Source organism: Flavobacterium arsenatis (assembly GCF_031456785.1).
Taxonomy (GTDB): domain Bacteria; phylum Bacteroidota; class Bacteroidia; order Flavobacteriales; family Flavobacteriaceae; genus Flavobacterium; species Flavobacterium arsenatis.
In genome coordinates, this window is the sequence record NZ_JAVDVI010000005.1 from 1 (window position 1) to 115,343 (window position 115,343).

The following is a 115,343-nucleotide window of genomic DNA, read 5'->3' on the forward strand; positions in this document are numbered from 1 at the left end:
TAGTTTAAATATTTAATTGTCAGAGATTTAAATATACTAAATTTTACCTTTTTGTACAATATTTTTAGCCTAAATTATTAATCGAGTTCAGGTTAATAATATTTTTTCAACTTCATCAATCATTTTTTTAATTACTTTTTCTTTATCCATACTTTTATGAGCTTCTAAAACACCATCAAATTCTTGTAATCCAATTTTTAAAAATTGAGTGGCAATCTCTAATCTAATTGTTGCGTAAAATTCAATTTCTTCTAGAATTTTTGAAGTGATAATTTCAGAAGGCATGTAAGGGTTGCCATTAATAAAAGATACATACAAGCTATAATTTTTGTAGTCATTCAAATGTTTTAGATTCTTACTCTGAATTTGTGAATTTAGAAGAATATTTTTCTTCAGGGCTGGGTTTTCTATGGCTTTCAATACTAACATATCAATCCCAATGGCAGTATTAGTTTTGGTTTTATGATCTCTAAGATCATTTAAAAATCTTGATGATTTTGACCAATCGTCATCTAATAAAAATTGATAAGCAAGGGAAGCTTTTCCTATTTCTTCAATACAGAACTGAAAACAAGTATAAGATCTTTCAAATCGATTATTCTCCATTAAAATTTTAGCATCAGTATGTAACTCGCGTGCATTCACAATAGATTTTTCAATAGTTAAAAATAGATTCTGTCTTGTAAGTTTCATTTGAAATCGGTTTTTTAGAATTATTCCTCCGCTACCGCGAGCTTCTATCTCGTGGCCTCAAACAAAATTATGCTTTTGATTTTTATTCTTTGTGTGCACGAGCTAGAACATCGGCCAGTAGGAGTGTCCGAGCGGTCGGGTATAATATTTGCCAAATAAATTTATTTTTTGATAAATTTCTTGTATGTATTTTTGTTTTTCATAAAATAAACACCTGGATTTAAATCTGACACATCAATTTTCTCATTTTCTATTTTAATTGACTTCACAATTTGTCCATTTGGGTTTATTATAGTTATGGTTTCATTTGGCTCAGTTCCATTTATGTTTATAAAATAGGAAGTTGGGTTTGGATACATTAAATGGCTGATATCATTAATTTCTTCGACATTTAATGGATTTAAGTCTATACGAGCGACTTTGTCATAATCACCCTCGATAGTTGTAACAAATAGCGAATTGTCTGCGAAAATAATATCATAAGTTCCTATGAAATTTTCAATTTGAATTAAAAGTGAATAAGTTTGTGTTAAAATATTAAGCTCATAAACTGCTGAATAATCTTCGCCTCCGGTAAGATAAAAAGTATTTTCATCATTGCCTCTTGTAAAACTATTTCCTGAATATGTTGTAATAGTTTCCGCTTCATAGTTTCCTGAATCTAAATTGATTTTTTTGCTACCTGTGTATAAGTAATTATCATAAACTTTAAGTCCTATTCCGCTTCCATAATTTGAGATTAGAATAGGAGATATATTTTCAGAATCCAAATCTACTTTATAAATTCCATTTTCTGAACCTATATATAATTCGGAATCTCTATGAGTTATACCGTGTACATTATTCATACTGATAAATTGCTCAATTGGTGTTCCATTTTCAATATTAAAGCGATGTATTCCATAAGAACCATTAAATGGTTTAGCTACATAAAGATAATCTCCTACTTTACAAATTCCTTCATATCCACTACCACCTATATTGAAAGTTTCGTAATTGGAATCACTTGTATTAATATCTTTTCTGTAAACCTTACCATTGAAAGATGATACCACATATAAAAAATTTTCTTCAATTGTTAATCCATACAAACCATAACTATCTGAATCGATAAAAGTTGAAACAGTCTGAGCTTTTAAGTTTGGAAGATAAAAAGTCATAATAACACAGAAAAAAATAATTCTTTTCATAAAAAATAAATTTTAAATTAATTAAGCTTTCTTTTCATATAAATCAAATTATAGAAAAATGTAAATATAGACTATTTGTCTACAACTTCTCCTTCAAATATTTCCCTGTAACACTAGCCTTATTTTTTGCCACTTCCTCAGGCGTTCCAATAGCGAGAATCTGTCCGCCGTTTTCGCCACCTTCGGGACCTAGGTCAATGATCCAATCGGCACATTTTATCATATCGAGGTTGTGTTCAATCACAATAATCGAGTGGCCTTTTTCAATCAAGGCATCAAAGGAGGTCAGCAATTTCTTGATGTCGTGAAAGTGCAGTCCTGTGGTAGGTTCGTCAAAAACAAATAGGGCTTTTTCCTTCGTGCTTCCTTTCACTAGGAACGACGCCAGCTTGATTCGCTGGGCCTCGCCACCAGAAAGGGTAGAGGAGGACTGTCCCAATTGTACATAGCCCAAACCTACATCTTGCAGAGGTTGTAGTTTTTGCACAATCTTGGTTTGCTTGTTTTCTTTGAAAAACGCCAAGGCATCATCAACGGTCATCGTCAGGATGTCATCGATATTTTTTCCTTCAAAATTGACTTCGAGGATTTCCTTCTTGAAACGTTTTCCGTTGCAGGTGTCACATGGCAGTTGCACATCGGCCATAAACACCATCTCCACGTTAATCGAGCCTTCGCCCTTGCAGGTTTCGCAACGGCCTCCATCCACATTAAAGGAGAAATGCTTGGCTTGATAGCCTCTAATTTTGGATAGTTTTTCCTTGGCATACAAATCACGGATGTCGTCATACGCCTTGATATACGTCACGGGATTGGAACGCGAACTTCTCCCAATCGGGTTCTGGTCTACATATTCAATATGGTGTATTTTGTGGTAATGGCCTCGCATTTCAGTAAACTGTCCGGCCTTTTCTCCAACGCCATCAAGTTTCTTTTGCATCGCTGGAAAGAGGATTTTCTTGACCAACGTACTTTTTCCGCTTCCTGAAACGCCTGTGATTACGGTTAAAACTTCCAATGGAAAACGCACATCTACATTCTGCAAATTGTTTTCTCGAGCTCCTAAGATTTCGATATAAGCACCTGATTTTCTTCGGGATTTTGGCACTTCGATTTCAAGGCTTCCATTTAAATATTTAGAAGTCAACGAATCTGATTTTAAGATTTCGTCATACGTTCCTTGGGCAACCAGTTTTCCTCCGAAAGTTCCTGCTTCGGGACCAATATCGATAATCATATCGGCCGATTTCATAATGTCTTCGTCGTGTTCAACGACAATTACGGTATTTCCTAAATCGCGTAAAGAGATTAATACATTTATCAATCTTTCAGTATCTTTTGGATGCAATCCGATACTTGGTTCATCCAGAATATACATCGAACCCACCAAACTGCTTCCTAAAGAGGTAGCAAGGTTGATACGCTGTGATTCTCCTCCCGAAAGTGTGGCAGAATTACGGTTTAGGGTAAGATAATCCAAACCAACTTCTACCAAGAAACTCAAGCGGTTGTTGATTTCGATCAGTAATCGTTTGGCTACTTTCTGGTCGAATTCCGACAATTCCATCTGCTTGAAAAAGGCCGTCAGGTTTTTAATAGGCAAATCGACCAAATCAGAAATGGTTTTCCCCGTGATTTTCACATACGAAGCTTCGGGACGTAACCGTTTTCCCTTGCAGGCATAACATTTTGTCTTGCCTCGGTAACGCGACAGCATCACGCGGTTTTGAATCTTATAATTTTTTTCTTCCAATTCCTTGAAGAAGTCATTCAGGCCTGTAAAATGCTTGTTTCCTTTCCAAAGTACTTCTTTCTGTTCTTCGGATAATTGATAGTACGGCTTGTGGATTGGGAAATCAAACAAATAAGCGGTATTTACGAGTTGGTCTCTGTACCAGCCCATACTTTCGCCACGCCAAGCATAAACGGCATTTTCATAGATGGACAAGGCGGTATTGGGAACCACAAGTTCTTCATCGATACCAATGATGTTTCCGTAACCTTCGCAAACCGGACAAGCTCCATACGGATTGTTGAAGCTGAACAGATGCACGTTTGGCTCTAGAAAGGTAATTCCGTCCAACTCAAAATTATTGCTGTAGGTATATTTTTTATCAGTATTTAATTCCTGTAGATAAATCTCGCCTTTTCCTTCAAAGAAAGCAGTTTGCACAGCATCCGAAAGTCGGTTATAAAATTCTTCTTCGCCCGAGACTTCGGGATTCAAGATGATTCGATCTACGATTAAATAAACCTCTTTCTTTGATTTTAATTTGCTGATTTTCTTCATCGCTTCCGCAAATTCATCCAAGCGGATGGTTTCATTATCCACCAAAATCCGAGAAAAACCTTGCTGTAAAAGCACACCAAGTTTCTCTTCGAGTGTTCGTCCTTTTTCAATATGAATCGGAGCGAGAAGCAACCATTTGCTGTTGATTTCGAATGTCTTTACATCATTGATAACATCCGAAACCGTGTTTTTTTTGACTTCAAGTCCAGAAATAGGAGAGTAGGTCTTTCCGATTCGGGCAAAAAGCAATTTCAAGTAATCGTATATTTCGGTAGAAGTTCCGACAGTTGAACGTGCATTTGTGGTATTTACTTTCTGCTCAATGGCAATTGCAGGAGCGATCCCTTTGATGTATTCCACTTTAGGCTTGTCCAATCTTCCAAGGAATTGTCGAGCATAGGAAGACAAACTTTCTACATAACGACGTTGCCCTTCGGCATATAAAGTATCAAAAGCCAAGCTGGATTTTCCAGAACCCGAAAGGCCTGTAATCACTACCAATTTGTTTCGTGGGATGGCAACATCAAGGTTTTTCAGGTTGTGCACTTGAGCTCCTTTGATGATTATATTTTTCTTCGGTTCGAGAGTGGAGATGTCTATTTTCATTAGAAAAAGTGAATTTTCACAAAGGTAATCATTCTGCTATTAGATTTATTGTGTGGCAAATGTCAAATATTATATAATTTTTAAAAATGACTATGGTATGCTTATTGTGTAGTATTATAGAGCAAACTCAAGTGTTTTTACCATAAAATGGATTGATTTTTAAATTTTATTGTACGAAAAATGTTAAATTTTCAATTTAGATTTGGATGTTAAAAATATTTTATGTTACATTTGGGTATTATTTAATCTTTAATTAACATTTGCCTATATCACAAAATTACTTTTTAGAGAAATTCTCGCAAACTTAAACCAAAAACTAAAAAGTTAATTTTATGGCTAATGTTCAAATCCCCGATGCTTTATTGGTAAGGAATTATGTCGCAGGAGACGAAAACGCCTTGGCTTCATTAATCAATAAGCATCAATCGAAAATCTTCGGTTTTATTTATTCAAAAGTAGGTGACAGGGATGTGTCTGATGATATTTTTCAGGATACGTTTATCAAAGTCATCAAGACCTTGAAATCTAATTCATACAATGAGGAAGGAAAATTTCTTCCGTGGGTGATGCGAATTGCCCATAACTTGATTGTGGATTATTTTAGAAAAAACAAAAAGATGCCGATGTTCAGAGAAACAGAGGAGTTTTCCATCTTTTCTATCATGTCTGATAATAATCCGAACATCGAAGCACAAATGATTACAAGTCAGGTTGAAAGTGATTTGCAAAAATTAATCGATGAGCTTCCTAACGATCAGAAAGAAGTTTTGGTGATGCGAATCTATCAAGACTTGAGTTTCAAGGAGATATCGGAATTAACTGGTGTAAGTATTAATACGGCACTTGGAAGAATGCGTTATGCTTTGATGAATTTGCGAAAAGTGATAGAAAAAAATCAGATTATCTTAACCAACTAACAATATTTTGGTAATACTATCGTTATGTAATAAAACCTCTTTATTATATGGCAAAAATTTACTCTAAAAAAACGTTAGTTACACCTACAATGAAACCAAAAAAAGAAACCGTTTCTTTTTTATTGAATTACTCAAAAGCATTAAGCTTTATTCAAGTGGGTAAGATGAAAATTGAAAATATCGCTAACTAAAAAATCCCGTATTGTTTATAACGATACGGGATTTTTCTTGTAATACTCCTCCAAAACAGATTTTCTTCCAATGGTTTTGGTGATGATATCCTTTTCTAAATTCCAACCTCTTGCTGGAGAATATTCCCTTCCGTACCAGATGATTTGCAGGTGTAAATCGTTCCATAATTCTTTCGGGAAGATTCGCTTGGCATCTTTTTCTGTTTGAACTACATTTTTACCGTTCGTCAAATTCCATCTATACATTAATCTATGAATATGAGTGTCAACTGGAAAAGCGGGTACTCCAAAGGCTTGGGACATTACGACACTTGCCGTTTTGTGTCCAACGGCTGGCAATGATTCCAAAGCTTCAAAACTTTGAGGAACTTCGCCATTATATTTATCAATTAAAATATGTGACAAACCGTGAATTCCTTTTGATTTCATTGGCGATAAACCACAAGGTCGAATGATTTCCTTGATTTCCTCCACCGACATTTTGATCATATCATACGGATTATCCGCTTTAGCGAAAAGCAAAGGTGTAATCTGATTCACCCGAACATCGGTACATTGAGCTGAAAGTAACACAGCAATCAGCAAAGTATACGGATCTTTGTGGTCAAGCGGAATTGGAATTGTAGGGTATATTTCTTTTAACGTATTAATAACAAACGTTGCACGTTCTTGTTTGGTCATTTATGTTTATTTTTGAGATGTAAAGAAAAGGAATTTCGTTGGCATTGACAAAATTCAGAATCTATTGAAATTAACTGTACAAGATACTTTCGAAGTTTCGGGGAAAAAATCTAAACTCTACAATCTAAAATCAGAAATAATAAATGACGACATTAAAAAAGGGCGACAAGGCTCCAGATTTTTCAGGATTTGACCAAGACAATAAATTTCATCAATTAGAAGATTATAAAGGACAAAAATTAGTAGTTTTCTTTTATCCAAAAGCAAATACGCCAGGTTGTACGGCCGAAGCTTGCGATTTAAGGGATAATTTTGAACGTTTTGAAGCTAACAATTATGCACTTCTTGGAGTGAGTGCCGATTCTCAAAAGGCTCAGGGAAAATTCAAGCACAAATTTAAATTTCCTTTTCCGCTTTTGGCAGATGAAGATAAATCAGTTATTGAAGCGTTTGGCGTTTGGGGGCCAAAGAAATTTATGGGAAGAACCTATGACGGAATTCATCGTGTGACTTTTATAATCGATGAAAACGGAATTATTGACGAAGTGATTTCGGATGTGAAAACGAAAGCACATGCATCGCAGATTTTGAAATAGTTTACAGTCACAGTCGCAGTTTTCAGTTTTACACTACTGAAAACTGCGACTGAAAACTGAATACTAATTTGTTTCCAATATCTTATTAGGGTCGTAACCAAAAAGCTGATGCTCTTTGATGAGTTCGGCAATACCTGTAGGAAGTAATGGTTCCCAACCCGGTTTTCCTTTGCTGATCATTTTGAGTACTTCTCTTGAGAAAATTTGCAAATGCTGTGGATCAAAATCATCAATATCTATTACTTTTCCGTTGAATTTAAAGAATTTATACAATTCCTTCATTCTTGGATGTACCTTTAGATTTTCTGAATTTACAACATGACCTTCTTCATCAAGCATGGGGTAGAGAAAAACTTTTAAATCTCTGTAGAATAATTTTCCAAAAGCTTCCAAGATTCCACCACTTAAATGACGATAATATTTCTCATCAAAAATATCAATCAAGTTGTTGACCCCCATTGCCAATCCCATTCGGGCTTTGGTATAATTGGAGAAATATTCAACCACTTTGTAATATTCCTGGAAATTTGAAATCATTACAGTTTGGCCTAATGAACAAAGTAATTCGGCCCTGTCCATGAAATCACGTTCGTCAATTTCGCCATCCGAACGAAGGTTCGAAAGCGTAATTTCAAAAACAACGAGCGTATTGTCTTTCTCCACCTTGTTTTCTTGAAGAAACATATTCAAGGATTTCTCGTACATGTCCATGTTTACTTTCGTAACCGGACGGAAACTTCCTCTCAAGGCAAGGATATTTTTTTTGTAAAGGATAGAAGCGGGTAGGATGTTGTTTCCATCAGGATTGAACATCACGGCATCCGTCATTCCATTTTTCACCAATTGCAAGCTCATCAAACGGTTGTCAACATCTGCAAAACGTGGCCCTGAGAAGTTGATGGTGTCAATCTCCAACTGATCCTTATCCAAATGATCGTATAGATAACGAAGCAACCTTTTTGGGTCGTTGTATTTATAGAATGCTCCATAAATCAGATTTACACCTAGGATACCTAATGTTTCCTGTTGCAAACGTGCATCGGTTTCTTTGAAACGAATGTGAATGATGATTTCATTATAATCCTCATCGGGTTCAATTTGGTATTTGATTCCAACCCAACCGTGGCCTTTGAATTGTTTTGCAAAATCAATTGTAGCAACCGTATTGGCATAACTGAAGAACATTTTGCTTGGATGTTTTTCCCTTTTTAAACGGTCTTCAATAAGATTTACCTCATGAGAAAGCATCTTTTTTAAACGACTTTCGGTCACGTATCTTCCATCACCTTCAATTCCGTAAATCGAGTCGCTAAAATCTTTATCATAGGCCGACATTGCTTTTGCTATAGTTCCAGAAGACCCCCCTGTTCTAAAGAAATGTCTTACGGTTTCCTGACCAGCTCCAATTTCGGCGAAAGTCCCGTATATGTTTTCATTAAGATTAATTCGCAGTGCCTTATCTTTGATAGAAGGGATTTGCTCGATAACCTTATCTCCTTTTAATGTTATTTCGGTATCCATTTATTTTTTAGGATTATAATAATGACAAAGTTAACAAAATAGGGCTTTTGCGAAAGAGAATTAATCTTATTTTTGTAAAAAATTAACGCAATTGAAGGTCTATTTTTTAGGTACAGGTACATCTCAAGGTATTCCAGTGATTGGAAGTAACCATTCTGTATGCAAAAGTATCGATCCAAAGGATAAGAGGCTTCGTGTTTCGGTTTGGATTACCTGGGAAAATGCTTCCTATGTAATTGACTGTGGACCAGATTTTAGGCAACAAATGCTGACTTCAAATTGCCAAAAAGTGGATGGTATTTTGTTTACTCATGAACATGCGGATCATACAGCCGGTCTGGATGACATTCGCCCATTTTTCTTCAAGCAAGGCGATATTCCTGTTTTTGCTCATCGACGTGTTTTGGATAATTTAACCAAACGATTTGATTATATTTTTGAGAATGAAAACAAATATCCCGGAGCTCCATCGGTTCAGCAAATAGAAGTTGTAAACAACCAACCTTTTACTATCGGAAATAAAACTGTTATTCCGATTGATGTACTGCACGGAAATCTTCAGGTTTTTGGCTACAGGATTGATGATTTTGCCTATCTGACAGATGTAAAAACTATCAGCCAAACTGAAATTGATAAATTATTTGGCTTGAAAGTTTTAGTTATCAATGCTTTGAGAATTGAACCTCACGACACGCATTTCAATCTAGAAGAGGCTTTACAATTTATAGAAATGATTAAACCGGAAAGAACCTATCTTACACATATCAGTCATATTTTTGGATTCCATGCAGAAATACAAAAAAGTTTGCCCGAAAATGTTTTTGTGGCCTACGATAATTTAGAAATAACTATATAAAAATTAATAATTTACGATGAAAAAATCAATCTTGCTCTATCTTTTTATTTTGTCCCTTTTGTTTAATGTTTTCACTTATATGTATTACAGCAAACAAGTGAATTTTGAGAAAGACAGCTACAAGAAACTCGACACAAAATTAAGGGATAGTTTGAATTTGGTTGTCAATCAGTTGGACGATGCCAATTATTTTGCATTGGAAACCAATCAGAATGCACAGGAATATTTTGCCGATGATGCAACTGGGGAATTTATAAATCACGAAAAATTGATTCCTTTTGTAAAAGATAAATTAATGGAATTCAATGATTTGCCAAATGGAAATCCGTATGTAGGCTTTGAAAAAATGAGTGCTCAAAAATTCATCATCAACAAAGCCAAAGTATTAAACCACAGATGGATAATTGCTGATTTTAGCGATGGAAGCCTTTGGGGCGAAGTGATTATCAAATATTTCATCAATGAAGACAAGACGGTTTCGTTTGAAGTAGCGGAAACGGTTTTGCATCATAAACAATAAAAAAAAGTCGCCACAGATTCACAGATTGTTAAGTTTAAAAATCTGTGAATCTGTGGCAAATTTTTAATTACTTTCTAACCAATTTTTTAAGTCAAAGAAGTTTTGTGGTGCAACTCCGTGACCAACAGGATATTCTTTATAGACGGTTTTGATGCCTAAATTTTCAAGAATTCCCGGTGCTTTTTTAGCCCAATCAACAGGGATAACCTGGTCAACCGTTCCGTGAGAAATAAACATTTTCAAATTGCTAAAATCGTTTTCCTGAAAATTATCCTTTATAATTTCTTCGTTTAAATATCCGCTCAAGGCGATAATTCGCTGTACCTTTTCAGGGTAAGATAATCCAACGGCATAACTCAAGATAGTTCCTTGACTGAAACCAATTAGCGTTATATTTTCTTTATCTATCGGATAATTCTCAATCAATTCATCGATAAATCCTGCAATCAAATCACGTGAGGTTTTGGCCTGTTCATGATCCGAAAATTTATTTTCATCGGCATCAAAATTGATGGCATACCAGGCATAACTTCCATATTGCAAGTCATAAGGAGCTCTTGCCGATACTACGAAATATTCTTCTGGAAGTTCGCTTGCAAACGAAAATAAATCTTGTTCATTACTTCCATATCCATGAAGTAACAAAATCAAAGGGTTTTTATCTAGTTTTATTTTTGGTTCTCGAACGAGATGGTATAGCGATAAATCCATGTTTATTGTATTCCTTTAAAAAGTTTTTGGTATAATTCTCCAACGATTGGAACGACTCTCATTTTTCCTTCCAAGGCTCCTAAAAAGCCGTAAATCCATAAAATAAAAATGAAAACCCAGAAAGCAGAAGTGATCATCCAACTGTCGAAATAGCCAATAAAATAACCAAAGGCAAAAAACGTAATGAAAATCCCTAACGCTTGACGGATGTGGAAATAAGCAAATGCATTTTTCTTTTCGCTGTTCATAATCAAGGCAATGACCGAACCAATTATGGTAATATAACTTACAATGGCAATGTTTTTTCCTTCTTCGATACTATTCATTCTGTTCAATTATTTGTAAAAATTTAATTTTTCTTGATTGTAAATTCCATAGACTTTTCCTTTCATTTTAGTTCCGAGAAAAGCTGAATTTTTAGATTTTGAAATGATGTCTTTCTTTTCAAAAATCCATTCATCTTCTGGAGAAAACAAGGTTAGGTTTGCTTTTTTATTTTCTTCAATAGGTTGATTTTCAATTGAAAAAATAGTTCTACCTGAAGTTAATTTCTCGACGATAATCTCTAATGGTAAAACCGTCATCAAAGCTCCAAAGGCACTTTCCAAACCGATAGTTCCATTTTTTGCCAAATCAAATTCCATCTTTTTATGTTCGATATCCATCGGATTATGGTCGGATGTAATCATGTCAATTGTGCTATCTTTTACACCTTTAATTAAGGCTTTTCTATCGGCCTCTGTTCGAAGTGGTGGTGTTACTTTAAAACGAGTGTCAAACTCTTCCAGTTTTTCATCGGTTAAAACCAAATGATGCACTGCAACACTACACGTCACTTGTAAACCTTTGGCTTTAGCTTCTTTAATCAACTGGACTGATTTTGCTGTAGAAATCGTCGGGATATGTAATTTTCCACCCGTATATTCTAAAATAAAAAGGTTTCTAGCGATTTGTAATTCTTCGGCAAGAGCCGGAATTCCTTTCAAACCAAGTCTTGTTGCAACAATTCCTTCATTGGCAACCCCGCTTCCTTTAATGTTCGTATCCTGACTATAAGCGATTACCAAACCATCAAAATCCTGAACATATTGCAAGGCGATTTTCAACAAATTTGCATTGTCGAGGTTTTTATTGTAATCTCCAAACGCGACAGCTCCTGCATTTTTCATATCAAAAAGTTCGGCTAAATCTTTTCCTTCACTATTCTTTGTTAAGGCACCAATCGGAAAAAGTTCTGTAGAAAGGTTATTTGCCCTAGATTTTACAAAGCTAACTTGCGATTGATTGTCGATAATCGGGAAGGAGTTAGGTTGCAAGGCAATTCCAGTAAAACCACTTTTTCCTGCCACATTCAAACCGTGCAAGATGGTTTCTCTATCTTCAAAACCAGGCTCACCAAGTGAAACACTGCTGTCAAACCAGCCTTGCGAAACGTGAAGATTATCTAGTTTCAATTCCTTCGTGTTATTTTTGTTTTCAATGTTTGAACCAATTGTCTTGATAATTCCGTCAGAAATTTCAATATCAACAGTTTTCTTGTTGAAGGGACTCTCAGCATCAATAATTTTTGCGTCTCGGATGATCAGGTTCATTTTTTTTGGGTATAAAAATTATTCTTTGTCAACAATGTTTTTAATTCTCTCTTGAAGTTCTTTTTTTTCAGGTAGATATAACTGATATTTAGAAACAAATATTTTATTTGTAATACCTCTTATGGCATATTCCACAAAGATATCATCTTTTTCGGCAGTAAGAATAATGCCGATAGGAGGATTATCACCTTCAACATTTTGTTCTATCTCAAAATAGTTCAGGTACAGATTCATCTGACCAATATCCGAATGTTCTACTTCGTTGATTTTTAAGTCAATCAAGACGAAACATTTTAGAACACGATGATAAAAAACTAAATCTACATAAAAATGTTTATTGTTTAATGTAATACGTTGTTGCCTTCCAATAAAAGCAAAACCTTTTCCAAGCTCTAATAAAAATTGTTGTAAATTTTCGATTATTTTTTGTTCAAGCTGTTTTTCAGAATAGTTTTCCTTTTCGGGAATATTCAAAAATTCTAAAACATAAGGGTCTTTTATTAAATCAGAATCCCTTTCGGCTTTCTGACCTTTTTTTGACAATTCCAAAATTCCTTCTTTGTCTTTACTTAATGCAAGCCTTTGAAAAAGAGCAGTAGCTTTATTTCTTCTAAATTCTCGAATAGACCAGTTTTCATTATGGATTTGATTTTCATAAAAACGTCTTTCCATTACATCTTCAATCTTCAAAAGTTCATAATAATGTCCCCAGCTTAATTGGTGTGACACTGTCACACCATCAGGATAATTAAGATAAAACAATCGCATATAAGTTAAATTCGACCTTGAAAAACCTTTTCCAATAGTAAGGGTCAATTCTTTTGAAAGTTCTATAATAAGTTGTCTGCTCGATTTTTCAGTGCTATTCGAAGTGTTTTCTTTTTCAATAATCAGTTTCCCGATATTCCAATAAGTAAGTACAATTTGAGAATTGATGTTCCTTGAAATTGCTGTTCTAGATTGGATAACAATTTCCTTGATTGCCGTAACTAATTCGCTATGCTTTTCTGAACTGGAAATCATTTTACAAATTTTTGAATAAATAATTCAGTGATTAAAAAGAGTAGTGTTAGGAATAGAAACCATTTCCAGATTTCATTATTTGTCCTGTCGGTTTGTAGCGTATCAAATACGGTTTCAATGGAATCAATTACTTTGTAATCATCGAGCAAATCACTATTTGCGGAAGTGATATTACTTTCGGTTCGGTCATAATTGAAGCTTATATTTTTTAATAGTTCATCTTTTTTGTAGATGCCAAAATTTCCTGCCAATTGAGGATAATCATTAAAGGTTAATTTGACTTTATTGTTCAAAATTTGCTGGACTGGAACAAAATTTTCTTCGGTATTTTTTACCGAAACAATTTCGTCTTTTGCCATCAAAGCATCAACTAAAACAGGACTGTTGTTTCCGATTTTTATAGCCGAAACACCCGTTTTCTGACTACTTTGAGCCATATTGTAAAACGTTGGAACAATCAAGGGAGAATTCTGAAAGTTACTGTTTGCTTTGTTTATCGAAGCCGAAAATACATAGAGTGAAGCCACTTGGTTTTGCAAGGCTGTCAAAAACGCACTTTGATCCGAATAGCCCAAAACAGCTGGCGAGTTAGAAGCAACTTGAAATCCATTTTTAGTATTTGGATATTGAAAATTGTCAATTTTCTTCTCAAAAACGCTTGCATAAAGCGGATGATTGAAAGCAATTTTGGTTATCGCTTTTTCGGTGTTCTGTAGGGTTTTAAATTGGATGTTTCCAAAATTGGATACAAAACTGTTCAAGTTTGAAACCGAACTTTCTTCCGATGGAATCAGCACCACATTTCCACCTTTTTCAATAAAGGATTTCAAGGTAGTTTGCAAAGCCTGCGGAATTTCCTTCAATTCATTCAACACGATCGCATCTTGTTTTTCAAGCAGATTATAATCCAAAGCATTCAACTCAAAATTAGAATAGGCAAATTCTTTTTCGGTATAAATTTTAGAAAGAAACTGACTTTTTTCAGCACTTCCAATACTGATTACATTTGTTTTTTCTGGTTTTGTAATACTGAAAAATAACTGATTGTCATATTCCAACGAATTGTCCGAAACTGAAGCATAACCGTGAAAATCTTCCTTTGGAATGGTAAAGTTAATGGTCTTTTGTTTTTCTTCAAATTGCACCAATGTTTTCGCAATCAGCTTTTTATTGTTGTAAATAGCAATTGGCGTTTCTGCGGAATTTTCGCCATAAGCCAATAATTTTACACCAATTTCATAGAAATTATCCAAGGTGTTTTCGATGAAAACGCTGTCGATTGAAATATTATTTTTCTGTTCGCCTTTCGGATTTATGAAATATGTATTGAATTCTGGACTGATGCTTTTCAAATCTTTCGCTTCCAAACCAACAGCATCCGAAATAATGATTACATCTTTATTATAAGGAGATTTTCGTGATTTTACCTTCGCCATCAGGCTTTCCAATTGAAACGGAAAAGCACTGTATTTCAGGTTCTGAAGCTCCTTTTGAATCGATTTCACATCGGTATTCCAAAAAGTTTCAGAATTCGTAATCAATGAAAAAGTCTGGTTTTCTGGAGCGTGTTCCAATAAATCTTCAACGGCTCTTTTTAGCAATTCGCCTTTTTGTCCTTTGGCTTGCATACTGAACGAATTGTCCAAGATGATATACATTTCGTTTGTAGTATTGTTGCTGTCTTTCGCCTTGAAAAAAGGTTGTGCAAAAGCCAAAACGATACACGCCAAAATCAAAAGTCGGGTAGCAAGAAGTAGCCATTTTTTTAGTTTTGAGCTTTTTCTGGTTTGTATGGAAAGCTCTTTCAGGAAGCGAACATTCGTGAAATATTCTTTTTTGAAGCGTCTTAATTGAAATAAATGAACCAGAATTGGAATGAGAAGGAGAAAAAGAAAATAAAGAATTTCTGGATGTTTAAACTGCATTCCGATTTAAATTTACTTCAAAAGCATTACTGTCAGTGGAGTTCACTGAACTGCTGTCAAAAATACTACTTTTTATTTTTTTTCCCCTTTAAATTTTAAATTTTAAATCATAAAAATTTGCAAAAGCCGTTATTAGGATGTGGTTTCAAACGCACAAAAACCTATTTTTGTTTTCCATAAATTTATAAAAATGAAAAAATTTTCCTTTATAGTAATCATTCTTTTAATGTCAAAAAGCATATTTGCCCAACAAAAAAACTTCAATCTAATTGTGGGAACCTACACCAAATCTTGCGAAAGCAAAGGCATTTATGTTTATGATTTCAATACTGAAACGGCCGATTTCAAACTAAAATCGTCAACCGAAAAAGTGATAAACCCAAGCTTTCTTGCCGTTTCCGAAGACAATAAATTTGTGTACAGCGTCAACGAAAACGGAAACGACAGTAAAGTAAGTGCTTTCGGTTTCAACCCCACAAAAGGAACGTTAACGCCAATCAACACACAAAATGCAGGTGGAGCAGATCCTTGTTACATATTAAATGACACTAAAAACGTGATTACCGCCAATTATTCTGGAGGAAACATTTCCGTTTTCAAAAAAAATCCAAAAGGAGGTCTGACCGAAGCCAAGCAAATCATCCAACACAAAGGAAAAAGCAGAAATCCGCAACGCCAGGAAGCTCCACATGTTCACATGGTGCAATTTACACCCGACAAAAAATATGTTTTGGCGAACGATTTAGGAACCGACAAGATTTATATCTACAACTACAACCCGGATTCTGAAACCAATATTCTCGAAATAAAGGACAGCATCGGTGTCAAAAGAGGAAGTGGTCCACGACATTTAACCTTCAGTCCAAACGGAAAATTCGCCTACCTGCTTCAAGAACTCGACGGAACCATCACGGTTTTTGCCTATCAAAACGGACAACTGCTAAAACTCGAAGAAGCCCAAATTGTTGAAGATGATTTCAAAGGAGAAATAGGTAGTGCAGACATCCATATTTCGCCAGACGGAAAGTTCCTGTATGCCACAAACAGAGGCGATGCAAATGATATTACCACTTTCGAAATTCAACCAAACGGCAAGCTTAACTTCAAATATTTCATCAAAACAGGCGGAAAAGGTCCTCGAAATTTTGCCATCGATCCATCAGGAAATTTCCTGCTTGTTGCCCATCAATACACCAATGATATTATCATTTTCAAACGCGACATCAAGAATGGAAAGCTAACAAATATTGGTAAAAAAATAGAATTATGTTCGCCAGTTTGCTTGGTTTTTACACCCTAAAATAATTAGAAACATCACTTTTGGCATTTGTTTTTACCATGTTCCCGCCTTCCTTCCAAATCTTTTTTCAATAGCCTTGGGTTTTAACCCAAGGCTAGTGAAAAAAGGATTTTCCCTCCAGTCGGGGTTAGAAATAACAACTTTAGGCTTCTATTGATCTTTGGTTTTATCGACTAAAACATCATGTTTTCAACTTCAGATCCACAACGTGGCGAAACAAATTAGAAGAGGGTAAATCCTGTTTAATAATCAAGTTGAAATTCAGCCCTGAAAGGGCAAAAGAAATTAGAATAGGGTGAAACCCTATTTAATAATCAAAAACAGTTAAAGTTCAGCCCTGAAAGGGCGAAACAACTGATATAACATCAATCAATAAACTGTTCTGAATCTTGCATTTTTTTGATATTTCTCTTTCCAACCGTTAAAATCAGTAAAGCCAAAGTAGATGAAGCCAGCAAAATAACTGTTATTGGCGTCATCGAATCTTTTACAAATAACCCAACTGCAACAGATGCAACCGAACCTAGAATCATCTGAACAGCACCCATCAAAGCCGAAGCGCTTCCTGCATTTTTAGCAAAGGGAGCCAAAGAAAGTCCAGCCGTATTAGGGCTTGCCAATCCCAAACAAGAAAGAAACAGAAAGAACATTGCTATAATTCCGTATAAATTAAAAACGTCGTTCATCACTCCAACTAAAAAAAAAACACTGATAATGGATTGCGAAATCAAAGCCACACGGACTAATTGTTCACTTGTATATTTCCTTAGAAGTATAGAATTCAATTGACTTGAACCGATAAAACTTACCGAAAGCAAGGCAAAAATCCATCCGTATGTTTTTCCATCCACCTTATAAATATCCATGAAAATCATTGGAGAACCTGCCACATACGTAAATAATCCGGCAAACGCCACGGCTCCCGTAAAAGCATAAGTATAAAACTGTGGTTCTTTTAAAACCATCAAAAAGTTACTAATGATCGGCTTTGGTTTTAATGAAATGGAAGTATCAGGTTTGTAGTTGCTTGGCAAGGCAAATTTCACGGCTGCCAAAATTGCAACTCCCATAAGTGTCAGGATTATAAAAACGGCATGCCATCCGAAATCTGCTGTTACATAACCACCAATTGTGGGTGCCAACATCGGCGAAAGCCCTAAAACCAGCATCAATTTTGCAAAAACCTTCGGAGTTTCCTTTACAGGAAATAAATCCCGAACCATCGTCATTGCAGCAACCGAAGCAGCACAACTTCCGACAGCTTGGATAAAACGAAGCACTATAAAACTATCAATATCGGTAACAAAAACGCAACAAAGCGATGCTATTATATAAACCAAAAGTCCGATGTACAAAGGTTTTTTCCTGCCAAAACGGTCCAATAATGGTCCATATAATAATTGACCCGCAGAAATTCCGATGAAATAGCTTGACAAGGACAAGGAAACATTGTTTACAGTTGTGTTTAAATCTTTGGCAATGGCACTAAAACCAGGAAGATACATATCTATTGAAAACGGACCAATTGCAGTTAAGGAACCTAAAACAAGGATAAGCCAGAAGTTTTTTTGTTTTTCCATTGATATAAATAGGAGGGAGTTTTAAAATGCAAATATAAGTATTGCAAAACTTCATTTTGAATTATACACAACTTTATGAGTTTTGATTCAATTTCTGAAATAAATTCAGTGGAAATATAAATTACAGAATTACAATTACCGAAAAACAAGCGTTTTTGCTAATTTTTAATTAAAACTTCATTCAAATTGATCACGTTGTTTGATTTTTTTCTAACTTTAATAAATGAATTTCTGTCCTTTTAAAACATCAAAAAAGAAGACAAAAGGTTTCTAATTTAATTCGATTTTTATGAAAATAGTAATAGTGGGTGGTGGGTTTGCAGGTATAAATCTAGCAAAAGAACTCGGAAATGTGAAAGGTATTGAAGTGACTTTGGTCGATAAGAACAACTACAATTTTTTCCCTCCTTTAATATACCAAGTTGCAACTGCCTATCTTGAACCATCAAGCATCAGCTATCCATTTAGGAAGTTTTTTGCAGGAAAGAAAAACCTAACTTTCCGTCTTGGAGAAGTTATCAAGGTAAATCAGGAGCAAAATACAATTGAACTCAATAATGGCGAATTGAGCTATGATTATCTTGTTTTTGCAACAGGTGCCGAAACCAGCTATTTTGGAATGGAAAATGTTAAGAAGAACGCCATTCCGATGAAAACCTTGAACGATGCAATCGAAATGAGAAACAAGCTGCTTCAAAACATGGAAAAAGCTGCCATCTGTAAAGACACTCGAAAAAGAAGAAAATTATTGACTATTGTTGTGGCAGGAGGAGGACCAACAGGAGTGGAGGTTTCCGGAATGTTTGCCGAGATGCGAAAAGGGGTGCTTCTAAAGGAATATCCAGAACTTTCCACTTCAGCTAGTAATATTTATCTGGTTGATGGTGGGGATGCACTACTTTCGCCAATGAGTAAAAAATCGCAACAGGACACTTATGATGAACTGACAAAAATGGGAGTTGTTGTGAAATTGAATACACGAGTAGTAGATTTTAATGGTGATACAGTATTTTTTGCTAATGGAGAATCAATCGATACTAAGAACTTAATTTGGGCGGCCGGAGTTACTGCCAAGGAATTCGAAGGAATTGCTCCAGAAAGCTACGGAAGAGGGAAGAGGCTGGCAACGGATGAGTTCAACAAAATCCATAACACTGCAAACATTTATGCAATTGGTGATACCTGCATTCAATTGACTGATAAGAATTTTCCTAGTGGGCATCCTCAAGTGGCTCAAGTTGCCATACAACAAGGTAAAAATTTGGCCAAAAATTTCATTTCACTAATGAACAATAAACCGCTAAAACCATTTGAATATAAGGACAAAGGGTCAATGGCAATTATCGGTAAAAACAAGGCTGTTGTTGATATTCCAAAACCAAAAATGCATTTTAATGGTTTTATTGCATGGATGGTTTGGCTTTTTATTCACTTGATTTCGCTGATAACCTATAGAAACAGGCTGCAAACTTTTTACAATTGGATGGTGGCTTATTTTGCAAAAGACCAATCGTTCAGGATGATAATACGTCCTGAAAAAAGAGCCAAAAGTTCGGATTTAAAGGTGTGAATCTTATAACAAATAGCAAAAATAGTATAAACCCTATTTGAGTTTAATTTGGAAATTTGTTCCTGCTTATGGAGTAATAAATAAGCAAAAAAACATAAAATCTTTTGGTTATCCAATTGTATTTTCCCACGGAAAAGTGGAGTAGCCTAACTATGCTACTCCACTTTTTTATTGGAATCTAAAGTATTCAATTAAAGCATTCATTATTAGTGAATTATATTTTATAATGCTCTTTTTAAAACTATAATTTAAAGTTAGATTTAAATAAAAATTTATGTGATATATGAAATAAAAAAAAATGCATATATTTATACAACCAAAAACAACACCTACTTAATGAAACTATACGTAAAATATGACATCAATCTGGCATGCAGAATTATAATGCAGGAACAGCTTGAAAGACTAGCAATTAAATATGAGCTTTTAGAATTTGGAGAAATCGAAATAAGCGATTCGGTTTCTGATGAAAGCTTTACCGATCTCCAGAATAGCCTTGAACGATATGGGATAGAGATTATCAACAATCAGAAAAGCCAGTTGGTTCAAAGGATTAAGGATACTATCATCGAAATGATTTATGAGAAGGACAAGCTTCCGACTTCAACCATTTCGAATTATTTGGCAGATAAACTTAACTTGAGCTACGGTTATATCGCTAATGTTTTTTCAGAATATACTTACACTTCAATTGAGAATTTTATTATTATTCAAAAAATCGAAAGAGCAAAGAAGTTAATTGTGGAAGATGGCTTAACTTTGACCGAGGTTTCGTATAAATTAAATTACAGCAGTGTTGCCTATTTGTCAGCACAATTTAAAAAAGTTACCGGATTGACGCCTTCAATGTTCAAGAGAATCGTTGACAGGCGTAGAAATTTAAACCAATAACACTTAAACTCCAAGAGTAATGAATTCGGACAGTTCACAAATGCGTATACTTTTAGCCGAAGATGATGAAGACGACCGTCTTTTCTTCAACGACGCTATCAATGAATTGAAAATGAACAACAGGCTGACGATTTTTAAGGATGGACGTGATTTGATGGATTATCTGGAAAATCCAGAAACAATTCAGCTTCCTCATATTTTATTCCTGGATTTGAACATGCCTTGTAAAACGGGTGCCGAATGCTTGAAAGAAATCAGGGCGAATCCTAAATTCAAGGACCTAACAATTGCAATTTACTCGACTTCATCATCTGACAAGGATATTGAAGAAACCTTTATCGGTGGAGCAAACATCTACATTAAAAAACCAAACGATTTCTCGAAACTTAAAAAAGTAATCAAGGATGTGGTGAACATGAACTGGCAATATCACACGTCTGGACTAAACAAAGAAACTTTTTTCTTGAGTATTTGATAGCAAAAAATGAAATTCCTGAAACAAAATAAATACGTCTTTTTTTTAAGGATTGCTTTAGGAATTTCAATTATTGCAATAGGTTATCTTACTACAATGTTCTATTTCCAGATGAAAGATCTGGATTCTTCATTTCAATCAATTGAAAATTCGAATGCTACCCAAAATGAACTTGATCATCTTTTTTCTATTTTAAAAGAAGATGAAATTAAACTTTCGAATCTTATAATTGCCGAAGATATTGCTTTTTCAAAAGGTATTTTTAGTAGGGAAGAGGCTCTAAGTAAAATAGATAGGCTAAAGCAACTCTCATTTGTCCATAGATTTTTGCATGAAAGCATCCTCCAATTGGAAGTTCTGATCGACAAAAAATATACCTTGTTTCAAGAAATTGTAGTTTTATCAAGGAAAAGTTCCGCAAGTGAAGAAACATTCACGGAAAAGCTTTATGAAAATAAAAGGTTTAATGTTGAGCTTTATTCTTTTCTGGAAAATGAGTTAAGACCAATTATCAGGGGCATACAATTGCACGATAGCAATTATCCTGAAAAAATTAGCGATACGAGAAAGACAGTTTTTATTTTGGCCATTGTCTCCATTCTTATTTTTCTTTTGTCTTATAGCAAAATGAATGATAATCTATTGATCTTAAAGAAAGTAAATGATGATTTGAGGTTGCTAAACGAAACCTTCAACAACGCTGAAAAGATTGCCGGTTTTGGTTATTGGAAAGTGAATTTAAAGACAAACAACTATACTTTTTCCGACAATTTCTATCGTCTTTTAGAAGAAGAAAAACAGCATTTTCATCCAAGTTTTGAAAATATTATAAAATATATCCACCCAGACGATCACGAATACGTAGCGAAAACCTATCAGAATTCTATTGAAAGTCATATTCCAACATCCATATTATACCGCTATATTTTGCCTTCTGGAGTATTGAAATATGTCATTTTAACGGCCAATTTTAGAACCAATAATAAAGGCGAAAGTATCAAAATTGGTGTAATACACGACGTTACGGAGCAATTCAAGAAGACATTCGAGTTGGAAGAAAACAACAAGAAACTGATTGCCATTAATGCTGAATTAGAGTCATTTAACAACATTGCAAGCCATGATTTGCAGGAACCTTTGAGGAAAATCCAAATGTTTATTTCTAGGATTGAAGCCAATGATTTGGAGGCGATCTCTGAATCAGGAAAAGGTTATTTTGATAAGATAAAGCTTTCGGCCAACAGGATGCAGAATCTTATGATTGATTTGGTGAATTATTCCAGAACCATCAAAAGCGATAAAGTTTTTATAAAAATCAATTTAAATGAAATTCTGAAAGACGTTATTGATGAACTTGCTGTGAATGTTCAAGAAACAAAAGCAAAAATTTCTATTGATGAGCTTCCTGAAATTTTTGGTACAAAATTTCAAATACAGCAATTGTTTGTCAATTTGATTTCAAATTCATTAAAATATACAAAACCAAGTGTAATTCCCGAAATTCAAATTTCTTGGGTTGATTCCTTTATGGATAATTTAAAAGAAGCCGTTAATGATGCATCTGATAAAATAATAAGCGATAAAGATTATTATAAGATTATTGTTAGCGATAACGGAATTGGATTTAACCAAGAATATTCGCATAGGATTTTTCAACTTTTCAGACGCCTTGAAACTGAAATTACTTATACAGGAACTGGTTTAGGTTTAGCTATTTGCAAAAAGATAATTGAAAATCATAATGGCTATATTAAAGCTGAAGGAACGTTGAATGTTGGTGCTAAATTCATCATATATTTACCAAAAACCTTATAATTTAAATTGTATTATTTTTGAACTATAATTTATATTATGTAAAATAGAATATTTCATAATATAGGATCTACACTTCACTAAAGCATAAAAAAAACACCACTTTCGCGGTGTTCTCTTCTTTTAAATAGAAAACTCTATTTTACATTAATTGGAATATTCCAATTGTCCCAACTTAAAGTAATGTTGTCTTTGTTGATTTTGTAAACAAGTTTCTCTGTTTTTTCTTTTGCAGCAACCGGTTTAACTTTAACTCTCAAAGCATCTTCATTTTCTTTGTAATCATAAGCTCCCCATTGTTTTGCCACTTTATTGAAAATTACTGTAGCATTATCTTTTTCAGGAATGATGAAAATTGAATATTTTCCAGCTGGTAACTTTTTTCCTTCAACAGTCAAATCTTTGTCGGTTTCAATTGTCGTGGCATCATTTGCTCCAGCACGCCAAATTTTGCCATAAGGAACCAATCCGCCCCAAATTTCTCTTCCTTTAACGGAAGGACTTCCATAATTAATAGTTACTGCAGCTCCATTGAATTTACCTTGAGCGGTTTCTGCCGGACTGGCAGCTTTTTTTTCCTGAGCACCAGCAATTGCAATTGACATCGTAAAAAGGACAGTGCAAATTTTGTTTCTTAATTTCATAATAGTAATAGGTTAATTAATATGTAACGTAAATATAATCACAACGCTTAAAAAACTTATTTTAATTATAATACATTTAAGAATTTAAATAGAAATTGATAACATTCGTAATTTTAAAATCATTTGAATTTTCACGCCTTTATAGTTTCGTATTCAAGTTTTAATTTATTAATTTTAGACTTTATCTGAGTTATGAAAAATAGTATTGCTGAAAGAATTGCCGATTTTCTTATTGTTTACCCACCTTTTTCCGATTTGTCGCATGATGAATTAGCGGAAGTTGCATCTAACATCAAGGTCTTGAATTTAGAAAAAAACAAAACGTTGTTTCAAATCAACGACTTACTGCATGATAGTTTCTATGTTGTGGCTTCTGGCGTTATCAATCTTTCGGTGATTTCGGATGCCGAAGAGACTTTGCTTAATAAATGTGTTCCTGGAGATATTTTAGGATTACGTCCTTTTTTTGCTAAAAACAACTATCTGATGACAGCAAAAGCACGTGAAGAAAGTGTGGTTTACGCAATACCGATTGATTCTTTTCGACCATTTGTTGCCAATAATGCTAATGTGTTGGATTTTTTGCTTCAGAGTTTTGCCAATACTTCAACCAATCCTGCTGAACGTTCAAAGGGAAAATTATTGAACGATTCCGTAAGGCAAATCGATAATCAGTCGGAAATACAATATTTCCAATCCTTGGATTATAATAAGAAACCATTGACCTCCTCGCCTCAAGCGATTGTTCAAAATGTTGCCCAAATTATGACCGATAATCTTTCGGGATGCGTCATTATTCAAGAAAATAACCTTCCAGTCGGAATTGTTACAGATACGGATTTGCGTTCTAAAATTGCAACAGGAAGGTTTTACATTACAGCTTTGGTTGGCAATATCATGTCGTCTCCCGTGGTTACAGTTCCTGAGAATTTGTCACTTGCCGAAGCTCAACTTTTTATGTTACGGCACAATGTGACGCATTTATGTGTCACGGTTGATGGCTCTGATAAGACGGAAATCAAAGGCGTTATTTCGCAACAGGATATCATTGCAGCTCAAGCCAATAATCCAGGAATATTAATCAAGGAAATAAAACGTGCTCAGAATCCTGATGAATTGAAACGTTTAAGAGAAAAGCTTGCTGAATTCATTCGTACTTCTTTTGACAAAAAAATTCCACTTTCTCACATCAATAATATTGCTGGGGAAGTAAATATGGCAATCATAAAAAGGGCCATTGATTTATCGATTTTAGAATTTGGCTCCCCTCCTGCCCGTTTTGCATGGTTAAGTATTGGAAGCCAAGGCAGGAAAGAACAACTCTTGTTGACGGATCAAGACAGTATTTTGGTTTTTGAAGATGTGGCTCCAGACAAATACCGAGATGTTAAGGATTATTTTTTGAAGCTTGCTAAAAAGGTAGTTGGTATACTCGAAAATGTTGGTTATCCCTATTGTCCTTATGGCCACATGGCAAGCAATCAAGTTTGGTGTAAGTCCTTAACTGACTGGAAGAACCAATACAGCAATTGGATGAATACTCCAGGTGAAAAAACAGATGAAATCTGCAGTATTTTCTTTGATTATGAAATTGCCTTTGGCGAAACTCAACTCGAAGAAGCACTTACGGAACAGATTTTTAAGAATGCCGAAAAAAATAAAAAATTCTTTGCTTTTCTTGGTACAGATTCCTTAAAGAAACCAGCACCTTTAAGCTTTTTTAAACAGTTCATCCTTGAAGAAGAGGGTGATCAAAAGGATAAATTTGATATTAAGATAAGAGCGATCATGCCTTTGGTTGATGCTGCAAGGGTTTTGGTTATCAGTCATAATATCAGAGGGATAAACAATACGTTTCTTCGGTTTAAGCAATTGGCCATCACGGAGCCTAAATATTCCGAAGCCTATTTGAATGCAGCGGAAGCTTTTCTAACTTTATCAAAATTTAGAACACAGGAGGGTATAAAAAACGGAACAACCGGACAATACATCAACCTTGAAGAACTTTCTAAATCCGACAGGGAAAAGCTGAAAAACGCACTTCTTCCCATGAAAGATTTGGAAGAGATTATAAAAAATAAATTCCAACTTACTTATTTCACTTAAAATATGCTCGATTGGTTAAAAAACATCAACAAGGATTATCCTGATTTCTGGAAAGAATATTTATCCAAATTCGAAAAAAAATCGAATCGATTTGTCGTGCTGAGTACTGAAACTACTGGTTTGGATGCCAATAAAGATGTAATACTTTCTATTGGAGCCATCGGAATCGAAAACAATACAATACTAATTGGTGATACTTTTGAAGTGGTATTGCTACAATATGTTTACAACCACGACCATGGTATTTCAAATGAATTTATAATCGAAAGCAAACAGCCTAAATCCCTCGAACCTCAAGCAATTCAAGCTTTTGTTGAATATTTAGGAAATGCTGTTATCATAGGTCATCGTGTTGATTTTGATGTGGAAATAATCAACAATGCACTGGAAAAACTGAAATGTGGCAGAATTAGGAATGAAGCTTTGGATATTGAAGTCATGTATCGAAAATGGAAAGAAGTTAGTGATGACAAGGAATTTTCATTGGATGAGCTGAGTATGCTTTTTAAAATTGAAACCAGCGACAGGGTTTCGGCCTCTGAGGATGCTTATACAATTGCTTTGCTTTTTCTAAAACTAAAATCCCGATTGGGAATTAATTAGTTTCAAGAAAAATTCGTCTGTCAAATTTTCCGTGATGGGTTATCGATATAGTATTTTGATTTCCGTGAATATAGGGAATCCCGTCTTTCTTTATAATTTTTAAACCTTTATCGAATTCTTTTATAAATTGGAAAGAATCCTGCTTTGCAACTGCAATTGTGTAAATGTAATTTTCCGTAACCTCGGTTCTACAAAAATAGCATTTATCAAAGCATTTTACTTTTACTGAAATTTGTTTATTAGCAAATTCTAAATCGCATTCTAGTTGCAATGGAATAAAAGCTCTGATGAGTGTTTGTCGATTGTGAATTTTATAGGCAGCTTCCTTGCAACTCCATAAAAGCCACACCATTTTTTCAGGATTTTCAGAATACAGAATAATTTTTTGTTCACTTTCCGTGAAAATTTTTTCCAAGAAACCTTTTCTTTTCCAATTGCTTTCGGTTTTGGCTAATTCTAAATCTACGATATCGTTACCAATCATCTCTTTGCAAGTTCGGTTTCTATAATTTGCAGGGCAGCTTCAACATTGAGCATTTTTTCCATTGCTTCGTTATCAATTACAATGTCGAAAGTTTCTTCAATATCTAATACAATATCTACTAAATTAGCAGAATTAATCATCAAATCATTGATGAAATCTGTTTTCTCATTTAAGTTTTTCAAAGCCTCTTCGTCCTTTACGTAAGGTTTTATAATAATCTTCAGCTTGTTGATCAAGTTTTCTTCTTTCATAATTATAAATCTAATATTTTTTAAAAATAACGCATCCGTTTACATCTCCAAAACCAAAACTTGCCTTTGCAACAATATTTATTTCCTTGTGGATAATTTGCTGTGGAATTCTTGAAGAGTCAATAATGGCAGTAATTTCGGGATTTAAATCTTCACAATTGATATTCGGAAAAATAAAACCATGATGCAATTGCAAGATTGAAGCGACACTTTCAATACTTCCAGAACCTGACAAACAATGTCCAGTTGTGGATTTCAGTGAATTGATATAAGGAAACAATCTACCATTTAAACCCAAGGCTTCACTCCAATTCGAAATTTCGAAAAAATCTTTGGAAGTCGCTGTCAGGTGTCCGTTGATTGTATCTATTTCTTGGGAGGAAATGCCTGCGTCTGAAATGGCTTCTTTAATACATTTTTGAACCGCAGCTGCATTCGGAGCCGTCATTGTTCCTCCACCTCTTTGACCGCCGGAATTAATATTTCCACCTAAAACTTCCGCATAAATTTTCGCACCACGTTTTAAGGCCGATTCCAAATCTTCGAGCAATAAAGCTCCTGCTCCACTTCCTGGAACAAATCCCGAAGCACTCGAACTCATCGGTCTTGAGCCAGTTTCCGGTGTATCATTGTGTTTAAATGTACAAACTTTCATCGCATCAAATCCGCCCCAAATATAAGGACCGGAATCGCTTGTGCTTCCTGCTAAAACACGTTTTGCTTTTCCTGATTTTATTCTTTCATAAGCCATTAAGATCGCTTCAGTTCCAGTTGCGCAAGCTGATGAATTTGTTGTTACTTGATTTCCCAAGCCTAGTTTTCCGCCCAAAAAAGCACTAATTCCACTGTTCATTGTTTGGGCTACAGCCGTACTCCCAAGTTTCCGTGTTTGCAAATCATCAATCTTATAAATGCTTTCGCGGAATTTTTCTATACCGGAAGTTCCAGCTCCAAAGATGGTTCCGCTGTCCCAATCGGGTTGCTGCCTGTTTTCTATTTGCAAACCGGCATCTTTCCAAGCATCAATTCCGGCAATAACGCCATATAAAATTCCAGTTGAATTGAAATTCCTTAATTCAAGTTCTGTAAAATAGTCCAATTTTAGACTTTCAGATACTTTCGGTGTCCCCGAAATCTGACAAGAAAATTGTAAGTCTGCCAATTGCTGATTGAATTTAATTCCGGATTTGCCTGTTTGTATTGCTTTTAAAAACGCGTCAATCCCTACTCCATTTGGAGCAACGATACCAAGCCCTGTTATGACAACTCTTTTTTGCATAATTAGAAATTATACTTGTTTGATATTTACCATCATTCCTGAAATTGTTCCCGAACAAACCTCTTCATTTTTTTCATTCAACATCCTTACATTGCATTTCAATTTATTAAAACGAAAGTATATTTTTTCCGAAATAACAGTCACTTTTTCATTCGGAAATACAGGTTTTAAAAATTCAATATTAGCTGATGTTAAGGATATTAACTTCCTTTTATTTAATTTATAATTTAATAAAAATATTCCCAAACATACAAGTCCAATTTGTGCCATCGTTTCTGTTAGTATTACTCCAGGTGTAACAGGATTATCTTTAAAATGACCTTTATAAAATTCTAAATCCCCATCAAAAAAGAAAGTACCTTCAACACCATTTTCATCAATTTTTAGAATCTCATCGACAAACAAAAATGGTTTTGAATACGGTAATTGTTCAAGTATTTCTTTATCAGTCATATCTAAATTAAAATTGTAATAAAATTCTTTGTGCTGTAAATCCTGGACCAAAACTGAGCATCAAACCTTTTTCTCCTTTTTTAGGATTATCATTCATGATACTGTCTAAAACATACAAAACCGTAGCACTTGACATATTTCCATATAAACGTAAAACTTCTTTCGTTGCATCTATATTTTTATGTGATTCTTTGAATAAATCTTCCACCGTTTGAACGATTTTTTTTCCGCCAGGATGAAAAATAAGATGTTGAATATCTTCTATCTTAAGATTATTCTTGGCTAAAAAAGGATGAATTATGTTCGGGAAATGGGAAGCAATAGTATTTGGGACTTCAATATCCAAGACCATCTGCAAACCAGAATTCGTAACTTTGAAACCCATCATGTGTTCATTATCATAAAAGTGATACATTTCTTCGGCAAGAATTTCGGGACCTTCGTTATTTTCATCTGAGGAAAGCAAAACACAAGCGGCACCATCGCCAAAAATTGCAGCACTGACAATGTTTGCCATCGAAAAATCATCTAACTGAAAAGTAGCCGTTGGGCTTTCTACGGCAATTACAGCAGCACGCTTTCCCGGGTTTGAAGCTAGGAAATTCTTAGCATAAATAATTCCAGAAACCCCAGCTACACAACCCATTTCGGTTACAGGCAGTCGAACAATATCTTGACGCAATTTTAATTTATTGATGAGATAGGCATCCAATGAGGGAATCATAATTCCAGTGCAACTCACAGTAATTATATAGTCTAAATCCTGTGGTTTCCAATTGGCTTTTTCAAGTGCTTTCTGTAAAACTTGTTCTCCAAGTAGTACCACTTCCCTACTGTAAATATCATTTTTTTCGGCGAAAGCAGTTGCTGTAAATACTTCCGATGGTTCCATAATGGAATAACGTTTATCGACTGCAGCACCTTCGAATATTTTTTTTACTTTTCGGATGAAACGCTCCTCTTTTCCAAAAAGCCAACCGTCCAGAAAAGGAATTATTTCCTCTGTAGTTCGTGAATATTTGGGTAATTGCTTGGCAACTGTTACTATTTTTACACTCATATTTTTGAAATTATCCATTGATAACGGAAAGCCCATTTCCATTGGATTGTATAATTTTTTAAATTTAATTTTTTGGAAAACAGCACCAAATCTTCTTTTTTGAATCCTCTTAATATTGAAACCAAACCATCTTGTTCCGACATCTTATTTAATTTGAAAATTGAGCACAACAGTTTGAACAATTTATAAGCTGAAGTGCTTCGATGTAAATCATTAATGACAATTCCCATTTTTGACTGTCGGTTTAGAATATCCAGTAAATAAATAATTTCATCGTCTTTAAAATGATGAAGCGTCAAGGTGCATAAAGCAATATCATAATCTAATTTCCGAAATGATGCCTCAAAAATATCTTTGCATTTGTAGCTTACATTGCTATAATCCTTTGATAAATTTTCGGCATATTTGATGGTGTAAGAATTTGCATCAATTCCGATTAGATTAAAATTATAACCTTTTTCGTTTGCAAAATCAGCCAATTTTCGCAACATATCGCCATTGCCACAACCAATATCTACGATTGTAATTTCCTCATTTTTGAAACCATTTTTGAGGAGTTGCTTTACTCCATCTAAAGTTAACTTATTACCGCCAAGAAACTGATTAATTTTGGCGATTTTGTCAAGAGCATCACGAATTTCATCTCCTTCAAGAGAAAAATCATCCATAATTTCAGGAGCACTACTACGATATTTCGTATTTATCTTCATATCGTAAGGGTTTTTCCGTGGGTTTTTTGAATTATTTTAGGCAACAGATATGGGAAAACACCAAAAATATCCATGATTCCTTCCGATAGGTTTTTATTTTGCAAAAGCCTTGACAAAAGCCTTCCCGTTTTCAACCTCGAACTGAAGTTTTTCGTCCATTGTTTGATATAATTTTTCTCAAAAGTTTCGCGTGTAATTGCACCAGAAAAATATTCAGGAATAAGTTCAGACACAATTTTAGCACCGTGAATTGCCATTGCCATTCCGTTTCCACATAAAGGATGAATCAAGCCGGCAGTATCTCCAATCATCAAAATATGATTTTCAACGCAATTTTTTTCTGAAAATGAAATTTGACTTATCGTTAAAGGCTTATCGAAAATTGGAGTTGCATTTTCAAATATGGATTTCAATAATGGATTTTTATATAAAACGGCTTTCTCATAGTGATCGGTATTTTTATACTTTTTAAAAGTTGCATAATCAGCCAAATAACAAATGTTCAAAATATTGTTTTCTACATTTGAAACACCACAATAGCCTCCTTTAAAATTATACAATCCGACCAGATCTGATGGAAAATCACCATTAAAATGTCCTTTTACAGCAAGCCAAGGAGATTTTTTAAGTATAAAATCCCGGTTGAGCTTTTGATCAATAGTAGAGCGTTTACCAAATGCTCCGATAACAATGTTAGCTTTTAGAACTTTTCCTTCTGATAAATTAACATCGAACTCATCATTTGAAAAGTTAATGTCGGTTACAATATCTTTTATGATTTTACACTTATTTTCGAGTGCTTTTTTATACAGCAAATAATCAAATTCATAACGGCTTATGCCGAAACCACCCAATGGCAAATTACCAGAAATGGTTTTCCCAGATTCTGTAGAAAAAAGAAAATTCGAAATGGATTGTGGTTTTAATAAAGGAATATCTATATCAAGCCAAGACAAATATGGCAAGACTTCATTAGAAATATATTCTCCACAAACCTTATGTTTAGGGAAATCATTTTTTTCGACAAGCGTGACTTCGATTCCAATCTTAGATAGATGAATCGCTGCTGTCAAACCTGCCAAACCGCCTCCAATTATGATTACTCCGTTATTTTTCATAATGAGTAAATATAAGGCTTTGTAAGGAGAAAGACTTTGTGTTTAAACTTAAAAACTTATAGGATTTGGGAATAAATTATATTGAAATACCTTTAAAGATATGCAAATATCGCATCTAGTTTAAAAGTATTCTCTAGAATTTTTAGAGCAAGATATGGGTTATTGTTGTCTTATTTTTAATTTTCTATCCGAAGAATTGCTTTTGAATTTAAAAGTCATTGCCTCTTTCTTTACAGTTGAAATGATAAAGAACAACGCTCCTAATGCACTAACAAATAATATTAAAATACCGAAGATATCGTCTGCATTCATTATGAAATGATTATATATGATGGAAATAGTTAAAATGATTGGGGCTAATGTAAAAAATATACGGGTTTTATATTTAATACAAAAAATGGCTGCCAAAAACGTTAGAAATTGACAGCCATCAAATATATATAATAATTTTTATTTTCTACAATCTTCCGTCTTTAATTTCTTCAACTATTTCAGGATTTAATAAAGTAGTTGTATCTCCGAAATTTGAGAAATCGCCTTCGGCTATTTTACGCAGAATTCTTCGCATGATTTTTCCTGAACGGGTTTTAGGCAAGCCCGAAACGAATTGTATTTTGTCGAGTTTTGCAATTGGTCCAATTTGCCCAGAAATAAGCTGATTGATCTCATTTCGAAGATTATCCTGATTTCGACTTTCACCAGTTTCCTTCAAAATCACATAGCCGTATAATGCATTTCCTTTGATATCGTGAGGGAAACCAACAATTGCAGATTCTGCAACAGCGGGATGCTCGTTGATGGCATCTTCAATTGGAGCAGTCCCTAGATTATGACCGGAAACAATGACAACATCATCAACACGACCTGTGATTCTATAGTAGCCAACTTCATCTCGCAAGGCTCCATCCCCTGTGAAATATTTTCCTGGAAAGGTAGAAAAATAAGTGTCCTTGTATCTTTGATGATCGCCCCAAATGGTTCTTGCTATTCCAGGCCACGGAAATTTAATGCACAAACTTCCAACTACTTGATTACCTTCAATTTCATTACGTTTTTCATCCATCAATACGGGTTGAATTCCAGGTAATGGTAAAGTTGCATACGTTGGTTTTGTTGGTGTTACGAAGGGAATTGGCGAAATCATGATGCCACCTGTTTCGGTTTGCCACCAAGTGTCTACCAAAGGACAACGCTTTCCTCCAACGTGATCGTTGTACCAGTGCCAAGCCTCTTCATTGATGGGTTCTCCAACAGATCCGATTACTTTTAAAGAACTCAAAGGAAATCTTTGAACGAAATCTAAACTTTCCTTCGCCAAAGATCGAATGGCAGTTGGAGCTGTATAAAATTGTGTAACTTTATGTTTTTCAATCACTTCCCAAAATCTGCTGAAATCAGGGTAAGAAGGTACACCTTCAAAAATTACGGTTGTTGCACCATTCAAAAGTGGTCCGTAAAGAATATAGGAATGTCCTGTAATCCATCCAATATCAGCTGTACACCAATAAATATCATTTTCTTCATAATTGAAAACATTCTTAAAAGTATAGGCTGTATAAACCATATATCCAGCTGTAGTGTGAACCATTCCTTTAGGTTTTCCGGTAGATCCAGAAGTATAAAGAATAAACAACGGATCTTCGGCATCCATGATTTCAGCCACATTATTATCTGAAGCTTCATCTAAAAGAGGTTGCAGCCATTGGTCTCTTCCGGCTGTCATGTTCACATCAGAATTGATTCTTTTTGCAACCAAAACCGTTTGAACCGAAGGACAAGTTGTCAGAGCTTCGTCGATAATTCCTTTTAAATCAATAGTTTTGTTGCCACGATAGCCTCCATCAGAAGTGATGACCATTTTACAATCGGAATCATTGATCCTTGTTGCAACTGCCGAAGCTGAAAAACCAGCAAAAACCACCGAATGAATGGCTCCAATTCTGGCACAAGCCAATACAGCAACGGCCAATTCTGGAATCATAGGAAGATAGATGCAAACCCTATCCCCTTTTTCGATGCCTTGTTCCCTCAATACATTTGCCATTTTAGAAACACGTTGGTACAATTCATTATAAGTTATATGCTGTGCTTCTTCTTTAGGGTCGTTTGGTTCAAAAATTATTGCTGTCTTATTCCCTCTTCGTGTTAAATGACGGTCTATACAGTTCTTGACGATATTTACTTTTGCACCACTGAACCAACTGATTTCGGCTTCAGCCATATTGAATTCAACCACCTTATCCCATTGTTGGTACCAGGTGAAATTTTCTTCTGCAATTTTTCCCCAGAATTTTCTTGGCTCACGAATTGACTTATTATAGTGCTTGAAATATTGTTCCAGATTTTTGACTTGATAGTAGCTCATAATCGTCTTTGATTTTTAAATTCTATTGATAATGTAAATATAAATAACATAAGTTTATTTTTTCATATATTTATGCTAAATTAGTATATACAACTTTTTGTTATTGTTGTAGTAGTTGATTTACTTGCTCTACCAGCTTCTTTACAGAAAAAGGTTTTGTGATGTATAAATTTGCTCCAAGTGAAAGTCCTTTTTCGATATCTTTTTCCTTGTTTTTTGCAGTCAGGAAAATAACCTTTGTGTCTTTTAAACGTTCGTCTTTCTTGATTTGTTCCAATGTGTTATAACCGTCAACATTGGGCATCATAATATCCAGAATGATGATATTTGGCTGGGAATCTTTTAAAATATCCAATGCTTCTTGACCATCTCGGGCGATAAAAACCTCGAAATTATTTTTCTTAAAGGTATATTCCAATGACATTACAATGTTTGGTTCGTCATCAACAATTAATATCTTTTTCATTTTTAATGCTGTTATTCTTTTATATGATTTGGAATAGTAAAGCTAATTCGTGCTCCAGATTTAGGAATATTATTGGCCCAAATTCTGCCTTTATGATGTTCAATTATTTTTTTACAAATAGCTAATCCTAAACCACTTCCAATTGGTTTATTAATGTTTTGGTTTGATGATTGGTAGAATTTGTCAAAGATGGCTTCAAAGTCGTTTACATCAATTCCTTTTCCATTATCTTCTACTCCAACTTCTATAGATTCATTATTTTCTTTAATAAAGATAGTAATTATTCCATCTTGTTCCGGACAAAATTTTATGGCGTTAGACAAGAGATTATTTAAAACTTGCGTAATCCTATCTTCGTCATATAAAGCTTCAATAGTATTTTTTTTGGAAACAATTTCCACCTTGATGTTTTTGTTTTCAATCAGTTGGCTCAATTGCTTGACGGTTTCCGAAATGGTATGGTAGATGTTATTTGGAGTTAGTTCTATTTTTTGTTTGCCTGAATCAAATTTTTCAAGGTCTAAAATCTTTGAAATCAACCGATTCAATCGGTCGGATTCTGTGATGATATTTTGAAGGAACTGCTTTTTCATTTCGTGAGGCACGTCGTCGTCGTCGTGCAAAATTTCCGTTGCCGCTCGGATTGCCGTAATTGGTGTTCTTAATTCGTGTGAAATCGTATCCAAAAATTCATCTTTCTGCTTGTCCTTACTGATTAAATCGTCGTTGGCTTTCTTTAATTTAGCCGTGATTGCATTTAATTCCCTAGAAGTTTCGGTCAGTTTTTTATTGATGATGATGTTTTCCTTTGATTCTTCCAAAATCTTCAAAACTTCAGGAAGCGACACTTTTTCTTCCTTTACAACACTTGCAATCAAAATCTTGGCGGAAGCCGTACCAATATGCCCCGTCAATAAATTCTCTGCAAATTTTATCAATCTTGCATCGGCCAACTCTTCGGTTTTTTCAACATTATATTTTAAACGGAAAAGATTAAGTGCCCTTTTTGTTCGTTCTTCGCCTAAAAACCGATTCAATACTTTTTGAATATCACTTGTGTAAGCTGTTCCTTTCCAGATGAATGCATTTTCGTGCATCGTGATGTATTTGTCAATATCAACAAACATTTCCGCATAATTCCGTTCCCTGTAATTTCCCTTGAAGCTTACAGAAACAGCCAAATATGCCAATGTATTGAATAGAATACTCCAGAACAAAGCCTGTGGAACGGGATCGAGATAATCAATTCCAAAGAGTTGAAAGGGTTTTAAAAGCTCAATTCCAAACAAGCCCTTGGTGATAAAAGTACTTTCAAAATTGGTTATTCCGATGGCATAAGGAATTAATAGTGTATAAGTACAGATTAAAAAGCCAATTGTCATTCCAGCTACAGCACCATTTCTTGAACCTCTTCGCCATAAAATCGCACCGAAAAAAGCTGGAGCCAGTTGTGCAATTATTACGAAAGATACCATTCCGATAGAAAATAAATTATACTCTAGAACAAAATATCTGTAAATAAAATAGGATAGAATAATCAGTGAAAAAATACCCACTTTTCTGATCTTTACAATCCTTTTCGTATTGGTTTCCTGTACTTCACTTTGCAATCTTCCTAAAAAACCATAGGGAATTAAAACGTTGTTACTTAACATAGTAGAAAGTCCGATTGACGAAACTACAATCATCGAAATAGCTGCAGAAAATCCGCCAAGGAAAACCATAACCGTAACAAGTTGATTATTAAAAAACTGCGGAATTAAAAGTGAATAAGTATCGGGGTTTACAGCTTGTCCTTCAAAAAGGATATTTCCTCCCCAAGCTACTGGATATACAAAAATATTAAACAGTAAAAGGTATAAGGGAAAAAGCCAAATGGCTGTCTTGACATGACTTTCTCTATTGTTTTCTACGACAGACATTTGGAATTGTCTAGGCAAAAGAAATATAGCAAAAAGCGATAATACACAAAGAAAGAACCAGTTTATGGCTTGCGGAAGTCCACCGATTGTATTTTTTTCTTTAAAATTTTCCAATAGACTTGCTTGTACATAAATATCATCGAAGCCATCAAAGACAAAAAAGGTGACATAAATTCCGAGCAGTATAAAAAAGAATAATTTCAGGATGGATTCCATGGCAACTGCAGTTACAATTCCTTTTCTTTTTTCGGACGCATCCACATATCGGGTTCCGTAATAGGAAGAAAACAATGCTAATGCAATAGCAACATAGGTTATAGTATCATTAAAAATATTTGAATTGGAAGATGTTTTGGTAACAACGTGAAAAGTTTCTGAGATGGCTTTTAATTGTAAAGCAATGTAAGGCAGGATTCCAAAAATACAAATCAAGGTAACCAAAGCTCCCAAGAAACGGCTGTTTCCATATCGAAGCGAAATGAAATCCGCTATACTGGAAATCTTATTTACTTTGGAAATCCGGATGATCTTTCTCAAAATAATAATCCAAGCCGGAAGTATGATGATTGGACCAATGTATATCGGAAGGTAACTCAACCCCGAATTTGCGGCAACTCCAATGCTTCCGTAATAGGTCCATGCACTGCAATAAACCGCCAATGACAAAGTGTAAACATACGGATTGTTGGTCCATTTTGAATTGCCTCGTTTTTCGGCCCAATGTGCAATCACAAAGAGCAGGGCCAAATAAATGGATAAGATGATCAATAATCCGATGCTACTCATAATATCTTTTTATAACCAGCAATGAAATTAAAATGGAGAATATCCAGAGTGAGAAAAAGTAAACGTAAATTAAAGGAATCCCCATAACCGAAACCGAGCTGTCAAAAATCAGCAACAGTGGCATGTTGAAGCAAAGCAACAATAGAAGCGAAAGGATGATTAATTTTTGTTCGTGTCTTTTTTTCATTTTTTAAAATTAAGAAATCTTCATCCATTTTTGGATGAAGATTTCTATTAAAATCATTATGAAGTTGTTTTTAGTGCGAACTTGCTTCGCCAACACCAGAAGGAATTCTAATGTTTTCGACAATATCTTGCACATCTTGAGGAGGTGGTGCCGTGAATTTACAAATTGTAAAAGATACTAGAAAGTTTACCACCATTGCAACCGTTCCAAATCCTTCCGGCGAAATTCCAAACCACCAGCCGCCTTTTAAGCCTTCAACGGCTGTTTTGCCACCATCAAATATTCCAAATTTGAATTTGAGCATATAGAAAAGCATCAAGCATAAACCAACGACCATTCCACCAATTGCACCTTCTTTATTCATTCGCTTATAAAAAATACCTAAAATAATGGCTGGAAAAAAGGATGCTGCGGCTAAACCAAATGCCAAAGCTACCACAGCCGCCACAAAACCTGGAGGATCAATACCAAAATATCCGGCAACACAAACTGCCACAGTTGCCGCAATTCTTGCCGCCCAAAGCTCCCCTTTTTCAGAAATGTCTGGTTTGATCATTTTTTTAATCAAATCATGAGATATTGAAGATGAAATCACCAATAGTAATCCTGCTGCTGTTGACAATGCTGCTGCCAAAGCTCCAGCTGCCACTAATGCAATTACCCAATTTGGCAAGCTTGCAATTTCTGGATTTGCCAATACCATGATATCATTGTCGATTGTAAGCTCATTTTTTTCTTTATCAGCTACATATTGAATTTTTCCATCACCGTTTTTATCGTCATGCACTAATAGACCCGTTTTTTCCCATTTTTTAAACCAAGCTGGCATTGCAGAGGCTTCCTTTTCACTCACGGTTTCAATTAGATTTACTTTTGCAAAAACAGCAACTGCTGGAGCTGTTGTATATAATATAGCGATTAAAAGCAAAGCCCATCCGGCTGATTTCCTGGCATCTTTTACTTTCTTAACCGTAAAAAATCGAACAATAACGTGTGGTAAGCCTGCAGTACCAGCCATAAGTGCCAAAGTAATAGCAAAAACATCAAAAGTACTTTTGGTGCCACTTGTATATTCTGCAAAACCAAGTTCAGTAGATAATCCGTTCAACTTGTCAATCAGATACATTCCAGAACCATCATTAATGGTCCCTCCCATTCCCAATTGCGGAATTGGGTTTCCTGTCATTTGTAAAGAGATAAAAATGGCAGGTACCATAAAGGCAAAAATCAAAACGCAATATTGGGCAACCTGAGTATAAGTAATACCTTTCATACCACCAAGAACAGCATAAAAAAGCACAATAATCATCCCAATAATTACTCCCGTATTGATATCTACTTCTAAAAATCGGGAGAAGACCAATCCGACACCTCGCATTTGCCCTGCTACATAAGTAAAGGAAACGATTAATGCACAAATTACGGCAACTGTTCTGGCCGTTTTAGAATAATACCGTTCTCCGATGAAATCAGGAACAGTGAATTTTCCAAATTTTCTCAAATATGGAGCCAAAAGCAATGCTAAAAGCACATAACCTCCTGTCCAACCCATCAAATAAACGGCTCCATCATATCCCGAAAAAGAAATGATTCCAGCCATCGAAATAAATGAAGCGGCCGACATCCAGTCTGCAGCAGTTGCCATTCCGTTTGCCAAAGGCGAAACTCCACCTCCTGCAACATAAAATTCCTTTGTGGATCCGGCTCTTGACCAAATGGCAATTCCAATATATAAAGCAAAAGTAATACCTACGATAATATAGGTCCAAGTTTGTATATCCATGATTTTCTAGTTTTATTCGTTATCTTCGTAATTGTATTTTTTATCCAGTTTGTTCATTAGTCGTACATACACAAAAATGAGTATGACAAAAACATAAATCGATCCTTGTTGTGCAAACCAAAATCCGACTGGAAATCCGGCTAATTTGAAATTATTAAGTTGTTCTGCGAAAAGAATTCCTGCACCAAAGGATACTAAAAACCAAATAGAAAGTAGTATATAAAGGTATTTTAGGTTATTCTTCCAATAAGCCGTAGCTTTTTCTTGTGGTGTCATAGTTATAGATATTTAAGTGATTTTATAAATAGATTTGTAATTGAAGTATGAACTCTCCCTTTGATGTTTTTGTATCTGGAGCAGTATAAACAGGTCGTGTTGAATATTGTGTGGTAATTTTTGCATGATGTCCATCTATGAAGAAATTCGCCCCAATATCAAATTGACTGCTCGATTGTTCCAAAGCATCGAAATCTTTGTAGGTAAACGCTCCAAATGGCTGGATTCTCACTTTAGGTTTTTCTTGAGAAGTTGGAAGCAAAACTCCAGCTTGAGTATACCAGATATTTCCTGAACCGATTGTCGGTTGAAGGTTTCCGGCTCCAGCCAATGCCGTTGCACCAGTAAAATCAGGATTGGCAACACCAACATTCATGATGCCTAAATTTCTCAAATAATTTGGACCAAAATCATAATCGTAGAAAACACTGTATGCTGTTATGGCCATTTTCTTTTCCGGGTTCCCGATTGGCATATCCAAAAAAACATCGGCAGAAAGTAGTGTGATATCATGCTTTTCAACATTCCCAGCAACCGAAGTCCTGGTTGCATTTGGAGCATTGTAGAATCCAGCCCCAATATTAAACATTTTCTTGGTTCCTAAGTAGGAACCAACTTTATAGGGCAATACATTTGATTCTATATCAAAAAATTGATATTCAAAATAACCTGCTTTCGACCATTTTGTATTGCCACTATTATCAACTGCAACTGCCAAATCAGAAGTTGGAACATCGGCTGGAGCCAAATTTGTTGCGAAAGGTTTGTTATAACTCACACGGTATTCAAATTTTCCATATTTCCCTTTTGCAAATAATCCGCCTTGACGGGCAAACTGATCGGAGTTTTCAATCAAAGGCCAATTGAAAATTGGGGCATCAATAGCCAAATAATTTAAGGTTGATGACATCGTCATACGCGAAAGTCCCATATAATAATGTAAACCACCTCCAAGAGAAAGACTGAATTTTTTATCAGCTTGAGGAAGAACTAAAGCATATTCGTTCCATGCATCGTGAAAAAACAAGCCTGGTTTTTTTCCTTGTCCATAGCCTCCGGTTCCTGCAGTTCCTGCAGCACCACCATTTGTAAAAGTTTGATTGTTTATTCCGAAATGCGTTACAATCATATAACGTGGAGAAACTTGGGCATGAAGAAGAATCCTGAGTCGTCTGTTTCCGATGTCGGTGCTTGAGGAAGCTTCTTCTCCATTGATCATCGTTCCGGGATTCATTTGTGTAGAACGTAACCAGACTTGATTCCAAGCCAAAACCCTGAGGTATTTGGAACCATCTTCCTTTAAGTTGAATTTCATTCCTGCACCATAATCTGGTGAACCTTGCGAGAAAGACTTCGCTGTAAAGCAGACCAAAGCTGCTATCAGATAAATTCGTTTCATAATGCTTCTTGGTTAGGGGTTAATTTGTCTTTCGACAGTACCAAATTGCATAATTATATCGTTGTAGAAATATTTTAATATATATAATTGTAAAGTAGTATAGTTAGTCCTTGAAACGCTCCCATTTTATAAGCATAAATTTATCGCCAAGTTCGGTAATAATCATTCCGGCACCCGATAGTTGGTCTTTGTTTTTGAGGTATTCAATTAGTTCTAAATGATTGAAAATCTTATAGGTTGGATGATAATCTGCTTGAGCAGGTTTCTTGATATTGAATTCCTTTATCCAATTGCTAACCGTAACGTGCGAAACCCCAATTATACGTTCGATTTCGCGAAAACTCAGGCCTTCTAAATAAAGTTGTAGGGCTTTGGTAACATAGTAGTTATCAATCTTTTTTCCGATTTTATTGACTGTAAAAAAGTAGTTGCATTTTTTGCACAAATACCTTTGCCTGTCTTTGATGATTCCACTTTTAACGATGTGATTATCCTGACACTTTGGACACGCTAAAATCTCCATGTATATAAATTTTGCATAAATATACTATTTTAGCAAATATATAAAAAAGGAAAGTGTAAAAAATATTTGTTATTTTTATGTACTACCTAATTTTAGTAGTAAATTTTTATTGAAATAATAAATATTGCCAATAAATAAAAAACGGATAAAACCTAAAGCTCTATCCGTTTGTATATTTTTTAGAGGATTGAAGATTAACCTCCGTTCATCAATCTATTTAAAAGAAGTTCCAAATTAACGCTTGCAAAACCCGAACTATGATCAGACAATCCATAAGGAATAATTAATTCTCCATTATGAACAATTGAACCACAAGAATACACCACATTCGGAACATATCCTTCGCGTTCGTCTGGATTTGGCATGATCAAAGGTTCTCTCAAACGACCAATTTCTCTTTCCGGATGTTCCAGATCCAATAATGAAGCTCCAATGCAATAACGTCTCATTGGTCCGACTGCATGTGTCATAACGAGCCATCCGTGTTTGGTTTCAATTGGTGAACCACAATTTCCTATTTGAACTAATTCCCAAGGGTAAAGCGGACTCTGGATTTTTATGGGATCGTCCCAAATATTGATATTATCGGAATACATCAGATAATTGTTCCAACCATCTATGCGTGACATCATTACGAATTTTCCGTTTATCTTTCGAGGAAATAAAGCGAGATTTTTATTCTTGGCTCCTTCCCCATTCAAAGGAGAAGTTTTAAAATCGTAGAAATCAGTCGTCTGTAAAAGCTTTGGCATGATGTGAACGCCATCATAAGCGGTATAAGTCGCATAATAAACCGTCTGACCGTTTTCTTTTGTGAATTTTACAAATCGGGCATCTTCAATTCCCTTGCTTTCAAAGTCGGAGATTGGAAAAATAACCCTGTCACTGATATCAGTATCCCTCGAAAAGCTTATTTTTCTATAACTGTCTGACAAGGCTAAAATTTGATTGTATTGCTTGATGGTTTTCTCGTCCTTGGTTTGCTCTTTTGCTTGAAGAACAAGTTTTTTTAAGCTTTCATAATCAAAACGCTCTTCAAGTCGTTCATCTACATCTTTTAGGAAATCTGAATTTATGTCAGCTTCCTCGCCTTTTTTCAAAAAGAGGCTCTTCTGATAAATCATCTGATGCATTTTCTCGGCTTCATCAACATAGTTTCCGGCAGGAATCACAATGATGTTCATGTTCTTGTCAATCATTGCCCGACGAAAAACCACAGATGAAATGTGTCCTTCTCCAACGGCTCGAAAGCTTATAATCAAGCGTGACTGTCCATCTTCAAGATGACTTTGATCGGGATCTAAAATTATGGATGGATTAAAAAACGCAGCCGATTCTATGGAATATTCATGCGTGAAATAGGCTCCAATCAGATATTTGGTATAAATATTCATCTGCTCGAAATCGGCACCACTTTTTTCTATGCAATGCCTTACTTTTTCGCAATGTTTCAGTAATTTCTTGGTGATGTTTCTATGTCGTTTTGAAAAATCCTGCAACAAGGGAGAAACAATAGAAAACACCTCTTCATTGCTCATTTCCATTATTTTACTGACCAAAAACATTGCTCTTTCTTCGCCGTTAAAAAAATATCGAGCAATGACACGTTTTGGGTCAGGATATACTTTTACCGCTTTTCTTTCGATGGATAATCTCATATAGAAATGATTTTAATTATTAGGATTAATAGTTTCTTGGGGTTAGAAGATTCTAAATTACAATTAAATTTTAACATTTGATTGTTGCGAATTGCTAAAAGTTTCCTAATTCATATAATTGAAGTTTACAGACGTATGAATTCATAGAATTAAAAAAGCCGCTACAAAAGTAACGGCTTTACCAAGTTCCGCTTTTTAGGAAACGGAACTTAACTATAACAAACTAGATTCTAAAAACTCATTTTAAAAAGGCACATTGCATTTGATTATGCAAACCGTCTTGTTTTCCGAGAAATAATTTCGGCAATTTCTCCTATTCTCCACGGAAAAGCATTTTCCTCTTCTTCATTATAATGTTCTGAATTAGAGAAATTTATATTATTTCCCAGCAAAGCAATTACTTGAATAGTTTGATTAATAAGCGTATTGACGGCATATGCAGTGACACAACTAATTTTATTAGTATTCACATCAAATCGATAGGAATTCATTGTCTTGGTTACAGCACCAAAAGGATTCCAATAGGTAGCAACAGTTATCTTTCGATCGGTTGTCTTTAATATTTTTGCAATTTCCGGAGAGGATAACGTTGTGTTCGACATTTGCGGAAGCGATGCTATTGTTTCATAAAAAGTATCGCTTGCAAGGATTTCATTCGCTTTTTCGACAGCCCTCATTACAGAAGCACTTCGTCCTGAAAATAGTAATGTAATCATGATAAATCTTTTTTAGGTTTGGTGTTGGGTTTTTTACTGATGTAAATTTCGGGTAAAGTATTTAATCCCACAATCCGTATAAATACGGATTTTTTAATCACCAAAACAAAGAAAAAGATTACAATAAATTAAAGTTGAACGATTTTATTTTGAAGAGCGAATACTACTAAACCCGCGACGTTCTTGGTTTGTGTCTTTAAAAGAAGACTATTTCGATGGCTCTCAACTGTTCTGGGGCTGATAAATATTTTTTCTGCAATTTCGGCTGTACTGTGTTGACGGCAAATTAATTCAAGGACTTCCCTTTCGCGAGAAGTAAGAAAATCATCGCTCAATATGTTCAGTATTTTTTTATTGGGAGAAAAATTATCGCTCAAGACTTTTAGTACATTTTCATTGTAATAAAAACCTTTATTGGCAACTTCGCTGATGGTTTTGATCATTTCGTCAGGATGTGCATTTTTTATAAGATAAGATGCAACTCCTTCCTGGATCATATTTGCTATAAACAAAGGGGTGTGATAACTGGTTAAGGCTATGATTTTGATTTCCGGAAATTCCTTTCTGATTGTTTTCGTGGCTTCAACACCATTTATAATCGGCATATTGATGTCCATCAAGATAATATCAGGTAGGACTTTTGCCTTATTGAGATATTCGATAAGCTCTTCGCCATCTCCAGCTTCAAAAACGATGTTGATGTTTTTCTTCCTTTCGAGCAAGAAGATGATGCCTTTTCTAAAAAGGACTTCATCATCTACCACTATGATCTGAATTTTTTCGGACATTAAAAAGATAGTTTAGCCATTATACCTTTGTTTTCAATACTCTTTATTTCGAATTTTCCATTCAAAAAAGCTGTCCTGCTTTTAATGTTTTTCATTCCGATGCCGTTTTTGGCCTCGGCTTGTTTTATGTTAAAGCCAATTCCGTTATCCGAATAATGAATATGACAAATATTGTTTTCATTTTTAACTTCAATCCGAATTTTAGAAGCTTTTCCGTGCTTGATAGAATTGTTGATGAGTTCCTGTATGATCCTGAAAACATGCAGATGTCCTTTGGTATCAATTTTTTCAAAAGCAATTTGTTCTTTTGGATTGTTATATGTCACGTTCATAATCTCGCCTTGGCAATTGGAATGACAGAGTTCTTCCAACGCTGCATGGAGTCCAAAGTTATCGAGAATTGGTGGCAAGAGATCATGTGCGATACGGCGTGAGTTCTCCAAAACTTGTCCTGTAATCAAAATTATATTGGAACTTATTTCATCAAAATCTTTTTCGGGAAGGTTTTTACTGGCCAACAAATGAGCATTTAATGATATAATATTTAGTTTGGAACTAATATCATCGTGAAGATCTCGTGCAATTCTTTGGCGTTCTTTTTCTTGTGTTTCCAAGGTTGCTTCAAGAAGTTTTAGCTGATGTGTTAATTCCAAATCTTTTTTCTCCAATTCCTTTTTAAGGATTTTTTTTCGAGAATAATAAAAAAACAACAATAACGAAACAGCCATTAACACAAAAGCTACAAAAGTATAGACAACTGCCTCAATAAATTGTTCTGCGTTTGGGGTGACCTGCATTTTGTTGGGCTAAAGAAAAAATTTATAGATGTTAAAGATATAAATTTTATGGATATGCGTGAAGGTTTAAACAATCACAGAATCGGCTTTCTTGATTCTTCTCCATTCTATAAAGATATAAACCTGATAAACAACATATAGAAAACCATTCAAGGTATAGATGATTTTTCCATAAGAGGGTTCAATTGTACTCAAAATATCACCTGACATAAACAGTACCGTACTTCCAAATATATAGATGAAAATTCCCGTATTTAGGTAATAATATTGTTTGCTCTCGGCCAATATATTGTAAAAATGAAACAAGGCATAAATCAATATCAAAAATGAAGTGATGAAAATTTCCAATAAATTGAAAGTATAAAAAAGTGAAGGGTTGAGATAATATTGAATACCTAAGATTATAAAACACAAAAATAACCCCGCTACTACACTTCTTTTCTGTGAAATAACGGGTAAGATAGTTTTATAAAACAAACTCAGCAACACAAACTGAAGTATAAAATAAAAATGCGACAAGAACAAATTGTTTAGGCCGTTTCTACTGTAATATCGCGTTGTCAGCTGGATAACTGCAATAACAAGCATATAGAACGTGAAGATTCTCATTGTCCTGTTGTATTTCTTAAATTGAGATAACAACAAAACCAAATTGATCAATAACAACAAATAATTGAAATCAGCAATATATCTCTGCACAAGAAAATGTTTTAAAGACGGTTGATGTGTGAAGGTCCATTGTTGCAACAGCTCGGACAAGGTTCTGCAAAATCATAGATGTGGAATCCCTTGGCAGGATCAATCATATCATTCCCATTCGCATCTACTCCAACAACCAAAACAGTGGGTTCGTTGTTGTCTTTAACAGCAAGATAGGTTCTGATGTCAACTGTTCCAGGTTGATTCATTAAAGCTGTTATATTTTTTCCTGGAATCTTAAATGCTTTTATTCCTTTAAGAATATTTACATCATTGTTCCATTTCTCTGCCCATTTTTGAGCAACCTCTAAGTTAATCGGATTTAGTGTCATAGGTTTAATTGTTTTTGGTTGATTTTTTTGGTGAATCACTAACAAAATAATGCTATTAAATCTTAATATCAAAAGAAGTATGAAAAAATAGGTATTTATACGTAGCCAAAGTAGTAGGATAAAATTCCATATTCCTTATTTTTATCCCACAAATAACAAAAATCATTAAAAATGATTCATAAAATTTTCTTTTATTTGTGCAAACAACAATAATATGGAATTCAATCCTGACGAGCTGGATCAAAAAGCCATTTACAAGTTACTTACTGGCGCGATTATTCCACGTCCAATTGGCTGGATATCTTCAATAAGCGAAGATGGAATACTCAACCTCGCCCCTTTTTCTTTCTTCAATGCCGTTGGCGACGATCCTCCTCACGTCATGTTCTCCGCTTCCGGTTCTCCAAACGCAAACAGAGATACTTTAAGCAATGTCCTGGCAACAAAACAGTTTGTTGTCAATATGGTAACCGAAGAATTGGTGGAGCAAATGAACATGACAGCCCAATCTATTCCTTCTCTCGAAAGCGAATTCGATCATGCTGGTGTCACTCCAATTGCTTCTGTAAAAATAAAACCGCCACGTGTCAAGGAATGCCTTATTTCGATGGAATGTGAATTGGTTCATCATTATACCCTTGAAAACAACAGATTTGGCGGTCAAACCATCATGGTTGGAAAAGTCGTTATGTTCCATTTCCACGAAAGCGTTTTACTGGACGATTATAAAATTAATATGGAAAAATACAGTCCCATTTCAAGACTTGCTGGGTCAGGTTATTCTAAATTAGGAGAAATTTTCTCTGTCAAACGAAATTAAAATGAAAATTACAATTATAGGTGGAGGTCCAGGCGGACTTTACTTTTCAATACTTACCAAAAAAGCACTTCCCGATTGTCAAATCGACATTTATGAACGAAACAAAGCCGATGATAGTTTTGGTTTTGGCGTAGTATTCTCTGATGAAACTTTGGGCGAATTCCTAACCCGAGATACAAAATCGTATGATTTAATCCGAAATGAATTTGCCTATTGGGACGATATCGTAGTAGCCCGAAATGGTGAAACAGTCAACATCGCTGGAAACGGTTTTTGTGGCTGTTCCCGAAAAACGTTGTTGCAATTGTTACAGCAAAGATGCCGTGAAGAAGGCGTCAATCTTCATTTCGAACACAATGTTGATGATTTAAGCCATTTCAAGGATTCTGATTATATTGTGGCTTGTGACGGTATCAACAGTGCAATTAGAGATAAATTTGCATCTGATTTTGGCACAAAAACCGAATTAAAGAAAAATAAATTCGTCTGGCTGGGTTCTACAAAACCGCTCGATGCCTTTACTTATTTCTTCAGAACAACCGCTTTCGGAACTTTTGTAGCACATTCCTACCAATACCAAAAAGGAATGAGCACTTGGATTTTCGAATGCAGTCCACAAACTTGGGAAAACGCAGGCTTTGAAACTACAAATGAAGAAGATACAATCGACAGGATTTCTAAAATATTTGCCGAAGAATTAGATGGTCACGGCCTGATTTCAAACCGATCCCATTGGCGTCAATTTCCAGCTATTACTAACGATGTTTGGTACAAGGATAACATTGTTTTATTGGGAGATGCCAAGGCTACAGCCCATTATTCAATAGGCTCGGGAACAAAACTCGCTATGGAATGTGCCATTGCTTTGTCCGATTCCATTGTTGAATTTGGCACTGATAAAGACAAGGCTTTCGCCAAATACGAACAGCTCCGTCGAAACCGTGTCGAAATGATCCAGCACGCTGCCAACGTCTCGCTCGAATGGTTCGAAAACATGGACCGTCACATTAAACACGATTTCTATCAATTTGCTTTTGGCGTGATGACGCGTGCCAAGAAGGTAACGTTTGAAAATCTTGCCCTTCGTGACAAATCCTTTCCAGAAAAGGTCTTGAATGAATTCAATACAAAACGTGGAATCGAAAATCTAAAAACACCGGCCGCCTTCACTCCTTTTTCATTACGAAAAATGGAACTGCAAAACAGGATTGTGATGGCTCCTATGGGACAATATTCTGCCGAAGATGGACTTATAAACGATTGGCATTTTACCCATTATACGAATCGTGCAATTGGAGGTTTAGGATTGATTTTAACCGAAATGACTGCTATTTCCCAAACAGGAAGAATTACTTTAGGTTGTACAGGTATATATACTAATGAACAATTAGTTGAGTGGAAAAAATTAGTTGATTTCATTCATACAAACACTTCTACAAAAATAGGAATCCAACTTGGTCATTCAGGTCGAAAAGGAAGCATCAAAAAACCTTGGGAAGGAACAAACGAACCTTTGGAAAACAGTTGGAACTTGATTTCGGCTTCGTCAATTGCTTTCAATGAAAAGTTAAGTATTCCAAAAGAAATAACTCTTTCGGATATGGATGAAATAGTTGCTCAATTTGTCCAAGCTACAAAAAATGCCGATGAAGCAGGATTTGATATGATGGAATTGCAAGCTCATCACGGTTATTTATTGGCTTCTTTTTTATCCCCTTTAACCAATATTCGTAAGGATGAATTCGGCGGAAGCATCGAAAACAGATTGAAATTCCCGTTAAGGGTTTTCAATGAAATGCGAAAGGTTTTCAATCAAGACAAACCAATGTCAGTAAGGATTTCGGCTTCAGATTGGGCCGAAAACGGAATCACAGAAGAAGATGTTTTTACAATTGCCGAAGCTTTTAAAAACGCTGGAGCTGATATCATAAACGTTTCAACAGGAAATACGGTTTCGCATCAAAAACCAGCAATTGGCAGGATGTGGCAGACACCTTTTTCCGAAGCTATTCGAAATACGGTTGATATTCCAACTATTACGGCTGGATACATTCAAGACATTGACCAAATTAATACCATTTTATTAAACGGTCGAGCCGATTTGGTAGCCTTAGGGAAAACATTGCTTCTAGAGCCGAATTTCGTTCGGAATGCCCAAGCTTATGAACAATTTGAAAGCAACGATGTTCCAGTTCAATATAAGATAGCACTTCCTCATTTTTACCCAATGAAAGCAGGAGAACGAAAAATGGTCGAAGGAATGAAGAAAGCATTGAAACCAGAATCGCATAAGTAAAGTATTAAGATAAAGTATTAAGACCAACCTTTACGACTTTGTGTCTTAGCGAGAAATTAAATTAAAATGAAACACTACCAAGATAATTTCGCCCATAATCATCTTCCTTCAGAGGATTTACAGCCTGACTACATCTGGAGTCATCCTGATTTTGAATTCCCAGAAAATCTTAATTGTGTAGATAAATTACTTGACAATCATATAAAGGAAGGTCGAGGAAATGCTATCGCAATTCAAACCTTTACAGAAAAATGGACTTTTCAAGATTTATACGAAAAATCCAATCAGATTGCACACGTTTTAGTAGATGATTTAGGATTTGTTTCAGGTAATCGCGTTTTGATCCGTTCGGCTAACAATCCGATGTTTGTAGCTTGTTGGTTTGCTATTTTAAAAGCTGGCGGAATCGTTGTGGCAACCATGCCTCTTTTACGAGAAAAGGAATTATCGGTCATGATCGAAAGTGCCGAAATATCACATGCTTTTTGTGATATCAGATTGTGCGACGAAATGAATCTTGTAAATTCTCCTTTTTTGAAAAATGTTTGCACTTACGATGGTTTGAATGAAAATACCTCTGATTTGGAAAAATTGATGGCTTCAAAACCTACAACTTTTCATAATTATCATACACTTTCAACATCAATTTGTCTTATAGGATTTACTTCTGGAACCACCGGAAAACCTAAAATGACCTCACATTATCACAAAGATATTCTATTGATTTGCGAAGCTTTTCCCAAATATTCATTGCAACCAACAGCACACGATATTTTCACAGGAAGTCCACCTTTGGGTTTCACGTTTGGACTTGGTGGATTGGTTTTGTTTCCATTTTACTATGGAGCTTCCACCTTTTTAATAGAAAAACCATCGCCTGAACTTTTGCTTAAAGCGATAGAAGAGTACAAGATAACTATCTGTTTTACAGCACCAACAGCTTGGAGAGTTATCACTTCTAAAGTGAAAGAATTTGATATTTCGTCGTTGCGAAAATGTGTATCAGCCGGAGAAGCTTTGCCTTTAAAGGTTTGGGAAGATTGGTACGAAGCCACAGGATTAAAAATCATTGATGGTATTGGTTCTACCGAAATACTTCATATTTTTATATCATCAAATGAAGAAAACATGCGAAAAGGTGCCACCGGTTTGCCAATTCGTGGTTATGAAGCTAAGATCGTAGACAAAAAGGGAAATGAAGTTGCTGTAAATGAGCCTGGAAGATTAGCGATTCGAGGAATTACAGGTTGCAAATATTTGAATTCTACAGAAAAACAAAAAGAATATGTTCAGAATAAATGGAACATCACAGGCGATATTTTCCGCAAGGACGAAGACGGTTATTTTTGGTTCGTAGCCCGTGGCGACGATATGATTATCTCATCAGGTTATAATATTGCGGCAATCGAAGTTGAAAGTGTTTTGTTGACACACGATGACATTGCCGAATGTGCCGTGGTTGGTTTGCCGAATGAAGAAAGAGGAATGCTGGTTTGTGCTTATATTGTTTTAAAAGAGCAAGCAAAGGCTAATTCAGAGTTTGCAAAGCATATCCAGGATTGGTTCAAGGAAGTTGCCGCTCCCTATAAATATCCAAGAGAAATACGTTTTATTGAAAGTTTACCAAAGACGGAAACAGGCAAGATTCAACGATTTAAATTAAAAAATTAGCAAAACAAAATGAGCAATTATTTTATAAAAAAAGAAAAAATACGTTTCAAACACGTTGATTATGCCGGAATTGTCTTCTATCCAAGGTTCTTGGAAATGCTGAATGATTTGGTGGAAGATTGGTTCGAAGAAGCCTTGGAACGACCTTTTTCTAAAATACATGAAACCAATGGGATTCCTACGGTCGATTTAAAAGTGCAATTTAAAAAAGCAGCTCGTTTGGGAGAAATTTTAACGAAATCGCTTTGGGTAAAAAATATTGGAGGTGCTTCACTCCTATGCGGTTTTAAATTTGAAGACGAAGAAGGAAAAATATGCTTAGAAGGAGAAGTAACTTTGGTAAATGTAGCTTTCAAAGATAATCGTGGCGGTATAAAAGCCGAATCATTTTCGGAAGAAATGAAAGAAAAGATATCAAAATTTGTTCTGTCTTAATACTCCAATCTTAATACAACAAAAATGGAATTTAAAAAATTCAAAGCAGCAACCGTTCAAACTTCACCCGTTTTTTTAAACGTAGAAAAAACTATTGAAAAAGCGGTTTCATTTATAAAAGAAGCTTCTTCAAATGGTGCGAATCTTATTGCTTTTCCGGAAGTATTTGTTGCAGGTTATCCGTATTGGAATTGGATTATGACGCCTGTTCAAGGAAGCAAATGGTACGAAGCCTTATACAAAAGTGCCGTAAAAGTTAGCGATGAAGCCATGCAACCTTTATTTGAAGCCGCAAAGCAATACAATTGCCATGTTGTAATTGGAATCAATGAACGTGGCGACAGTTATGGCGAAATCTATAATACAAACTTGATTATTAACAATAAAGGTGAAGTAATAGGAAAACACCGAAAGCTAGTGCCAACCTGGGCAGAAAAGCTTACCTGGACAAGTGGTGACGGTTCTTCCCTAAAAGTATATAATACTGAAATTGGTCCAATTGGAACTTTGGCTTGTGGCGAAAACACCAATACTTTGGCCCGTTTTACATTGTTAGCTCAAGGCGAATTGATTCACATTGCGAATTATATTTCATTGCCGGTTGCCCCACCCGATTACGATATGGCCGAAGCGATCAAAATTCGAGCGGCAGCCCATTCCTTTGAAGGCAAATTGTTTACAATAGTTTCCTGTTCAACAATTTCACAGGAAATAAAGGATGCCTTGCGTGAAGATGTTCCAAATGTAGATGAATTGTTGACACGGAAAAGTTCGGCTTTTTCAGGATTTATTGGTCCGAACGGAGCTGTAATTGGTGAACCTTTGATTGATGAAGAAGGAATTGTATATGCTGATATCGATTTGGAAAAATGCATTCAGCCAAAACAAATGCACGATATCCTCGGACATTACAACCGTTTTGATATTTTTGATTTGAGAGTGAATGTTGCTCCAACAAGGAAGATTACTTTTGTGGATAATCATGAGGATTTCAACAAAAAGTAATTTTCTACGGTTGCCAAAACTATGATTAATTAAATAGCCCCGATTGGAGAAAGTAGCTTTTTGTTCTGGGGTTCAGAACAAAAACTACTTCGGAAAGCGGGAATATGGATTCTGAAAAAGCCCGAGCGATTTGCTCCAAAATATAAAATTATGGAAGGAAAACACAACGACGACGTAATTGGAAGAGCCAGAGTGCAAGATACTCCAGAGCTCGAAGCCTATTATAAGGAACTCGAAACCCTTGGTGCCGGTGCTTTGTGGACGGTTGCGAATGATATTGAGCCTTGGGAACCGAGAACTTCATCAGTGCCAATGCTCTGGAAATACGATGATTTGAGGGATTTAGTTTTGAAATCCTCTGAATTGGTGACACCTGAAAAAGCGGGACGTCGCGTGGTTTATTTGGTCAACGACAAGCGAAAAGATGTTTCGGCTGCCGTTGGCTGGTTGTACACCGGAATTCAGGTTACACGACCTGGCGAAAGCACTTCGGCCCATCGTCACAAGGCTTCGGCTTTGCGTTTCATTATGGAAGGCGAAGGCGGATATACCGTTGTGGATGGAAACAAGATCACTTTTGAAGTCAACGATTTTGTGATTACACCAAATTCTACCTGGCACGAACACGGAGTTGCCGAAAACGGAAAAACGTGTATTTGGCAAGACGGTTTGGATATTCCGTTGGTAAATGCTTTGGAGGCAAATGATTATGCCGTTTTTGACGGAAAGCAACCTTTAGAAACCCCAATAAACTATTCCCCAATTACTTATGGTGGTTCATCTGGACTATTACCTTCAGGCCAAAAATGGGACAAACCCTATTCTCCTTTGTTCAAATACGCTTGGAAATCGGTTTATCCAGCCTTGGTTGAAGCTTCTAAAATCAAGGAAGTTTCTCCTTTTGATGGAATTCTAATGAACTATTCAAACCCACTAACAGGTGGTCACGTGATGCAAACTATGGGAGCTTCGATGCAATTATTGCCAGCTGGTTTCAAAGGAAAAGCTCACAAACATACAGGTTCTTTTGTGTATCAATGTGCCAAAGGAAAAGGCTATTCCATCATCGACGGAAAGCGTTTCGACTGGAAAGAACGCGATATTTTTTGTGTTCCGTCATGGGCTTTGCACGAACATGTAAACTTATCCGAAACAGAAGATGCTTGCTTATTTTCTTTTAATGATTTGCCAGTGATTGAAAAATTAGGATTGTATCAAGAGCAAAATTATACTGAAAATAACGGTTTTCAATTTATTTAGAAGCGAAGCTTTAGGCGTTTTTGGAAACCATTTTCCTGCCTTCCTTCCAAATCTTTTTATTTTTTAAAGAAAAAAATAAAAAGGATTTTCCCTCCAGTCAGGGCTAGAGCTGAAACCATTTTAACTAAATAATCGATTAAAAAATAACGACTATACAACTCCGATTCAAAACTCTGTCGGAGTTAAAAAACAAATAAATTAAATGAAACTACTTACTTACAAAACAACAACATCAGAACCAAGATTAGGATTTTTGCACAACAATCAAGTGGTGGATATGGAAGATTTTGGCGAAAGCGTAAATTTCCCTCTTCCGTCAGATATGCTTGAATTGATTGACATGGGACTTGAAGTAATTCCTGAAATCAATGAATTTTTAAGCGAAATTGATGCCGAATCCCTAGCTGAAGTTTCCTATTCAATGGACGAAATTACCGTCCTTGCTCCTATTCCAACGCCAAGAAAAAACATCATCGGAATTGGATTGAATTATACCGAACACGTTGCAGAAAGTGCACGAACATTGGATACGACAGGAAAATTGCCTCAAAAACCTATTATTTTTTCTAAACCGCCAACAACAGTTACAGCTACAAATACCAATATTTTATTAAACAAAAAACTGACACAACAGTTGGACTGGGAAGTTGAATTGGCAGTTGTTATTGGCAAAAAAGGAAAATACGTTGCCAAAGAAGATGCAATGGATTATGTTTTTGGCTATACCGTAATTAATGATATTTCGGCACGTGATTGCCGTCGCGAAGGACAATGGATTGTTTCCAAAGGTCAAGATACTTTCGCACCAATGGGACCATATTTGGTTACAGCAGACGAAATTGGAAACCCTCACAATTTGAATTTATCTTTGAAAGTGAATGGTGTTGAAAAACAAAATTCAAACACAAAATTCTTGCTTTTCAACATAAACGATTTGATCGAAGATTTAAGTACTGTTTTCACAATTGAACCTGGAGACATTATCGCAACAGGAACACCATCAGGTGTTGGAGCCGGAAGAAATCCTCAAGAATGGATGTGGGATGGTGATGTTGTAGAAGCTACGGTCGAAGGAATTGGGACAATTGTAAATACAGTTAAAGAGATTTAGTTTTCAGTCGCAGTCACAGTTTTTAGTTCAGAGCTTAGCGAACTTTGCGAATCCTTTGTGCCTTTGCGGTAAAATTTAAAATTTAAGACAAAGATGAAAAAATACAGAATAGGACAAATAGTTCCATCATCAAACGTAACAATGGAAACCGAAATCCCAGCGATTTTCAGGTCTAGGGAAACCATTTTACCAGAACGTTTTACCTTCCATTCAAGCCGAATGCGAATGAAGAAAGTAACAAAGGAAGAACTTGAAGCCATGGATGCAATGAGCTTAAAATGTGCCCAAGAACTTTCGGATGCTCATGTAGATGTTATGGGTTATGCGTGTTTGGTTGCCATTATGAGCATGGGCCGCGGTTATCATTGCGTTTCGGAAGTGAATTTACATCAGGAAACAGTAGCCAACGACTTTCCTACTCCAATCGTGACTTCTGCTGGAGCCTTGATTAACGGATTGAAAGTTTTAGGTGCCAAGAAAATATCCATCATTACACCTTATATGAGACCTTTGACGGATATGGTTGTTGATTATATCGAACATCAAGGTTTTGAAGTCAAGGAAAGTATCGCACTTGAAATTCCAGACAATTTGGAGGTCGCTGCACAAGATCCTATGAATCTTTTGGAAATTTACAAGCGATTGGATTTAACAGGAATTGACGTTTTAGTGGTTTCAGCCTGTGTTCAGATGCCTTCTTTGGAAGCAATTGATTTAATTGAAAAAGAAATCGGAATACCAGTTACATCTGCAGCGGTATGTACTACTTATGAAATGATGAAAAAACTTGGAATTGAAGCAAAATCAGCAATTGGTGGTGCCTTATTAAGTGGAAAATATTAAATAATTTGAATCCTATAACTTTTAGAAAAAACTCTGTAAGAAATGTTTTAGATAGTTTTATGAAATTTGTCATGAACCTCAAAACACATACTTATGGAAACTATTTACACCACTATTGATGCGAATCAAGACCTAGATACTGATTTGAATAACATTATCAGTATCAACGATAATTACGACGAAGATGAAATGGATTATGATTTGGATTACGACCCAAATGAATATTTCTATGAATTGGAACGTTTGAATTGTTAAAGTATAAAAATACCATTTTACATTTATTGCACGGAAAACCTATAAGAATCAAAAACTTATAGGTTTTTTTATTTCTAGTATTCAAATTTAATTGTGTAACATTTCTTTAAAATTGCATAACCGAAACAGATAATAAGGCTTTAATTTTATAATATTATTAATTTAAACCAATAAAGCTATGGGAACTCTAAACAACAACAGTTCGAAAGGAAGAGGAAAATTAGGGAAAGTAAACCCCGGTCAAATCAACCATGATGGACAGGAAAACTACAAACATTCCAATCAAAGAAATCCAGACAATATTAGAAATGCCACAAGAGAGAAACAATATAAGGAACATGACGAAACCTTGACCAATGACGAAAATTATGATGTGGATTCCAAATTCATCAAAGGAGAACCAGATTTTGATGATAAAAATCAAAATGTCGACAAAAACCAATAACCAAACTAACTAAAATAAAACACTATGAACGGATTTTTTAAAACAATACTTGCAGGATGGGGAGCCAAAAAACTAGGTGGCGGATGCATAGGAACTATCATCGTTTTTATCATCATCTACTATCTTCTAGGGTATTTGTAGATAATTTTTAAATTAAAAAGCTATGGAAAAAGATAAATTCAATCCAGATCACCATAACACAAAAGAGAAAGGCGATCTTCTAGGAAAATTAGCCGATAATCCAGAAGAAGTTGACTCCAAAGTCAATCTCGATTTCAACAATAAACCGGACGGAAAATCGCTTACAAATGATGAAGATGCCGATACTGATCCCAACAAGGTGGCCAATAAACCCAAATTTAAAGGCAACCATTAAAAATGAAACGCTATGGAAAATTCAAATCAATTCTTTTTCAGCGATGATAAAGAGAAAAGAAAAATAGACGACCCTGAATTAAATCAGGATTCGCCTTATGATCCAAATGAAGCATTCGACGACACGGATGATTTTCATAAATATGACGATACGGTTGAAGACACTTCTGAAAGCAACGAATAAAAAAAAGAGCAACAAATTTAAAATGTTGCTCTTTTTTTATGCCTATTTACATTTGTCGATGCAAAGCACATTTGCACCAATATAGGTTTCATGCTTTCGTTCCAGAGTCTGATCGTGAACAAGAATCATGATTTCTACAGAACCCGTTCCAACAGTTCCCTCCAGAATATGACCACCAAAAGCTTGAAAATTTTTATCGGTGACAACTCCATGTGCATGAATCGACGGTTTTTCTTTTTGCCAAGCGATTGTTCCGTTCATGCTTGCCAGTTCCATATCTTTAAATTCTTTTGGATCAAATTTTTTCTTCGAGAAATCAAAAAATCCGAACGTCATGTTCACAAAACCCATTCCTGTGAAATTAGCCGACGGAATTTTTTCTGCAATTGCGAAAGTTTCTAGTTGCTTTAAAATGTCATCACCTTGAAGCAAAACCATCAAGTAACCTTCCGGAACCTTGATGTATCTTTTTTTCGAGATGTCTTGAGCTGTGCTTCCTATTGTGAAAAATAAGAAAAAAATTACGGGGAGAATTTTAATCGTTTTCATACTTTTTTAATGGTAAGATACAATTTTTTATGCAATTTTATTGGTTTTATAGACCAAAACTGGTTCAGCCAAAAACTCTGGAGCTTTAGTAATAAATTGTAAAAAATGAGATTGTGTTTCGTGCAAAGCCAATCCTTCTTCACTTTCCCAAATTTCATGAAGAATAAATAAGTCATGCTTTTTGTTATCCTGATGCAAATCATATTGAATGCAAGCTGTTTCTTTTTTTGATTTGATAGCCAATTCTATTAAAACATTTTTTGTTTCTTCAAGGGTTTCAAGCTTGCTTTTTATAATTGCTGTTATGTTTATTTTCATAATTTAAATCTGTTTTTAGTTTAAAAATAATTTTGTCAAATGTGCTTTATACAATTCCAAATCTCTAGGAACATCAGCATTTTTTTCAACGTCGTGAAAATGCATCGATTCTAAATGCGTCATTCCTGTAAAAGCATTCATTCGATGAAAACCGAACATTACCCCATCATCCACACTTTTTTGAGAGAAAAATTCGCCAGGCAAAGTGAACGCTTCCTTTGGAGCATTCCAGGAAGTGGTTAGCATATATTTTCTTCCTTGTAAAGTTCCTCCTGTTCCGTAATTGATGGCTGGATTTTTAGACGAACGTCCGTCACTTATGTAAATTCCTTTGGCGTAACCTTCAGTAAAAACTACGTCAATGTATTTCTTGAAGCCGTGTGGCAACTGAAACCACCAAATTGGCGTGTGATAGATAATTACATCTGCCCAAACATATTTTTCTACTTCCTCGGCTGGATTATAATCGTGGTTTACATCTGTTGTTTTTACTTCAAAAGCTGAATTATTTTGAAAGAAATTTAAAGTTGCCTCTGCAATTGTTTCGTTGAATTTTCCTCCTGAATGGCCAAACTTTTGACCTCCGTTGATGATGAATATTTTAGTCATAATTCTTTCTTTTAATTTGATGAGACAAAATTACAACCGATATAGCTATTATTAAAATAACTTAATTCATACCTTTGCATCAGAATTATAATAGCAAAATCATGGTAAATCTAGAATGGTATCGAACTTTCAAGGCAATCTACAAAACAGGAACGCTTACAGGGGCTTCTCAAGTCTTGTTTATTTCGCAACCCGGAGTGAGTTTACACTTGAGTTCTTTGGAAAATTATGTCGGCTATAAATTATTTGACCGAACCGGAAGAAAAATGGTCCCAACCGAAAGAGGAAAAGTGCTGTATAATTTTACCATTGAAGCTTTATCAAAACTAGAAGAAGCCGAGAAAAATTTCCAGCGAAGTACCGAAAAACATACGCCAACCATAAGTATCGGAATGTGTTTTGAAACCTTTCAGATTACCTTGGAACAATATATCGCTTCCCTCCCATTCAATGTAATCATCCGTTTTGGAGAATATCCGGAAATGGTTGAGAATCTCGAAAAAGGAATTTTGGATATCATCATCACGCCTCAAATGGTTCCGAAAGCTTCGATTGAATATCAACCCTTCTCATCGGAAACCATTGTAATTGTTGGAGGAAATCAAACGGATGAGAAAGAATTTCAAACCATTGAAAAACTAAATGACGTTGAAACCATTGAATTCTGGCTCAAGCAACAAAAATGGTATGGAACGACTGGCGACATGGAACACCTGCGAAGATTCTGGCAGTTGAATTTCAATAAACATCCAGACTTTCGTCCAAATTATATCGTGCCGAATTTGAATTCTATCGTAAGATGTTTGAGCAGTGGTCAAGGTCTTGCCGTGATTCCTGACTTCTTATGCAAAAAAGAATTAGAATCTGGACAAATCAAATTGATATGGAAAGGAAAAGTCCCGCTCGAAAATACTTTGCATTTTGCCACAAGAAAAAAAACAATCTATGCAGATGAAATTGCTTTAATCAAAAAAATATTCATCGACGAAATGGCCTGATTATTTCTTTTTCTTTTGAATAGTTGGATTGAATGAAAAGCCCAAACTGAAATATCCTGTTCCATCTTGTTGGGATGAAAAAATATAATCGTTCGTATTTTTACCTCTTTCAGAAATCCTGGAATTGAAAACATTCGCTATTCCTGTTCTAAAACTTGCAATCAGGGAATTACTGAAACTATGCTCGTAAGTCAGCCCCGAATTAAGTTCTATAACCCTATAATCATACACTTTTGCAAATCCGGGCTGATTGATGTAGGTATAAAATCCGTTCGTATTTAATTCGGTTCCGAGTGACAATCTTCCGTCCTTAAACACATTTCGCTTGAACATAAAACGTTGTGGCAAGATGAAATCCAATTTCCACTGAGAATCTTTAAATTGATGTTCCCAAATAAAGGTTGGCGAAGCGGGAACTGGCGAAGTTGGGTCAACCAAAACAATCAAACCAACACCAATCGTTGTCCTTTCGGTTTTCTTTAAAATTATTGTGGCTCCGAAAAACCCCTTGATTCTTTCGGCATCTTTTTCGGTTCCGTCAACAATTATGCTTGCATTATACAAAAAAGGTTTCTTGAATAATCTAGAAAAATAGGTAAAACTCAATGCTCCTGAAAGATAATGGTAATCCAGTTTTTCATCATAAGTTGGAATTGAATTATCCAGACGATTTTCAACATTATTTAAATCAAAAGCTTCGTATCTGTAGCGTAATGAAGTAGTGATATTCCATTTCGGTTTCATTATTATGGGAAGATTCGCACTTGCACTAAAACGATAATGGTTCTGGATTTCGCCTTTTTCAAATGGTGCATCAAACAATTCTGAATCAAAATCAGTGGGTAGATAGTGTTGGTATTGCAAGTCGAAAAGTCGTGTTGACGGGAAACGATTCGTCACAGCTTTGGTAGCATTTTCCTTGATTGTTTGATTCTCTTGACCGTTTGCAAAATGGCATAGAAAGCCTGTTAAAAGCAGAAACTTTAATTTCATTGGTTGATGATAAAAGGGTTAATTTATATTTTGTCGGGAATGTTTTTCCCTAGATATTGTTCCAAAAACTTTTTCCGAAACACTTCTCCGATGGGTATTTCTGTGGTTTTGATATAAATGGTATGATTGTCAAACGATTCGATATAACTGCTGTTTACCAGATAGGATTTACTCACTCTTATAAAAATATTTTCCGGCAAGTGCTGTGAAATCGTCTTTAGATTCATTGCCGTAATTATCTTGGAATCATTTACATAAAGCACGACATAATCTTTCAAACCTTCTACATAAACAATATCCTTGAACAAAATCTTATGGAATTTCCTGTCCGATTTGACCAACATATAATCGGTTTCAAGACTTTCAAGCGTGCTTTTTTCTTCCTTATTCGATAAAAGTTCGTGATAGGAAAAAGCTTTTTTAATCGATTTTTCAAGTCTTCCTTTGATAATCGGCTTGACCAAATAATCAATTGCATCCACTTCATAGCTTTTCAAGGCATATTGGGAATAAGCTGTTGTGAAGATAAGCAGCGTTTTCTCTGAAATGGATTCCGCAAATTCCAATCCGTTGATTCCAGGCATTTGAATGTCCAAGAAAATCAAATCGACATGATTGTCAACCATAAATTCCTTGGCTTTTTTGGCTCCGTTAAAACATCCGATGACATTCAATTCAGGGATGTCTTGTAGCAACAAAAGCATTCCTTCTCTTGCCAATGGTTCGTCGTCGACAATTATGCAATTCATATTGGTAAAGTTAAGGTCACTTTATACTTATTTACTGATTCTTTTATTTCTAATGTGAAATCATTTACATACAAAAGTTCCAGTCTCCTCTTGATATTGGCTAGGCCTAAACCGCTATTTTTTGAATTTTCAATAGTTTCAGACGGCTTCGTATTCTCACAGATAAATTTTAATTGATTCTCAAAAATTATAAATTTTGTCCACATTTCAGAAGGATTATCCAAATCAATACTGTGTTTTATGGCATTTTCTACAAATGAAATAAACAGATTTGGCGGTAAAACCAAATTTGAAATCACCGACTTGTCTTCGTTTTCATTTTCTATGACCAGCGAAAAATTGAATTCGTCTCTCCTTGTCTTTTCAAGTTCCATAAAGTCATTTAAAAACTGTATTTCAGATAAAAGCAAAATCGAATGCTGGTTGTTGTCATAAAGTTGATAACGCAAAAAATCAGACAATTTCATTATGATATTCGATGCTTTTTCTGGATCTTTCCGAACCAAAACATTAACATTATTCAACATATTAAAAAGAAAATGAGGATTGATTTGGTTCTTCAATTCTCGCAATTCTATCTGAAGAGAATTTTTTTCTAATTCATTAATTTTATTGTTATCCCGAGCCCATCTTTGAAAAAGTTTAATTGATGTGGAAGCAAAAACCATCATCGTAACTACGTGCATTGTAATAAAAAAATCGAAAGTGTTTTTAGATTCTCCTTTAAAAAATCGATAGCCTTTCATATGGCTTTCAGTGATATTTGTTGCAATGAGATAACCGCTAATGATGATTGTGATGAGGCAAAAGAGATATAAAAAATATTTTTCCTTATATAAAAACACAGGAATAAAAACATACATATTTAAGTAAAACATCAATAAAAAGTAGATCTGCCACGTAAGCTGTCTTATAATGTCTTCTTGTGTGCCCATGAAAATTGGTTCTTCTGAGTTTATCAAGAATACGCACATGTAAGCCAAAACCATCAAATGTCTGTATATGCGGTATTTTGGAGAAATAAAGAACTCCATAAACCAATTATTCTGACATTTCTTTTCGATCATTTTTTTAAATTATTTTCTCTGCGAAGTAAGGCTAAAAAATTTCAGAAAGAAATTATTTTATACAAAACCCCATTTTAATTATACAAAATAAAATTTGCGATTTATTTATTGAATACTTTAAATAACGGCTTTTGTATAAAATAAGTCTGTGTTGGTATAAAAAAACAAAGTTGCCTTTTTCTTACTTCTACTTTTGATAAAATTTAAGTTATGAAACATCTAGAGCAAATAGAAGATTGGATAGAAAATATTGAAGGGTCGGATTTGAAACCTAGAATCAAAAACCAAACTGTAAATAACTTGATTGATATCTGGAAATTCATCACGTATTATGACGAAACGATTTCCTTGAAATCAGAAAATGTGATTACGTTTGAAAATAAAAATGGAATCCAAGAAGATATTAGCCTGACAGTAAAAGACTTGGTTTTAAAACCTTCAAACGTGATTCGGAATGTACTTTTAGAAACGGAACTTGAACTCGGAAAATACGGCAGCAATTATAATGGAAAGTACAACATCCAATTTCAACGGTTTGAACAGAATTTCTGTTCTCAAAAAATTGTTTCATTAAAGGAAGAAATTCTCTCTATCGTAAAAGGCGAAATGATTTCTTTTGAACACATCGAATATATCCACAAAAATACATCTGACAAGATTGAGATTTTAAATACGAATTTAAAAGTTGTAGAATGCAAAAAAAATTCCATTCAAAAAGCATTGGATAAGGCATCAATTTCTGATACTTCAAAAAAGCAATGGCTGTTGTTGGTTTTGGATCATCTTAAAAACAATTGCAATACGTTCTTAATTCAGGATCAAATTAAAGACACCGCTTTTACATCTAAATTTGATAAAGTATTTCTTTTTGATTTTTACAAAGGTCAGTTTATTGAATTGAAATTAGAAAATTAACGATCCTTCTAAAAAACAAAAAACTCCAGAAATTCTGGAGTTTTTTTTATGATGTAAATAGTCTAAACTATTTTATAAATTCAATTTTTTGAGCTTCTTCAGCATTTACACTATCAAAGAAACCTTGATCGTGCATCCATTCATCACTGAATACTTTGCTCATATAACGTGAACCATGATCTGGGAAAATGGCAATTACATTACTTTCTGCTGTAAACTCTCCTTCTTCTGCATATTGTTTGATGGCTTGTAAAACTGCACCTGAAGTATAACCTACGAATAAACCTTCTTTCTTGGCGATTTCTCTAGTGGCGTGAGCACTTTCTTCATCGGTAACTTTTGTAAATTTATCGATGATGTCAAAATCTGTTGCCGATGGTATTAGGTTTTTTCCTAGACCTTCTATTCTGTAAGGATAAATTTCGTCGTTGTCGAATTCTTTTGTTTCGTGGTATTTTTTCAATACCGAACCAAAGGCATCAACCCCTAAAATTCTAATATTTGGATTTTGTTCTTTTAGAAATTTTGCAGTTCCGGAGATGGTTCCTCCTGTTCCGCTACAAGCGATTAAGTGAGTAATTTTTCCGCCTGTCTGTTCCCAAATTTCGGGACCAGTTGTGTTGTAGTGGGCATCAATATTCAATTGGTTGAAATATTGATTGATGTAAACCGAACCTTTAGTTTCTTCGTGAAGACGTTTTGCAACATTGTAGTAAGAACGTTCATCATCTGCCGAAACGTGGGCTGGACAAACATAAACTTTTGCTCCAAGACTACGCAACATATCAATTTTATCTTTCGAGGATTTTGAACTTACCGCCAAGATACAATTGTATCCTTTAATGATGCTCACCATTGCCAAACTAAATCCTGTATTACCAGAAGTAGTCTCTATTATGGTATCGCCTGGCGTCAAAATTCCTCTTTTTTCGGCTTCTTCAATAATATATAATGCAATCCTGTCTTTGGTGGAATGTCCCGGGTTGAATGCTTCTACTTTGGCGTAGAAATTACCTTCTAATCCTTCGGTAACTTTGTTGATTTTAATAAGCGGTGTGTTGCCTATTAATTCCAAGACATTATTGTAAGCTTTTATTTCTTTCATAAAACAATAGTTAATCAAGGCTATTCAATACGTTTTTGATTGACCTCAAATCCTTGCAAATTTAACAAAAAAATTCTAATTACTTTTCAATTCCTTCTAAATCTAATAAAAAAGTAAATTCCTTGGCCAATTCTTTCAGTGCTTCAAACCTTCCAGAAGCTCCTCCGTGACCGGCATCCATATTGGTATCTAAAAATAAAACATTTTTATCGGTTTTGGTTGCTCTCAATTTTGCTACCCATTTAGCTGGTTCCCAGTATTGTACCTGTGAATCATGCAAACCTGTTGAAACATACATGTTTGGATAGGCCTGAGCTTTCACATTATCATATGGCGAATACGACTTCATATAATCATAATATTGTTTTTCATTTGGATTACCCCATTCGTCATATTCCCCTGTTGTTAAAGGTATGGAATCGTCCAACATTGTCGTTACAACATCCACAAAAGGCACTTGGGCAATGACGCCGTTGTATAATTCCGGTGCCATATTGACAATTGATCCCATCAACAATCCTCCTGCAGAACCACCTTCGGCATACAAATGTTCTGGTGAAGTATATTTTTGAGCAATTACAAATTTAGAACAGTCGATGAAATCCGTAAATGTATTTATTTTCTTCAAAAGTTTTCCGTTTTCATACCATTGACGACCTAAATCTTCTCCACCACGAATATGAGCTATTGCATAGACAAAACCTCTATCCAGCAAACTCAATCTTGTTGATGAAAAATAGGCATCCATACTGGCTCCATACGAACCGTAAGCATATAAAAGCAACGGATTTTTTCCATCTCTTTTTATACCTTTCTTATAAATAATAGAAATCGGAATTTGTGTTCCATCAGTTGCTGTAGCCCAAATTCGTTCTTCCAAATAATTCTCTTTTTTGAATTTTCCGCCAAGAACTTGCTGTTCTTTCATCACCTTCTTCTCCTTTGTTTTCATGTTGAAATCAACGGTAGAGGAAGGCGTATTCAAAGATTGGTAGCCATAACGCAAAATATCAGTATCAAAATCTACATTTGTTGCAGTATAGGCGGTATAGGTTTCACTTTCAAAAGGCAAATAATATTCCTCTTCTCCACTCCAAGGCATGATGCGGATTTTATTCAAGCCATTGCTACGTTCTGAAACTACCAGATAATCCTTGAAAATGTCAATATCCTCGAGCAAAACATCTTTTCTGTGTGTAATTACATCTTTCCAATTCTCCTTTGTAGTTGCATTTTCAGGCGTCTTCATTAGTTTGAAATTTGTAGCATCATCTTTATTGGTCACCACATAAAAGCTGTCGCCAAAATGCGAAATGGTATATTCCAAACCTCTAACCCTAGGCTGAAAAATTTTGAATTCACCATCTGGGGTGTCGGCTAAAAGCGTTCTGAACTCACTTGTCAAAGTACTTCCCGATTCGATTACAATATATTTTTTTGATTTTTCCTTGCTGATGGAAACATTGAAGGTATCGTCTTTTTCATTATAAATAAGGACATCGCTTTTTGCATCTGTTCCTAATTTATGCCTGTAAACCTTATCGGAACGAAGAGTTACTTTATCCTGTGTAGTGTAAAAAATGGTCTTGTTGTCGTTTGCCCAAACTCCTCTTCCATCAACATTGGTAATTTTATCCTTCAGGATTTCTCCTGTTTCTAAATTTTTAATTTGCAACGTATAGATTCTTCTACCCACAAAATCAGTAGAATAGACTGCAAATTTATTATCAGGACTGATGCTCATTCCGCCAAGTTGAAAAAAAGATTTCCCTTTTGCCAATTCATTGCAATCGAATAAAATTTCTTCATCTGCCGAAAGGCTACCCTTTTTTCGAGCATAAATGGGATAATCTTTACCTGTTTCAAAACGAGTTATGTAGTAATAACCGTTATATAAATAAGGAACCGACTGATCATCTTCCTTGATCCTACCTTTCATTTCTTCGTATAAATCTTTCTGAAATTTCTTGGTATGAGCGGTCATTTTATTGTAGTACTCATTCTCTTTGTTCAGATAATCAATGACTTCTGGGTTTTCCCTGTCGTTTAGCCAGTAGTAATTATCAACACGAACATCGCCATGTTTTTCTAATGTTTTAGGGACAATTTTTGCAATTGGAGGAGCTATATTTTCAGGCATTTTTGATTCTTTTTTTTTAGAACAAGAGGTTGCAAAAATAAGACAAAGACTTCCTAAAACGAACACGTTTTTCATAAATTTAAGTATAGTTTATAACAATGCAATTTAATAAATTTGTATCATAAATAATTTTAAAATTATAAACAATGTTTGGAGACCTAATGGGAATGATGGGCAAATTGCAAGAAGCCCAAAAAAAAGTAGAAGAAACAAAATTGAGATTGGATACCGTTCTTGTTGACGAACAAAGCAATGACGGATTGTTCAAAGTAACCTTGACAGCCAATCGCAAAATAAAATCAATCCATATTGATGATGCTCTATTGGAAGACAAGGAACAACTGGAAGACTATTTTGTTCTAGTTATGAACAAAGCGATAGAAAAAGCAACTCAAATTAATGAAGCCGAATTAGCCGCTGCTGCACAAGATGGAATGCCAAATATTCCTGGAATGGATATGTTTAAATAAAAAAAGGGCAGTTGATTCTGCCCTTTTCCATTATTTTATAATTAACTTTTTCGTTAGTCCGTTACTCGTTTTCAAAAAATAAAGACCGCTTTCAAGGCCTTCCATATCAATTTCTTGTGAAAGATTATCGGAATCCAACTGCTTTACAATCTTTCCTAAAGCATCCGAAATTATAATTTGACCAATCGCTTCATCCTGACTGATGGTAAATTTTCCGCTACTAGGATTTGGAAATAACTTCAGATTATCTTTTTTAGAAAAAACTTCCGTTCCCAATTCCGTTCCAAAAAGCTGAACTTCTGCAATTTGAATCATTGCTTCGATGGTATTGCATTGTTCAGAAAAAATAAATCTGTATGAACTGTATCCTTCCGTATTATCGAAAGTGTAGCTTGTGGTATAAAAACGTTCATCGTTGCAACTGATTACACCAACCGTAATAGAAGTAAAATAAGTTCCGTTGTTAGATCCGAAGATTTCAAAAACTGTTGGGTCTCTTTCGGCTGAATCATTTGCGGTAGTAAAATCCATTCCAGTTGCCACGGTTTGATATCCATTTAAATTAACAGTAAATCCAAGACCATCAAGATAGTTGAAATCCAGAAATTTTGTTTCAACATCGCCATCAATAATGTTGTAGTATTCTTCGTTACTTGGGGAAGAAACAGATCCGTAAGGAGAAATGGTAGAATTTGAGTTGAAAAGTGGAACTTGGGCATTAACGCCAAATCCCAACATCATTAATACGATAGGTAGTTTTTTAATCATAATATTGTTTTTAGGGTTTCCTACAATATTACTTATAATATTTTATTAAATTTAATAAATTGATGTTTTTTATTTGTTCAATTTGAGTTTTAAATGTTTATTTATCAACAAATAAATTTTTAACTATGTCAATTTCTGCAATGCTTCAATAACATAGGTATGCATCACTTCCTTATAATCCAGATGTGTTACGATTCTTAATTTTCCGTGTCCCATCGAGCTGATGTAGATACTTTTTTGTTTTAATTTCTCGATCAAAAGTTGTTCGCTCACTCCTGCTTTCAAAGAAAAAATCAAGATATTGGTCTCAACAGGTTCTACTTTTTCAACCCAGGGTAATTTTTGCAAAACTACACCCAACTCCTTTGCACGTCTATGATCGTCAACTAGTCGATTGATGTTATTTTGCAAAGCATAAATTCCGGCTGCCGCCAAATATCCAGCTTGTCGCATTCCGCCACCAAATATTTTTCTAACTCTGAATGCTCTATCAATTGTTGCCTTATCCGAAATCAGAACTGAACCAATTGGAGCCCCCAAACCTTTTGACAAGCAAACTGAAATGGTATCGAAAACTTTTCCATATTCGTTAGGATTTTCTTTTTTATGCACTAAAGCATTCCAAATCCTAGCTCCATCTAAATGAAATTTCAACCCATTATCGTCACAAACTTTACGGATACGCTTGAATTCTTCAAAATCATAACAGGCTCCTCCACCTTTGTTTGTGGTGTTTTCTACACAAACCAAACTCGTCAACGGACTGTGGTAAAATTCTGGATTGTTGATCGCTCCAGCCACTTGTTCGGCTGTAATCATTCCGCGATCGCCATTGAGCAAACAACAAGAAACACCGCTGTTGAATGAAACTCCGCCTCCTTCATAATTAAAAATGTGTGACCATTTATCGGCAATCAGTTGTTCACCAGGCTGTGTATGCAATTTTATAGCCGTTTGATTGGCCATAGTTCCCGACGGAAAAAACATTGCCGATTCCATTCCGAAAATCGAAGCCACCATACTTTCGAGTGCATTTACCGTTGGGTCTTGTTTGTAAACATCGTCACCCACTTGAGCCTGAAACATATAGCGAAGCATTTCCTGTGTTGGTTTGGTAACGGTGTCACTAACTAAATTTATTTCCATAATATCAAAAGGATATCTTATTTTTGTGAATCTAAAACGGATACTTCTTTTTTGCAGGATCGCCTAGCCCGATAGTAGTGGAAATCCTTTTTGTCTCGTTTTTTTAACGAGACAAAAAGATTGCAACGGATAGCGGGATTAGCTCCTTAAAAAAAGTATCGCAAAATTACATTAATTTATGACAACTACCGAACAAATTAAAGGTATTGTGGAGCGCCTTGGTGCGTTGAGGAGGTATCTTTGACGTCGATAAAAAGCTCATAGAAATTACGAACGAGGAAGAAAAAACCCTCGCTCCCGATTTTTGGAACAATCCAAAAGAGGCCGAAGCTTTCGTTAAAGTGCTACGTTCCAAAAAGAAATGGGTCGAAGATTACAATAAAGCAGTCTCGATGACAGACGAGTTGCAAATTGCCTACGAATTCTATCGTGAAGGCGAATTGACAGCCGAAGAATTGGATGAACAATATAATGCAACCAATTTGCACATAGAAAACATCGAATTCAAGAATATGCTTTCGGATGAAGGCGATTCTTTGAGTGCGGTTTTGCAAATCACGGCTGGAGCTGGCGGAACGGAAAGTTGCGATTGGGCTTCGATGCTGATGCGAATGTACATGATGTGGGGCGAAAAAAATGGTTACAAAATCAAGGAATTGAACTTTCAGGAAGGCGATGTTGCCGGAATCAAAACCGTAACGCTGGAATTTGAAGGCGATTATTCTTTCGGATATTTGAAAGGCGATAATGGGGTGCATCGTTTGGTGCGAATTTCGCCTTTTGACAGTAACGGAAAACGCCATACTTCGTTTGCATCCGTTTACATCTATCCTTTGGTGGATGACACGATTGAAATCGACATCAATCCAGCTGATATTGAAATCATTACATCGCGTTCGAGTGGTGCTGGTGGGCAAAATGTAAACAAGGTGGAAACCAAGGTGCAATTGTTTCATAAGCCAACTGGAATCCAGGTGCAATGTTCTGAAACGCGTTCTCAGCAAGACAACCGTCAACGAGCGATGCAGATGTTACGTTCGCAATTGTATGAGATCGAGCTCAAAAAGCAAATGGCCCAACGTGCTGATATCGAAGCTGGAAAAATGAAAATCGAATGGGGATCACAAATCCGAAATTATGTGATGCATCCTTATAAATTGGTCAAAGACGTTCGAACAGGACACGAAACAAGTAATGTTGAAGGTGTTATGGACGGCGATATTGACGAGTTTTTGAAATCCTATCTGATGATGATGGGACAACAAGAGGAAGAATAAATTTTAAAACCTACATTTCTTTGATTTGTAGGTTTTTGCTTTTTAGCCTATTTTTATACCACTAAAATCATCTTATGAAAATTATAAAGTTTCTGTTGTTTCTGTTTATTATCCAAGTAAATGCTCAGGATTTAAAAGTGATTTCCTATAATATTCGTTTTGACAATCCAAATGACGGCGAAAACAAATGGGATTTGCGAAAGGATTTCTTGAGCAAGCAAATACAATTTTATGCACCTGATGTTTTTGGTATTCAAGAAGGAAAATTGCATCAATTGCAGTATTTGGACAGCTCTTTAGTTGATTACAAATACATCGGAATTGGAAGAGACAATTCGGCTAATCAAGGTGAATTCAGTGCTGTTTTTTATAATCATAAAAAATTAAGATTAATCAAAGAAGCTACTTTTTGGTTATCTGAAACTCCAGAAAAAGTTTCAAAAGGCTGGGATGCCATGTTTGAAAGAATCTGCACTTATGGACTTTTTGAAGACATCAAAACCAAGCAAAGGTTTTATCTTTTTAATACCCATTTTGACCACGTTGGTGTTGTGGCAAGAACCAATAGTGCAAAGCTTATTATTGAAAATATTAATGCCATCAACAAGGAAAAACTTCCCTTTATAATAACAGGAGATTTTAATAGTGAAAAGGATAGTGAAGCCTATAAGTATCTTTCAAATCAATTGAATGATACTCAAAGTATAAGCAAAAGTCCTTCTTTTGGACCTTTAGGAACTTTTAATAATTTTGAATTTCACAAGCCTGTAAATTTGCTGATTGATTTTATTTTTACAAGCAAAAACAATATTGAAGTATTGAAACATGCGGTTTTGAGTGATTCAAAAGATTGCAAATATCCATCGGATCATTTGCCTGTTTATGCTGAAATTATGTTTAAGAAATAGAATATTTAAAGCCATTCTATCAGCGAAACCCCTACTCCAATTGTAGTCTGGACATTGTTATAATCAATTAGGGTTTCACCAAAACCGTGGGAAATTTGCAAATATCCTTTTAAGTTTCCTTGAATTGGATACGACCATGAAAATGTTCCACTTCCTCGAAGAGTAGTATCAAAATGTAGATTGTGACTTCCAATAAAAGAAAATACATTTCCGTTTTTGGTATAAATCACATTCAAATCGCCTCTACCGATGTATTTGGAAATATCGGGATTGTCGTCCTTGGTCGATCTCAATCGCAACCAAGGTCTGACGTAAAAACTCCAGTCGCCACTTTCAAAACCTGCATGAAAGATAATACGGTTCCAACTCCTTGAAAATGGTAGGCTTTTTCCATTTGATTCATGATTAAAAGCTACTCCAAACATTCGTGCTTGAATACCAAAAAAATTAAAATTCATCGGAAAATTCAAGATGATTTCAGGTTCATAATTGATTTCCCTGAAAGGCCTCGACAGCGAATTATTATACAATTGCCAATGTGATTTTTGAGTATATGCTACCCATAAATCAGCTCTTCCCCATAAAACACTTTGCAATACTTTGGTCTTGAAACTCAATTGAAACTTGGCTTCGATATTGTTGTAATTCGTTCCGGGTTCGGCAACATAATCTGGATTTCCGTTTCCAGAATAAGGTTGTTCGTTAGGAAGTGACGACCATCTTATAGGCAAAACAAAAAGTGGCTTGTAAGGTGTTACCAAAAAAGTACCACGAACGGATGTGGTGTCCAACTCCCATCTCTCGGACATTGTTCGAAGCTTGACCTTATCAGTAATTAAAGCTTGATTTTGTGCATTTGCGACTATTGGAAAAAACAATAACAAGAGGCTTGTTTTTATAAGATTCATATTAAAATTAGGGGTTTTCAACAAATGTATCATTTTCAGTAGGATTTTTCAGAAAACATTTCAGTAAATAACAAGAATTTAATACAAAGCCAGCTATTTAATTTGGAAATACAATACTATTATGCTTTATTTGATAAAAAATAAAAAAACAATCAATAAAATATGAAATCATTTACCATTCAGGAAATTAACGAAACGCTCAAAGGCGAACTTGTTGGAAATACTACCCAAGAAATCAATTCGCCCGAACAGCTGGAAATGGCGAAGAATAATGAGATTTCATTTATTGGAAATAAAAAATACGAAAAGCTTTGGGAAACTTCGCAGGCATGTTGTGCTATAGTAAACCAAGATATTTCGATTGAACCTGGAGAAAACAGAGCTTTTATAAAAGTAAAAAATGCCGATTTGGCAATGTCGCAAGTACTTGAATTGTTTGCTCCTGCTCCACCTATTTTCCACACTGATATTCATCCAAATGCAGTTATTGATTTGACTGCAAAAATCGGAAACGGTTCTAGAATTGGTGCGGGATGCTATATTGGTCCGAATGTCATCATCGGAGATAATACTACAATTTATCCGAATGTTACCATCTTGGATGAATGCACAATTGGAAACAGGACTACAATTTGGTCGGGAACTGTAGTTAGAGAAAGATGCCATATTGGAAACGATTGCATCCTGCATCCAAATGCAACAATTGGAGCCGATGGTTTTGGTTTTAGGCCTTGTGCAGAAAGAGGATTGGTCAAGATTCCGCAAATTGGAAATGTAATAATCGGTAATGGTGTTGAAATTGGAGCCAATTCGTGTGTTGATAGAGGAAAATTCAGTTCGACTGTTTTAGGAGATGGCTGTAAGATTGATAATTTGGTTCAAATTGGCCATAATAGCCGATTGGGCAAGTTTTGTATAATGGCTGGAAACAGTGGTCTTGCAGGGTCAGTAACACTAGGAAATGGCGTTATCATTGGCGGAAGTGCTTCTATAAAAGACCATACCACTATTGGCGATGGAGCAATTGTTGGAGCTGGTTCTGGTGTAACAGGAGATATTGCGGCAGGAAAAACAATGTTAGGCTATCCCGCAATTGAAGCCAGAGATGCCTTGAAACAATGGGCTATTTTGAAAAGATTGGTGAGAGAATCTTGTAATAAATAAAACATATAGTCATAAAAAAAATCCGTTATTTCTAACGGATTTTTTTATGACTATATAATTTTAATTTTTAGAATAAACTGATGATATAATAAACTAACGCTGCAATTATAGCAGAAACAGGAATGGTTAAAATCCAAGCCCATAACAAGCTAACGGTAACACCCCAACGAACTGCAGAAACACGTTTTGTAACCCCAACCCCAATAATACTTCCTGTAATGGTATGTGTTGTTGAAACTGGAATACCAAAATGCTCTGATAAATATAACGTCATTGCACCAGCAGTTTCGGCACTTACACCTTCAAGAGACGTTACTTTAGTGATTTTTGTTCCCATTGTTTTCACAATTTTCCAACCACCACTCATTGTCCCCAAACCAATTACTGTGAAACTCACAAAAGGAACCCAGGCATAATCGTTTACAAAATATTTAAAGGTATCTGGAGAGTTGATATAATTAGGATCCATATCAATTTTCAAGTGATAATAGATTACTGCAGCACCAATAATACCCATAACTTTTTGAGCATCATTCGCTCCGTGTCCTAAACTGAACAAGGCAGAAGAAACCAATTGCAATCTTTTAAACCATTTATCAGCCCTACTCGGATTGGCCTTTCGGCATATATTCATAATCAATATCGTAAGGAAATAGGCAATGGTCATACCTATTAAAGGTGCCAAAAATATAAAGGCAATTGTTGGAATTACTTTTACATAATTCACAACATCTACTCCATTTACTGCCAAAGCTCCAGCATGAGCCAATGCAGCTCCCATGAAACCTCCTAGTAAAGTATGTGATGATGATGAAGGAATTCCTAATTTCCAAGTTGCCAAATTCCAAGCGATTGCTGCAATCAAACCTGCAAGAATAACTTCCAGCGTAATAAAATTTTCGTTAACCGATTTTGCAATCGTGTTACCAATTTTAAATTCCCCGATCCAATATTTTGAAATAAAATAAGCAAGGAAGTTAAAGAATGCAGCCCAAACAACAGCTTGAAAAGGCGTTAGTACTTTTGTTGCAACAATTGTTGCTATAGAGTTTGCAGCGTCGTGAAAACCATTAATGTAATCAAAAATCAGAGCAAGTACTATAATGATGATAAGTAGCGTCATAAAAATAATTTCAAGATGAAATTGATTGTTTTAAGAGTGTTTTACAGCGATGGATTCTAAAACATTGGCTGCACTTTTACATTTATCTGCTGCCGTTTCCAATACTGAAAGTACTTCTTTGTATTTGATGATGGTTTTTGCATCCGTTTCATTTTCAAAAATATCTGCAACCGCCTTATCATAAACCGTATCCGATTTGTTCTCTAACTTGTTGATTCTTGCACAAGCATCCGTAATGTTTTTTATTTTCTTGAAATTACGCAATTCTTTTACAGCAATATCAATATTTTGGCAAGCTTCAAGATTGATTTCAGTCAATTTTCGGATTGATTTTGTAATCTTATCAACGTGGTATAATTTCATTCTGCTTGCCGCTCCGTGAATATTTCCAGCAATATTATCGATTGCCGTACTCAAAGAATAAATATCTTCCCTGTCAAAAGGAGTAATGAAGTTACTACTTAATTCAAGGTTTGTTTGTCTTGCAATGTCTTCTCCAATTTGTTCTAATTCTTCAATTTTTTGAAAAAGTTCATTTCTTTGCTCCAATGGAAGGTTAACCACTTCGTGCAAAGCCGTTGCCATCAAAATTAAATTACTCGTAGCTTGTTCAAACAAGGGAAAGAATTTTTTATCTTTCGGAACAAAATACTGGAAAATGCTGTTTAAAGACATAAATTTAGTTTTTTTTTACGGGGCAAAGGTATCCTTTCAATGTTAAGCTAACATTAAGTTAATATCAATTACTAGTTACGACACTAAATAAATTAACATTTATAACTCCTTCTTTGAATACTTTTATATTTCAAACGTTTTCGTATTTTAGCATTCCTAAAATTATCTAATAAAATTAAGTATTTATAACACATTTCAACTATTATAAAAATCTATATGGACATTAACTTCAATAAAAACGAAGATCATAACAGGCTATTACTCTCTGATTTAAAGCAGAAATTTGCAAAAGTAAAATTAGGCGGAGGCGACAAAAGAATCGAAAAATTGCATGCCGAAGGCAAGATGACAGCCCGTGAACGTATTGATTATTTGCTTGACAAAAACAGTAAAAGCATTGAAATCGGAGCTTTTGTTGGTGAAGGGATGTATGCCGAACATGGTGGTTGTCCATCTGGAGGAGTTGTAATCAAGATTGGATATATAAAAGGAAAGCAATGTGTTGTAGTTGCAAATGACGCAACTGTAAAAGCCGGAGCTTGGTTCCCTATTACAGGGAAAAAGAATCTTCGAGCCCAAGAAATTGCAATGGAAAACCGCCTTCCTATTATTTATTTGGTAGATAGTGCCGGAGTTTATTTGCCTTTGCAAGATGAAATCTTCCCAGACAAGGAACATTTCGGGAGAATATTTAGAAACAACGCCATAATGAGCAGTATGGGAATCACCCAGATTGCAGCCGTTATGGGAAGCTGTGTTGCCGGTGGAGCATATCTGCCAATTATGTCCGATGAAGCTTTGATTGTAGATAAAACCGGAAGTATTTTCCTTGCCGGAAGCTATTTGGTAAAAGCTGCAATTGGCGAAAACATCGATAATGAAACACTTGGTGGAGCAACAACACATTGCGAAATTTCCGGTGTAACGGATTATAAAGCCAAAGACGATAAGGACGCTTTAGACAAGATTAAAAATATAGTTGATAAGATCGGGGATTATAATAAAGCTGGCTTCAGTCGAATCAAAGCTGAAAAACCTGCCTTGGATGAAAAGGAAATCTTTGGAATTTTGCCAAAAGCTCGAAACGAACAATATGATATGATGGAAATCATCAATCGATTGGTAGATAATTCGGAATTCGAACCATATAAGGATGGATATGGCCAAACAATAATTACAGGTTATGCCAGAATCGATGGTTGGGCTGTTGGAATTGTAGCCAACCAAAGAAAAGTTGTAAAATCCAAAAAAGGTGAAATGCAATTTGGTGGTGTGATCTATTCTGATTCTGCCGATAAGGCGACACGTTTTATTGCCAATTGCAACCAAAAGAAAATTCCTTTGGTGTTTGTTCAGGATGTAACCGGATTTATGGTGGGTTCAAAATCAGAACAAGGCGGAATCATCAAGGATGGAGCCAAGATGGTAAATGCCGTTTCTAATTCGGTTGTACCGAAATTTACTGTTATTGTTGGTAATTCTTATGGAGCAGGAAACTATGCCATGTGTGGAAAAGCCTACGATCCAAGATTGATTTTCGCATGGCCAAGTGCAGAATTAGCCGTTATGGGTGGAACTCAAGCGGCAAAAGTTTTGGCTCAAATTGAAGCTTCTTCACTAAAAGCAAAAGGAGAAGTGATTGATGAAGCGAAAGAAAAAGAACTCTTCGATAAGATAAAAGCAAGATACGACGAACAAGTTTCACCATATTATGCCGCTTCCCGACTTTGGACCGATGCGATAATCGACCCTCTAGAAACCCGAACTTGGATTTCTATGGGAATTGAAGCCGCCAACCACTCTCCTATTGAAAAGCAATTTAATTTGGGTGTGATTCAGGTTTAAAATTTTAAAAAAAAATCAATACCAATGGTTTTCAAAGTACAATTGTATTCTGAAAACCATTTTTGTTTATTTTTGATGCAACCATTGCATTAAAACAAACGTCCTTAAAATTGTATCAATCCACTACAATATGAAAAAATACTTTTTTGCTTCTTGTCTTGCCATAATCCTCACAAGCTGTGCATCGGTTGAAAACCATAACCGGAAATTAACCGAACTTAAATCGGAAAATGATTTAAAAAAAGATGTTGATTATACTTATAAAAAGCTAAAGAGATTGCATCCCAATTTATATTGGTACATAAGTAAGGAAAAGTTGGATTATAAATTTGATAGTTTGAAAACAACCATTACAGAACCAATGACCAGTTTCGCTTTCTATAAAAAGATAGCTCCAATTGTCAATGAAGTACGACAAGGTCACATGATGGTTTTTCCTGATACTCGACAATTCACCAAAAAAGAAACCAAGGAACTAATCAAGAAAGGAACCGGACCATTTTCACAATTTGAATTTCAGGTTTTTAATGATAAAATGTATGTCGTTAAAAACAATTCCAAAGACAAATCAATAAAGGCGGGTTCGGAAGTTGTTGCCATTGATGGCAAAAATACGGATGATTTATTGAAGGATTATAAAAACCTCTTTACTTCGGATGGTTTCAATAAAACGTATTACAAGTACAAATTAGGAAAAGGTTTCGGAGGATTTTACACCAATGAAAACGGACTGAAAGACAGTTTGCTTTACAACTTCAAGCACAATGATTCAATCAAATCGGTTTGGATCAGGCGAAAACCTAGCGATACTGCCAAGGTTGCAAAAGCAGATACTGTTAAAACTGAAATTCCAAACCCAGTTGAAAAAATTGTACTAACCAAGGTTCAAAAGAAAGCGGAAAAAAGAAAGAAAAGCGTTTTCGGATACAATGAAGAAACTAAAATATATAACCGAAATCTAAAATTCATTGAAGCCGATAGCAGTGTTGCCGTCATGAAAATCAATGCTTTTGCAATTGGTAATTATTCCACTTTCTACAGGGAAAGTTTCGAGCAAATCAAAAGGAACGGAAGCAAAACCCTGATAATTGATTTAAGGAACAATCCTGGCGGAAGATTGAGCGAAATTGCCGATTTGTATTCCTATCTAACCGATACTACCATGGTTTTTGCAGATAAATCTGAAGTTGCCACCAAAACCAGCCTTTTGAGTGGCGATTATTTCAAAGGTGGAGGCGTTGGAATTCAGGTTGTAAAAGGAATTTTTTATCCTTTATATGTTGGCTATACTTTTTTTAAGGTCAAAAAAGACGAAGACGGAAAGTATTACTATGCAACAAGCGAATCTAAACCCCGAAACAAAAAAGTAGAAGCTTTTGATGGAAAAATTTATGTTCTGATTAATGGCGGAAGCTTCTCTGCTTCTTGCATTTTATCATCCAATCTGCAAGGTTCAAAAAGGGCAACATTCGTGGGAGAGGAAACCGGCGGAACCTATAACGGAACGGTTGCAGGAAGAATGCCTTTGATTAAGTTACCAAATTCAAAATTAAAAGTCCGTGTTGGTTTGATGCTCGTTGCACCACATTATAAGACCAATATTGAAGGTAGAGGGATTTTTCCAGATGTGGCTATTTCTCCAACTTTGGAAGATAAACTTAAAGATATTGACCCTGAAATGAATTGGGTTTTGGAGGATATTAAGAAAAACAAAAATAGTCAAACAGCAAGCAATAACTAACATGAAAAAAATATTCATCATAACTTCTATAGTCCTTACCCATTATGTTTCTGCACAAAACTTCACCAGAAAAGACTCACTCCAAGGAGGTTTTTCGTTTGAAAGAATGTGTTTTGATGTGCAACGTTATGATTTGAATATCACCATAAATCCTGAAGAACGTTCTATTGTTGGATATAATGATATTACATTCAAAGCCATAAAATCTTCTAATACTATTCAGCTCGATTTGTTTGAGAACATGCAGGTGGATAGTATTGTCTTTGAGCATAAAAATCTTGATTACAAAAGAGAATTTGGTGCTGTTTTCATCACTTTCGATAAAGCATTGACGGTTGATGATTCCTATAAAAAACTCCGCTTCTACTATTCCGGGAAACCAATAGTAGCACAAGATGCACCTTGGGACGGCGGTTTTGTTTTTAATAAGGATAAAAACGGAAAGCCATGGATTGGTGTTGCCGTTCAAGGAACGGGAGCCAGCTTGTGGTATCCCGTAAAAGATTCGCAAAGTGATGAACCCGATTTGGGAGCGTCGGTTAAAGTAGCTGTTCCAAACGGATTGATGAACGTTTCAAACGGGAGATTCATCCGTAGTGAGGAATTAAAAAATGGTTATACTTCTTGGCTTTGGGAAGTGAAGAATCCTATCAATAACTATAATATTACAGTTAATATTGGCGATTATGTTCACCTCCACGACAAGCACAAAGACTTGGATCTGGACTATTATGTCATCCGTGGAAACGAAGAAAAAGCCAAGAATCATTTTGAAGAAGTGAAGCCGATGATGGATTGCTTTCAATCTAAATTTGGAAAATACCCTTTTGCAGAAGATGGTTATAAATTAATTGAAACTCCTTATTTCGGTATGGAACACCAAAGTGCTGTATCTTATGGAAATAAATACCGAAAGGGTTATCTTGGAGGCGACAGTTCGGGCACTGGAATCGGGATGCTTTTTGATTATATTGTCATACATGAAACCGGACACGAATGGTTCGGGAACAGCATTACCTCACGGGATATTGCCGATATGTGGATACACGAAGGCTTTACAACCTATTCTGAAACCGTGTTTGTGGAGTGCCTTTATGGTTATGATAAAGCCATGGAATACATCAACGGACAAAAGAATCTAGTAGAAAATAGAAAAAAAATAATTGGTTCCTACGGTGTCAACGATAAAGGCCCAACTGATAAATATTATAAGGGTTCCCTCCTGCTTAACACCTTACGCCACGTTATCAACGATGATGAAAAATGGTGGGGCATAATTTTGAAATTTTCCGAAAACTACCGCCATCAAATCATTGATACCGAAACGGTAATTGCTTTTTTCAATACCGAAAGCCAGATGAACTTCGCTCCTGTCTTCAATCAATATCTGCATCATTCGAACATTCCCGTTCTTCAAATCCGAAAAAAAGACAAAGGGTTTGAATACCGCTGGAAAACAGATGTAGCCAATTTTGAAATGCCTGTTGACGTGCTTTTCAAGCAAGAACAAAAACGTTTGTTTCCTACCAATAATTGGAAGAAATTGGATTTAAAGCTTCAAAAGAGTAGTGAAATAGAAGTTCTAACAGATGAATTTTACATTCATTATGAGTCGCTTTGATTAGAAAAATAGTTTGAACAAGTTTCAAAACACTCCATATTCTAATCTTTACTTTGAAATTAACCACAGATTAAAACGGATTACACAGATTTATTTTAAATAATCCGTGTAATCCGTTTTAATCTGTGGCAAAAATATTCTTCTTTTTTTATAAAGAAATAGCTGCTCTGGAAGAACGATTTTGATTAGTGGATGATTTTCTTATTATAAACCGATCCATTCGTGGTTTCAACCCTAACAACCAAAACTTGATTAGGAAAATCCAGTTCTAAAGTTGCCTCATGGCTGTTGACGTTTTCCAAAACATGAATAACCCTACCCTGCATGTCGATGATTTTTACAGTACCTATTTCTTCTAGTGGAGATTTTACCAATACTATTTTTTCTAGTGCATAAACGATGATGCGTTTTTCGTTCTGATGGTCTAGATTTCCTAATGTTGCATTTACATAAACAATTTCAAAACGTTCATCAAAAGTTCCAGCCTCGGTTGTAAATTCATAATTACTGTTTTTCAAGTCGTGATAAATTTCCAATTCCTTATCGTGAATATATACATTCTGGTCTTGAAAAAAGCCATCATCATTGTTGAAATTGATGCTATGAAGTCCAGCTACATTTGTTTTATACCCAACAGGAACAACATCATTAATGTCAAAAGGCAAAGCAAATGACTGGATGGATAATTTTTTATCCTCAACAAAGGAATAAAAATCAAGCAGGCTGGATGCCATATTTGTTCCGTCCCAACCCCTGTCGAAACCATCTGTGGCATTGGTTGCATATCCGATCAAGAGTTGTTTGAAACCTCCTTCTGTATTGCTTATATTCAACCACAATCTATGCTTTTCTGTTTGTGCCGCACTTCTGAAGAATTGATTATTATTGCCTCCAAGTCGCATATCGTTATTAAATGTAGCTGTTCCGTCGGTGATCCCTTCTATAAAAAATCCTTGTCCGGCAGCGATAAACCCATTTGGTATATTGGATGCATCAGGTGTTGTTTCAGATGGTGCCGCCATTGTTCCGACACCGCCCAAAAGGTTGTAAACGGCATAATCATCTGTAGAATAACTGAACGATTGATTGCCAGTTTCAACTATTGGAGTATTGTGAGTCCATAAATATATCGTTCCTTCCAATGTTGAATTTGCTGGATGTTGCAGGAATTCATCTGCATCAAGTGCCGACGGATAAGGATTTCCGAGCAAATTGTATGCACCATTACCTATAACTGGAACATTTATTATTCCGTTATTAGGAGTTCCGGTAAAAATGCCTTCAAAAGGAATCGTCACCAATGGATTAGTAGAATAATTTTGTGGAGCCCTCACGATATAGCCCATCCCTTCTTGCATGATATGATTTCCTTGTGGATAAGTTGTCCAACTTTGATTATTGGGATTCCATCCAAAATATTTATCAAACAATGTCATTGGTGATAAGGCATTCAGGGTCTGACCTCGAACAGGTGAAGACCAATAAGTGAAGTCGTATCTGTACATCGGTTCGGTCCATCTTTTCATGGTGAAATTAGTCCCTTGATTTTCAGAAGAGTCGTCGGTTTGATAAAGGCTTGCATCATCTTCGACCGTAAAAGTACCATCTGTGATAATGACTGCACCATTAAGTGTCAAGTTGATTCCTGAAGGAATGGTAACATCGGCACCATTTTCAACAACAATACTACAGCCAATCAAATCGGCCGATGGAGTAAAGTCGCCAGTAATGATTACATTGGTTGTTCCGTCGGGAACGCCATTTGTCCAAGTGCCGTCCCATGTTGTAGTTTGGATAAGGGCACTTGTGGTTCCTGAAAATACCTCGCCACAATTTCCGTTGCTTATTACCGCCCTGAAATAGGTATCTCCTAAAATTATTCCTGCGTTTTCGCTCGTCAAAACATCTGTAAAATTAGAAAGATTGGTAACTCCTGTGATAAAATTTGGATCTTCGGAACGTTGCCAATACAATATGTTTCCTGTGTGTCCGGTTAGTGTGATTTCTCCCGGTTCTGTTCTTAAGCAAACGTTCTGACTGGCACTCAAATTTCCGCCAAGTGATGGTGTCAAAACAGTTACATCTGCTTGATCGGCTGCCAGAATTCCATTGGCATCCGTTACAATCACAAAATAGGTTTCGGTTCCAACGGTAGCTGTTGGAGGTGTTGCAGTTGGCATATTTCCTAAACCTTGAGACCATTCGTAGGTGTAAGGAGCATCTCCTCCGGAAATAGCAACAGAAAGTGTTACATCGTCATCTTCACAAAAATCTCCATAACCGGATAATAGTACTGTGAAATCCCCAGCCCTAATTCCTGTAAAAGCCGATGTAACTCCGGGTTGCAAAATCGCTCCTGCAACAGCTAATGTAGTTCCTGAAAGCGGACCAAATTTCAGCCAAGGATTTGTATCTTGATTGAAAACTCCTGAAAGCTGTGCTGCTGCAATTGTTGAAACATCTGCGGAAGCATCACTTGGCAAATAGGTTGCATTTATGGAGACAATTGCATCGGTTATTCCCGATTGATTGACGTTCCAGTATCTCGAAAGATTATTTTGAAAACTGGAATTATTTGGGTGAATACCGTCCTTAACCGAAACACCCACGTAGGCACTAGAAAATGATCCTGAAGTAACATTCACCTCGATTGGTGAATAAGCCGGACTTGTGTTTTCTCCAATCGGAAAGAAATAGGATCCTGTTGCTGTAAAAGGTCTTCGAACTTCTCCGGTAGTTCCTGTTGCAATCATTTTTGAAGCATCAAAACTACCTGCAACCGGATTTACGCCAAGTGTCAGAATCTTATCTTCAACGATGAGTTTTCCGGAATTCAATGTAAGTGTACCGTTTATATTCGAATTTATATTTAATGTAACATCACCACTGGTATTTTCCAGCGTTAGATTATTAAAAGTTGGACTACTTGTACCTGTAATACTTTGAGGAATTAGGCCTTTCATCACAACTGTATTTCCTGTAAAATCTACGGTATTGTTCAAGGTTAAATTACCTGTTATTCCTAAAGGGGTTGGCAATATTGCTCCAGATCCTGTAATGGTAAGGTTATTATAAGCAGCCAAACCTGTAACGAGTTGTGGAATTGTTTGCCCAGTTCCTGTAAAATCAACTGTATTTTCTACTGCTCCAGGGGTAAATATTCCCAATCGAGAAAACGTTCCCGATATATGCATTATGTTTCCCGTTAGAGGCCTTAATCCTCCTCCAGAATTTATGGTGAGATTGTTGAACGTAGTTTCGCCAGCAATGGTAGCATCCAAATTTATAAAAACAACGGTGCTATTTGCCGCAGGAGTGAATGTTCCGTTATTGATCCAAGCCCCTCCATCGCCATGTACTGTTAATTCTGAACCAGCGGGTGCATAAAGAATTCCACCTTGGTTAATATTTACCTTCCCAATTGCTGTAATAGCGTTTATAATCGGATCATTTGGCGTTGTACTTGCATCGGGAATATAAATTGTAGTAATGTTGGAAGGGATTGCATTTGGTGTCCAATTTCCAGCCGTACTCCAAGAATCACTAACAGATCCATTCCAGGTTAAAGTTGCAGCTTCATATTCGTCGAGGGTTAATTCTACCTGTCCGAATGTAGGTTGAAAAAACACACCTACATTCACGTTGGTTAATTCTACCCAATTTTCTGTGGTATTGTAATTGGATCTTCCTTGTTCTAATGTTGTTGTTGTTGGAACAATATAAGCCCAATCTACTAATGCATTTTCATTATTACCGTTTAGTTCGGAATCCAAATAATGAGCTTTTATGATGGCCTTTGTTCCGCTTCCTCCCGATTGGATGAAATCATATTTTCTTAATATAGGTGTAGGACGCCAAGATACCGCAACTCCAATTTGAATCCTCAATCCCATTGAGGTTGGTAATGTTCCTATATTTGGAAAAATGATTGAGGTATCCTTATGCCCAAAAGTATAGAGCACATTTGAAACAATGTTATTTCGAATAACATCTCCCGTAACATCTCCAATACCTGTGTTAGTTGCATTTCCCCCCATCAGCAATTGAAAGCTTCCCATCGAGAGGCTTCCCAAAGTTGCAGAAGGATTGGCAGTTGGAAGATTTAGCGTTCCATTAACCGTCAAAGTACCACCAGCTACTGCTCCACCAGTTGAAGAAACAGTTAGTGCATTATAGGTTCCAGCAACAACCGTTTGTGGACTAGAAGCAGCATTGTAATGTACCGTTCCTGTTCCTGACCAGGTTTTTCCTGTTGGCAACGGCACAGCACTGGTGTTGCTGGTTTGAAGTGTTCCATTGATGGTAGGTATTGTCAAACTCCCTGTCAAGGCATTGGTTCCCATATTCATAGTCTGATCTGTAGCAATATTCAATGCTCCGTTTATGGCAACAGCATTTCCTACAGTTGTAGTGTTGTTAGCTGTTGTAGAAATGGTCAGATTGTTCAGCAAATTTGTAGTTCCAACGGTTGTCTGATCAAAGCTTAATGTTTTGTTTGTTGCTCCATTAATGACAAGATTGCTCGAAGCACTTCCCCTGATCCCTCCTGCAATGGTGTTGGTTATGGTTCCCGTTGAAGTTAAAGTATGAGAGCCGATTCCTAATTTTCCGCCATTGAAGGTAATGTTTCCAACCACTTCCAAATCGGACGATTGTGTAGCGTTTCCGCTCAAGACAAAACTTTCGGCTGTACCACTAAACGGTACAAAAATGGAGGTTGGATTTGCAACTACTGAAATATCATCCAAAGCAAATTCATCAAATTCGGCACTTCCAGATGCAGTGGCACTTTCCCATCTCAAATAGTAGTCACCTCCAGAAGCAATGCTTATTCCAGTAATTGTAGTTACTCGATAATAGGCTTTCCAACCAGGCGTATCATCTGCTGTAGTTGGCGAAGTTGTATTGAGGGTTGTTGCAGCAGTGTAGCTTGAATTATTGGCAGAATAGCTCAAATTAAAATTTGTTGAAGAAGCTTGATCATTATAGATATAAACTTTATATCCCACATTCAGAGAAGTCATGGTTGTTCCTGTTCTATTCTGCAATCTCAAAGTGATTGTTCCGGGAGTAAAATCGCCTGAACCCGATTGAATACCGAGGGCAAAATTATTTGGAGAGGTTTCAAAAGCATACAAACCAGTTTCAGTCACACCTCCTGTGGAAGTTCCCTGATCATAATCGCTGTCTTCAGGACTTGTTCCATTAAAAGCAACAGCTCCATCACTAAATCCGGTAAATGCCCATGCCCGAGAACTCAATTGTCCTACTTCTGCTAAAGGTGCTACACCATCTCCTTGAAAAACATCATTGTTGACTCCATCAACAGTTGCATCGAAAGTGATTGTATTGACTGTATTGGAGGCATAAATCTGCCATCCGACTGGTGTTGCCAAAGTGGTCGTATTTCCTGAAAGACCTGTTGCAGTATAATTTTCTAATCCGCCACTACCATTATATTCCACAACGGAAACATGATAATTGGTTGAGGGTGACAATCCTGTAACCGTAGCATTGTTTCCTGTTCCTGAATAAACTACAAAATTCCCAGTTCCTATTTCAGATCCTGAACCAAATTGTGCGGAAGCTGTGTAACCCTGTCCATCAATTGGAAAAGCATTCACGGCACTACCTTGACGCACTAGTAACAATCTTCTTGCTCCATTACCGCTTGTCCAATTTGCTGTAAAACTTGTAGAAGTTATACCTGAAAAGCTAATTGCCGATGATAAAGTTGTTGGTTGAGCATTTAAAACCGTGGCAGTAACATTTACGGTTTTGGTAGTAGCTCCAGTAGCTGTATTATTTACCACAACATTATAAATCCCCACTGGTGCAGAGGAAGTTGTTCTTACATAAATTGTAAGAGGTTGTCCTGTAATAGTATTGCCCGTTCTAGGCAGTGTCAGAGAAGGGAAAAAGTTAGTATTGTTTAATGAAATTTCAAAATTAGTTGGAGCTGTGATTACCGGATCTGCAGTTAGGCTGGCACCATTGATTGTATAGGAGGACGATGCCGAAGCAGTTCCTATAACGGAATTGGCGAGACTTAACACTGAGGTAGAAGTTGTCAAATTAGGCACTCCAGCCGGATCAATTGTAAAAATTTGAGTGTTTGAAATTGTAGTTCCATTTGCAACCGTGATAGATGCTGTTCCGGAGGTTAAAACATCAGATGCTGGAATAACAGTTGTTAATTGTGTGGGAGAAACATAGGTAGTAGTCCTGTTGTTTCCGTTCCATCGTATTATGCTTGAATTCGAAAAATTTTGACCATTAACTGTCAAAGTAAAACTTCCTGTTCCTGCAATCCTCGAAGTTGGAGCGATTGAAGTGATGAAAGGCACTCCAACGGTTACACGGACATTATCGAAAAACGAAGTCTGACCAGCAGTTGTTGATCCGTTGAAATAGCCTCCTAATAATGGTAGAGAAGTAGTGGTATAAGTGTTATTCACAACACTCGATTGAGCAGTCAAGGTTCCTGTATTTGGATCGGCAAAAGCAGTAGTTCCATCATTTCTGACAAAAAGTTGCCAAGTATTTGTGCTTGGTGTATACACTACTCTAATACTCAAATATTGTGTTCCAAAATCAGTCAATCCCGCAGTAGATGAAGATAATAAAACGGTATGAGTTCTTAAACCTGAGTTATACCTTACCAATCGGATTGGATCGGTACTTCCCGAATTTCCTAAAATTATGGCATAGCCTGTTCCTGTAACGTTTGTTGTTCCATTCGTACCGGCTAATATAAAAGCAGTTCCGAAAGCAAAAGTACCAAAAGCAGACGCAATAAATCCGCCTGGATTGGTTCTGCTTTGCCGCATATTGAATGTCCAGGTTACCGGTCCTGGATTATTTGCCAAAGTAGTTGCATATGGAGAAGTGAAATTAGCTGAAGAGGTGGATGCTAATACCCATCCATTGGCATTAGAACCACTACTTCCATCATTGGTTAAATATAATAATCCATTACCAATTGCTGATCCAAAATCGGCACCACTTCTTGTCATGTTCCAAACCGTTGAGCTGGAAACTGGTCCGTTTGCAATCGTATAATTTGTTGCATTTGGTGTTGAAAAATCATCATTGAAGACAGAAGAAGTCTGGCCAAAAGAAAAATGATAGAGGAAAAATAAACCTATGGCAATATATGCCCTTAGGTGATAAAAGGTAATGTTTTTCATAAGTAGGTTTTTTGAGATTTTTGTGGGGCAAAAATCAATTTATATACCTAAAGTTAGAAAAAAGTCTAAAATTGAAAAAGTTATCTGTGTTAATTTTTTGTAATATCTTAATATAATTGGTTCAAAACACTCTTTAAGCTCAATATATATTAGAGAATAATCAGTTTTAACTTTTAAACATTACCAATGTGATAATTTTATTTTCTTTAACATTTACAGAACTTAATGGATTTGAACTTAGACAAACGGTTAATTAATTTCTTAATAACTATTATAAGAATAAAAAACAGGCTACTTTTTTTTTCGTAATTTTAAAAGAAAATGAGTACAAGAGACCAATTTATCAGAGAATTTAGAGGGGAAATGCTTGGAACCATCAACAGTCAATCTTCAGCCGAAGAATTTTTTCAAAATGAAACCCTCCGCCCTATTTTAAAACTTCAAAATGATTTGTTTCTGGATGTTTTTAGAAATTATATAGCCAAAAGCAAAACCGATTTCTATCATTTCAGTGTAGAAAAAAAATTGCAATTCATCGAAAATTCCATTCAACGTGACATCAAATTCAGAAATTCATTAAAAGGAATTGTGATAGGATTGTTTACGATTGACGAATACTCACGCTACATCGAAAATTCATCTTCCTTAAACAAAAGGATGATGTCTTTACTTGTAGAAAGATTAAAAAATCAAGTGCTGTTGTTTGAATTGCAGGTTTAGATAAAAAATTAGCCACAGATCCACAGAAAAAAAATCATATCTGTGAATCTGTGGCTACAATATTTTAAAAATGGAAAAGCTTAAAAATCAATAATGGTAATATCGCCCTTACCTTCCCTAACCAAAACCGGCTCGTGACCCGATAAATCAATGATGGTTGAAGGTTGGTTATCACCATATCCGCCATCAATCACCAAATCTACAAGGTTCTGCCATTTCTCGAAAATCAACTCCGGATCGGTTGTATATTCAATCACATCATCTTCATCATAAATAGATGTCGATACGATTGGATTTCCGAGCTGACGTACAATTTCCAACGCTATTGAATTATCTGGAACACGAATTCCGACCGTGGTTTTCTTCTTGAATTCCTTCGGAAGATTATTATTTCCCGGTAAAATAAAAGTATAAGCTCCAGGCAAAGCTCTTTTCAACAACTTAAAAGTACTCGTGTCAATCTGTTTCACATAATCCGAAAGGTTACTCAAATCGGAACACACAAACGAGAAGTTTGCCTTTTCCAATTTGATGCCTTTTATTTTTGCAATACGTTCCAAAGCTCTCGAATTTGTAATATCGCAACCTAAACCATAAACCGTATCTGTTGGATAAATCACCAAACCGCCATCTTTTAGAACCTTCACGACCTTAGCAATTGCCGATTCGCTGGGTTTATCTTCGTATATTTTTATAAACTGGGCCATCTTTTTCTGAAATTTTAATTCAAGTTACGCAAAATTACAGAAATAGTAGGATTATTTAGGCTTTTATTTCAAATACAAAAACGGATCAACCAACTTATATCGTGGACTTCTCTTCATAAAATCATTGAAAAAAGCCGTATGACTAGCACCCATAAGTATAAAAACCCGATCGTCGGTTTTCAATTCAATTTGGTTGAGATTTGAAAACATTCGGATGTTTCTATGGTAATATTTTGTGGCTTCATCGGCACCTTCAAAATTTCCTTCTGTAGAAACATAGGTCAAAATATCAGCATTCACATTCAACAGAAAATCAAGATATTGAGGATGATTGGTCACTTTTAATTTATCCAACAACGAAAGATTGTCATAGTTCAGTTTTTTTTCTTCTCTTTCAACCATTGCAAAGTATTTTTCATAACTGTCGTCATTCACCTTTCCTTTTACCTGACTGCCAATCATATAGTTATATCCCATCTGGTGGTCGATGCCATAGATTCGGGTTGCCTTGCTTAATCTTCCAAGTTCAAAAGCCAAAAGTTCAATTTCAGAAGGATGCTCAAACTTCATTTTCGGATTATTGAGGTAGTCCTGATACGCTTTTTGAACCAAATGATTGTTCTCCGGAACATCTTCAACGATGATTATTGTAGGTTTGAATTTGGCAATCATTTTAGCAATTTCATGAACATCTTCCTGGTTTTTTTTGTTGTGTTCATCAAATTCAACCGTGTTTGCATCCGGAGTATAGCCCATATGGAAAGTTCCAAAATTTAATACCTGAACAGCATCAGGAAATTTATCGTTGTAAAGCGGTTTTTGCTGTGCTTGAAGTTGCGAAACGATTAGCAATTGAAGGAATAAGAATAACTTGTTCATAATTTTTAGTTTTAAATATTTGATACAAAACTCCAATCTTTCCCAATTTTAAATCGAATCTTTTCGATGAACACCCCATAATTATCGGTCAACACTTTTTGGTTTCAAAAAATGCACCCGTACCTTTACCAAAACGAAAATCCCCCCTATGAAGCTATTTTCTAGACAAAAAGAAATCATTGTCCATGTCATTTATTGGCTGATTTTTATATTCGGCTATTTTATAAAACTTCAACCCGAAAAAAAATTTGTTTTTGGTTTTGATGAAGTAACGCTTTTTTCCATAAGTTACTTGTTTATAACTATTTCTACATTTTATCTAAATTATTTGTACATACTAAAAAAGTTTATCGATATTAAAATGTTAAGTAAATTTCTAATCGGTATGATTTTGATTTTTACCTATTTTATTGCACTTCGGTATTTGCTCGAAGAAGTTTTATTTCTGCATTTGTTTGGAACCGGAAACTATTTTGAAGGAACTACAATTCAATATTACATTTTTGATAATTTACATTGGGCTTCAATCCCTATTATCGCCAGTACAATTATGTGGATTGTCATCAATTTTATTCGAACCTTGCAGAAAGAAGTGGTTTTGAATGAAGAAAAGAAAAAGGCGGAGATTCAGTTTTTAAAGTCGCAAATTAATCCGCATTTTATTTTTAATACTTTGAATAACATTTATTCTATGGTATTTATAAAATCCGAAAAAGCATTGCCTGCCATTGAAAAATTGAGTGAAATTATGCGTTTCACCACCTATGAAACACAGAAAGAACTGATTCCAATTGGAAGCGAAATCAAATACATCGAAAGCTTTATCGATTTGGAACGGATTCGAAATATAAAACAAATCCACATTCAACTTTTGACGGAAATCGAAAATGAAAATCAGATGCTTCCACCCTATTTGCTTTTGCCTTTTATAGAAAATTGCATCAAGCATGGGATTTTAGATGATGAAAATAATCCAGTTGTTTTTTCGATTGAATCGGATGAAAAAAAGCTCATCATTGAGGTTGAAAATAAGATAAACAACAAATTGAAAGATGCCCATTCAGGAATTGGTCTTTCGAATTTGAGGAAAAGATTGGAACATTATTTTCCGAATCAACATAAGCTTGAAATTATAAACGACGGAGTGATTTTTAAAAGTCATCTTGAAATAGAATTATAATGAAAAAAATAAAATGCATCATACTCGACGATGAACCTCTGGCAGTTGAACTCTTAAAAAATTATGCCGATAAACTCTTACAGTTAGAGGTCGTTTTGGCTACAACTGATGTTTTTGAAGTGATAGAATTGCTACAAAAACAAACCCTTGATTTGATTTTTATCGATATACAAATGCCTGAACTGTCTGGAATCCAATTGATGCAAATGTTCAACAAGGATAACTATTTTATCGTGACAACTGCTTATGCAAATTATGCCTTGGAAAGCTATGATTACAGGGTTGTAGATTATTTGTTGAAACCTATAACATTCGATAAATTCCATAAAGCCGTGACAAAATTTACCGATTTTGTCACTTTGGAAGCAAAAGAAACTTCCAGCTATTTGTTTGTAAAAGTGGATGGAAAACAAGTCAAAATCAATCCAGAGGAGATATATTTTATCGAAGGATTAAGCGATTACATCCGAATCCATCTTCAAAACGAACGCCTGATTGTATTGGATAATCTGAAAGATTTCATCAACAAGCTTCCTGTAAAGGATTTTATGCGAATCCATAAATCATATATCATCCAATTGGATAAAATTAAGTCTATTGATGGGAATATGATCTATCACGCATTGGGTTCGACTCCTATTGGGGAGACTTATAAGAGTGAGGTTAAAAAGTGGGTTGGGAATAGGGAATAATATAAATTTTTCTTTGCGACTTTGCGTGGTAATGTTCTCTCGCAAAGTCACAAAGACGCAAAGTTTTACTTAACTAAATAATTAAGGATAACCCGTTGGGTGTAATTACTTTTTTGCTAATTATTTTAGAAAAAGTAGGCAATTTACCCAAACTTGTCATTCCGACGAAGGAGGAAACTCTGCAATATGGAGCTCCTAATGGAGATTCCTCCTTCGTCGGAATGACAAAAAACGTCTTAAACCGAATTACACCCAATGGGTTAAGGGTAATTGGATTTTACCCAATCACATCCAACTTCGCAAAACGCAATAGCAATTTCTTAATCCCGCCAATCTCAAATTTGATTTCTGCTTTTTTATCAGCTCCAGCTCCTTCGATATTCACCACTTCCCCTTTTCCAAAACGTTCGTGCATCACTATATTTCCTGGAGTCAAACCACTGTCAAATAGATTGGCACCTGTTTTTGTTGGTGCAGAAAGAGGCTTCAGTTTTCGGATATTTAAATCTGGTTTTGGTTCGTTGCCTGTTATATGTTTCGGTGGAGTTCCACCAACAGGTTTCATCTGACGTAATTTCGATTTATCGACATCGCCAAAAATATCACTGTCAATCATCGGTTTATAACGGTAATTGGTTTCTTCTGGAGAAAGATATTCCAAATACTGGCCTTCAATTTCGTTGATAAAGCGTGAAGGTTCACTATCCGTCAGTTTTCCCCAACGGTAACGGGATTGGGCATACGTAAGATAGGCTTGATGTTCGGCTCTTGTCAAGGCCACATAAAACAAACGGCGTTCTTCTTCCAATTCGCTTCTCGTACTCATTGACATAGCACTCGGAAACAAATCTTCTTCCATCCCGACTACAAAAACATAAGGAAATTCAAGTCCTTTTGCCAAGTGAATCGTCATCAAGGCCACACGGTCGTCATCGCCTGTATCTTTATCCAAATCAGTCGCCAAGGCTACATCTTCCATAAATTCAGCCAAAGCTCCTCTTGCTCCATCAATTTCTCTTTGACCTTCAATAAAATCCTTTATACCGTTCAGCAGTTCCTCAATATTTTCAATTTTCGCAATTCCTTCAGGAGTGGCATCTTTCTTTAATTCCTGAATCAATCCGGTTTTCTTGGTGACGTGGTCGGCCAAATAAAAGGCATCCTGATTTTCATTGATCACCTGAAAACTTTGGATCATCGTTACAAAATCCTGCAATTTTGCCTTTGTTCCGGCATTTAACTTCAAATCGATTCTGTCGATGTTCTGCATCACTTCAAAAATCGAACGCTTGTAATGATTGGCCGCGATGGTCAATTTTTCAACCGTTGTATCGCCAATTCCACGAGCGGGATAATTGATGACACGAATCAACGCTTCCTCATCTTTCGGATTGATAACCAATCGCAAATAGCACAAAACGTCCTTGATTTCTTTCCTTTGATAGAAGGACAATCCTCCATAAATTCGGTACGGAATATCACGTTTTCGCAAGGCATCCTCCATCGCTCTGGATTGTGCATTTGTTCGATACAAAATAGCAAATTGTCCGTTTCCAAGCTGGTTTTGCATTTTCTGTTCCCAAATCGTAGAAGCTACAAAACGGCCTTCCTCGCCATCCGTCATACTACGGTGTACTTTTACTTTTGGTCCGAAATCATTGGCTGTCCAAACTACCTTGTCAAGCTTGGTCTTATTTTTATCAATGATGGAATTGGCCGCTTCCACAATATTTTTTGTAGAACGGTAATTTTGCTCCAAACGATAGGTTTTTACTCCTTCATAATCCTTCTGAAAATTCAAGATGTTGTTGATGTTAGCACCACGGAAAGCATAAATACTTTGGGCATCATCTCCTACGACGCAAATATTTTGAAACCTGTCCGATAAAGCCCTAACAATCAAATACTGGGAATGGTTGGTATCTTGGTACTCATCGACCATGATATAACGAAAACGATCTTGGTATTTGGCTAAAACTTCAGGAAATCTTGACAATAATTCATTGGTTTTCAACAGCAAATCATCAAAATCCATCGCTCCAGATTTAAAGCAACGTTCAACATATTGCTGATAAATATCGCCAATACGCGGTTTTTTTGACATTGCATCGGCTTCCTGCAATTCTGGATTGTTGAAGTAGGCTTTCACTGTGATTAGGCTGTTTTTATAAGAAGAAATTCTGCCGAGAACTTGTTTTGGCTTATAGATGTCTCGGTCGAGTTGCATTTCCTTGATGATGGCCGAAATTAATCGGACACTGTCCTGCGTATCGTAAATCGTGAAGTTGGAAGGATACCCTAATTTATCGGCTTCCGAACGAAGAATTCGAGCAAAAACGGAGTGAAATGTTCCCATCCAAAGGTTTTTGGCTTCGGTTGAACCGACGATATCCGAAATACGTTTCTTCATTTCTCGGGCCGCTTTGTTGGTAAAGGTCAATGCCAAAATATTGAAGGCATCTACTCCCAAACTCATCAAATAGGCAATCCTGATGGTTAAAACCCTCGTTTTTCCTGAACCTGCACCAGCTATTATTATCATTGGTCCGTCCTTGTGCAGAACGGGTTCTTGCTGTGCGTCATTAAGCTGGCTGATGTATTTTTGCATGCTGATTTTAATTTGCTCAAAATTACTATTACTCTACCGTTATTGCAAATGCGATTTGGTTTATTTAGCATTTTAAAATTAGCCACAGATTCACAGATTTTAAAAATCTTTTTTTTATCTGTGAATCTGTGGCTAATAAAAACGAGAAAGCTATAGGACTTATATCAACTAAAAGTATATTTTTGCGTTATCAATGAAAAAATAAAATGGATACTACAAAAATCATCGAGTTGTTGAGCTATACTTTACCTGCCATAATCACTGGAGGTGTTGCCTATTTTTTATTCAATTCTTACTTCAAGGACCAGCAAAATACCCGAAGATGGTTGTTGCAGAAAGAGGCTCAAAAAGACGCTTTGCCTTTGCGTTTGCAGGCTTACGAAAGATTGTCGTTGTTTTTGGAACGCATCAATCCATCGAAATTATTGATTCGGGTTGCTCCAATTTCGAATGATAAAAACGATTATGCCAATTATGTGATTGCACAAATCGAACAGGAATTTGAACACAATTTGACGCAACAGATTTACATTTCAAACGCATGTTGGAATTATATTTCGACTGCAAAAAACGCTACAATTCAAATGATTAGAAAGGCTTCTACACTTGAAACCGTTAAAGATGCAAACGATTTGAGGGAAGTGATTTTGAAGGATTTATTTGATAAAGAAGTTCCAAGCAATGCCGCTTTGGCGTATATCAAAAATGAGGTTAGTGAATTATGGTAGCTTGTTTTCGCTCATCACTTCACTCTTGTTTTGAGCATATTCATAACCATCATGCCACCAATTTCTCATTTGCTTTTTATTGAAAATCAATGCGTTATCTGTTAGTTTTATTGGAGTATAATAGAGGTTTAATTTTACATCCTTATTTTTGGCAGCCAATTTTCCGATGGTAATATCACTTTTTTCAACTTGATCAAGTAGTACCTGAAATAAATCAAGCATTAAAGAAAATGGATTTTTTCCGATAATTCGCGGTGCAGTTTGGGTTTCAGTTTCTAGAACAATAACATCAATTTCGGTCGCTCCACGTTTTATCGCTTCGCGAATTGGAACCAAGCTCGAAAATCCACCATCCCCATATTCGCATTCGTTTTTGGTAACCAAGCTCATAAACGGAATATAGTTGCAGGAAATCCAAATCCAATCGCAAAATTCATCGTATTCAAAGTCACGGATGCACTTATATTCAACAGTATTCTTGGACAAATTTGTAACCGTGATGACAATATTGCAATTCGAAGATTTCAGTTGGTTGAATTCCGATAAAGAAAAATTCTGCTTGATGTATTTCTTTAAATTCTGGCTTTCGCCGAAAGTACGCTTGCCTTTAAAAAACTGCTTGATTACATTAAAGTGGTTGATGGTAACAATATCAACTTCATTTTTTTGCTTGATCACAAACGGATTAACACTGAAAATTTTTTCCATATTGACATTCGTATAAATGTCATAAATCTTGTCGATATTTCCCAAAGCCAAGTGCGGAATCAGCAAACTTCCCGTTGAAGTTCCCAACAACAAATCGTATTGATGCTTTTTTTCCTGCATCAAATATTGGGCAACACCACCTGCAAAAGCCCCTTTACTTCCACCTCCAGAAATGACTAATGCTCTCATATTTTTTCGTTTAGCAATCGGTTCAACTGAAATTGTTCGTTCTCGGGAAGTTCAGGAATGATTGAAGCAAAATAAGTTCTATGTCTGTCACTTTTCAACAAAGCTCGGATGTTATCCCTGGCATATTTGGAGAATTGCCATCTGTGGCTTACCAATCCATTCACTAAAAATTTCATGGGATTGATGTCGTTTTTATCCAAATATAAAAGCTTTGTCAGGGCGTTTTGACGGAGTGTGCTTTCGTAATTTGGCGAAGCATACTGCAACAATTCTTCATAAAACTGTACCTTGCTTTCTTGCTGATAATCTTTCGCTCTCAAAGCAAGTGTCAACCAAAGAACACGAAGATTTTTATCGTTGAAACCCACCCAAGTTTTCGTCTTATCCAACAACCATTTTTGATTTTCTGGAAATTCAGAGAAATAAACATTCATTGCAATTTCCTTTGTGATATAGGAATCGTCGTCTAAAAGCGTTTCATATTCGGCTTTAAAATCTACCGGAACTTTTCGCATCGTTTTTGCGATAGCTTGCCGAGTCTTGAAGTCTTTTGTTTGCATTGCAATCTTCAAGAAGTCGGCTTTTTCTTCATAAGACAAATCCTGTAATTGATAAATGATTTCTTCTTTTATAGGATAAAAAACATCCGATTTTAAGAGTATTTCGATTTGATTTCTTTTTTCAGCAAACGGCACATCTTTCAATTCCGAAACTTCAAAATACTTTTGGATAAATTTATTTTTATTTAAAATCGCCATCGCTTCTTTTACTTGAAAAACAGGACTTTCCAACCAAACCTGTTGGAATTTCTTTGTGTCATATTTTGAAACTTTATTAATTTCAGATAAAAAATCGTCCGTATTTACATTTTTGAATCCATATTTTTTGAGATAATTTTTTACAGCTTTTTGAAAATCTTTATGTCCGACGTTTTCACGTAAAACATGCAAAGCCCAAGCACCTTTTTGATAAAAACTCAAAGAACTCGCCTTTTCATTCAAAATCGGTATTGTATCCGTTTTGGAAGCCTGTTGAAGCCGTTCGGCAATTTCATACATTTCCCAATTAAAATGGTCTTCGCCAAAAAGTTCCTTCTCTGCCAAAAGTGCATAATAAGTAGCAAAACCTTCCTGAAGCCAATGATGCTTTCCGGAAGTTGCCGTAATCATGTCACCAAACCATTGATGGGCCAATTCGTGGGCATTTACATTGATATAAGTCAGGTCGTTGAAGCCTGTTTCATCTACTACATAATATTGCGAAAATATCGTCGAAGTCGTGTTTTCCATTCCGCCATACAAGAAATCCTTTGCTGGAATCTGACGGTAGATTTCCCATGGATAATTTACGCCAATTTCCTTTTCGAAGAAATCAAAAATTTGTTTGGTGTATCTGTATGTAGGTTCAAATTTCGAAACATCTTCGGGAGAAATGTAATTTTCCAACGGAGTTCCTGAAGCTGAAGTGAGGGTTTGTTTTTCGAATTTTCCGATGGCAAGCATTAGTAAATAAGAGCTCATCGGTTTTTTCATCGAAAAAAAGCTCACTTTGTCGGTTCCATTACTATTAAATGAAAATTGATTTCCTGTGCGATTATCAATTGGACTATACAAACCATTTGAAACAACTTCATATTTTTTATCCGAAATAATTGTCATATTAAAGATGACTTTCTCATTCATATCATCAAAACTGGGAAACCAATGACTCGTGTATTTTCCTTGACCTTGTGTCCAAATTTGCATGTTCTCCCCTTCTCCAACGAAATACATGGTTTGTTTTGGAGTCGCTTTATAGTTGAAACTTACTGTGTTTTCTCCCTTCTTGAAACCTTCAAAAAGCAATAATTCTTTCGTTGAATTCTTAAAGTTGCAGATTTTATTATTGATTTTTATTTTTTCAAAATTCATGTTCTTGGCATCAATCCGAATAGTATCAATTTTCGAAAGCACTTCAAAAGTATAATTGACAGACCCCGAAACTGATTTCTCAATAGGATTTACAGAAATTATGGCGTCAACTGTTTTAAAATCAACATATTTAATTTGTTGCGAAAAAAGAAAACTAGGGGAAAAAAGTATAAAAAAAAGAAGTTGCTTCATCATAAAATAAATCTGAACTTCAAAGTTACAAAGCTTTGTAAAAATCTTCGTCCTTTTTTAGAATATTTTAATGACTTGAAAAGTGAGATTTTTAAGTTGAATCGATTATCGTTCTTCAAACATTTTCAAGAGTTGCGTAACGGTATTCCAATTCCGAATGGTTGCCGTAACGTTCAATTTCTTTTCTATATATTTTTGGTCAAATCGCGTTTTTCCTGCTCCAACGGCATATTTGATGAAAATTCGATTTTCATCAATTGCAACTTCGTCAGGCTTAAACTGACTCATTTTTAGATCGTTGATACTTTCTTTTTTCAATGCAATTGAAACAAAAGAAACATACAGTTTTTTAGAATCAGCTTCTTTTTCCTTCAAGAAAGGATTGTTTTTGAAACAGGCTGTCAAATCCTCTTTTGCAATAACAATTACAGGAACTTCGTGTCCGAAAACCTTGAAAATTTCCTGCTTGATAAGAAAACCAACTTTTGGAGCATTTTCTTCATCGGTATCCACAAAAACATTTCCCGATTGGATATAAGTGGTTACATTTTGAAAACCAATGGCTTCCAAAGTGGTCTTCAATGCTTCCATTTTGATCATATTATGTCCCGAAACATTGATGCCACGAAGTAATGCAAGATGAGTTGTCATTTTTTGTTTTTTAGATTTTCAAATATATCATAAAAAAAAATCAAACCATTAAGAGATTAAGAAAATTAAGACTTAATGAACCTTAATCTCTTAATGGTTCTAAAAAAATCCATTTTAAAATTTCCCAATTAAAAACTATCTTCGCTGTAATAATTAAAAGATTTAAAAATTCAAAAATTTAAAGATTATTATGGTTTAATTTTCCGATAAACATCATTATCAAATTACCGAATTTTCAAATTTCAAAATTAACCAAATGTCCAATAATCTCCTCCAAACTCCAATCGAATACCTTAAAGGTGTCGGCCCGAATCGTGGCGAACTGCTTCGAAAGGAACTGGGGATTCACAAATACCAGGACTTAATCAATTTATTTCCAAATAGATATATTGATAGAACACGGTATTATAAAATCAATGAACTTCAAAACAACAATGCCGAAGTTCAGATTATTGGAAAAATCATCAACATCAAAACTGTCGAGCAAAAACGAGGAAAACGCCTTGTAGCTACTTTTGTAGATGATACCGGACAAATAGAACTAGTTTGGTTTCAAGGTCATAAATGGATTCGCGAAAGCTTGAAACTAAATGTTGTGATTGTGATTTTCGGAAAATGCACTTCTTTCAACGGTTTGTTCAACATGGCACATCCTGAAATCGAACTACTTTCGGAACACGAACAAAGTCTTCGTTCGGCAATGCAACCCGTTTATCCATCGACAGAAACTCTAACAAACAGAGGAATAAGCAATCGAGCCATCAATAAAATGATGCAACAACTGTTTCTAGAAACCCAAGCTTTATTCAGCGAGACTTTGCCTGATTATTTGGTAAATGAATTAAAGTTGATTCCGAAAAATGTGGCCTTATTCAACATTCATTTTCCAAAAAGTGCCGATCTTTTGGCAAGAGCCCAATTTAGATTGAAGTTTGAAGAATTATTTTTCATTCAATTGCAATTGATTACGAAAAACCTAATTCGGAAACATAAAATCAAAGGACATCCTTTTGATAAAGTGGGCGAAAATTTCAATAATTTCTTTAAGAATCATTTGCCTTTTGAATTGACAAATGCTCAAAAAAGAGTGATCAAGGAAATCCGAAATGATATGGGAAGCAATGCCCAAATGAACCGTTTGCTTCAAGGAGATGTTGGTTCTGGAAAAACAATTGTGGCGTTGATGAGTATGCTTCTCGCCTTGGATAATGGCTTCCAAGCTTGCTTGATGGCTCCAACTGAAATTCTAGCCAATCAGCATTTTAAAGGACTTACAGAACTAGCCGAAAATTTAGACATCAATATAAAAATACTAACAGGTTCGACTAAAATAGCAGATAGAAAAATAATTCATGAAGAGCTGGAAAATGGAACTTTACATATCCTTATCGGAACACATGCTTTACTTGAGGATAAAGTACAATTTAACAACCTTGGTCTTGCCGTAATTGATGAACAGCACCGTTTTGGTGTAGAACAAAGGTCTAAACTTTGGAAGAAAAATGACATTCCGCCTCATATTTTAGTGATGACGGCAACGCCAATTCCAAGAACTTTGGCGATGAGTTTGTATGGCGATTTGGACATTTCTGTTATTGATGAATTACCTCCTGGTCGAAAACCAATTCAAACCGTTCATAGATTTGATTCCAACCGATTGAAAGTTTGGAAATTTATCAAGGATGAAATTGCAAAAGGCCGACAGATTTATATTGTTTATCCGTTGATTCAAGAATCTGAAAAAATGGATTACAAAGACTTGATGGACGGTTATGAAAGTATTTCTAGGGATTTTCCGTTGCCCGAATATGCGATTTCCATCGTTCACGGAAAGATGAAACCTGCTGACAAGGATGCCGAAATGGAACGCTTTTCTAAAGGTAAAACCCAAATTATGGTGGCGACAACCGTTATTGAAGTTGGCGTGAACATTCCAAATGCAAGTGTGATGATTATTGAAAGTGCCGAACGTTTTGGACTTTCACAACTCCATCAGCTTCGTGGGCGTGTTGGTCGTGGAGCCGAACAAAGTTATTGCATCATGATGACCTCGCACAAACTTTCCAACGACAGCAAAATCCGAATGGAAACGATGGTTAGAACCAATGATGGTTTCGAAATTGCCGAAGTAGATTTAAAACTTCGCGGTCCTGGCGATTTGATGGGAACTCAACAAAGTGGCGTTTTAAACCTTCAAATAGCTGACATTGTTAGAGATAAGGACATTTTACAATTGGCAAGACATCACGCCATGAAAATCCTTAAAGACGATGCTCCAATGGAAAAACCAGAACATCAAACTTTGCGAAAAGTATTCATCGAGCTTTCAAAAAAGAAAAACATCTGGAATTACATCAGTTAGATTTTATTTAGTTAAAAATTTAACACACTACAACTGTTAAAATAAAATTAACTTCAAAAAGAGTACGGTCAAGAACCATTAGTTTTGTTGAAAACTAAATAGTACCCCTTCTTTTATAACATTATGAAAATAAAATACATCGTTTATACTTTGCTTATTTTAGGCATTGGAGCCTTTGTCGCTTACAGAATTTCAGAAAATAAAAGTGAAAAGGCAAAAAACGAAAACAACGGAGGAGGCAAAAAGCAACCTATAAATGTAAGCGGAAAAGTCTTGAAACCCCAAGAATTTGCCGATAATCTTTCGCTTTCAGGTTCGCTTGAAGCCAATGAACAAATTGATATTAGAAGTGAAGTTTCGGGAATTGTAGAAAGCATCAATTTTAAGGAAGGAAGTTCAGTTACAAAAGGACAGATTCTTTTTAAAGTAAACGATATGGAACTTCGTGCACAATTGGCACAAGTCAAAACAGCCCAAAATTTATCTTCAGAAAATGAAAGAAGGGCCAAATTACTGTTGCAAAAAGAAGCGATTAGTCAGGAAGAATACGACATTGCAAGTGCCGATTTTTTATCTGCGAAAGCACAAGCTCAGCTGATTCAAGCCCAATTGGCAAAGGCAACTGTTCGAGCTCCATTTTCTGGAAAAATAGGATTACGCTATATTTCACAAGGAACTTATGTTACTCCAACTACTTTGATTGCAAAGCTTGTCAATACAAACCAACTTAAAATCACCTTTTCAATTCCTGAAAAATATGCTTCTCAAATGAAAGTCAATAATACTCTTTCGTTTACAGTAGCAGGTTCAAAAGAAGTTTTTACAGCCAAAATTTATGCCATCGAACCTGAAATTGAAGTGGCAACCAGAACCTTGAAACTTCGAGCAATTGCTCAAAATTATGAAGGAAAATTATTACCAGGAACTTTTGCAAATGTGACGCTTCCACTTGAAAAACGAACAGATGCCCTACTCGTTCCTACCGAAGCCTTGATCCCGATTCAAAACGGAAAGAAGATTTTTGTGGTAGAAAATGGTCAAGCCAAAGAAATAATCGTAGAAACTGGAGCTCGAACCGACAAAGATATTTTAATCACATCTGGTTTGAAAGCTGGAGATACTGTGCTTACTTCTGGTGTAATGACCCTAAAAGACGGAAGCCCTGTAAAAGTAAAACTTCAAAAATAGATATTCATTTTTGGATAAATCCTAAATCTGAAATCTAAAATCTAAAATTCAATGAGTTTATCTACTTTAAGTATAAAAAGACCGGTTCTTACAATTGTAATGAATGTTTCCCTGATTTTGTTTGGGATTATTGGTTACACCTATTTAGGAATCCGTGAATTTCCATCGATTGATCCCGCACAAATTTCGGTGAGAACAACCTATTCTGGTGCAAATGCCGATATTATTGAATCGCAAATTACCGAACCTCTCGAAAAAGCCATCAACCAAATTGACGGAATTCGGAACATTACTTCTTCTTCCAATCAAGGTTCGAGCAACATCACGGTCGAATTTAATTTGGACAAAGACCTTGAGGCTGCTGCTAATGACGTTCGTGACAAAGTTTCTCAGGCCATCAGAAGTTTGCCACAAGATATCGATGCTCCACCAGTTGTTTCTAAAGCCGATGCCGATTCCGATCCAATTATTACCATGACCGTTCAGAGTGATAAAAAGAATGTTTTGGAACTTTCCGATTATGCCGATAATGTAATTGCACAACGGCTTCAGACGATTCCAGGTGTAAGTAGCGTTCAAATTTGGGGACAACGAAAATATGCCATGCGTTTGTGGATTGATCCTGTTAGATTGGCTTCTTATGGCGTAACGGTTTCAGATGTTAGAACCGCTTTGAATGCTCAAAATGTGGAACTCCCATCAGGAAAATTGACAGGAGCGAATACGGAATTGACCGTTAAAACATTAGGAAATCTTTCTACAGAGGAAGAGTTTAACAATATTATCATTCGTGCCGAAGGTGAAAAAGTCATCCGCTTGAGCGATATCGGAAAAGCATCATTGGAAGCCGAAAATCTCGAAACCAAATTGAGCGATTCAGGTCAGCCGATGGTGGGTATGGCAATTATTCCGCAACCAGGAACCAATTACCTAGAAATTGCCGATGCATTTTACATTCAATATGAACAGCTTAAAAAAGATTTACCGAAGGATTTCAAACTGAATATCGCAATCGATAACACCGTTTTTGTAAAAAGAGCAGTAATCGAAGTAGCCGAAACACTATTAATTGCTATTATCCTTGTAGTTTTAGTAATCTATTTATTCTTTAGAAATTGGGCGATTGCCTTCCGTCCATTGGTTGACATCCCCGTTTCTTTGATTGCAACATTCTTTATCATGTGGCTTTTTGGTTTTTCCATAAATGTATTGACGCTTTTGGCGATTGTTTTGGCGACAGGATTGGTTGTAGATGATGGAATCGTGGTAACGGAAAATATTTTCAAGAAAGTTGAAGAAGGAATGTCGCCAATTGAAGCGGCAATCAAAGGTTCTAACGAAATTTTCTTTGCTGTAATTTCTATTTCGATAACACTGGCTGCTGTATTTTTACCCGTAATTTTCTTGGAAGGTTTCGTTGGCCGATTGTTTAGGGAATTTGGCGTCGTCATTGGTGCTGCAGTTTTAATTTCGGCTTTTGTATCCTTGACGTTGACTCCAATGTTAAATGCCTATTTGATGAAAGGTGGCGAACAGAAAAAATCAAAATTCTACAATTGGAGTGAGCCTTATTTCTTGAAATTGAATTCAGGTTATGCCGAATCTTTAGGCAGATTTATGAAACGTAAATGGTTGAGTTTTCCGATTCTTATCGTATGTATCGGATTGATTGTTTTGTTTTTTAGCACTTTGCAAAAAGAAACCGCACCTTATGATGATCGAAGTTTTATTGGAGTAAATGTTACAGCACCCGAAGGTGCTTCTTATGATTATATGGATCGTTTCATGACAGAATTAAGCGAACTTATAAATGATTCTATTCCAGAAAAGAAAGTAAGCCTGATCATCACTTCGCCAGGATTTGGGTCATCGTCTGTAAACAGTGGTCGGGCGAGAATTGCATTGGTGGAACCTGGTGACAGAGAACGTTCTCAAAAGGAAATTGCCGACAATCTGACCAAATGGACCAAACAATTTTCCGAAGCCAAGACCTCTGTTTCAGAAACCCCAACTATTGCTGTAAACCGACGTGGAGGATTACCAATTCAATATATCATTCAAGCTCCAAATTTTGAAAAACTACAAGAAAAGATTCCAGAGTTTATGGATGAAGTTGGCAATGACCCAACATTCTCTATCACAGATGTTAACCTAAAGTTTAATAAACCAGAAATTTATGTAACGATTGACCGTGAAAAGGCTCAAAGTTTAGGGGTTTCTGTTATGGATATTGCCCAAACTTTGCAACTTGCATTGAGTGGACAGCGTTTCGGATATTTCATGATGAACGGTAAGCAATATCAAGTTATGGGTCAATTTGACAAGAAAGACCGTGATGCTCCAATGGATTTAACTTCGATGTTTGTCCGAAATACGAACGACGATTTGATTCAATTGGACAATTTGGTAAGTGTTGAAGAACAAAGTAGTCCGCCACAATTGTACCACAACAACCGTTATATGTCGGCTACAGTTTCGGCAGGTTTAGCTCCCGGAAAAAGCATCAGCGACGGAATTGAAGCAATGGAACGTGTAAAAGAAAAAGTTCTTGACGAAAGCTTTACTACGGATTTAGGTGGAGAATCCCGAGATTTTGTTGAAAGTAGTTCCAATACGTCTTTTGCATTTGGGCTTGCTTTACTGCTTATTTTCTTGATTCTTGCCGCACAATTTGAAAGTTTTATCGATCCTTTTATTATTATTCTGACAGTTCCGATGGCAGTTGCTGGAGCATTATTTTCGTTGTGGCTTTTTGGACAAACTTGGAATATTTTTAGTCAAATTGGAACCATCATGCTAATTGGTTTGGTAACCAAAAACGGAATCTTGATTGTAGAATTTGCCAATCAGCTTCGCGAACAAGGAAAATCAAAAATGGAAGCTATCATGGAAGCTTCGGAATCTAGGCTTCGTCCTATTTTGATGACAAGTTTAACCATTGCCTTGGGAGCCTTGCCAATTGCGATGTCACTTGGAGCGGCTTCTACAAGCAGAGTTGGTATGGGTGTTGTGATTGTTGGAGGAACAATGTTTTCGTTGATTTTGACCTTATTTGTCATTCCAGCCGTTTATTCTATGTGGTCGAGAGAGAGAAAACACCGACCAGAATTTGACAATATAAAAGAATATGAAAATGAATAATTCAATGCACTATAAAATCTTTTTTAGTGTTGCATCCCTGTTTCTTTCCGTCTTAAGTACAAAAGCACAGGAGGTTCTCACGGTCGAAGATGCCGTAAAAATTGCCCTCGAAAACAATTTCGAAATCAAAATAGCATCCAATGATTTAAAAATCGACCAGCAAAATTTGAGTTTGGCAAATGCTGGAATTCTACCAAATTTAAGTGCAAACGTTACCAATAACAATAGCGTTTTGGATACTAAACAAACCCAATTGGACGGAACAGAAAGAGAGCTCGACAATGCACGAAATCTCAATCTTACGTATGGAGTTGCTTTAAACTGGACTGTTTTTGATGGTATGCGAATGTTTGCCCGACACAATCAATTGAAAGAATTGGAAAAATTAGGCGATGCCGAATTAAAACTGACCATTCTTACCAAAATCAGCGATGTCATTACAACCTACTATGATATTGTACAGCAACAGCAACAATTGGTAGCATTAGATACAACTATTATCATCTCGAATGTTCGAATTACAACGGCAACCAATCGGTACAAAATTGGAAAAGCCTCCAAACTTGAAGTTTTGAATGCCGAAGTCGATTTGAATACAGATACCACAGCATTTTTAAGACAAAAAGAATTGTATGCCAATACAAAAATTTTATTGAACCAGATTTTGGCAAGAGACCCAAATATTGATTTCAAAGTGATTGAAGAAGTTCAAATAGATGAAAACTTACTCCTCCCCGATTTGATGATTCTGGCGGAAAAACAAAATCCTCAATTGCAAGCTCAAGTCATCAACAAACGAATTGCAGAATTGGAATTAAAACAAATTAAAGGTGACAGATATCCGATTGTAAATATTAGTTCAGGCTATAATTTCACTCGTTCCGAAGCTTCACTGGGATTTATCACTCAATCTTCTGGAAGAGGTTTTGTGTATGGTATAAATGCTACGATGAACATTTTTAACGGAGGTTTACAAAACCGAAACGAACGAATTGCAAAACTTCAGATCGAAAATTCTCAAATCTTGATAGATCAGCAAAAATTGGCTTTAGAAACACAACTATCCACTGCTTATCAAACCTATATGACCAATTTGCAGTTAAGCAAACTCGAAGCTAAAAACGAAGAAATAGCCAAGCAAAATATGGATATTACCTTCGAAAAATTCAGGATCGGAACCATTACAACCACTACATTAGAATTCCGAACAGCTCAAATCAACTACATCAATGCAAAAGTGAGAAACAGCAATGCCCAGTTTCAAGCCAAGATTTCTGAAATTGCCTTGAAAGAATTAGCAGGAAATCTAACATTTCAATAGTTGTACAAATCGATTTTTCAATTAAATTTGAGCAAAATTATAAGTTAGATGGTTTCGTACAATACTAAAGATTGGTTTACTTTTATTTTTCGTTTTCACAAAGCTGATACCTTCAGAAAACTAATCCCCATAATGCTTGCCATCGGAATTTATGCGGGAAGTGTAGGTTATCTAGAAGTTGAATATTGGCAATTATCCGACACCAATTACATCAAAAATATTACGATAATGCACGGAATGCTGGGTTTCGTGATTTCGTTATTGCTTGTTTTTAGAACCAATACCGCTTACGATCGTTGGTGGGAAGGTCGGAAATTATGGGGAGCTTTGGTCAATAACAGTAGAAATTTCGCCATCAAACTGGATGTGATGCTAAAAGATGAAAACGACAAGGCCTTTTTTCGTAAAATGATTCCCAATTATGCCTCGGTTTTGCACATTCACTTGCACGATAGCGATACTGGAAAGCAACTTTTTGATAATCTTGATTTAAAAATTGACCATCAAAAGCACAAACCCAATCAGGTTGCCAAATTAATCTTCGAAAAAATGAATGAATTGCACCTCCAAGGAAAAATTTCAGGAGATCAACTGATTGTTTTGAATAATGAATTTATGTCGTTTACCGATATTTGTGGTGCTTGCGAAAGAATCAAGAATACTCCCATCCCCTATTCTTATAGTGCATTCATCAAAAAGTTTGTTTTCTTTTATGTAATGACACTTCCTTTCGGATATGCCTTCAGCCTTGGGTATTATGTGGTTCCCGTCGTGGTTTTCATCTTTTATGTCTTGGCGAGTTTGGAATTGATTGCCGAAGAAATTGAAGATCCTTTCGGAGATGATGAAAACGATTTGCCTACAAGAAAAATTTCTGAAAACATCAAAAGACATGTTGAGGAATTGATATAAATAGTTCATAAAACAAGGAAAACTTTGACCTTTTCCGACTTTGAACCTCGCCAAACATTGACTATATTTGCATCCTTATTAAAATTGACACATGAAAATATCCTATAACTGGTTAAAACAATTCATTAAAACCGACTGGAATTCTGAAGAAACAGCTGCTTTACTGACTGATTTAGGTCTGGAAGTTGAAGCTGTAGAAAAATATCAATCTGTAAAAGGCGGATTGGAAGGAATTGTCGTTGGCCACGTTTTGACCTGTGTTCAACATCCAAATGCCGACCGATTGAAAGTAACAACAGTAGATTTAGGCGATGGTGTTCCAGTTCAGATTGTTTGTGGAGCTAGTAATGTTGATGCCGGACAAAAAGTGCCAGTTGCAACAATCGGAACGACTTTATACGATAAAGACGGTAATTCATTTGTAATCAAAAAAGGAAAAATCCGGGATCAGGAAAGCCACGGAATGATTTGTGCAGAAGACGAATTAGGTCTAGGAACAAGTCATGACGGGATTATGGTTTTAGATGAAACATTAAAGTCTGGAACTCCTGTTTCAAAAGTTTTTAATATCGAAAATGACGAAGTTTTTGAAATCGGCTTGACACCAAATCGTGCCGATGCAATGAGCCACATGGGAGTTGCAAGGGATTTGAGAGCCGGATTGTTGCAGAAAAACATTACGACGGAATTAATCACACCTTCCGTTTCTAATTTCAGAATTGATAAAAGAACCTTGAAAATGGACGTTTCGGTTCAAGATTCGAAATTAGCTCCAAGATATTGTGGTGTTACCATTTCAAATATTACCGTAAAACCTTCGCCAGAATGGTTGCAAAACCGATTGAAGGCAATTGGTTTGACACCAAAAAATAATATCGTAGACGTTACTAATTACGTTTTACACGAATTAGGACAGCCACTTCACGCCTTCGATGCATCAAAAATAAAAGGAAACAAAGTAATTGTAAAAACGGTTGAAGCCGGAACCAAGTTCACAACTCTTGACGATGTAGAAAGAACATTGCACGAAGAAGATTTGATGATTTGCGATGAAAACGGACCAATGTGTTTTGCAGGTGTCTTCGGCGGAAAAAACTCTGGTGTTACCGAAACTACAAGTTCCATCTTTTTAGAAAGTGCTTATTTTAATCCAGTTACCATCAGAAAAACAGCAAAAAGACATACTTTGAGCACCGATGCTTCTTTCCGTTTTGAAAGAGGAATTGATCCAACGATTACAGAATATGCTTTGAAAAGAGCTGCTATTTTGATCTTGGAAGTTGCCGGTGGCGAGATCACTTCGGATGTAGTAGATATTTATCCGAAGAAATTAGAAGATTTTTCAGTGGTTCTGAATTTCAATAAAACTGCTAAAATCATCGGCCAGGAATTACCAAAGGAAACTATAAAAAAGATTTTGGCCTCGCTTGATATCAAAATTAATAGTGTTTCTGATGTTGGTTTGGGACTTACGATTCCAGCTTACCGAGTTGACGTTCAGAGAGAAATTGATGTTATCGAGGAAATCTTGAGAGTTTATGGATACAACAACATTAATTTTTCAAAGAAATTTAATGCTTCTGTTTCAAATTCTCCACGAACTGAAGATTACAAGGTTCAGAATATTGTTGCCAATCAATTGACTTCAGTTGGTTTCAATGAAATGATGGCCAATTCACTAACAACTCCAGATTATGTGGAATTGTCGGAGAAATTGAATGCTGATTTCAATGTGATGATGTTGAATCCGTTGAGCAAGGATCTATCAGCAATGCGACAATCGTTATTGTTTTCGGGTTTGGAAGCCATCTCTTTTAACATCAACAGAAGAAATGCTGATTTGAAATTATTCGAATTTGGAAAATCCTACCATAAATTTCCTTCTGGATATGAAGAACACAAACATTTGACATTATTCATTACTGGAAATAGGTTAGCTGAAAGTTGGACAAATACAAACCCTCAAAAAACTTCTGATTTCTTCTTATTCAAAGGATATGTAAATGCAATCCTTTCCAGATTAGGAATCGAAAAAACGCAAAACAAGCCTGTAGCATCAGATGTTTTTGCTGAAGGTGTTGCAGTAGTTTTAGGAAATGAAACGATTGTTGAATTCGGTACCATCAAAAAATCAATAGCAAAAGAATTCGACATCAAACAGGAAGTTTTCTATGCTGATTTTGATTGGAATAGAATTTTAAAATTGATTTCAAATAAAATAAAATTTACAGAGATTCCAAAATATCCTGAAGTTCGTCGTGACTTGGCACTTTTGGTAGATGATAGCGTTCAATTTGATGCTATTTATAATATCGCAAGACAATCTGAAAAAGGATTATTGAAAGGCATCAACCTTTTCGATGTTTATCAAGGAAACAATCTGCCGGAAGGCAAAAAGTCTTATGCAGTAAGTTTCACCATTCAAGATGCTACTAAAACATTAACAGATGTTCAGATTGATAAGATAATGGGCAAATTGCAGAAAAGCTTTGAAACAGAATTAGGAGCTGTTTTGAGATAAATTTTTCCTCTATAAAAACACCAAATGACTTGAAGCAATTCAGGTCATTTTTTTTGCAAACTATTTTTTTTGGAACCATTAGGTATTAAGTTTCATTAAGCGGTCAGTTGTCACTTAATGATTAATGGTTTTATATTTTTTATTGAAGCTCTGAATTGTATTAATTTCATCTTATAAAATATAAAATGCAAAAAGCCCCGTATTTCTACGAGGCTTTCTATATTCAGATTAAGAAAGATTAGTTTCCTCCTTTTTCCATTTTAGCTTTCAATTCAGCAAGAATATCATTATTATCTCCTAATGTAGATGCAGAAGCATTGTTGTTGGATGATGAATTATTGTTATTCTCAGTTTGAGCTTTCACATTTTTCTCTTCTTCTTCACGGAAGATAGCTGTGTGAGAAGCTACAACTCTTTTGAATTCTTTGTTGAACTCGATAACTTTGAATTCAGCTGAGTCACCTTTTTTCAATTTCTTACCGTCTTCTTTTTCAAGGTGACGAGTAGGTATAAAAGCAACAACATCTTCTCCAAATTCTACAGTAGCTCCTTTGTCAACGATTTCAGAGATTTCACCTGTGTGGATCGTTCCAACAGCGAAAGCATCTTCATGTTTGTCCCAAGGATTAGCAGTAGTTTGTTTGTGACCTAAAGATAATTTACGTCCGTCAACATCTAATTCTAATACTACAACGTCAAGTTTTTCACCAACATTTACAAATTCAGATGGATGTTTGATTTTCTTAGTCCAAGATAAGTCAGAGATGTAAATCAATCCGTCGATACCTTCTTCTAATTCTACGAAAATTCCAAAGTTTGTAAAGTTTCTAACGATACCTGTGTGTTTAGAACCAACTGGGTATTTAGAAGTGATATCAGTCCATGGATCTTGAGTCATTTGTTTGATACCCAATGACATTTTACGGTCATCTCTATCAAGAGTCAAGATTACAGCTTCTACTTCATCACCAACTTTTACGAAATCTTGAGCACTTCTCAAGTGAGTAGACCAAGACATTTCAGAAACGTGGATCAAACCTTCAACACCTTCAGCAACTTCGATAAATGCACCGTAATCAGCGATTACAACTACTTTACCTTTCACTTTGTCACCAACTTTCAAGTCAGCACTCAAAGCATCCCATGGGTGAGCGTTCAATTGTTTCAAACCTAATTGGATTCTTGTTTTCTCATCATCGAAATCAAGGATAACAACATTCAATTTTTGGTCTAATTCAAGAACTTCACTTGGGTGGTTGATTCTTGACCAAGAAAGGTCAGTAATGTGAATCAATCCATCAACACCACCTAAGTCAATAAACACACCATAAGAAGTAATGTTTTTAACAACACCTTCTAATACTTGTCCTTTTTGCAATTGACCGATGATTTCTTTTTTCTGTACTTCAATATCCGCTTCGATAAGCGCTTTGTGAGAAACAACAACGTTTTTAAATTCGTGGTTAATTTTCACAACTTTGAATTCCATCATTTTGTTTACGTAAACATCATAATCTCTAATTGGCTTAACATCAATTTGAGATCCTGGCAAGAAAGCTTCAATACCAAAAACGTCAACGATCATACCACCTTTAGTTCTGCATTTCACAAAACCATTAACGATTTCACCTGTTTCGTTAGCAGAGATAACTCTATCCCAAGCCTTGATAGTACGAGCTTTTCTGTGAGAAAGAACCAACTGACCTGTTTTATCCTCACGGATGTCAATCAATACTTCTACTTTGTCACCCACTTTCAAGTTCGGGTTGTAACGGAATTCGTTCAAAGAAATAACTCCCTCAGATTTAGCGTTGATATCAACGATAGCATCTCTGTCAGTAATTCTTACAACAACACCTTCCACTACTTCTTCCTGATCAGTTGCTATAAAAGTTTTAGCTACTAATTCTTCAAATTCTAACAAGTTTTTCTCATCAACTGCATCAATACCTTCTTGGAAATTGTGCCAGTTAAAATTAGCTAAAAACTCTTCTTGTGATTTTAATTGTTCAGACATTTGTTCTGATAAAAATTTGTATTCTGTATTTTCTTGCGTTTCATGGTGCGATAAGAAAAAAACAGAAGTTGTTTTACTTAAATATTTGATACCTAATGGAAACGCCTCCCGCCAAAAGGTGTGCAAAAGTAATAATAAATTTTAAATCTGCAAAATATTATAGTTTAGATTTTTAGGAGCAAGACACTTGGTCCGAAAATAATCCATTCTCCAGCCTTCCTTCCAAATCTTTTTTGTTTTTAAAGGAAAAACAAAAAAGGATTTTCCCTCCAGTCTGGGCTAGATAAAAAACTTTAGGCTCCTATTAATCTTTTGGACTCAGCTTTGCCTATAATGTTTCGCCCTTTCAGGGCTGGAACCTGACAACCTTTTGATTTCATAATTCACAGGGTTTCACCCTATGCTAATTTGTGTCGCCCTTTCAGGGCTACCCAACAATTCGGGTTATTCCAACGAAAGTTCAAACAACTTTGGAGCTTCAAGTTTAGGTGTATCCAAAACAAAATTCTTGTCATATAGCTTCCAAGGAGAATTGGCAAAAAAGTATACTTTATTCTCCAAAACACTTGCCAAAGCTGGCTCGTTGAATTCATTTCTATTATGGTCTAAAACAACAAAATCTAGAATTTTGTCATTTTCTTTATTTAATTTATAGTGTACAATCCGAATTGGAGTAACGCCATTGTGAATCGCAATCAACGAATTTTTATAAAAAACCAAACCATCAATTCCTTTTTTCGTAGCATTTTCAGGGAACTTCAACCAGGAATGGCTTTTGCTTTTCAGATCAATCATTACAATTCCCTTCAAATAATCGGCAATAAATAATTTCGTCTGATTTTCATCAAAAGTAATTCCTTGCAAATTAAAAGCCTCATTTCGAAAATCCTTCCAAACCGAAATTTTATCGTTAGATATTTTATAAACCAAAGGTTCTGCACTATCCGAAACATAAACCTCATTATTTTTTCCCACAATCAAATCGCCAAAAACGTGGTTTCCTTCAACCGAAAAGCGCTGTACTATCTTTTTTGTAGCAATCTCAATTTTTAAAATCTCATTCTTACCTTCCATTTCCTTGCTAAAACCATTCATTTCTGGAATTGCTGAAGTCGCCACCCATAAAAACTCTTCCTTCGCATCCGCTTTCATTGCAAAAACCGAATACTTCACATCAACAAACCAATCAATGCATTTTCCTGAAGCCACATCAAACGAAACAATTTTCTTATTCCGAATACTCGAAGCCAACCAAAGTTTTTTATTCGAAACATAAAAAACACTTTCGGGATGCAAATCCTTTTCCGAAAGGCTAACTTTAAATTTAGATTGTGCAATGGTTTTATTTTGCGAAGCTTTCAACTCTTTTATAAATTGGAAACCTTCTGAATTTCTCAAAGCTTCAAAATCAGGTTCCTCTTCAAAAGCAACGGTATTATTGGCCAAAATCATCTGCTTTAAAACAGAAAAAGCTTCAGTACTTTTCCCATTCAAGGCAAAAGCTGAGGCTAAATTATAAGTAAATGTTGGATGTGCTGGCCGGATACTGTCCAATTGCTGGGTCAGTTTCAAAAACAAAGCATAGTCCTTGTTTTGATACGCTTCAACACTTTTATTGTAAATAACTTTAGTTTGCGAAAATCCAGAAATTCCGATTAATAATACAAGTAAGAATTTATATTTTATCATTATTTCTGGGATTTAAATCGTTAAAGGCTATTAGTAGCTGGAAATATTAATTATTTCTGTTTTAAGTACATTTCGATTATATGCCAAACTATAAATAAAATAATTCCAAAATAAAATAAGTATTGATTAAATTTAAAATACCTTTTCATTGCTTTGCTATTTACTTTCATAGCTTCATGAAAACTTTCAATACCACGTTTTATCAAATCTTGATCATTTCCAATACTAGGGTGTCTACCTTTTGTAATTTCATAATAGTCATTGTTTGCATACAAATTACTAATAACGTACTTTAAAAATTTTAAGCCACAAATTATACTTACACTCCAACACATGACTGCTAGAGCAAGTGGAATCTGAGAATAAGCTAAACTGTGGTTTTCTGTTTTATGTATTGAAAATCCGATTGCTGATACCGATAGTGCAATTAGATAGTAAACATATTTTTCTTGTTTATCTCTAAATTCTTGTTGAATCTTGAACTGTATTTCACTCATAATTACACATTTTTCCGAAGATCTTGGTACTTAAATTAATGCATCACGTTTTCAACTTCTTCTGGATTGTGTTTGTGTTTAAACAAAACCGCAAAAGCAACAGCCACAATTAAAGCATAAACCGCAAACGAAAGCCAGATGTTGTGCCAATCCTTCGTGCCATTAGCATCAGTAAAATATTTTGCAATTACATAACCGCTAACAAAACTTCCCAAAACCGCTCCAAAACCATTGGTCATCATCATAAACAAACCTTGAGCTGATGAACGGATTTTAGAATCTGTTGTCGTTTCTACAAAAAGTGATCCCGAAATATTAAAGAAGTCAAATGCCATTCCGTAAACAATACAGGAAACAATAATCATCCATAAACCTTCCTGTGGATCTCCATAAGCAAAGAAGCCAAAACGCAATACCCAAGCTAACATACTGAAAAGCATCACCATCTTGATTCCGAAACGTTTCAAGAAAAATGGAATTGCAAGGATAAACAAGGTTTCAGAAATTTGAGAAATCGACATTATTATAGTTGAATATTTTACAACGAAAGAATCGGCATATTCAGGAACTTTTTCAAAATCTGATAAAAAAACATCACCATACATATTGGTCAATTGTAAAGCTCCACCTAGAAACATCGAGAAGATAAAAAACAAGGCTACTTTATAGGTTCCAAATAATTTAAAAGCATCTAAACCCAGAGATTCTACTAATGAGGCATCCTTTTTAGTCAGCTTTTGTGGTGGACATTTTGGCAAAGAAAAAGCATAAATCCCTAACGCAACTGCTGCAATTGCAGCAATATAAAATTGATTGGCAGAAGCCTTATTTCCTGTAAGGTTGGTAATCCACATGGCTACAATAAAACCAACTGTTCCCCAAACCCTAATTGGAGGAAAAACCTTCACAACATCAAATTGATTGTTTTTCAGTATGGTATAGGCTATCGAATTAGACAAGGAAATCGTTGGCATATAAAAAATCATGGCTATAAAAATAACCCAAAAGAAAGTGGTTGGGTCGGTCACCATTGGGATATAGGCTAAAGCTAAACCTCCTAAAACGTGCAAAATCCCGTATAATTTTTCCGCATTCACCCATCTATCGGCAATGATTCCTGTTAAAGCTGGCATAAATATAGACGACAAACCAAGCGTTGAAAAGATGGCTCCGAACTCGGCCCCACCCCATTGTTTTGTACCAAACC

General features: G+C 35.6%; 100 protein-coding genes (1 of these 100 running past the window's edge). 43 read left to right on the forward strand and 57 right to left on the reverse strand.

The window, feature by feature from the left end:
* Positions 1-87: 87 nt before the first annotated feature.
* From J2X31_RS06625 to uvrA, 3 genes are all read right to left on the reverse strand, one after another.
* Positions 88-693 (reverse strand): AbiV family abortive infection protein, encoded by a 606-nt coding sequence (locus tag J2X31_RS06625; RefSeq protein WP_310025437.1) that lies wholly within the window; start codon positions 691-693, stop codon positions 88-90.
* A 161-nt stretch (positions 694-854) separates the two neighbouring features.
* The gene (locus tag J2X31_RS06630; RefSeq protein ID WP_310025440.1) at positions 855-1,883 is read right to left on the reverse strand and encodes a T9SS type A sorting domain-containing protein; all 1,029 of its coding nucleotides are present in this window, start codon (positions 1,881-1,883) and stop codon (positions 855-857) included.
* A 79-nt stretch (positions 1,884-1,962) separates the two neighbouring features.
* Positions 1,963-4,779: an excinuclease ABC subunit UvrA gene (gene uvrA, locus J2X31_RS06635; protein WP_310025443.1), complete on the reverse strand. Its 2,817-nt coding sequence runs from the start codon at positions 4,777-4,779 to the stop codon at positions 1,963-1,965.
* A 332-nt stretch (positions 4,780-5,111) separates the two neighbouring features.
* Between uvrA and J2X31_RS06640 the strand changes: the two genes are divergently transcribed.
* Together J2X31_RS06640 and J2X31_RS06645 are read left to right on the forward strand one after the other, a co-directional pair.
* On the forward strand, positions 5,112-5,696 hold the full coding sequence (locus J2X31_RS06640) for an RNA polymerase sigma factor (protein WP_310025446.1): 585 nt from the start codon (positions 5,112-5,114) through the stop codon (positions 5,694-5,696).
* 47 nt (positions 5,697-5,743) lie between these two features.
* Positions 5,744-5,887, forward strand: coding sequence for a hypothetical protein (locus tag J2X31_RS06645; RefSeq protein WP_310025447.1), 144 nt, complete (start codon positions 5,744-5,746; stop codon positions 5,885-5,887).
* Between the two features lie 15 nt (positions 5,888-5,902).
* Here the strand turns inward: J2X31_RS06645 and J2X31_RS06650 are convergent, their stop codons facing one another.
* Positions 5,903-6,568: an endonuclease III domain-containing protein gene (locus J2X31_RS06650; protein WP_310025448.1), complete on the reverse strand. Its 666-nt coding sequence runs from the start codon at positions 6,566-6,568 to the stop codon at positions 5,903-5,905.
* Positions 6,569-6,711: 143 nt separating this feature from the next.
* Between J2X31_RS06650 and bcp the strand changes: the two genes are divergently transcribed.
* Positions 6,712-7,164 (forward strand): thioredoxin-dependent thiol peroxidase, encoded by a 453-nt coding sequence (bcp, locus tag J2X31_RS06655; protein WP_310025449.1) that lies wholly within the window; start codon positions 6,712-6,714, stop codon positions 7,162-7,164.
* A 63-nt stretch (positions 7,165-7,227) separates the two neighbouring features.
* Here bcp and J2X31_RS06660 read toward each other — a convergent pair whose 3' ends face one another.
* On the reverse strand, positions 7,228-8,685 hold the full coding sequence (locus J2X31_RS06660) for a TonB-dependent receptor (RefSeq protein ID WP_310025450.1): 1,458 nt from the start codon (positions 8,683-8,685) through the stop codon (positions 7,228-7,230).
* Between the two features lie 91 nt (positions 8,686-8,776).
* Between J2X31_RS06660 and J2X31_RS06665 the strand changes: the two genes are divergently transcribed.
* Together J2X31_RS06665 and J2X31_RS06670 are read left to right on the forward strand one after the other, a co-directional pair.
* A complete protein-coding gene (locus J2X31_RS06665; RefSeq protein ID WP_310025451.1) occupies positions 8,777-9,541 on the forward strand; it encodes an MBL fold metallo-hydrolase in 765 nt (254 codons plus the stop codon).
* Between the two features lie 16 nt (positions 9,542-9,557).
* Positions 9,558-10,061 carry a hypothetical protein gene (locus J2X31_RS06670; protein WP_310025455.1) on the forward strand — a complete coding sequence of 168 codons (504 nt, stop codon included), beginning with the start codon at positions 9,558-9,560 and terminating at the stop codon, positions 10,059-10,061.
* A gap of 63 nt (positions 10,062-10,124) precedes the next feature.
* On the opposite strand, the gene J2X31_RS06675 is transcribed toward J2X31_RS06670, so the two are convergent.
* From J2X31_RS06675 to J2X31_RS06695, 5 genes are read right to left on the reverse strand one after another with little or no spacing between them, the layout of a single operon-like run.
* The gene (locus tag J2X31_RS06675; RefSeq protein WP_310025458.1) at positions 10,125-10,772 is read right to left on the reverse strand and encodes an alpha/beta hydrolase; all 648 of its coding nucleotides are present in this window, start codon (positions 10,770-10,772) and stop codon (positions 10,125-10,127) included.
* Positions 10,773-10,774: 2 nt separating this feature from the next.
* Positions 10,775-11,098 carry a DUF4870 domain-containing protein gene (locus J2X31_RS06680; protein ID WP_026705022.1) on the reverse strand — a complete coding sequence of 108 codons (324 nt, stop codon included), beginning with the start codon at positions 11,096-11,098 and terminating at the stop codon, positions 10,775-10,777.
* 9 nt (positions 11,099-11,107) lie between these two features.
* Entirely contained in the window at positions 11,108-12,364 is a 1,257-nt protein-coding gene (locus J2X31_RS06685) for a dihydroorotase (protein ID WP_310025463.1), read from the reverse strand.
* 18 nt (positions 12,365-12,382) lie between these two features.
* A complete protein-coding gene (locus J2X31_RS06690; protein ID WP_310025464.1) occupies positions 12,383-13,387 on the reverse strand; it encodes a PDDEXK nuclease domain-containing protein in 1,005 nt (334 codons plus the stop codon).
* Complete coding sequence (locus J2X31_RS06695) at positions 13,384-15,312, reverse strand: vWA domain-containing protein (RefSeq protein ID WP_310025467.1); 1,929 nt, start codon at positions 15,310-15,312, stop codon at positions 13,384-13,386. Before J2X31_RS06695 ends, J2X31_RS06690 begins: the two co-directional genes overlap by 4 nt.
* A gap of 190 nt (positions 15,313-15,502) precedes the next feature.
* On the opposite strand from J2X31_RS06695, the gene J2X31_RS06700 reads away from it, so the two are divergent.
* Positions 15,503-16,612, forward strand: a complete 1,110-nt coding sequence (locus tag J2X31_RS06700; protein WP_310025468.1) for a lactonase family protein — start codon at positions 15,503-15,505, stop codon at positions 16,610-16,612.
* Positions 16,613-16,977: 365 nt separating this feature from the next.
* Here the strand turns inward: J2X31_RS06700 and J2X31_RS06705 are convergent, their stop codons facing one another.
* Positions 16,978-18,192 (reverse strand): multidrug effflux MFS transporter, encoded by a 1,215-nt coding sequence (locus J2X31_RS06705; RefSeq protein WP_310025469.1) that lies wholly within the window; start codon positions 18,190-18,192, stop codon positions 16,978-16,980.
* 289 nt (positions 18,193-18,481) lie between these two features.
* On the opposite strand from J2X31_RS06705, the gene J2X31_RS06710 reads away from it, so the two are divergent.
* From J2X31_RS06710 to J2X31_RS06725, 4 genes are all read left to right on the forward strand, one after another.
* Positions 18,482-19,762, forward strand: coding sequence for an NAD(P)/FAD-dependent oxidoreductase (locus tag J2X31_RS06710; protein WP_310025470.1), 1,281 nt, complete (start codon positions 18,482-18,484; stop codon positions 19,760-19,762).
* A gap of 336 nt (positions 19,763-20,098) precedes the next feature.
* Entirely contained in the window at positions 20,099-20,653 is a 555-nt protein-coding gene (locus J2X31_RS06715) for a helix-turn-helix domain-containing protein (protein ID WP_310025471.1), read from the forward strand.
* Positions 20,654-20,693: 40 nt separating this feature from the next.
* Positions 20,694-21,128 (forward strand): response regulator, encoded by a 435-nt coding sequence (locus J2X31_RS06720; protein ID WP_310025473.1) that lies wholly within the window; start codon positions 20,694-20,696, stop codon positions 21,126-21,128.
* Between the two features lie 9 nt (positions 21,129-21,137).
* On the forward strand, positions 21,138-22,943 hold the full coding sequence (locus tag J2X31_RS06725) for an ATP-binding protein (protein WP_310025474.1): 1,806 nt from the start codon (positions 21,138-21,140) through the stop codon (positions 22,941-22,943).
* A 134-nt stretch (positions 22,944-23,077) separates the two neighbouring features.
* Here J2X31_RS06725 and J2X31_RS06730 read toward each other — a convergent pair whose 3' ends face one another.
* Entirely contained in the window at positions 23,078-23,584 is a 507-nt protein-coding gene (locus J2X31_RS06730) for a DUF2911 domain-containing protein (protein ID WP_310025475.1), read from the reverse strand.
* Between the two features lie 192 nt (positions 23,585-23,776).
* Here J2X31_RS06730 and J2X31_RS06735 point away from each other — a divergent pair, with 192 nt between their 5' ends.
* Both J2X31_RS06735 and J2X31_RS06740 read left to right on the forward strand, forming a co-directional pair.
* On the forward strand, positions 23,777-25,690 hold the full coding sequence (locus J2X31_RS06735; protein ID WP_310025476.1) for a DUF294 nucleotidyltransferase-like domain-containing protein: 1,914 nt from the start codon (positions 23,777-23,779) through the stop codon (positions 25,688-25,690).
* Between the two features lie 3 nt (positions 25,691-25,693).
* Positions 25,694-26,293, forward strand: coding sequence for a 3'-5' exonuclease (locus J2X31_RS06740; protein WP_310025477.1), 600 nt, complete (start codon positions 25,694-25,696; stop codon positions 26,291-26,293).
* On the opposite strand, the gene J2X31_RS06745 is transcribed toward J2X31_RS06740, so the two are convergent.
* From J2X31_RS06745 to J2X31_RS06845, 21 genes are all read right to left on the reverse strand, one after another.
* Positions 26,286-26,777, reverse strand: a complete 492-nt coding sequence (locus tag J2X31_RS06745; RefSeq protein WP_310025478.1) for a 4'-phosphopantetheinyl transferase family protein — start codon at positions 26,775-26,777, stop codon at positions 26,286-26,288. The genes J2X31_RS06740 and J2X31_RS06745 overlap by 8 nt on opposite strands.
* Positions 26,774-27,028 carry an acyl carrier protein gene (locus tag J2X31_RS06750; RefSeq protein WP_310025479.1) on the reverse strand — a complete coding sequence of 85 codons (255 nt, stop codon included), beginning with the start codon at positions 27,026-27,028 and terminating at the stop codon, positions 26,774-26,776. Before J2X31_RS06750 ends, J2X31_RS06745 begins: the two co-directional genes overlap by 4 nt.
* Before the next feature lie 10 nt (positions 27,029-27,038).
* Positions 27,039-28,307 carry a beta-ketoacyl-[acyl-carrier-protein] synthase family protein gene (locus tag J2X31_RS06755; protein ID WP_310025480.1) on the reverse strand — a complete coding sequence of 423 codons (1,269 nt, stop codon included), beginning with the start codon at positions 28,305-28,307 and terminating at the stop codon, positions 27,039-27,041.
* Between the two features lie 9 nt (positions 28,308-28,316).
* Positions 28,317-28,760 (reverse strand): 3-hydroxyacyl-ACP dehydratase FabZ family protein, encoded by a 444-nt coding sequence (locus tag J2X31_RS06760; protein WP_310025481.1) that lies wholly within the window; start codon positions 28,758-28,760, stop codon positions 28,317-28,319.
* A gap of 7 nt (positions 28,761-28,767) precedes the next feature.
* Complete coding sequence (locus J2X31_RS06765; protein ID WP_310025482.1) at positions 28,768-29,820, reverse strand: type III polyketide synthase; 1,053 nt, start codon at positions 29,818-29,820, stop codon at positions 28,768-28,770.
* Entirely contained in the window at positions 29,817-30,530 is a 714-nt protein-coding gene (locus J2X31_RS06770; protein ID WP_310025483.1) for a methyltransferase domain-containing protein, read from the reverse strand. The genes J2X31_RS06765 and J2X31_RS06770 overlap by 4 nt, the downstream gene beginning before the upstream one ends.
* Positions 30,527-31,648 (reverse strand): NAD(P)/FAD-dependent oxidoreductase, encoded by a 1,122-nt coding sequence (locus tag J2X31_RS06775; protein WP_310025486.1) that lies wholly within the window; start codon positions 31,646-31,648, stop codon positions 30,527-30,529. Before J2X31_RS06775 ends, J2X31_RS06770 begins: the two co-directional genes overlap by 4 nt.
* A 159-nt stretch (positions 31,649-31,807) precedes the next feature.
* On the reverse strand, positions 31,808-31,960 hold the full coding sequence (locus tag J2X31_RS06780; protein WP_310025488.1) for a hypothetical protein: 153 nt from the start codon (positions 31,958-31,960) through the stop codon (positions 31,808-31,810).
* A gap of 145 nt (positions 31,961-32,105) precedes the next feature.
* Positions 32,106-34,013 (reverse strand): acetate--CoA ligase, encoded by a 1,908-nt coding sequence (gene acs / locus J2X31_RS06785; protein ID WP_310025489.1) that lies wholly within the window; start codon positions 34,011-34,013, stop codon positions 32,106-32,108.
* Between the two features lie 100 nt (positions 34,014-34,113).
* Positions 34,114-34,479 carry a response regulator transcription factor gene (locus tag J2X31_RS06790; protein ID WP_310025490.1) on the reverse strand — a complete coding sequence of 122 codons (366 nt, stop codon included), beginning with the start codon at positions 34,477-34,479 and terminating at the stop codon, positions 34,114-34,116.
* Between the two features lie 11 nt (positions 34,480-34,490).
* Positions 34,491-37,187, reverse strand: a complete 2,697-nt coding sequence (locus J2X31_RS06795; protein WP_310025491.1) for an ATP-binding protein — start codon at positions 37,185-37,187, stop codon at positions 34,491-34,493.
* Positions 37,188-37,444: 257 nt separating this feature from the next.
* Positions 37,445-39,157: a sodium:solute symporter family protein gene (locus tag J2X31_RS06800; protein WP_310025492.1), complete on the reverse strand. Its 1,713-nt coding sequence runs from the start codon at positions 39,155-39,157 to the stop codon at positions 37,445-37,447.
* Between the two features lie 12 nt (positions 39,158-39,169).
* Complete coding sequence (locus J2X31_RS06805; protein WP_310025493.1) at positions 39,170-39,433, reverse strand: DUF4212 domain-containing protein; 264 nt, start codon at positions 39,431-39,433, stop codon at positions 39,170-39,172.
* 22 nt (positions 39,434-39,455) lie between these two features.
* Entirely contained in the window at positions 39,456-40,832 is a 1,377-nt protein-coding gene (locus tag J2X31_RS06810; RefSeq protein WP_310025494.1) for a porin, read from the reverse strand.
* A 103-nt stretch (positions 40,833-40,935) separates the two neighbouring features.
* Positions 40,936-41,355, reverse strand: a complete 420-nt coding sequence (locus J2X31_RS06815; RefSeq protein ID WP_310025495.1) for a transposase-like zinc-binding domain-containing protein — start codon at positions 41,353-41,355, stop codon at positions 40,936-40,938.
* Positions 41,356-41,549: 194 nt separating this feature from the next.
* A complete protein-coding gene (locus J2X31_RS06820) occupies positions 41,550-43,013 on the reverse strand; it encodes a glycoside hydrolase family 130 protein (RefSeq protein WP_310025496.1) in 1,464 nt (487 codons plus the stop codon).
* Between the two features lie 266 nt (positions 43,014-43,279).
* The gene (locus tag J2X31_RS06825; protein ID WP_310025497.1) at positions 43,280-43,729 is read right to left on the reverse strand and encodes a hypothetical protein; all 450 of its coding nucleotides are present in this window, start codon (positions 43,727-43,729) and stop codon (positions 43,280-43,282) included.
* A gap of 128 nt (positions 43,730-43,857) precedes the next feature.
* Positions 43,858-44,517 carry a response regulator gene (locus tag J2X31_RS06830; protein ID WP_310025498.1) on the reverse strand — a complete coding sequence of 220 codons (660 nt, stop codon included), beginning with the start codon at positions 44,515-44,517 and terminating at the stop codon, positions 43,858-43,860.
* On the reverse strand, positions 44,517-45,314 hold the full coding sequence (locus J2X31_RS06835; protein ID WP_310025499.1) for a sensor histidine kinase: 798 nt from the start codon (positions 45,312-45,314) through the stop codon (positions 44,517-44,519). The genes J2X31_RS06830 and J2X31_RS06835 overlap by 1 nt, the downstream gene beginning before the upstream one ends.
* A gap of 66 nt (positions 45,315-45,380) precedes the next feature.
* The gene (locus J2X31_RS06840) at positions 45,381-46,013 is read right to left on the reverse strand and encodes a hypothetical protein (protein WP_310025501.1); all 633 of its coding nucleotides are present in this window, start codon (positions 46,011-46,013) and stop codon (positions 45,381-45,383) included.
* An 11-nt stretch (positions 46,014-46,024) separates the two neighbouring features.
* Positions 46,025-46,345, reverse strand: a complete 321-nt coding sequence (locus J2X31_RS06845; protein ID WP_310025502.1) for a hypothetical protein — start codon at positions 46,343-46,345, stop codon at positions 46,025-46,027.
* A gap of 214 nt (positions 46,346-46,559) precedes the next feature.
* Between J2X31_RS06845 and J2X31_RS06850 the strand changes: the two genes are divergently transcribed.
* The 12 genes from J2X31_RS06850 (at position 46,560) to J2X31_RS06905 (ending at position 57,045) form a co-directional block, all read left to right on the forward strand.
* Complete coding sequence (locus J2X31_RS06850; protein ID WP_310025503.1) at positions 46,560-47,165, forward strand: flavin reductase family protein; 606 nt, start codon at positions 46,560-46,562, stop codon at positions 47,163-47,165.
* A 1-nt stretch (position 47,166) separates the two neighbouring features.
* Positions 47,167-49,461, forward strand: coding sequence for an oxidoreductase (locus J2X31_RS06855; RefSeq protein WP_310025506.1), 2,295 nt, complete (start codon positions 47,167-47,169; stop codon positions 49,459-49,461).
* Between the two features lie 66 nt (positions 49,462-49,527).
* A complete protein-coding gene (locus J2X31_RS06860) occupies positions 49,528-51,132 on the forward strand; it encodes an AMP-binding protein (protein ID WP_310025508.1) in 1,605 nt (534 codons plus the stop codon).
* A gap of 9 nt (positions 51,133-51,141) precedes the next feature.
* Positions 51,142-51,567, forward strand: coding sequence for an acyl-CoA thioesterase (locus tag J2X31_RS06865; RefSeq protein WP_310025510.1), 426 nt, complete (start codon positions 51,142-51,144; stop codon positions 51,565-51,567).
* Between the two features lie 24 nt (positions 51,568-51,591).
* A complete protein-coding gene (locus J2X31_RS06870) occupies positions 51,592-52,572 on the forward strand; it encodes a carbon-nitrogen hydrolase family protein (RefSeq protein ID WP_310025513.1) in 981 nt (326 codons plus the stop codon).
* A gap of 150 nt (positions 52,573-52,722) precedes the next feature.
* Positions 52,723-53,832: a cupin domain-containing protein gene (locus J2X31_RS06875; protein ID WP_310025514.1), complete on the forward strand. Its 1,110-nt coding sequence runs from the start codon at positions 52,723-52,725 to the stop codon at positions 53,830-53,832.
* 202 nt (positions 53,833-54,034) lie between these two features.
* Positions 54,035-54,943: a fumarylacetoacetate hydrolase family protein gene (locus J2X31_RS06880; protein WP_310025515.1), complete on the forward strand. Its 909-nt coding sequence runs from the start codon at positions 54,035-54,037 to the stop codon at positions 54,941-54,943.
* A gap of 93 nt (positions 54,944-55,036) precedes the next feature.
* Positions 55,037-55,786, forward strand: a complete 750-nt coding sequence (locus J2X31_RS06885; protein WP_310025517.1) for a maleate cis-trans isomerase family protein — start codon at positions 55,037-55,039, stop codon at positions 55,784-55,786.
* Positions 55,787-55,879: 93 nt separating this feature from the next.
* Entirely contained in the window at positions 55,880-56,041 is a 162-nt protein-coding gene (locus tag J2X31_RS06890; protein ID WP_310025518.1) for a hypothetical protein, read from the forward strand.
* A gap of 178 nt (positions 56,042-56,219) precedes the next feature.
* The gene (locus J2X31_RS06895) at positions 56,220-56,486 is read left to right on the forward strand and encodes a hypothetical protein (RefSeq protein WP_310025519.1); all 267 of its coding nucleotides are present in this window, start codon (positions 56,220-56,222) and stop codon (positions 56,484-56,486) included.
* Positions 56,487-56,649: 163 nt separating this feature from the next.
* The gene (locus J2X31_RS06900) at positions 56,650-56,862 is read left to right on the forward strand and encodes a hypothetical protein (RefSeq protein WP_310025521.1); all 213 of its coding nucleotides are present in this window, start codon (positions 56,650-56,652) and stop codon (positions 56,860-56,862) included.
* Positions 56,863-56,874: 12 nt separating this feature from the next.
* The gene (locus J2X31_RS06905; protein WP_310025522.1) at positions 56,875-57,045 is read left to right on the forward strand and encodes a hypothetical protein; all 171 of its coding nucleotides are present in this window, start codon (positions 56,875-56,877) and stop codon (positions 57,043-57,045) included.
* A 42-nt stretch (positions 57,046-57,087) separates the two neighbouring features.
* On the opposite strand, the gene J2X31_RS06910 is transcribed toward J2X31_RS06905, so the two are convergent.
* The 3 genes from J2X31_RS06910 to J2X31_RS06920 are packed head-to-tail and all read right to left on the reverse strand — an operon-like array spanning position 57,088 to position 58,521.
* Positions 57,088-57,594, reverse strand: a complete 507-nt coding sequence (locus J2X31_RS06910; protein WP_310025524.1) for a PPC domain-containing DNA-binding protein — start codon at positions 57,592-57,594, stop codon at positions 57,088-57,090.
* 27 nt (positions 57,595-57,621) lie between these two features.
* Positions 57,622-57,912, reverse strand: coding sequence for a putative quinol monooxygenase (locus J2X31_RS06915; RefSeq protein WP_310025525.1), 291 nt, complete (start codon positions 57,910-57,912; stop codon positions 57,622-57,624).
* 15 nt (positions 57,913-57,927) lie between these two features.
* Positions 57,928-58,521: an NAD(P)H-dependent oxidoreductase gene (locus J2X31_RS06920; RefSeq protein ID WP_310025526.1), complete on the reverse strand. Its 594-nt coding sequence runs from the start codon at positions 58,519-58,521 to the stop codon at positions 57,928-57,930.
* A 101-nt stretch (positions 58,522-58,622) separates the two neighbouring features.
* On the opposite strand from J2X31_RS06920, the gene J2X31_RS06925 reads away from it, so the two are divergent.
* A complete protein-coding gene (locus tag J2X31_RS06925; protein WP_310025527.1) occupies positions 58,623-59,519 on the forward strand; it encodes a LysR family transcriptional regulator in 897 nt (298 codons plus the stop codon).
* On the opposite strand, the gene J2X31_RS06930 is transcribed toward J2X31_RS06925, so the two are convergent.
* From J2X31_RS06930 to J2X31_RS06940, 3 genes are read right to left on the reverse strand one after another with little or no spacing between them, the layout of a single operon-like run.
* Positions 59,520-60,512: a hypothetical protein gene (locus tag J2X31_RS06930; RefSeq protein WP_310025528.1), complete on the reverse strand. Its 993-nt coding sequence runs from the start codon at positions 60,510-60,512 to the stop codon at positions 59,520-59,522. It abuts the gene before it with no gap.
* Between the two features lie 23 nt (positions 60,513-60,535).
* Entirely contained in the window at positions 60,536-61,261 is a 726-nt protein-coding gene (locus J2X31_RS06935) for a LytR/AlgR family response regulator transcription factor (RefSeq protein WP_310025529.1), read from the reverse strand.
* The gene (locus J2X31_RS06940; protein WP_310025531.1) at positions 61,258-62,328 is read right to left on the reverse strand and encodes a sensor histidine kinase; all 1,071 of its coding nucleotides are present in this window, start codon (positions 62,326-62,328) and stop codon (positions 61,258-61,260) included. The genes J2X31_RS06935 and J2X31_RS06940 overlap by 4 nt, the downstream gene beginning before the upstream one ends.
* Positions 62,329-62,538: 210 nt before the next feature.
* Here J2X31_RS06940 and J2X31_RS06945 point away from each other — a divergent pair, with 210 nt between their 5' ends.
* Positions 62,539-63,243 (forward strand): hypothetical protein, encoded by a 705-nt coding sequence (locus tag J2X31_RS06945; protein ID WP_310025533.1) that lies wholly within the window; start codon positions 62,539-62,541, stop codon positions 63,241-63,243.
* A 67-nt stretch (positions 63,244-63,310) separates the two neighbouring features.
* On the opposite strand, the gene capA is transcribed toward J2X31_RS06945, so the two are convergent.
* Together capA and J2X31_RS06955 are read right to left on the reverse strand one after the other, a co-directional pair.
* Entirely contained in the window at positions 63,311-64,348 is a 1,038-nt protein-coding gene (gene capA, locus J2X31_RS06950) for a cysteate synthase (protein WP_310025534.1), read from the reverse strand.
* A 79-nt stretch (positions 64,349-64,427) separates the two neighbouring features.
* Positions 64,428-66,488, reverse strand: coding sequence for a S9 family peptidase (locus tag J2X31_RS06955; RefSeq protein ID WP_374725215.1), 2,061 nt, complete (start codon positions 66,486-66,488; stop codon positions 64,428-64,430).
* A 146-nt stretch (positions 66,489-66,634) separates the two neighbouring features.
* Between J2X31_RS06955 and J2X31_RS06960 the strand changes: the two genes are divergently transcribed.
* Positions 66,635-66,958 (forward strand): YbaB/EbfC family nucleoid-associated protein, encoded by a 324-nt coding sequence (locus J2X31_RS06960; protein ID WP_310025537.1) that lies wholly within the window; start codon positions 66,635-66,637, stop codon positions 66,956-66,958.
* Between the two features lie 30 nt (positions 66,959-66,988).
* On the opposite strand, the gene J2X31_RS06965 is transcribed toward J2X31_RS06960, so the two are convergent.
* Positions 66,989-67,726, reverse strand: a complete 738-nt coding sequence (locus J2X31_RS06965; protein WP_310025539.1) for a T9SS type A sorting domain-containing protein — start codon at positions 67,724-67,726, stop codon at positions 66,989-66,991.
* 123 nt (positions 67,727-67,849) lie between these two features.
* Positions 67,850-68,872: a threonine aldolase family protein gene (locus J2X31_RS06970; protein ID WP_310025541.1), complete on the reverse strand. Its 1,023-nt coding sequence runs from the start codon at positions 68,870-68,872 to the stop codon at positions 67,850-67,852.
* A 178-nt stretch (positions 68,873-69,050) separates the two neighbouring features.
* Here J2X31_RS06970 and prfB point away from each other — a divergent pair.
* Positions 69,051-70,149 (forward strand): peptide chain release factor 2 gene (gene prfB, locus J2X31_RS06975; RefSeq protein ID WP_310025543.1). Its coding sequence is split into 2 segments (ribosomal slippage): positions 69,051-69,113 and positions 69,115-70,149, totalling 1,098 coding nucleotides; the frame shifts between segments, so codons are not numbered across the junction.
* Positions 70,150-70,223: 74 nt separating this feature from the next.
* A complete protein-coding gene (locus J2X31_RS06980; RefSeq protein WP_310025544.1) occupies positions 70,224-71,057 on the forward strand; it encodes an endonuclease/exonuclease/phosphatase family protein in 834 nt (277 codons plus the stop codon).
* Positions 71,058-71,062: 5 nt separating this feature from the next.
* Here the strand turns inward: J2X31_RS06980 and J2X31_RS06985 are convergent, their stop codons facing one another.
* Entirely contained in the window at positions 71,063-71,965 is a 903-nt protein-coding gene (locus tag J2X31_RS06985) for a phospholipase A (RefSeq protein WP_310025545.1), read from the reverse strand.
* A gap of 162 nt (positions 71,966-72,127) precedes the next feature.
* On the opposite strand from J2X31_RS06985, the gene lpxD reads away from it, so the two are divergent.
* Entirely contained in the window at positions 72,128-73,129 is a 1,002-nt protein-coding gene (gene lpxD, locus J2X31_RS06990) for a UDP-3-O-(3-hydroxymyristoyl)glucosamine N-acyltransferase (protein WP_310025546.1), read from the forward strand.
* A 67-nt stretch (positions 73,130-73,196) separates the two neighbouring features.
* Here lpxD and J2X31_RS06995 read toward each other — a convergent pair whose 3' ends face one another.
* A complete protein-coding gene (locus tag J2X31_RS06995) occupies positions 73,197-74,252 on the reverse strand; it encodes an inorganic phosphate transporter (protein ID WP_310025547.1) in 1,056 nt (351 codons plus the stop codon).
* Positions 74,253-74,282: 30 nt separating this feature from the next.
* The gene (locus tag J2X31_RS07000) at positions 74,283-74,927 is read right to left on the reverse strand and encodes a DUF47 domain-containing protein (protein ID WP_310025549.1); all 645 of its coding nucleotides are present in this window, start codon (positions 74,925-74,927) and stop codon (positions 74,283-74,285) included.
* Positions 74,928-75,143: 216 nt separating this feature from the next.
* Between J2X31_RS07000 and J2X31_RS07005 the strand changes: the two genes are divergently transcribed.
* The 3 genes from J2X31_RS07005 (at position 75,144) to J2X31_RS07015 (ending at position 80,134) form a co-directional block, all read left to right on the forward strand.
* Positions 75,144-76,772, forward strand: a complete 1,629-nt coding sequence (locus J2X31_RS07005) for an acyl-CoA carboxylase subunit beta (RefSeq protein ID WP_310025552.1) — start codon at positions 75,144-75,146, stop codon at positions 76,770-76,772.
* A gap of 130 nt (positions 76,773-76,902) precedes the next feature.
* A complete protein-coding gene (locus tag J2X31_RS07010) occupies positions 76,903-78,513 on the forward strand; it encodes a S41 family peptidase (RefSeq protein WP_310025553.1) in 1,611 nt (536 codons plus the stop codon).
* A gap of 1 nt (position 78,514) precedes the next feature.
* Positions 78,515-80,134, forward strand: a complete 1,620-nt coding sequence (locus tag J2X31_RS07015) for a M1 family metallopeptidase (RefSeq protein ID WP_310025554.1) — start codon at positions 78,515-78,517, stop codon at positions 80,132-80,134.
* Positions 80,135-80,319: 185 nt separating this feature from the next.
* Here the strand turns inward: J2X31_RS07015 and J2X31_RS07020 are convergent, their stop codons facing one another.
* The gene (locus tag J2X31_RS07020) at positions 80,320-87,324 is read right to left on the reverse strand and encodes a beta strand repeat-containing protein (protein WP_310025555.1); all 7,005 of its coding nucleotides are present in this window, start codon (positions 87,322-87,324) and stop codon (positions 80,320-80,322) included.
* 321 nt (positions 87,325-87,645) lie between these two features.
* Here J2X31_RS07020 and J2X31_RS07025 point away from each other — a divergent pair, with 321 nt between their 5' ends.
* Positions 87,646-88,044, forward strand: a complete 399-nt coding sequence (locus tag J2X31_RS07025) for a glyoxalase (RefSeq protein WP_310025557.1) — start codon at positions 87,646-87,648, stop codon at positions 88,042-88,044.
* Between the two features lie 80 nt (positions 88,045-88,124).
* Here the strand turns inward: J2X31_RS07025 and J2X31_RS07030 are convergent, their stop codons facing one another.
* Together J2X31_RS07030 and J2X31_RS07035 are read right to left on the reverse strand one after the other, a co-directional pair.
* Positions 88,125-88,751 (reverse strand): L-threonylcarbamoyladenylate synthase, encoded by a 627-nt coding sequence (locus tag J2X31_RS07030; protein WP_310025559.1) that lies wholly within the window; start codon positions 88,749-88,751, stop codon positions 88,125-88,127.
* A gap of 63 nt (positions 88,752-88,814) precedes the next feature.
* Positions 88,815-89,630, reverse strand: a complete 816-nt coding sequence (locus tag J2X31_RS07035; protein WP_310025560.1) for a DUF5694 domain-containing protein — start codon at positions 89,628-89,630, stop codon at positions 88,815-88,817.
* A gap of 148 nt (positions 89,631-89,778) precedes the next feature.
* Here J2X31_RS07035 and J2X31_RS07040 point away from each other — a divergent pair, with 148 nt between their 5' ends.
* Positions 89,779-90,810 carry a sensor histidine kinase gene (locus J2X31_RS07040; protein ID WP_310025562.1) on the forward strand — a complete coding sequence of 344 codons (1,032 nt, stop codon included), beginning with the start codon at positions 89,779-89,781 and terminating at the stop codon, positions 90,808-90,810.
* Positions 90,810-91,502 carry a LytR/AlgR family response regulator transcription factor gene (locus tag J2X31_RS07045; protein WP_310025564.1) on the forward strand — a complete coding sequence of 231 codons (693 nt, stop codon included), beginning with the start codon at positions 90,810-90,812 and terminating at the stop codon, positions 91,500-91,502. Before J2X31_RS07040 ends, J2X31_RS07045 begins: the two co-directional genes overlap by 1 nt.
* A 277-nt stretch (positions 91,503-91,779) precedes the next feature.
* Here J2X31_RS07045 and J2X31_RS07050 read toward each other — a convergent pair whose 3' ends face one another.
* Entirely contained in the window at positions 91,780-94,110 is a 2,331-nt protein-coding gene (locus tag J2X31_RS07050; protein ID WP_310025565.1) for an ATP-dependent helicase, read from the reverse strand.
* A 206-nt stretch (positions 94,111-94,316) separates the two neighbouring features.
* Between J2X31_RS07050 and J2X31_RS07055 the strand changes: the two genes are divergently transcribed.
* Positions 94,317-94,838, forward strand: coding sequence for a DUF7935 family protein (locus tag J2X31_RS07055; protein ID WP_310025567.1), 522 nt, complete (start codon positions 94,317-94,319; stop codon positions 94,836-94,838).
* Here J2X31_RS07055 and J2X31_RS07060 read toward each other — a convergent pair.
* The 3 genes from J2X31_RS07060 to J2X31_RS07070 form a co-directional block, all read right to left on the reverse strand.
* The gene (locus J2X31_RS07060) at positions 94,830-95,735 is read right to left on the reverse strand and encodes a patatin-like phospholipase family protein (RefSeq protein ID WP_310025568.1); all 906 of its coding nucleotides are present in this window, start codon (positions 95,733-95,735) and stop codon (positions 94,830-94,832) included. The genes J2X31_RS07055 and J2X31_RS07060 overlap by 9 nt on opposite strands.
* Positions 95,732-97,840 carry a M1 family metallopeptidase gene (locus J2X31_RS07065; RefSeq protein ID WP_310025570.1) on the reverse strand — a complete coding sequence of 703 codons (2,109 nt, stop codon included), beginning with the start codon at positions 97,838-97,840 and terminating at the stop codon, positions 95,732-95,734. The genes J2X31_RS07060 and J2X31_RS07065 overlap by 4 nt, the downstream gene beginning before the upstream one ends.
* 102 nt (positions 97,841-97,942) lie before the next feature.
* On the reverse strand, positions 97,943-98,488 hold the full coding sequence (locus J2X31_RS07070; protein WP_310025571.1) for a DUF1697 domain-containing protein: 546 nt from the start codon (positions 98,486-98,488) through the stop codon (positions 97,943-97,945).
* A gap of 256 nt (positions 98,489-98,744) precedes the next feature.
* Between J2X31_RS07070 and recG the strand changes: the two genes are divergently transcribed.
* The 6 genes from recG to pheT all read left to right on the forward strand — a co-directional run bounded on the left by recG (position 98,745) and on the right by pheT (position 109,933).
* Positions 98,745-100,850, forward strand: a complete 2,106-nt coding sequence (gene recG / locus J2X31_RS07075) for an ATP-dependent DNA helicase RecG (RefSeq protein WP_310025572.1) — start codon at positions 98,745-98,747, stop codon at positions 100,848-100,850.
* A gap of 123 nt (positions 100,851-100,973) precedes the next feature.
* Positions 100,974-102,038: an efflux RND transporter periplasmic adaptor subunit gene (locus J2X31_RS07080; protein ID WP_310025573.1), complete on the forward strand. Its 1,065-nt coding sequence runs from the start codon at positions 100,974-100,976 to the stop codon at positions 102,036-102,038.
* 51 nt (positions 102,039-102,089) lie between these two features.
* Entirely contained in the window at positions 102,090-105,179 is a 3,090-nt protein-coding gene (locus J2X31_RS07085; RefSeq protein ID WP_310025575.1) for an efflux RND transporter permease subunit, read from the forward strand.
* On the forward strand, positions 105,172-106,500 hold the full coding sequence (locus J2X31_RS07090) for a TolC family protein (RefSeq protein WP_310025577.1): 1,329 nt from the start codon (positions 105,172-105,174) through the stop codon (positions 106,498-106,500). Before J2X31_RS07085 ends, J2X31_RS07090 begins: the two co-directional genes overlap by 8 nt.
* A gap of 48 nt (positions 106,501-106,548) precedes the next feature.
* Positions 106,549-107,412 (forward strand): bestrophin family protein, encoded by an 864-nt coding sequence (locus J2X31_RS07095; protein ID WP_310025579.1) that lies wholly within the window; start codon positions 106,549-106,551, stop codon positions 107,410-107,412.
* Between the two features lie 91 nt (positions 107,413-107,503).
* Positions 107,504-109,933: a phenylalanine--tRNA ligase subunit beta gene (gene pheT, locus J2X31_RS07100; protein ID WP_310025580.1), complete on the forward strand. Its 2,430-nt coding sequence runs from the start codon at positions 107,504-107,506 to the stop codon at positions 109,931-109,933.
* Positions 109,934-110,171: 238 nt separating this feature from the next.
* Here pheT and rpsA read toward each other — a convergent pair whose 3' ends face one another.
* The 4 genes from rpsA to J2X31_RS07120 form a co-directional block, all read right to left on the reverse strand.
* A complete protein-coding gene (rpsA, locus tag J2X31_RS07105) occupies positions 110,172-111,950 on the reverse strand; it encodes a 30S ribosomal protein S1 (RefSeq protein WP_026704995.1) in 1,779 nt (592 codons plus the stop codon).
* Between the two features lie 444 nt (positions 111,951-112,394).
* The gene (locus J2X31_RS07110; protein ID WP_310025582.1) at positions 112,395-113,639 is read right to left on the reverse strand and encodes a YncE family protein; all 1,245 of its coding nucleotides are present in this window, start codon (positions 113,637-113,639) and stop codon (positions 112,395-112,397) included.
* Positions 113,640-113,689: 50 nt separating this feature from the next.
* Positions 113,690-114,136: a hypothetical protein gene (locus J2X31_RS07115; RefSeq protein ID WP_310025583.1), complete on the reverse strand. Its 447-nt coding sequence runs from the start codon at positions 114,134-114,136 to the stop codon at positions 113,690-113,692.
* 35 nt (positions 114,137-114,171) lie between these two features.
* A protein-coding gene (locus J2X31_RS07120; RefSeq protein WP_310025585.1) for a nucleoside permease crosses the window boundary here: on the reverse strand, positions 114,172-115,343 show its 3' portion. The gene runs 85 nt beyond the window's last position; the window shows 1,172 of its 1,257 coding nt (coding positions 86-1,257); the start codon falls outside the window, past its right edge; the stop codon is at positions 114,172-114,174.

What these genes read in the sequence shown, in the direction of transcription:
- J2X31_RS06625 (WP_310025437.1), bottom strand. Translation starts at nt 693, where the DNA reads ATGAAACTTACAAGACAGAATCTATTTTTAACTATTGAAAAATCTATT.
- J2X31_RS06630 (WP_310025440.1), bottom strand. Translation starts at nt 1,883, where the DNA reads ATGAAAAGAATTATTTTTTTCTGTGTTATTATGACTTTTTATCTTCCA.
- uvrA (WP_310025443.1), bottom strand. Translation starts at nt 4,779, where the DNA reads ATGAAAATAGACATCTCCACTCTCGAACCGAAGAAAAATATAATCATC.
- J2X31_RS06640 (WP_310025446.1), top strand. Translation starts at nt 5,112, where the DNA reads ATGGCTAATGTTCAAATCCCCGATGCTTTATTGGTAAGGAATTATGTC.
- J2X31_RS06645 (WP_310025447.1), top strand. Translation starts at nt 5,744, where the DNA reads ATGGCAAAAATTTACTCTAAAAAAACGTTAGTTACACCTACAATGAAA.
- J2X31_RS06650 (WP_310025448.1), bottom strand. Translation starts at nt 6,568, where the DNA reads ATGACCAAACAAGAACGTGCAACGTTTGTTATTAATACGTTAAAAGAA.
- bcp (WP_310025449.1), top strand. Translation starts at nt 6,712, where the DNA reads ATGACGACATTAAAAAAGGGCGACAAGGCTCCAGATTTTTCAGGATTT.
- J2X31_RS06660 (WP_310025450.1), bottom strand. Translation starts at nt 8,685, where the DNA reads ATGGATACCGAAATAACATTAAAAGGAGATAAGGTTATCGAGCAAATC.
- J2X31_RS06670 (WP_310025455.1), top strand. Translation starts at nt 9,558, where the DNA reads ATGAAAAAATCAATCTTGCTCTATCTTTTTATTTTGTCCCTTTTGTTT.
- J2X31_RS06675 (WP_310025458.1), bottom strand. Translation starts at nt 10,772, where the DNA reads ATGGATTTATCGCTATACCATCTCGTTCGAGAACCAAAAATAAAACTA.
- J2X31_RS06680 (WP_026705022.1), bottom strand. Translation starts at nt 11,098, where the DNA reads ATGAATAGTATCGAAGAAGGAAAAAACATTGCCATTGTAAGTTATATT.
- J2X31_RS06685 (WP_310025463.1), bottom strand. Translation starts at nt 12,364, where the DNA reads ATGAACCTGATCATCCGAGACGCAAAAATTATTGATGCTGAGAGTCCC.
- J2X31_RS06690 (WP_310025464.1), bottom strand. Translation starts at nt 13,387, where the DNA reads ATGATTTCCAGTTCAGAAAAGCATAGCGAATTAGTTACGGCAATCAAG.
- J2X31_RS06695 (WP_310025467.1), bottom strand. Translation starts at nt 15,312, where the DNA reads ATGCAGTTTAAACATCCAGAAATTCTTTATTTTCTTTTTCTCCTTCTC.
- J2X31_RS06700 (WP_310025468.1), top strand. Translation starts at nt 15,503, where the DNA reads ATGAAAAAATTTTCCTTTATAGTAATCATTCTTTTAATGTCAAAAAGC.
- J2X31_RS06705 (WP_310025469.1), bottom strand. Translation starts at nt 18,192, where the DNA reads ATGGAAAAACAAAAAAACTTCTGGCTTATCCTTGTTTTAGGTTCCTTA.
- J2X31_RS06710 (WP_310025470.1), top strand. Translation starts at nt 18,482, where the DNA reads ATGAAAATAGTAATAGTGGGTGGTGGGTTTGCAGGTATAAATCTAGCA.
- J2X31_RS06715 (WP_310025471.1), top strand. Translation starts at nt 20,099, where the DNA reads ATGAAACTATACGTAAAATATGACATCAATCTGGCATGCAGAATTATA.
- J2X31_RS06720 (WP_310025473.1), top strand. Translation starts at nt 20,694, where the DNA reads ATGCGTATACTTTTAGCCGAAGATGATGAAGACGACCGTCTTTTCTTC.
- J2X31_RS06725 (WP_310025474.1), top strand. Translation starts at nt 21,138, where the DNA reads ATGAAATTCCTGAAACAAAATAAATACGTCTTTTTTTTAAGGATTGCT.
- J2X31_RS06730 (WP_310025475.1), bottom strand. Translation starts at nt 23,584, where the DNA reads ATGAAATTAAGAAACAAAATTTGCACTGTCCTTTTTACGATGTCAATT.
- J2X31_RS06735 (WP_310025476.1), top strand. Translation starts at nt 23,777, where the DNA reads ATGAAAAATAGTATTGCTGAAAGAATTGCCGATTTTCTTATTGTTTAC.
- J2X31_RS06740 (WP_310025477.1), top strand. Translation starts at nt 25,694, where the DNA reads ATGCTCGATTGGTTAAAAAACATCAACAAGGATTATCCTGATTTCTGG.
- J2X31_RS06745 (WP_310025478.1), bottom strand. Translation starts at nt 26,777, where the DNA reads ATGATTGGTAACGATATCGTAGATTTAGAATTAGCCAAAACCGAAAGC.
- J2X31_RS06750 (WP_310025479.1), bottom strand. Translation starts at nt 27,028, where the DNA reads ATGAAAGAAGAAAACTTGATCAACAAGCTGAAGATTATTATAAAACCT.
- J2X31_RS06755 (WP_310025480.1), bottom strand. Translation starts at nt 28,307, where the DNA reads ATGCAAAAAAGAGTTGTCATAACAGGGCTTGGTATCGTTGCTCCAAAT.
- J2X31_RS06760 (WP_310025481.1), bottom strand. Translation starts at nt 28,760, where the DNA reads ATGACTGATAAAGAAATACTTGAACAATTACCGTATTCAAAACCATTT.
- J2X31_RS06765 (WP_310025482.1), bottom strand. Translation starts at nt 29,820, where the DNA reads ATGAGTGTAAAAATAGTAACAGTTGCCAAGCAATTACCCAAATATTCA.
- J2X31_RS06770 (WP_310025483.1), bottom strand. Translation starts at nt 30,530, where the DNA reads ATGAAGATAAATACGAAATATCGTAGTAGTGCTCCTGAAATTATGGAT.
- J2X31_RS06775 (WP_310025486.1), bottom strand. Translation starts at nt 31,648, where the DNA reads ATGAAAAATAACGGAGTAATCATAATTGGAGGCGGTTTGGCAGGTTTG.
- J2X31_RS06780 (WP_310025488.1), bottom strand. Translation starts at nt 31,960, where the DNA reads ATGAATGCAGACGATATCTTCGGTATTTTAATATTATTTGTTAGTGCA.
- acs (WP_310025489.1), bottom strand. Translation starts at nt 34,013, where the DNA reads ATGAGCTACTATCAAGTCAAAAATCTGGAACAATATTTCAAGCACTAT.
- J2X31_RS06790 (WP_310025490.1), bottom strand. Translation starts at nt 34,479, where the DNA reads ATGAAAAAGATATTAATTGTTGATGACGAACCAAACATTGTAATGTCA.
- J2X31_RS06795 (WP_310025491.1), bottom strand. Translation starts at nt 37,187, where the DNA reads ATGAGTAGCATCGGATTATTGATCATCTTATCCATTTATTTGGCCCTG.
- J2X31_RS06800 (WP_310025492.1), bottom strand. Translation starts at nt 39,157, where the DNA reads ATGGATATACAAACTTGGACCTATATTATCGTAGGTATTACTTTTGCT.
- J2X31_RS06805 (WP_310025493.1), bottom strand. Translation starts at nt 39,433, where the DNA reads ATGACACCACAAGAAAAAGCTACGGCTTATTGGAAGAATAACCTAAAA.
- J2X31_RS06810 (WP_310025494.1), bottom strand. Translation starts at nt 40,832, where the DNA reads ATGAAACGAATTTATCTGATAGCAGCTTTGGTCTGCTTTACAGCGAAG.
- J2X31_RS06815 (WP_310025495.1), bottom strand. Translation starts at nt 41,355, where the DNA reads ATGGAGATTTTAGCGTGTCCAAAGTGTCAGGATAATCACATCGTTAAA.
- J2X31_RS06820 (WP_310025496.1), bottom strand. Translation starts at nt 43,013, where the DNA reads ATGAGATTATCCATCGAAAGAAAAGCGGTAAAAGTATATCCTGACCCA.
- J2X31_RS06825 (WP_310025497.1), bottom strand. Translation starts at nt 43,729, where the DNA reads ATGATTACATTACTATTTTCAGGACGAAGTGCTTCTGTAATGAGGGCT.
- J2X31_RS06830 (WP_310025498.1), bottom strand. Translation starts at nt 44,517, where the DNA reads ATGTCCGAAAAAATTCAGATCATAGTGGTAGATGATGAAGTCCTTTTT.
- J2X31_RS06835 (WP_310025499.1), bottom strand. Translation starts at nt 45,314, where the DNA reads ATGCAGGTCACCCCAAACGCAGAACAATTTATTGAGGCAGTTGTCTAT.
- J2X31_RS06845 (WP_310025502.1), bottom strand. Translation starts at nt 46,345, where the DNA reads ATGACACTAAATCCGATTAACTTAGAGGTTGCTCAAAAATGGGCAGAG.
- J2X31_RS06850 (WP_310025503.1), top strand. Translation starts at nt 46,560, where the DNA reads ATGGAATTCAATCCTGACGAGCTGGATCAAAAAGCCATTTACAAGTTA.
- J2X31_RS06855 (WP_310025506.1), top strand. Translation starts at nt 47,167, where the DNA reads ATGAAAATTACAATTATAGGTGGAGGTCCAGGCGGACTTTACTTTTCA.
- J2X31_RS06860 (WP_310025508.1), top strand. Translation starts at nt 49,528, where the DNA reads ATGAAACACTACCAAGATAATTTCGCCCATAATCATCTTCCTTCAGAG.
- J2X31_RS06865 (WP_310025510.1), top strand. Translation starts at nt 51,142, where the DNA reads ATGAGCAATTATTTTATAAAAAAAGAAAAAATACGTTTCAAACACGTT.
- J2X31_RS06870 (WP_310025513.1), top strand. Translation starts at nt 51,592, where the DNA reads ATGGAATTTAAAAAATTCAAAGCAGCAACCGTTCAAACTTCACCCGTT.
- J2X31_RS06875 (WP_310025514.1), top strand. Translation starts at nt 52,723, where the DNA reads ATGGAAGGAAAACACAACGACGACGTAATTGGAAGAGCCAGAGTGCAA.
- J2X31_RS06880 (WP_310025515.1), top strand. Translation starts at nt 54,035, where the DNA reads ATGAAACTACTTACTTACAAAACAACAACATCAGAACCAAGATTAGGA.
- J2X31_RS06885 (WP_310025517.1), top strand. Translation starts at nt 55,037, where the DNA reads ATGAAAAAATACAGAATAGGACAAATAGTTCCATCATCAAACGTAACA.
- J2X31_RS06890 (WP_310025518.1), top strand. Translation starts at nt 55,880, where the DNA reads ATGGAAACTATTTACACCACTATTGATGCGAATCAAGACCTAGATACT.
- J2X31_RS06895 (WP_310025519.1), top strand. Translation starts at nt 56,220, where the DNA reads ATGGGAACTCTAAACAACAACAGTTCGAAAGGAAGAGGAAAATTAGGG.
- J2X31_RS06900 (WP_310025521.1), top strand. Translation starts at nt 56,650, where the DNA reads ATGGAAAAAGATAAATTCAATCCAGATCACCATAACACAAAAGAGAAA.
- J2X31_RS06905 (WP_310025522.1), top strand. Translation starts at nt 56,875, where the DNA reads ATGGAAAATTCAAATCAATTCTTTTTCAGCGATGATAAAGAGAAAAGA.
- J2X31_RS06910 (WP_310025524.1), bottom strand. Translation starts at nt 57,594, where the DNA reads ATGAAAACGATTAAAATTCTCCCCGTAATTTTTTTCTTATTTTTCACA.
- J2X31_RS06915 (WP_310025525.1), bottom strand. Translation starts at nt 57,912, where the DNA reads ATGAAAATAAACATAACAGCAATTATAAAAAGCAAGCTTGAAACCCTT.
- J2X31_RS06920 (WP_310025526.1), bottom strand. Translation starts at nt 58,521, where the DNA reads ATGACTAAAATATTCATCATCAACGGAGGTCAAAAGTTTGGCCATTCA.
- J2X31_RS06925 (WP_310025527.1), top strand. Translation starts at nt 58,623, where the DNA reads ATGGTAAATCTAGAATGGTATCGAACTTTCAAGGCAATCTACAAAACA.
- J2X31_RS06930 (WP_310025528.1), bottom strand. Translation starts at nt 60,512, where the DNA reads ATGAAATTAAAGTTTCTGCTTTTAACAGGCTTTCTATGCCATTTTGCA.
- J2X31_RS06935 (WP_310025529.1), bottom strand. Translation starts at nt 61,261, where the DNA reads ATGAATTGCATAATTGTCGACGACGAACCATTGGCAAGAGAAGGAATG.
- J2X31_RS06940 (WP_310025531.1), bottom strand. Translation starts at nt 62,328, where the DNA reads ATGATCGAAAAGAAATGTCAGAATAATTGGTTTATGGAGTTCTTTATT.
- J2X31_RS06945 (WP_310025533.1), top strand. Translation starts at nt 62,539, where the DNA reads ATGAAACATCTAGAGCAAATAGAAGATTGGATAGAAAATATTGAAGGG.
- capA (WP_310025534.1), bottom strand. Translation starts at nt 64,348, where the DNA reads ATGAAAGAAATAAAAGCTTACAATAATGTCTTGGAATTAATAGGCAAC.
- J2X31_RS06955 (WP_374725215.1), bottom strand. Translation starts at nt 66,488, where the DNA reads ATGCCTGAAAATATAGCTCCTCCAATTGCAAAAATTGTCCCTAAAACA.
- J2X31_RS06960 (WP_310025537.1), top strand. Translation starts at nt 66,635, where the DNA reads ATGTTTGGAGACCTAATGGGAATGATGGGCAAATTGCAAGAAGCCCAA.
- J2X31_RS06965 (WP_310025539.1), bottom strand. Translation starts at nt 67,726, where the DNA reads ATGATTAAAAAACTACCTATCGTATTAATGATGTTGGGATTTGGCGTT.
- J2X31_RS06970 (WP_310025541.1), bottom strand. Translation starts at nt 68,872, where the DNA reads ATGGAAATAAATTTAGTTAGTGACACCGTTACCAAACCAACACAGGAA.
- J2X31_RS06980 (WP_310025544.1), top strand. Translation starts at nt 70,224, where the DNA reads ATGAAAATTATAAAGTTTCTGTTGTTTCTGTTTATTATCCAAGTAAAT.
- J2X31_RS06985 (WP_310025545.1), bottom strand. Translation starts at nt 71,965, where the DNA reads ATGAATCTTATAAAAACAAGCCTCTTGTTATTGTTTTTTCCAATAGTC.
- lpxD (WP_310025546.1), top strand. Translation starts at nt 72,128, where the DNA reads ATGAAATCATTTACCATTCAGGAAATTAACGAAACGCTCAAAGGCGAA.
- J2X31_RS06995 (WP_310025547.1), bottom strand. Translation starts at nt 74,252, where the DNA reads ATGACGCTACTTATCATCATTATAGTACTTGCTCTGATTTTTGATTAC.
- J2X31_RS07000 (WP_310025549.1), bottom strand. Translation starts at nt 74,927, where the DNA reads ATGTCTTTAAACAGCATTTTCCAGTATTTTGTTCCGAAAGATAAAAAA.
- J2X31_RS07005 (WP_310025552.1), top strand. Translation starts at nt 75,144, where the DNA reads ATGGACATTAACTTCAATAAAAACGAAGATCATAACAGGCTATTACTC.
- J2X31_RS07010 (WP_310025553.1), top strand. Translation starts at nt 76,903, where the DNA reads ATGAAAAAATACTTTTTTGCTTCTTGTCTTGCCATAATCCTCACAAGC.
- J2X31_RS07015 (WP_310025554.1), top strand. Translation starts at nt 78,515, where the DNA reads ATGAAAAAAATATTCATCATAACTTCTATAGTCCTTACCCATTATGTT.
- J2X31_RS07020 (WP_310025555.1), bottom strand. Translation starts at nt 87,324, where the DNA reads ATGAAAAACATTACCTTTTATCACCTAAGGGCATATATTGCCATAGGT.
- J2X31_RS07025 (WP_310025557.1), top strand. Translation starts at nt 87,646, where the DNA reads ATGAGTACAAGAGACCAATTTATCAGAGAATTTAGAGGGGAAATGCTT.
- J2X31_RS07030 (WP_310025559.1), bottom strand. Translation starts at nt 88,751, where the DNA reads ATGGCCCAGTTTATAAAAATATACGAAGATAAACCCAGCGAATCGGCA.
- J2X31_RS07035 (WP_310025560.1), bottom strand. Translation starts at nt 89,630, where the DNA reads ATGAACAAGTTATTCTTATTCCTTCAATTGCTAATCGTTTCGCAACTT.
- J2X31_RS07040 (WP_310025562.1), top strand. Translation starts at nt 89,779, where the DNA reads ATGAAGCTATTTTCTAGACAAAAAGAAATCATTGTCCATGTCATTTAT.
- J2X31_RS07045 (WP_310025564.1), top strand. Translation starts at nt 90,810, where the DNA reads ATGAAAAAAATAAAATGCATCATACTCGACGATGAACCTCTGGCAGTT.
- J2X31_RS07050 (WP_310025565.1), bottom strand. Translation starts at nt 94,110, where the DNA reads ATGCAAAAATACATCAGCCAGCTTAATGACGCACAGCAAGAACCCGTT.
- J2X31_RS07055 (WP_310025567.1), top strand. Translation starts at nt 94,317, where the DNA reads ATGGATACTACAAAAATCATCGAGTTGTTGAGCTATACTTTACCTGCC.
- J2X31_RS07060 (WP_310025568.1), bottom strand. Translation starts at nt 95,735, where the DNA reads ATGAGAGCATTAGTCATTTCTGGAGGTGGAAGTAAAGGGGCTTTTGCA.
- J2X31_RS07065 (WP_310025570.1), bottom strand. Translation starts at nt 97,840, where the DNA reads ATGATGAAGCAACTTCTTTTTTTTATACTTTTTTCCCCTAGTTTTCTT.
- J2X31_RS07070 (WP_310025571.1), bottom strand. Translation starts at nt 98,488, where the DNA reads ATGACAACTCATCTTGCATTACTTCGTGGCATCAATGTTTCGGGACAT.
- recG (WP_310025572.1), top strand. Translation starts at nt 98,745, where the DNA reads ATGTCCAATAATCTCCTCCAAACTCCAATCGAATACCTTAAAGGTGTC.
- J2X31_RS07080 (WP_310025573.1), top strand. Translation starts at nt 100,974, where the DNA reads ATGAAAATAAAATACATCGTTTATACTTTGCTTATTTTAGGCATTGGA.
- J2X31_RS07085 (WP_310025575.1), top strand. Translation starts at nt 102,090, where the DNA reads ATGAGTTTATCTACTTTAAGTATAAAAAGACCGGTTCTTACAATTGTA.
- J2X31_RS07090 (WP_310025577.1), top strand. Translation starts at nt 105,172, where the DNA reads ATGAATAATTCAATGCACTATAAAATCTTTTTTAGTGTTGCATCCCTG.
- J2X31_RS07095 (WP_310025579.1), top strand. Translation starts at nt 106,549, where the DNA reads ATGGTTTCGTACAATACTAAAGATTGGTTTACTTTTATTTTTCGTTTT.
- pheT (WP_310025580.1), top strand. Translation starts at nt 107,504, where the DNA reads ATGAAAATATCCTATAACTGGTTAAAACAATTCATTAAAACCGACTGG.
- rpsA (WP_026704995.1), bottom strand. Translation starts at nt 111,950, where the DNA reads ATGTCTGAACAATTAAAATCACAAGAAGAGTTTTTAGCTAATTTTAAC.
- J2X31_RS07110 (WP_310025582.1), bottom strand. Translation starts at nt 113,639, where the DNA reads ATGATAAAATATAAATTCTTACTTGTATTATTAATCGGAATTTCTGGA.
- J2X31_RS07115 (WP_310025583.1), bottom strand. Translation starts at nt 114,136, where the DNA reads ATGAGTGAAATACAGTTCAAGATTCAACAAGAATTTAGAGATAAACAA.